The 112,598-nt window shown below is 72.3% G+C and carries 101 protein-coding genes, 2 tRNA genes and 1 pseudogene (2 of these 104 running past the window's edge); 48 read left to right on the plus strand and 56 right to left on the minus strand.

The features are described from left to right. Positions 1-635, minus strand: partial view of a nucleotide exchange factor GrpE gene (grpE, locus tag ACZ6X9_RS27725; protein ID WP_469780731.1) — the 5' portion only. It extends 1 nt beyond the left edge of the window; the window shows 635 of its 636 coding nt (coding positions 1-635); its start codon is at positions 633-635; its stop codon straddles the left edge of the window (only 2 of its three bases are visible, at positions 1-2). Next, on the minus strand, positions 632-2,497 hold the full coding sequence (gene dnaK / locus ACZ6X9_RS27730; protein WP_469780732.1) for a molecular chaperone DnaK: 1,866 nt from the start codon (positions 2,495-2,497) through the stop codon (positions 632-634). The genes grpE and dnaK overlap by 4 nt, the downstream gene beginning before the upstream one ends. A gap of 274 nt (positions 2,498-2,771) precedes the next feature. Here dnaK and ACZ6X9_RS27735 point away from each other — a divergent pair, with 274 nt between their 5' ends. The 6 genes from ACZ6X9_RS27735 (at position 2,772) to ACZ6X9_RS27760 (ending at position 10,141) form a co-directional block, all read left to right on the plus strand. Further along, positions 2,772-5,042 carry a (Fe-S)-binding protein gene (locus ACZ6X9_RS27735; RefSeq protein ID WP_469780733.1) on the plus strand — a complete coding sequence of 757 codons (2,271 nt, stop codon included), beginning with the start codon at positions 2,772-2,774 and terminating at the stop codon, positions 5,040-5,042. A 251-nt stretch (positions 5,043-5,293) separates the two neighbouring features. Beyond that, entirely contained in the window at positions 5,294-5,863 is a 570-nt protein-coding gene (locus ACZ6X9_RS27740) for a Uma2 family endonuclease (protein WP_469780734.1), read from the plus strand. 73 nt (positions 5,864-5,936) lie between these two features. After that, positions 5,937-6,440: a MarR family winged helix-turn-helix transcriptional regulator gene (locus tag ACZ6X9_RS27745; RefSeq protein ID WP_469780735.1), complete on the plus strand. Its 504-nt coding sequence runs from the start codon at positions 5,937-5,939 to the stop codon at positions 6,438-6,440. A 102-nt stretch (positions 6,441-6,542) separates the two neighbouring features. Beyond that, complete coding sequence (locus ACZ6X9_RS27750; RefSeq protein ID WP_469780736.1) at positions 6,543-7,136, plus strand: hypothetical protein; 594 nt, start codon at positions 6,543-6,545, stop codon at positions 7,134-7,136. Between the two features lie 237 nt (positions 7,137-7,373). After that, on the plus strand, positions 7,374-8,585 hold the full coding sequence (locus ACZ6X9_RS27755) for a Yip1 family protein (RefSeq protein WP_469780737.1): 1,212 nt from the start codon (positions 7,374-7,376) through the stop codon (positions 8,583-8,585). 149 nt (positions 8,586-8,734) lie between these two features. Further along, on the plus strand, positions 8,735-10,141 hold the full coding sequence (locus ACZ6X9_RS27760; protein WP_469780738.1) for a PA14 domain-containing protein: 1,407 nt from the start codon (positions 8,735-8,737) through the stop codon (positions 10,139-10,141). 62 nt (positions 10,142-10,203) lie between these two features. On the opposite strand, the gene ACZ6X9_RS27765 is transcribed toward ACZ6X9_RS27760, so the two are convergent. Together ACZ6X9_RS27765 and dcd are read right to left on the minus strand one after the other, a co-directional pair. Then, positions 10,204-10,701, minus strand: a complete 498-nt coding sequence (locus ACZ6X9_RS27765; protein ID WP_185944345.1) for a phosphoribosyltransferase — start codon at positions 10,699-10,701, stop codon at positions 10,204-10,206. A gap of 49 nt (positions 10,702-10,750) precedes the next feature. Continuing rightward, complete coding sequence (gene dcd / locus ACZ6X9_RS27770) at positions 10,751-11,326, minus strand: dCTP deaminase (RefSeq protein ID WP_004947512.1); 576 nt, start codon at positions 11,324-11,326, stop codon at positions 10,751-10,753. Positions 11,327-11,832: 506 nt separating this feature from the next. Here dcd and ACZ6X9_RS27775 point away from each other — a divergent pair. Next, positions 11,833-11,903, plus strand: a tRNA-Gly gene (locus tag ACZ6X9_RS27775). Positions 11,904-11,992: 89 nt separating this feature from the next. Here ACZ6X9_RS27775 and ACZ6X9_RS27780 read toward each other — a convergent pair. After that, complete coding sequence (locus ACZ6X9_RS27780) at positions 11,993-12,649, minus strand: response regulator (protein WP_469780739.1); 657 nt, start codon at positions 12,647-12,649, stop codon at positions 11,993-11,995. After that, positions 12,646-13,950 (minus strand): sensor histidine kinase, encoded by a 1,305-nt coding sequence (locus ACZ6X9_RS27785; RefSeq protein ID WP_469780740.1) that lies wholly within the window; start codon positions 13,948-13,950, stop codon positions 12,646-12,648. The genes ACZ6X9_RS27780 and ACZ6X9_RS27785 overlap by 4 nt, the downstream gene beginning before the upstream one ends. Positions 13,951-14,163: 213 nt before the next feature. On the opposite strand from ACZ6X9_RS27785, the gene ACZ6X9_RS27790 reads away from it, so the two are divergent. Together ACZ6X9_RS27790 and ACZ6X9_RS27795 are read left to right on the plus strand one after the other, a co-directional pair. After that, a complete protein-coding gene (locus tag ACZ6X9_RS27790) occupies positions 14,164-14,682 on the plus strand; it encodes a GlcG/HbpS family heme-binding protein (RefSeq protein WP_469780741.1) in 519 nt (172 codons plus the stop codon). A gap of 108 nt (positions 14,683-14,790) precedes the next feature. Beyond that, positions 14,791-15,477, plus strand: coding sequence for an NADPH-dependent FMN reductase (locus tag ACZ6X9_RS27795; RefSeq protein WP_469780742.1), 687 nt, complete (start codon positions 14,791-14,793; stop codon positions 15,475-15,477). Positions 15,478-15,848: 371 nt separating this feature from the next. On the opposite strand, the gene ACZ6X9_RS27800 is transcribed toward ACZ6X9_RS27795, so the two are convergent. From ACZ6X9_RS27800 to ACZ6X9_RS27810, 3 genes are all read right to left on the minus strand, one after another. After that, positions 15,849-16,052, minus strand: coding sequence for a cold-shock protein (locus ACZ6X9_RS27800; RefSeq protein ID WP_436783502.1), 204 nt, complete (start codon positions 16,050-16,052; stop codon positions 15,849-15,851). A 781-nt stretch (positions 16,053-16,833) separates the two neighbouring features. Next, on the minus strand, positions 16,834-17,715 hold the full coding sequence (gene aac(3) / locus ACZ6X9_RS27805) for an aminoglycoside 3-N-acetyltransferase (RefSeq protein ID WP_469780743.1): 882 nt from the start codon (positions 17,713-17,715) through the stop codon (positions 16,834-16,836). A gap of 122 nt (positions 17,716-17,837) precedes the next feature. Then, positions 17,838-18,365 (minus strand): DUF4232 domain-containing protein, encoded by a 528-nt coding sequence (locus tag ACZ6X9_RS27810; protein ID WP_469780744.1) that lies wholly within the window; start codon positions 18,363-18,365, stop codon positions 17,838-17,840. Between the two features lie 409 nt (positions 18,366-18,774). On the opposite strand from ACZ6X9_RS27810, the pseudogene ACZ6X9_RS27815 reads away from it, so the two are divergent. Both ACZ6X9_RS27815 and ACZ6X9_RS27820 read left to right on the plus strand, forming a co-directional pair. Continuing rightward, a pseudogene (locus ACZ6X9_RS27815) lies at positions 18,775-19,023 on the plus strand (helix-turn-helix domain-containing protein); the annotation flags it as partial. A gap of 1,542 nt (positions 19,024-20,565) precedes the next feature. Continuing rightward, a complete protein-coding gene (locus tag ACZ6X9_RS27820; protein WP_469780852.1) occupies positions 20,566-21,183 on the plus strand; it encodes a hypothetical protein in 618 nt (205 codons plus the stop codon). A 162-nt stretch (positions 21,184-21,345) separates the two neighbouring features. Here the strand turns inward: ACZ6X9_RS27820 and ACZ6X9_RS27825 are convergent, their stop codons facing one another. From ACZ6X9_RS27825 to ACZ6X9_RS27840, 4 genes are all read right to left on the minus strand, one after another. Continuing rightward, complete coding sequence (locus ACZ6X9_RS27825) at positions 21,346-22,140, minus strand: nucleotidyl transferase AbiEii/AbiGii toxin family protein (RefSeq protein ID WP_469780846.1); 795 nt, start codon at positions 22,138-22,140, stop codon at positions 21,346-21,348. Positions 22,141-22,437: 297 nt separating this feature from the next. Continuing rightward, positions 22,438-22,839, minus strand: a complete 402-nt coding sequence (locus tag ACZ6X9_RS27830) for a rodlin (RefSeq protein WP_469780745.1) — start codon at positions 22,837-22,839, stop codon at positions 22,438-22,440. Between the two features lie 301 nt (positions 22,840-23,140). After that, a complete protein-coding gene (locus tag ACZ6X9_RS27835; protein ID WP_469780746.1) occupies positions 23,141-23,536 on the minus strand; it encodes a rodlin in 396 nt (131 codons plus the stop codon). A 401-nt stretch (positions 23,537-23,937) separates the two neighbouring features. Next, the gene (locus tag ACZ6X9_RS27840; protein ID WP_469780747.1) at positions 23,938-24,174 is read right to left on the minus strand and encodes an acyl-CoA carboxylase subunit epsilon; all 237 of its coding nucleotides are present in this window, start codon (positions 24,172-24,174) and stop codon (positions 23,938-23,940) included. A gap of 610 nt (positions 24,175-24,784) precedes the next feature. Here ACZ6X9_RS27840 and ACZ6X9_RS27845 point away from each other — a divergent pair. Continuing rightward, positions 24,785-25,384 carry a TetR/AcrR family transcriptional regulator gene (locus ACZ6X9_RS27845; RefSeq protein WP_469780748.1) on the plus strand — a complete coding sequence of 200 codons (600 nt, stop codon included), beginning with the start codon at positions 24,785-24,787 and terminating at the stop codon, positions 25,382-25,384. Between the two features lie 177 nt (positions 25,385-25,561). On the opposite strand, the gene ACZ6X9_RS27850 is transcribed toward ACZ6X9_RS27845, so the two are convergent. Beyond that, a complete protein-coding gene (locus ACZ6X9_RS27850; RefSeq protein WP_469780749.1) occupies positions 25,562-26,263 on the minus strand; it encodes a ScbR family autoregulator-binding transcription factor in 702 nt (233 codons plus the stop codon). 1,134 nt (positions 26,264-27,397) lie between these two features. On the opposite strand from ACZ6X9_RS27850, the gene ACZ6X9_RS27855 reads away from it, so the two are divergent. Next, positions 27,398-28,471 (plus strand): alpha/beta hydrolase, encoded by a 1,074-nt coding sequence (locus ACZ6X9_RS27855; protein WP_469780750.1) that lies wholly within the window; start codon positions 27,398-27,400, stop codon positions 28,469-28,471. A 124-nt stretch (positions 28,472-28,595) separates the two neighbouring features. Here the strand turns inward: ACZ6X9_RS27855 and ACZ6X9_RS27860 are convergent, their stop codons facing one another. Both ACZ6X9_RS27860 and ACZ6X9_RS27865 read right to left on the minus strand, forming a co-directional pair. After that, on the minus strand, positions 28,596-29,270 hold the full coding sequence (locus tag ACZ6X9_RS27860; RefSeq protein WP_469780751.1) for a hypothetical protein: 675 nt from the start codon (positions 29,268-29,270) through the stop codon (positions 28,596-28,598). Beyond that, positions 29,270-30,598, minus strand: coding sequence for an alpha/beta hydrolase (locus ACZ6X9_RS27865; protein WP_469780752.1), 1,329 nt, complete (start codon positions 30,596-30,598; stop codon positions 29,270-29,272). The genes ACZ6X9_RS27860 and ACZ6X9_RS27865 overlap by 1 nt, the downstream gene beginning before the upstream one ends. Before the next feature lie 294 nt (positions 30,599-30,892). On the opposite strand from ACZ6X9_RS27865, the gene ACZ6X9_RS27870 reads away from it, so the two are divergent. The 6 genes from ACZ6X9_RS27870 to ACZ6X9_RS27895 all read left to right on the plus strand — a co-directional run bounded on the left by ACZ6X9_RS27870 (position 30,893) and on the right by ACZ6X9_RS27895 (position 37,122). Then, on the plus strand, positions 30,893-32,260 hold the full coding sequence (locus ACZ6X9_RS27870) for a carotenoid oxygenase family protein (RefSeq protein WP_469780753.1): 1,368 nt from the start codon (positions 30,893-30,895) through the stop codon (positions 32,258-32,260). Between the two features lie 172 nt (positions 32,261-32,432). Next, positions 32,433-33,821, plus strand: a complete 1,389-nt coding sequence (locus ACZ6X9_RS27875) for a VWA domain-containing protein (RefSeq protein ID WP_469780754.1) — start codon at positions 32,433-32,435, stop codon at positions 33,819-33,821. A 284-nt stretch (positions 33,822-34,105) separates the two neighbouring features. Then, entirely contained in the window at positions 34,106-34,375 is a 270-nt protein-coding gene (locus tag ACZ6X9_RS27880) for a hypothetical protein (protein ID WP_469780755.1), read from the plus strand. After that, positions 34,372-34,755, plus strand: a complete 384-nt coding sequence (locus tag ACZ6X9_RS27885) for a DUF7848 domain-containing protein (protein WP_469780756.1) — start codon at positions 34,372-34,374, stop codon at positions 34,753-34,755. Before ACZ6X9_RS27880 ends, ACZ6X9_RS27885 begins: the two co-directional genes overlap by 4 nt. 100 nt (positions 34,756-34,855) lie before the next feature. Beyond that, positions 34,856-36,574, plus strand: coding sequence for a methionine--tRNA ligase (metG, locus tag ACZ6X9_RS27890; protein ID WP_469780757.1), 1,719 nt, complete (start codon positions 34,856-34,858; stop codon positions 36,572-36,574). A gap of 164 nt (positions 36,575-36,738) precedes the next feature. Continuing rightward, a complete protein-coding gene (locus ACZ6X9_RS27895; protein ID WP_469780758.1) occupies positions 36,739-37,122 on the plus strand; it encodes a DNA-binding response regulator in 384 nt (127 codons plus the stop codon). Between the two features lie 132 nt (positions 37,123-37,254). Here ACZ6X9_RS27895 and aspS read toward each other — a convergent pair whose 3' ends face one another. After that, entirely contained in the window at positions 37,255-39,021 is a 1,767-nt protein-coding gene (aspS, locus tag ACZ6X9_RS27900) for an aspartate--tRNA ligase (RefSeq protein WP_469780759.1), read from the minus strand. Between the two features lie 151 nt (positions 39,022-39,172). On the opposite strand from aspS, the gene ACZ6X9_RS27905 reads away from it, so the two are divergent. Continuing rightward, entirely contained in the window at positions 39,173-41,317 is a 2,145-nt protein-coding gene (locus ACZ6X9_RS27905; protein WP_469780760.1) for an ATP-binding SpoIIE family protein phosphatase, read from the plus strand. 298 nt (positions 41,318-41,615) lie between these two features. Here ACZ6X9_RS27905 and ACZ6X9_RS27910 read toward each other — a convergent pair whose 3' ends face one another. After that, the gene (locus ACZ6X9_RS27910) at positions 41,616-42,563 is read right to left on the minus strand and encodes a pirin family protein (RefSeq protein WP_469780761.1); all 948 of its coding nucleotides are present in this window, start codon (positions 42,561-42,563) and stop codon (positions 41,616-41,618) included. A 109-nt stretch (positions 42,564-42,672) separates the two neighbouring features. Here ACZ6X9_RS27910 and ACZ6X9_RS27915 point away from each other — a divergent pair, with 109 nt between their 5' ends. Continuing rightward, positions 42,673-43,626, plus strand: coding sequence for a trypsin-like serine peptidase (locus ACZ6X9_RS27915; protein ID WP_469780762.1), 954 nt, complete (start codon positions 42,673-42,675; stop codon positions 43,624-43,626). A 143-nt stretch (positions 43,627-43,769) separates the two neighbouring features. Here ACZ6X9_RS27915 and ACZ6X9_RS27920 read toward each other — a convergent pair whose 3' ends face one another. Next, entirely contained in the window at positions 43,770-44,222 is a 453-nt protein-coding gene (locus ACZ6X9_RS27920) for an SseB family protein (RefSeq protein ID WP_004940035.1), read from the minus strand. Between the two features lie 142 nt (positions 44,223-44,364). On the opposite strand from ACZ6X9_RS27920, the gene ACZ6X9_RS27925 reads away from it, so the two are divergent. The 4 genes from ACZ6X9_RS27925 (at position 44,365) to ACZ6X9_RS27940 (ending at position 48,813) form a co-directional block, all read left to right on the plus strand. Continuing rightward, positions 44,365-46,191, plus strand: coding sequence for an acyl-CoA dehydrogenase (locus ACZ6X9_RS27925; RefSeq protein ID WP_469780847.1), 1,827 nt, complete (start codon positions 44,365-44,367; stop codon positions 46,189-46,191). A 212-nt stretch (positions 46,192-46,403) separates the two neighbouring features. Beyond that, positions 46,404-47,693 (plus strand): M18 family aminopeptidase, encoded by a 1,290-nt coding sequence (locus tag ACZ6X9_RS27930; protein WP_469780763.1) that lies wholly within the window; start codon positions 46,404-46,406, stop codon positions 47,691-47,693. 91 nt (positions 47,694-47,784) lie between these two features. Further along, a complete protein-coding gene (locus ACZ6X9_RS27935; protein WP_469780764.1) occupies positions 47,785-48,396 on the plus strand; it encodes a DUF4232 domain-containing protein in 612 nt (203 codons plus the stop codon). A 192-nt stretch (positions 48,397-48,588) separates the two neighbouring features. Next, on the plus strand, positions 48,589-48,813 hold the full coding sequence (locus ACZ6X9_RS27940; RefSeq protein WP_469780765.1) for a DUF6458 family protein: 225 nt from the start codon (positions 48,589-48,591) through the stop codon (positions 48,811-48,813). 31 nt (positions 48,814-48,844) lie between these two features. Here the strand turns inward: ACZ6X9_RS27940 and ACZ6X9_RS27945 are convergent, their stop codons facing one another. From ACZ6X9_RS27945 to ACZ6X9_RS27955, 3 genes are all read right to left on the minus strand, one after another. After that, positions 48,845-50,710, minus strand: coding sequence for an NHL domain-containing thioredoxin family protein (locus tag ACZ6X9_RS27945; protein ID WP_469780766.1), 1,866 nt, complete (start codon positions 50,708-50,710; stop codon positions 48,845-48,847). Between the two features lie 53 nt (positions 50,711-50,763). Beyond that, positions 50,764-51,015 carry a hypothetical protein gene (locus tag ACZ6X9_RS27950; RefSeq protein WP_469780767.1) on the minus strand — a complete coding sequence of 84 codons (252 nt, stop codon included), beginning with the start codon at positions 51,013-51,015 and terminating at the stop codon, positions 50,764-50,766. Between the two features lie 261 nt (positions 51,016-51,276). Beyond that, positions 51,277-51,492 carry a hypothetical protein gene (locus tag ACZ6X9_RS27955; protein ID WP_469780768.1) on the minus strand — a complete coding sequence of 72 codons (216 nt, stop codon included), beginning with the start codon at positions 51,490-51,492 and terminating at the stop codon, positions 51,277-51,279. 383 nt (positions 51,493-51,875) lie between these two features. Here ACZ6X9_RS27955 and ACZ6X9_RS27960 point away from each other — a divergent pair, with 383 nt between their 5' ends. Then, positions 51,876-52,982: a helix-turn-helix domain-containing protein gene (locus ACZ6X9_RS27960; protein ID WP_469780769.1), complete on the plus strand. Its 1,107-nt coding sequence runs from the start codon at positions 51,876-51,878 to the stop codon at positions 52,980-52,982. A 126-nt stretch (positions 52,983-53,108) separates the two neighbouring features. On the opposite strand, the gene ACZ6X9_RS27965 is transcribed toward ACZ6X9_RS27960, so the two are convergent. Beyond that, entirely contained in the window at positions 53,109-53,888 is a 780-nt protein-coding gene (locus ACZ6X9_RS27965) for a carbon-nitrogen family hydrolase (RefSeq protein WP_469780770.1), read from the minus strand. A gap of 139 nt (positions 53,889-54,027) precedes the next feature. Here ACZ6X9_RS27965 and ACZ6X9_RS27970 point away from each other — a divergent pair, with 139 nt between their 5' ends. Then, positions 54,028-54,858, plus strand: a complete 831-nt coding sequence (locus ACZ6X9_RS27970; protein WP_469780771.1) for a maleylpyruvate isomerase family mycothiol-dependent enzyme — start codon at positions 54,028-54,030, stop codon at positions 54,856-54,858. Positions 54,859-54,955: 97 nt separating this feature from the next. On the opposite strand, the gene ACZ6X9_RS27975 is transcribed toward ACZ6X9_RS27970, so the two are convergent. Beyond that, positions 54,956-55,591, minus strand: coding sequence for a TetR/AcrR family transcriptional regulator (locus ACZ6X9_RS27975; RefSeq protein ID WP_469780772.1), 636 nt, complete (start codon positions 55,589-55,591; stop codon positions 54,956-54,958). Between the two features lie 41 nt (positions 55,592-55,632). On the opposite strand from ACZ6X9_RS27975, the gene ACZ6X9_RS27980 reads away from it, so the two are divergent. After that, positions 55,633-56,562: an NADP-dependent oxidoreductase gene (locus tag ACZ6X9_RS27980; RefSeq protein WP_469780773.1), complete on the plus strand. Its 930-nt coding sequence runs from the start codon at positions 55,633-55,635 to the stop codon at positions 56,560-56,562. Positions 56,563-56,738: 176 nt separating this feature from the next. Here ACZ6X9_RS27980 and ACZ6X9_RS27985 read toward each other — a convergent pair whose 3' ends face one another. From ACZ6X9_RS27985 to pdhA, 6 genes are all read right to left on the minus strand, one after another. Next, a complete protein-coding gene (locus ACZ6X9_RS27985) occupies positions 56,739-58,040 on the minus strand; it encodes an MFS transporter (protein WP_469780774.1) in 1,302 nt (433 codons plus the stop codon). Continuing rightward, positions 58,037-58,735 carry a GntR family transcriptional regulator gene (locus ACZ6X9_RS27990; protein ID WP_469780775.1) on the minus strand — a complete coding sequence of 233 codons (699 nt, stop codon included), beginning with the start codon at positions 58,733-58,735 and terminating at the stop codon, positions 58,037-58,039. The genes ACZ6X9_RS27985 and ACZ6X9_RS27990 overlap by 4 nt, the downstream gene beginning before the upstream one ends. Positions 58,736-58,932: 197 nt before the next feature. Next, positions 58,933-59,763: a helix-turn-helix transcriptional regulator gene (locus ACZ6X9_RS27995; protein WP_469780776.1), complete on the minus strand. Its 831-nt coding sequence runs from the start codon at positions 59,761-59,763 to the stop codon at positions 58,933-58,935. Between the two features lie 280 nt (positions 59,764-60,043). After that, positions 60,044-61,558, minus strand: a complete 1,515-nt coding sequence (locus ACZ6X9_RS28000) for a dihydrolipoamide acetyltransferase family protein (RefSeq protein WP_469780777.1) — start codon at positions 61,556-61,558, stop codon at positions 60,044-60,046. Between the two features lie 21 nt (positions 61,559-61,579). Then, positions 61,580-62,560 carry an alpha-ketoacid dehydrogenase subunit beta gene (locus ACZ6X9_RS28005; RefSeq protein WP_469780778.1) on the minus strand — a complete coding sequence of 327 codons (981 nt, stop codon included), beginning with the start codon at positions 62,558-62,560 and terminating at the stop codon, positions 61,580-61,582. Further along, complete coding sequence (gene pdhA, locus ACZ6X9_RS28010) at positions 62,560-63,711, minus strand: pyruvate dehydrogenase (acetyl-transferring) E1 component subunit alpha (RefSeq protein WP_469780779.1); 1,152 nt, start codon at positions 63,709-63,711, stop codon at positions 62,560-62,562. The genes ACZ6X9_RS28005 and pdhA overlap by 1 nt, the downstream gene beginning before the upstream one ends. 371 nt (positions 63,712-64,082) lie before the next feature. On the opposite strand from pdhA, the gene ACZ6X9_RS28015 reads away from it, so the two are divergent. From ACZ6X9_RS28015 to ACZ6X9_RS28025, 3 genes are all read left to right on the plus strand, one after another. Next, positions 64,083-64,742 (plus strand): response regulator, encoded by a 660-nt coding sequence (locus tag ACZ6X9_RS28015; RefSeq protein WP_469780780.1) that lies wholly within the window; start codon positions 64,083-64,085, stop codon positions 64,740-64,742. A gap of 128 nt (positions 64,743-64,870) precedes the next feature. Then, positions 64,871-65,326 carry a pyridoxamine 5'-phosphate oxidase family protein gene (locus ACZ6X9_RS28020; RefSeq protein WP_469780781.1) on the plus strand — a complete coding sequence of 152 codons (456 nt, stop codon included), beginning with the start codon at positions 64,871-64,873 and terminating at the stop codon, positions 65,324-65,326. Positions 65,327-65,341: 15 nt separating this feature from the next. Further along, positions 65,342-66,808, plus strand: a complete 1,467-nt coding sequence (locus ACZ6X9_RS28025) for a phosphotransferase (protein ID WP_469780782.1) — start codon at positions 65,342-65,344, stop codon at positions 66,806-66,808. A 74-nt stretch (positions 66,809-66,882) separates the two neighbouring features. On the opposite strand, the gene ACZ6X9_RS28030 is transcribed toward ACZ6X9_RS28025, so the two are convergent. Then, on the minus strand, positions 66,883-68,592 hold the full coding sequence (locus tag ACZ6X9_RS28030) for a protein kinase domain-containing protein (protein ID WP_469780783.1): 1,710 nt from the start codon (positions 68,590-68,592) through the stop codon (positions 66,883-66,885). A gap of 369 nt (positions 68,593-68,961) precedes the next feature. On the opposite strand from ACZ6X9_RS28030, the gene ACZ6X9_RS28035 reads away from it, so the two are divergent. Next, positions 68,962-70,713: a Stk1 family PASTA domain-containing Ser/Thr kinase gene (locus ACZ6X9_RS28035; RefSeq protein WP_469780784.1), complete on the plus strand. Its 1,752-nt coding sequence runs from the start codon at positions 68,962-68,964 to the stop codon at positions 70,711-70,713. A gap of 252 nt (positions 70,714-70,965) precedes the next feature. On the opposite strand, the gene ACZ6X9_RS28040 is transcribed toward ACZ6X9_RS28035, so the two are convergent. The 3 genes from ACZ6X9_RS28040 to ACZ6X9_RS28050 all read right to left on the minus strand — a co-directional run bounded on the left by ACZ6X9_RS28040 (position 70,966) and on the right by ACZ6X9_RS28050 (position 73,712). Next, complete coding sequence (locus ACZ6X9_RS28040) at positions 70,966-71,529, minus strand: bacterial proteasome activator family protein (protein WP_469780785.1); 564 nt, start codon at positions 71,527-71,529, stop codon at positions 70,966-70,968. 176 nt (positions 71,530-71,705) lie between these two features. Next, a complete protein-coding gene (locus tag ACZ6X9_RS28045; RefSeq protein ID WP_469780786.1) occupies positions 71,706-72,179 on the minus strand; it encodes a hypothetical protein in 474 nt (157 codons plus the stop codon). A gap of 552 nt (positions 72,180-72,731) precedes the next feature. After that, positions 72,732-73,712, minus strand: a complete 981-nt coding sequence (locus ACZ6X9_RS28050; RefSeq protein WP_469780787.1) for an NAD(P)H-quinone oxidoreductase — start codon at positions 73,710-73,712, stop codon at positions 72,732-72,734. A gap of 89 nt (positions 73,713-73,801) precedes the next feature. On the opposite strand from ACZ6X9_RS28050, the gene ACZ6X9_RS28055 reads away from it, so the two are divergent. Next, a complete protein-coding gene (locus ACZ6X9_RS28055) occupies positions 73,802-74,968 on the plus strand; it encodes a potassium channel family protein (RefSeq protein ID WP_469780788.1) in 1,167 nt (388 codons plus the stop codon). A gap of 36 nt (positions 74,969-75,004) precedes the next feature. On the opposite strand, the gene ACZ6X9_RS28060 is transcribed toward ACZ6X9_RS28055, so the two are convergent. The 7 genes from ACZ6X9_RS28060 to ACZ6X9_RS28090 all read right to left on the minus strand — a co-directional run bounded on the left by ACZ6X9_RS28060 (position 75,005) and on the right by ACZ6X9_RS28090 (position 83,867). Next, positions 75,005-75,583, minus strand: coding sequence for a Uma2 family endonuclease (locus ACZ6X9_RS28060; RefSeq protein WP_469780848.1), 579 nt, complete (start codon positions 75,581-75,583; stop codon positions 75,005-75,007). Positions 75,584-75,728: 145 nt separating this feature from the next. Continuing rightward, entirely contained in the window at positions 75,729-76,349 is a 621-nt protein-coding gene (locus ACZ6X9_RS28065; RefSeq protein WP_469780789.1) for an HAD domain-containing protein, read from the minus strand. A gap of 47 nt (positions 76,350-76,396) precedes the next feature. After that, positions 76,397-77,713, minus strand: a complete 1,317-nt coding sequence (locus tag ACZ6X9_RS28070) for a molybdopterin molybdotransferase MoeA (protein ID WP_469780849.1) — start codon at positions 77,711-77,713, stop codon at positions 76,397-76,399. A 1,373-nt stretch (positions 77,714-79,086) separates the two neighbouring features. Then, positions 79,087-79,989: an NTP transferase domain-containing protein gene (locus tag ACZ6X9_RS28075; RefSeq protein ID WP_469780790.1), complete on the minus strand. Its 903-nt coding sequence runs from the start codon at positions 79,987-79,989 to the stop codon at positions 79,087-79,089. A gap of 235 nt (positions 79,990-80,224) precedes the next feature. Beyond that, positions 80,225-81,601, minus strand: coding sequence for a dihydrolipoamide acetyltransferase family protein (locus ACZ6X9_RS28080; RefSeq protein WP_469780791.1), 1,377 nt, complete (start codon positions 81,599-81,601; stop codon positions 80,225-80,227). Beyond that, entirely contained in the window at positions 81,601-82,701 is a 1,101-nt protein-coding gene (locus tag ACZ6X9_RS28085) for an alpha-ketoacid dehydrogenase subunit beta (RefSeq protein WP_469780792.1), read from the minus strand. The genes ACZ6X9_RS28080 and ACZ6X9_RS28085 overlap by 1 nt, the downstream gene beginning before the upstream one ends. Further along, entirely contained in the window at positions 82,698-83,867 is a 1,170-nt protein-coding gene (locus tag ACZ6X9_RS28090; RefSeq protein ID WP_469780793.1) for a thiamine pyrophosphate-dependent dehydrogenase E1 component subunit alpha, read from the minus strand. The genes ACZ6X9_RS28085 and ACZ6X9_RS28090 overlap by 4 nt, the downstream gene beginning before the upstream one ends. A 203-nt stretch (positions 83,868-84,070) precedes the next feature. Here ACZ6X9_RS28090 and ACZ6X9_RS28095 point away from each other — a divergent pair, with 203 nt between their 5' ends. Next, the gene (locus ACZ6X9_RS28095) at positions 84,071-84,574 is read left to right on the plus strand and encodes an Lrp/AsnC family transcriptional regulator (protein ID WP_469780794.1); all 504 of its coding nucleotides are present in this window, start codon (positions 84,071-84,073) and stop codon (positions 84,572-84,574) included. Between the two features lie 165 nt (positions 84,575-84,739). Here ACZ6X9_RS28095 and ACZ6X9_RS28100 read toward each other — a convergent pair whose 3' ends face one another. Both ACZ6X9_RS28100 and ACZ6X9_RS28105 read right to left on the minus strand, forming a co-directional pair. Further along, positions 84,740-85,330, minus strand: a complete 591-nt coding sequence (locus ACZ6X9_RS28100; protein ID WP_469780795.1) for a TetR/AcrR family transcriptional regulator — start codon at positions 85,328-85,330, stop codon at positions 84,740-84,742. Then, a complete protein-coding gene (locus tag ACZ6X9_RS28105; protein ID WP_469780796.1) occupies positions 85,327-86,847 on the minus strand; it encodes a 3-hydroxyacyl-CoA dehydrogenase in 1,521 nt (506 codons plus the stop codon). The genes ACZ6X9_RS28100 and ACZ6X9_RS28105 overlap by 4 nt, the downstream gene beginning before the upstream one ends. Before the next feature lie 222 nt (positions 86,848-87,069). Between ACZ6X9_RS28105 and paaN the strand changes: the two genes are divergently transcribed. Further along, positions 87,070-88,767 (plus strand): phenylacetic acid degradation protein PaaN, encoded by a 1,698-nt coding sequence (gene paaN, locus ACZ6X9_RS28110; protein ID WP_469780797.1) that lies wholly within the window; start codon positions 87,070-87,072, stop codon positions 88,765-88,767. Positions 88,768-88,797: 30 nt separating this feature from the next. On the opposite strand, the gene ACZ6X9_RS28115 is transcribed toward paaN, so the two are convergent. The 3 genes from ACZ6X9_RS28115 to ACZ6X9_RS28125 form a co-directional block, all read right to left on the minus strand. Continuing rightward, entirely contained in the window at positions 88,798-89,556 is a 759-nt protein-coding gene (locus tag ACZ6X9_RS28115) for a TrmH family RNA methyltransferase (protein ID WP_469780798.1), read from the minus strand. Between the two features lie 64 nt (positions 89,557-89,620). Next, the gene (locus ACZ6X9_RS28120; RefSeq protein ID WP_469780799.1) at positions 89,621-90,943 is read right to left on the minus strand and encodes an HTTM domain-containing protein; all 1,323 of its coding nucleotides are present in this window, start codon (positions 90,941-90,943) and stop codon (positions 89,621-89,623) included. Further along, positions 90,940-91,632, minus strand: a complete 693-nt coding sequence (locus ACZ6X9_RS28125) for a DUF5819 family protein (RefSeq protein WP_469780800.1) — start codon at positions 91,630-91,632, stop codon at positions 90,940-90,942. The genes ACZ6X9_RS28120 and ACZ6X9_RS28125 overlap by 4 nt, the downstream gene beginning before the upstream one ends. A 359-nt stretch (positions 91,633-91,991) precedes the next feature. Here ACZ6X9_RS28125 and paaA point away from each other — a divergent pair, with 359 nt between their 5' ends. The 5 genes from paaA to ACZ6X9_RS28150 are packed head-to-tail and all read left to right on the plus strand — an operon-like array spanning position 91,992 to position 95,692. Beyond that, positions 91,992-93,038, plus strand: coding sequence for a 1,2-phenylacetyl-CoA epoxidase subunit PaaA (paaA, locus tag ACZ6X9_RS28130; protein WP_469780801.1), 1,047 nt, complete (start codon positions 91,992-91,994; stop codon positions 93,036-93,038). After that, complete coding sequence (paaB, locus tag ACZ6X9_RS28135; protein ID WP_469780802.1) at positions 93,035-93,322, plus strand: 1,2-phenylacetyl-CoA epoxidase subunit PaaB; 288 nt, start codon at positions 93,035-93,037, stop codon at positions 93,320-93,322. Before paaA ends, paaB begins: the two co-directional genes overlap by 4 nt. Then, a complete protein-coding gene (gene paaC, locus ACZ6X9_RS28140; protein WP_469780803.1) occupies positions 93,319-94,095 on the plus strand; it encodes a 1,2-phenylacetyl-CoA epoxidase subunit PaaC in 777 nt (258 codons plus the stop codon). Before paaB ends, paaC begins: the two co-directional genes overlap by 4 nt. Next, a complete protein-coding gene (paaD, locus tag ACZ6X9_RS28145; RefSeq protein ID WP_469780804.1) occupies positions 94,089-94,610 on the plus strand; it encodes a 1,2-phenylacetyl-CoA epoxidase subunit PaaD in 522 nt (173 codons plus the stop codon). Before paaC ends, paaD begins: the two co-directional genes overlap by 7 nt. Next, complete coding sequence (locus ACZ6X9_RS28150) at positions 94,610-95,692, plus strand: 2Fe-2S iron-sulfur cluster-binding protein (protein ID WP_469780805.1); 1,083 nt, start codon at positions 94,610-94,612, stop codon at positions 95,690-95,692. Before paaD ends, ACZ6X9_RS28150 begins: the two co-directional genes overlap by 1 nt. A gap of 195 nt (positions 95,693-95,887) precedes the next feature. On the opposite strand, the gene ACZ6X9_RS28155 is transcribed toward ACZ6X9_RS28150, so the two are convergent. The 3 genes from ACZ6X9_RS28155 to ACZ6X9_RS28165 all read right to left on the minus strand — a co-directional run bounded on the left by ACZ6X9_RS28155 (position 95,888) and on the right by ACZ6X9_RS28165 (position 98,544). Next, entirely contained in the window at positions 95,888-96,235 is a 348-nt protein-coding gene (locus ACZ6X9_RS28155; protein ID WP_469780806.1) for a rhodanese-like domain-containing protein, read from the minus strand. Positions 96,236-96,655: 420 nt separating this feature from the next. Continuing rightward, entirely contained in the window at positions 96,656-97,456 is an 801-nt protein-coding gene (locus ACZ6X9_RS28160; RefSeq protein ID WP_469780850.1) for a hypothetical protein, read from the minus strand. Positions 97,457-97,494: 38 nt separating this feature from the next. Continuing rightward, complete coding sequence (locus ACZ6X9_RS28165) at positions 97,495-98,544, minus strand: ABC-2 transporter permease (protein ID WP_469780807.1); 1,050 nt, start codon at positions 98,542-98,544, stop codon at positions 97,495-97,497. Positions 98,545-98,637: 93 nt separating this feature from the next. Between ACZ6X9_RS28165 and ACZ6X9_RS28170 the strand changes: the two genes are divergently transcribed. Continuing rightward, positions 98,638-99,072: a MarR family winged helix-turn-helix transcriptional regulator gene (locus tag ACZ6X9_RS28170; protein WP_469780808.1), complete on the plus strand. Its 435-nt coding sequence runs from the start codon at positions 98,638-98,640 to the stop codon at positions 99,070-99,072. Between the two features lie 183 nt (positions 99,073-99,255). On the opposite strand, the gene ACZ6X9_RS28175 is transcribed toward ACZ6X9_RS28170, so the two are convergent. Continuing rightward, a tRNA-Leu gene (locus ACZ6X9_RS28175) sits at positions 99,256-99,339 on the minus strand. Positions 99,340-99,839: 500 nt separating this feature from the next. On the opposite strand from ACZ6X9_RS28175, the gene ACZ6X9_RS28180 reads away from it, so the two are divergent. The 6 genes from ACZ6X9_RS28180 to pknB all read left to right on the plus strand — a co-directional run bounded on the left by ACZ6X9_RS28180 (position 99,840) and on the right by pknB (position 108,000). Then, the gene (locus ACZ6X9_RS28180) at positions 99,840-100,694 is read left to right on the plus strand and encodes an FhaA domain-containing protein (protein WP_469780809.1); all 855 of its coding nucleotides are present in this window, start codon (positions 99,840-99,842) and stop codon (positions 100,692-100,694) included. Between the two features lie 10 nt (positions 100,695-100,704). Then, the gene (locus ACZ6X9_RS28185; RefSeq protein ID WP_436782042.1) at positions 100,705-101,247 is read left to right on the plus strand and encodes an FHA domain-containing protein FhaB/FipA; all 543 of its coding nucleotides are present in this window, start codon (positions 100,705-100,707) and stop codon (positions 101,245-101,247) included. Positions 101,248-101,322: 75 nt separating this feature from the next. Next, the gene (locus tag ACZ6X9_RS28190) at positions 101,323-102,873 is read left to right on the plus strand and encodes a Stp1/IreP family PP2C-type Ser/Thr phosphatase (protein ID WP_469780851.1); all 1,551 of its coding nucleotides are present in this window, start codon (positions 101,323-101,325) and stop codon (positions 102,871-102,873) included. A gap of 38 nt (positions 102,874-102,911) precedes the next feature. Beyond that, a complete protein-coding gene (locus ACZ6X9_RS28195; protein ID WP_469780810.1) occupies positions 102,912-104,327 on the plus strand; it encodes an FtsW/RodA/SpoVE family cell cycle protein in 1,416 nt (471 codons plus the stop codon). After that, positions 104,324-105,784, plus strand: coding sequence for a peptidoglycan D,D-transpeptidase FtsI family protein (locus tag ACZ6X9_RS28200; protein ID WP_469780811.1), 1,461 nt, complete (start codon positions 104,324-104,326; stop codon positions 105,782-105,784). Before ACZ6X9_RS28195 ends, ACZ6X9_RS28200 begins: the two co-directional genes overlap by 4 nt. 155 nt (positions 105,785-105,939) lie before the next feature. Then, positions 105,940-108,000 (plus strand): Stk1 family PASTA domain-containing Ser/Thr kinase, encoded by a 2,061-nt coding sequence (gene pknB, locus ACZ6X9_RS28205; protein WP_469780812.1) that lies wholly within the window; start codon positions 105,940-105,942, stop codon positions 107,998-108,000. Positions 108,001-108,095: 95 nt separating this feature from the next. Here the strand turns inward: pknB and ACZ6X9_RS28210 are convergent, their stop codons facing one another. The 5 genes from ACZ6X9_RS28210 to ACZ6X9_RS28230 all read right to left on the minus strand — a co-directional run bounded on the left by ACZ6X9_RS28210 (position 108,096) and on the right by ACZ6X9_RS28230 (position 111,823). Further along, positions 108,096-108,818, minus strand: coding sequence for a class E sortase (locus ACZ6X9_RS28210; RefSeq protein ID WP_469780813.1), 723 nt, complete (start codon positions 108,816-108,818; stop codon positions 108,096-108,098). A gap of 32 nt (positions 108,819-108,850) precedes the next feature. Then, on the minus strand, positions 108,851-110,092 hold the full coding sequence (locus tag ACZ6X9_RS28215) for a class E sortase (protein WP_469780814.1): 1,242 nt from the start codon (positions 110,090-110,092) through the stop codon (positions 108,851-108,853). After that, positions 110,089-110,727: an aminodeoxychorismate/anthranilate synthase component II gene (locus ACZ6X9_RS28220; protein ID WP_469780815.1), complete on the minus strand. Its 639-nt coding sequence runs from the start codon at positions 110,725-110,727 to the stop codon at positions 110,089-110,091. Before ACZ6X9_RS28220 ends, ACZ6X9_RS28215 begins: the two co-directional genes overlap by 4 nt. Positions 110,728-110,731: 4 nt before the next feature. Further along, the gene (locus tag ACZ6X9_RS28225) at positions 110,732-110,920 is read right to left on the minus strand and encodes a hypothetical protein (RefSeq protein WP_223768141.1); all 189 of its coding nucleotides are present in this window, start codon (positions 110,918-110,920) and stop codon (positions 110,732-110,734) included. Positions 110,921-111,040: 120 nt separating this feature from the next. Then, complete coding sequence (locus tag ACZ6X9_RS28230) at positions 111,041-111,823, minus strand: DUF881 domain-containing protein (protein WP_469780816.1); 783 nt, start codon at positions 111,821-111,823, stop codon at positions 111,041-111,043. A 136-nt stretch (positions 111,824-111,959) separates the two neighbouring features. On the opposite strand from ACZ6X9_RS28230, the gene crgA reads away from it, so the two are divergent. Then, positions 111,960-112,214: a cell division protein CrgA gene (gene crgA, locus ACZ6X9_RS28235; protein WP_469780817.1), complete on the plus strand. Its 255-nt coding sequence runs from the start codon at positions 111,960-111,962 to the stop codon at positions 112,212-112,214. Between the two features lie 353 nt (positions 112,215-112,567). Here the strand turns inward: crgA and ACZ6X9_RS28240 are convergent, their stop codons facing one another. Continuing rightward, positions 112,568-112,598: the 3' portion of a rhomboid family intramembrane serine protease gene (locus ACZ6X9_RS28240; protein WP_469780818.1), read on the minus strand. It continues 827 nt past the right edge of the window; 31 of the gene's 858 nt are visible here — the last part of the coding sequence; its start codon lies off the right edge, out of view; it ends in the stop codon at positions 112,568-112,570.

The following is a 112,598-nucleotide window of genomic DNA, read 5'->3' on the forward strand; positions in this document are numbered from 1 at the left end:
CAGCCCTCGTCCGGGCCACCGCTCTCCTCGTCCGACTCGCCCTCGGCCTTGCCCTGGGCGCCCGGCTGCGGCTCGGCGACGGCGACCCGCGCGGGGCGGATCGTGCGCTCGCCGATGCGATACCCCGGCTGCAGGATCTGCACGCACGTCGTCTCGGTGACGTCCGGCGCGTAGCTGTGCATCAGGGCTTCGTGGATCAGCGGGTCGAAGGGCTCGCCCTCCTTGCCGAACTGCTGGAGGCCCATCTTCGCCACGACCGTCTCCAGGGACTCGGCGACGGACTTGAAGCCGCCGACGAGCTCGCCGTGGTCACGGGCGCGGCCGATGTCGTCGAGCGTGGGGAGCAGTTCCGACAGGAGGTTCGCCACGGCGACCTCCTTGACCTGCACCCGGTCGCGCTCGACGCGCCGGCGGTAGTTCTGGTACTCCGCCTGGAGCCGCTGGAGGTCGGCGGTGCGCTCGTTGAGCGCGGCCTGCGCCTGGTCCAGTTGCGCCTGGAGGCCTACCTCGACCAGCTCCTCCCCGGCCGGGGCCGGGCCCGCCTTGTCGGCGGGACCGGCGCCCTTCTCGTCGGCCGAGTCGTCGGAGGGAGTGCCTTCAGGCTTTTCGTCGAAGCCCGGGGTCTCCTCCGTCACGCCGACGCACCGCCCTTCGGCTTGTCCTCGTCGACGATCTCGGCGTCGACGACGTCGTCGTCGGCCTTGGCCTGCTGGCCCGCACCGGCGCCGGCGGCACCCTCGGCGCCCGGGGCACCCTGGGCGGCCTGCGCGTCGGCGTAGAGGGCCTGGCCGAGCTTCTGGCTGACGGCGGCGACCTTCTCGGACGCGGTGCGGATCTCGGCGGAATCCTCGCCCTTGAGCTTCTCCTTCAGCTCGGCGACGGCGGTCTCGACCTCGGTCTTGACGTCACCGGGGACCTTGTCCGCGTTGTCCTTGAGGAACTTCTCCGTCTGGTAGACGAGCTGCTCGGCCTGGTTGCGGGTCTCGGCGGCCTCGCGGCGCTTGTGGTCCTCCTCCGCGTACTTCTCGGCCTCCTCGCGCATCCGGTCGACCTCGTCCTTCGGCAGCGAGGAGCCGCCGGTGACGGTCATCTTCTGCTCCTTGCCCGTGCCGAGGTCCTTCGCGGCCACGTGCATGATGCCGTTGGCGTCGATGTCGAAGGTGACCTCGATCTGCGGGACGCCGCGCGGGGCCGGGGGCAGACCGGTCAGCTCGAACATGCCGAGCTTCTTGTTGTACGCCGCGATCTCGCGCTCGCCCTGGTAGACCTGGATCTGCACGGACGGCTGGTTGTCCTCGGCCGTCGTGAAGATCTCGGAGCGCTTGGTCGGAATCGTGGTGTTGCGCTCGATCAGCTTGGTCATGATGCCGCCCTTGGTCTCGATGCCGAGGGACAGCGGGGTGACGTCGAGCAGCAGGACGTCCTTGACCTCGCCCTTGAGGACACCGGCCTGGAGCGAGGCGCCGATGGCGACGACCTCGTCCGGGTTGACGCCCTTGTTGGCCTCGCGGCCGCCGGTCAGCTCCTTGACGAGCTCGGCGACGGCGGGCATGCGGGTGGAGCCGCCGACGAGGACCACGTGGTCGATCTCGGAGAGGGCGATGCCCGCGTCCTTGATGACGTTGTGGAACGGGGTCTTGCAGCGCTCCAGGAGGTCCGCGGTGAGCTGCTGGAACTGGGCGCGGGTGAGCTTCTCGTCCAGGTGCAGCGGGCCCTCGGCGGAGGCCGTGATGTAGGGCAGGTTGATCGTGGTCTCGGTGGACGAGGACAGCTCGATCTTGGCCTTCTCGGCGGCCTCGCGGAGGCGCTGGAGGGCCATCTTGTCCTTGGACAGGTCGACGCCGTGACCGTTCTGGAACTGCTTGACCAGGTAGTCGACGACGCGCTGGTCCCAGTCGTCACCACCGAGGTGGTTGTCACCGTTGGTGGCCTTCACCTCGACGACGCCGTCACCGATCTCCAGCAGCGACACGTCGAAGGTGCCGCCACCGAGGTCGAAGACGAGAATGGTCTGGTCGTCCTTGTCGAGGCCGTAGGCCAGGGCGGCCGCGGTGGGCTCGTTGACGATGCGCAGGACGTTGAGGCCCGCGATCTCACCGGCCTCCTTGGTGGCCTGACGCTCGGAGTCGTTGAAGTACGCCGGGACGGTGATGACCGCGTCCGTGACCTTCTCGCCCAGGTACGCCTCGGCGTCCCGCTTCAGCTTCTGCAGGATGAAGGCGCTCATCTGCTGCGGGTTGAAGTCCTTGCCGTCCAGGTTGATCTTCCAGTCGGTGCCCATGTGGCGCTTGACCGACCGGACGGTCCTGTCGACGTTGGTGACGGCCTGGCGCTTGGCGACCTCGCCGACCAGGACCTCGCCGTTCTTCGCGAAGGCGACGACGGACGGCGTGGTCCTGGCGCCCTCGGCGTTGGTGATGACGGTGGGCTCACCGCCCTCGAGAACACTGACGACGGAGTTCGTCGTACCCAGGTCGATGCCGACCGCACGTGCCATGTCGATTCCTCCAACTGACTTGAGTGGAACAGACTCAAGAGTGCAACACGGATGGCGGACTGTCAACGGAGCTGAGTCAGGGCGACTCAAGTCTTATGCGGGCCTTATCCGCAAGGCGGCCCCCCGAGCGCGTCGCGTGCGGGCCGGACGACGCGCGCGCGACGCAGATCACCGGCGCTGCGGGTATATCGCGGGCGCGGGAGTGAGTAGTCTCGTACGGACTGGATAAGTTACCGAGTAGTAATCCCGCTCTCGCAGGCCCGAGGAGCCTTCCATGCAACTCGCCGCGATCATTGTGTCGCTGGTCCTCATCGCGGTCGGTGTCGCGCTGTTCGGCCGTGCCATCCTGCAGATCTACCGCTTCGTACGGATCGGCCAGCCCGTACCCGCCGGCACCCGCACCGACGACCCGGCCGGGCGCACGGTCACGGTGGTCAAGGAGTTCCTCGGCCACACCCGCATGAACAAGTGGGGCGTCGTCGGCGTCGCCCACTGGTTCGTGGCGGTGGGCTTCTTCTCCCTGCTGCTGACGATCGTCAACGCCATCGGCCAGCTCTTCAAGGCCGACTGGATCCTGCCCGTCATCGGCGACTGGGCCCCGTACAACGTCTTCGTCGAGTTCCTCGGCACCATGACCGCGCTGGGCATCCTGACGCTCATCGTCATCCGGCAGCTCAACCGGCCGGACAAGCCGGGCCGCAAGTCCCGCTTCGCCGGTTCCAACACCGGTCAGGCGTACTTCGTCGAGTCCGTCATCCTCATCGTCGGCGTCTGCATCTTCATGCTGCACGCGCTGGAGGGCGCCCAGCACCACGTGGACGGCTACGAGGCCTCGTTCTTCGTCTCGTACCCGGTCGTCTCGTGGCTGGAGGGCATGGACGTCTCCACGCTCCAGAACCTCACCTACTTCTTCGCGGGCCTGAAGATCGCGACGTCCTTCATCTGGATGATCACGGTCTCCCTGAAGACGGACATGGGTGTGGCCTGGCACCGCTTCCTGGCCTTCCCGAACATCTGGTTCAAGCGTGAGGCGAGCGGCGACGTCGCCCTGGGCGCGCTGCAGCCGATGACGAGCGGCGGCAAGCCGATCGACTTCGAGGACCCGGGCGAGGACGACGTCTTCGGCGTCTCCAAGGTCGAGGAGTTCTCCTGGAAGGGCATCCTCGACTTCTCCACCTGCACCGAGTGCGGCCGCTGCCAGTCGCAGTGCCCCGCCTGGAACACCGGCAAGCCGCTCTCCCCGAAGCTGCTGATCATGGCGCTGCGCGACCACGCGCACGCCAAGGCGCCGTACCTGCTCGCGGGCGGTGGCAAGGACATGGAGGGCAACGAGAAGGCCACCGAGGAGCAGCTCAAGGACGTTCCGGCCGCCGCCCTCGCCGAGGCCGAGCGCCCGCTCATCGGCACCCTCGAAGAGAACGGCGTCATCGACCCGGACGTCCTGTGGTCCTGCACCACCTGTGGCGCCTGCGTCGAGCAGTGCCCGGTGGACATCGAGCACGTCGACCACATCGTCGACATGCGCCGCTACCAGGTGATGATCGAGTCCGCGTTCCCGTCCGAGGCGGGCACGATGCTCAAGAACCTGGAGAAGAAGGGCAACCCCTGGGGCCTCGCCAAGAAGCAGCGCCTGGCGTGGACCAAGGAGGTCGACTTCGAGGTCCCGGTCGTCGGCAAGGACATCGAGGACCTCACCGAGGTCGACTACCTCTACTGGGTCGGCTGCGCCGGCGCCCTGGAGGACCGCGCCAAGAAGACCACCAAGGCGTTCGCGGAACTGCTGCACATGGCGGGCGTGAAGTTCGCGATCATGGGCGGCGACGAGGCGTGCACCGGTGACTCCGCGCGCCGCCTGGGCAACGAGTTCCTCTTCCAGCAGCTCGGCCAGCAGAACGTCGAGATGCTCAACATGGCCTTCGGCGAGGATGCGGAGGAGGGCGTCAAGGTCGAGAAGTCGAAGAAGAAGATCGTCGCGACCTGCCCGCACTGCTTCAACACCATCGCCAACGAGTACCCGCAGCTCGGCGGCGAGTACGAGGTCATCCACCACACGCAGTTGCTCCAGCACCTCGTCGACGAGGGGAAGCTGATCCCGGTCACCCCGGTCGAGGGCCTGATCACCTACCACGACCCGTGCTACCTGGGCCGGCACAACAAGGTGTACACGCCGCCGCGCGAGATCATCGCCAAGGTGCCGGGCCTGCGGAACGAGGAGATGCACCGCCACAAGGAGCGTGGCTTCTGCTGTGGCGCCGGCGGCGCGCGCATGTGGATGGAGGAGCGCATCGGCAAGCGCATCAACAACGAGCGCGTGGACGAGGCGCTGTCCCTCAACCCGGACATCGTCTCCACCGCCTGCCCCTTCTGCCTCGTCATGCTGACCGACTCGGTCAACGGCAAGAAGAACGACGGCAAGGCGAAGGAGTCCATCCAGGTCGTGGATGTCGCCCAGTTGCTGCTGGAGTCGGTGAAGACGCCGGTGGAGCCGGAGGGCGACGGCGCGACGGCCGCCGCGCCGGAACCCGACCCGGAGCCGGTGAAGTAGCGCCACCCGTGCGGTGACGACGGCCGGGCCCCGCGGACTCCGCGGGCCCGGCCGCTGTCGTTCCCGGGCCCGGCCGCTGTCGTTCCCGGGCCCGGCGGTCGTCGTTTTCAGGCCCGGCCGCTGTCGTTCCCGGGTCCGACCGCTGTCGTTCCGGGTCTGGCCGTCGTCGTTTTCAGGCCCGGCCGTTGTCGGTGGCGCGTGGGACGATGAACGCGACAGCGCCCGCAGCACGCTCGGCAGGGAGCCGGTTCATGGATTACGCACGCATGCGCGCCATCGCGGAGGAGCTGTTGGAGCACGCTCCCGACCCGATCGTGGGGGCCGAGATCACCGGTGACGGCATTTTCATGATGATGTCGCCGTCCCGCCCGCACGAGCTCATCGCGATGCGCCTGCGCCGTCAGTTGGACCGCCAGCTCGTGGAAGGGCTGGTGGCGCATCCGGGAGGCGAGGTGGAGGACGCCTCCATCGGCAGGCTCCGTCGCCCGGATCTGATCGTGGTCCCCGAGGAGATCTTCGCGGAGGACACCATGGACCCGTTCCACCCACGGGACCTGTCCCTGGTCGCCGAGATCGTGTCCCCCACGAACCACGGCAACGACTACGTCGACAAGATGCGCGACTACCCGCTCATGGGCATCCCGCTCTACCTGCTGATCGACCCGCGGAAGGGCACGCTCTCCGTGATGTCGGATCCGCACGGCACCGACGGCGAGGGCCATCGGAGCTACCGCCGGCGGGCGGACTACGTCTTCGGGGACACGGTCCCCGTGGGGCCCTGGACGGTCGACAGCTCGGAGTTCCGCCGGTATCCCGAGTGAAGCGGGCATGCGACGAAACGAACACCTGTTTCGACTTGATCTCAACCTCGATCGAGGTTCTAGCGTCGCGTTCATGACGACACATCAGCCCGTCAGCCCGCGCCCCGCCGACCCCGCCGTACCCGACGACTTCGCCGCCCTCGCCGCCCAGCCCATCGGCTACTGGAGCGGCGTGGCCCACGACGCCGTCATCCGGCACATCCGGGACGGGATGGCGGGCGTCGACCTCACCCAGCCGCAGTGGTGGATCCTCAACCAGGTGGCGGGCACCGGTCCCGCCGGGCGGAGCCGGTCCGAGCTGGTCGAGCGCCTCGGCGGCACGATCGGCGTCGCACCGGAGGAGATCGGCCGGGCGGCCGACAGCCTGCTCGCCCGCGGCTGGCTGGCGGCCGGCGACGGCCGGGGCACGCTCCGGCTGACGGACGCCGGGCGGGCCGCCAAGGCCCGGACCAAGGAGCTGGTCGACCGGATGCGGGCGGAGATCCACGACGGCATCACGGACGAGGAGTACGTGGGGGCGCTGCGGGTGCTCCGCCGGATGATCCGCAACGTCGAGGCGGCACGCGGCGCGGTGTAGCCGGGTAGGCGACGGGGGCCGGCCCGTTTCCGACCGTCTCCGCCGCCTTCGGAGTGCGCGTACTCAGGACACGGGCACCCTCGGGAAGGAACACTCGTTCCCATGGCCATTGATCCGTACCTCCGCCGCGTCGCACCGTCCCTGGCGGTCCTGCTGTGCGCGGCCGGCGCCCTCACGGCATGCGGCGGCGACCGCGCGGACGGCGCGGCGGACGTGCCCGAACCGGCGCCCCCGTCGGCGACCTCGGCACCGTCCACGCCGTCGGCGCCGCCCACCGGCGGTCCGGCGGTTCCCCCGTCTCCGGCGGACGACCCGGCCGCGCCGCGCGACGGCGTTCCCGGCGACACCCCTCCGCACTACGCCGAGAACCACGCCTACCGGGCCACCGCCCCGCTCTCCGCCGCACAACGGCGCGAGGGGGACGCCCAGGCGGGGCGGGTCCGGGACGCCCTGGAGAAGCTGCGGGCCGCGGGGACCACCGGGCCGGGGGCCGTCGAACCGGCGCTGCGGCGCCTCGGGTACCGGCCGGACGCCCTGACGCTCACCCCGGACGGCGAGGGGACCGCGTACACGGTGGCCCTCCCCGAGAGCTGTGTGGAGGGGGCGGTCGACCGGGCCCGGGTCCGGACGGAGGTCCACGGCCACTACGTGGAGGGCGACGGGAACGGCTGCGTGGAACCGCGCGGCGGACACTGAGCGGGCGCCCGGGGACGCTCGCCGTGCCCCGGAGATACTCGCCGTGCCCCCGGGGATGCCCGCCGTACCCCGGGCCGAACACTCCTGTGTCACCCACCCCGAAACCGTCCCCCAGCCCCGTAAACCCTTACTTTCCCCGGGCCTCCCCCCTAGGGGATGTCACAGCTCAGCAGCAAGGAAGCCCCTGCGCCCCCACCCCCGCACCACCGCTCCCCGGGAGCGGGTACGTTCGAAGGCGTGGCTGGATTCAGGATGGGACGCGGACGGGACTCGGAAGAGGACAACGCCGCACGACGAGCACGACAACCCGGGCAGCAGGCCCCTTACGGGGGCGCCCCGTACGGCGGTCCGGGCGGCGGCGCCCCGTACGGCGGGAGCCCGGCCGGGGCGCCCGGCGGCGACTGGGACGGACGGCAGTGGCAGGGCGGACCGGCCGCCGGCCGGGACGAGCCCGAGTACTTCGGCGGCGAGCCGTCGCACCACCGGCCCCCGCAGGGCCCGGGGCCGTCCTACGGCGGTCAGCAGGGCTACGGCGGTCAGCCGTACCCGGGCCAGAGCCACGGACAGGGGCAGGGCTACGGACAGGGCCACGGGCCCGGGCAGCCGTACCCCGGGCAGGGCGCCCACGGGCAGCACCCCGGCCCGTCGTACGCCCCCTACGACCCCTACGGCCCCGCGAGCCCGGCCCCCGGCCCCGGCAGCGCCGGCCAGGGCGGCCGTCCGGGCGACCGGCAGGGCAGCACCCAGCAGTTCGGCCTCGGGGACGCCCCGGACGCGTACCCCCACCAGGGCGCTCGCGCCCCTTACGGAGGCGGCCCCCACGACGACGGGTACGGGCACGACGGTGACGACGGGTACGGGGACGACGGCTACGACGACCCCCAGCCGTACAACGGCCCCCCGCCCGGCCCCAAGCTGCACTGGAAGGAGCTCCTGACCGGCCTGGTCCTGCGCCCGTCCGCCACCTTCTGGCGGATGCGCGACCACCCGATGTGGGTCCCCGCGCTGCTGGTCACCTTCGTCTACGGCCTGCTCGCGGTCTTCGGGTTCGACAAGGCCCGCGAGGACGTGCTGAACGCGACGTTCGCCGACAGCATCCCCCTGGTCCTGATCGCCGGCGTGATCGTCCTCGTCTCCGGGCTGATCCTCGGCGCGGTGACGCACACCCTGGCCAGGCAACTGGGCGGGGACGGCCTGTGGCAGCCGACCATAGGCCTCTCCCTGCTCATCATGTCGATCACGGACGCCCCGCGCCTGGTCCTCGCGGTCTTCCTGGGCGGCGACAACCCGGTCGTCCAGCTCCTCGGCTGGGCCACCTGGCTGCTGGCGGGCTACCTGTTCACCTCGATGGTGAGCAAGTCGCACGACATCCCCTGGCCGAAGGCGCTGGGCGCGTCGGCGATCCAGTTGGCCGCGCTGCTGTCGATCATCAAGCTGGGCACGCTGTAGAGCCGAGCACCCCGGAGAACGCCAGGGCCCCGGACGCACGGCGTCCGGGGCCCTGGCGTTCTCCCCGGGAAAGATCCGTGGCACGATCACCTCGGCGTCCCCCCACACTCCTTGCGCCACCGGTTTTCTCGGCAAGGACCTCAAACCGCATGCTCCGACGCACTGCCCGACGCACGTCACGACGCACGTCCGTCACGGCGCTCGCGCTCAGCTCCGTCGCCCTCGGGCTCACCGTCCCGGCCGGCACCGCCCACGCGGCGCCCGCCACCACCTGCGCCCCCGGCGTCTGGAAGGCCGAGTTCTTCCCGAACACCACCTTCCGCGGCGCCCCCAAGAAGACCGCCTGCGACGACGCCATCGCCGAGAACTACGGCACGGGCGCCCCCGCCGGCACCGGCCTGCCGCGCGACGGCTTCGGCGTCCGCTGGACGACCACCCGCGACTTCGGCTCCGGCGGCCCGTTCACCTTCACCGCGGAGGCCGCCGACGGCATCCGGGTCTACCTGGACGACAAGATCAAGGTGGACCTCTGGAAGGACGTCCCGAAGACCCAGAAGAAGGCCGTCCGGGTCGCGGTCCCCAAGGGGAAGCACACGCTCCGGGTCAACTACGCGGCCTTCACCGGCCCGGCGAACGTGAAGTTCACGTACACGCCCGTCACCGGCAAGGCCGACGACAAGGTCAAGCCCCTCGCCCCGGCCGGCCTGAAGGCGGCCTTCGACGCCCCGTCCGGCAAGGCGACCCTGCGCTGGGCGCGCAACAACGAGCTCGACCTGGCCGGCTACACGGTCCACCGCCGCGTCCTGCCCGCCCACGGCAAGCCCGGCGCCTGGACCGTCGTCAGCGGGAAGAAGCCGCTGACCGCCACCTCGTTCTCCGACCGCCCGAAGGCGAACGGGGACGGTTACGCCTACGCCGTCACCGCCGTCGACAAGACCGGCAACGACTCCGGCCGCTCGGCCGAGGCGCGGATCACCACGCCGGCCCCGGCGCCCACGACGCCGGCCGCCCCGGCCCGGCTCACGGTGTCGGCCGACGGCCTCCAGGCCAAGCTGACCTGGGCGAAGAACACGGAACCCGACCTGGACGGGTACAGGGTCTGGCGCCGGTACGGCGGAAGCGACTGGATCCTCGTCGCCACCACCCGCGAGAACGCGGCCGCCGACGCCCCCTGGTCCGACGGCATGACCTACGAGTACGCCGTCTCCGCCTTCACCACCCACGGGAAGGAGTCGCCGCGAAGCGCGCCCGTCTCCTTCCGCTCGGCACACCACCGCCCCCAGCCCCCGACCGGGCTCAGGGCCGCCGACGTCCGCGGCGCCGGGGTCCTCCTGAGCTGGCAGTCCCCGGACCGCACCGCCACGTCCTTCCACGTCTACGCCCGCGACCTGCGCGACGGTCCCGACGCGGGCTTCCGCCTGATCGGGACCGCGAAGGGGACGTCGTTCCTGGACCAGAAGATCAGGACCGTCACGACCCGCTTCTACTACGTCCGGGCCGTGAACGCCGAGAACAGGGAGTCGCTGCCCAGCGGTACGGTCCGGGCCACCCACTGACGCACGAAGGCCCCGGCTCCCGTCGTACGGGGAGCCGGGGCCTTCGCGGCGGAACGTCCGGATCAGGCGTCGAGGACCTGGCCCTCGCGCCGCACCACCGGCGGCTCGACGCTCCACGGGAAGTTGATCCACTCGTCGGTGCGCTTCCACACGTACTCGCACTTGACCAGCGAGTGCGACTTCTCGTAGATCACCGCGCTGCGCACCTCGGCGACGTGCTCCAGGCAGAAGTCGTGGACGAGCTTGAGCGTCTTGCCGGTGTCCGCGACGTCGTCCGCGATGAGGACCTTCTTGTTGGAGAAGTCGATCGCGTTCGGGACGGGCGACAGCATGACCGGCATCTCGAGCGTCGACCCCACGCCGGTGTAGAACTCGACGTTCACCAGGTGGATGTTCTTGCAGTCCAGCGCGTAGGCGAGACCGCCGGCGACGAAGACGCCGCCGCGTGCGATGGACAGGATGATGTCGGGCTCGTAGCCGTCGTCCGCGACGGTCTGGGCCAGCTCCCGGATGGCCTGCCCGAAGATCGGGTAGGTCAGGTTCTCGCGGATGTCACTCACTTGCTCTTCGCCCTGTTCCCTGGTCGTCGGACCTGCGCGCCCTGCGCGGTCAGACCTGCGTGCGATGGAAATTCTGGAAGGACCGCGACGGCGTCGGCCCGCGCTGGCCCTGGTACCGGGAACCGTGCTTCGCGGACCCGTACGGGTGCTCGACCGGTGACGTGAGCCGGAACATGCAGAGCTGCCCGATCTTCATGCCCGGCCAGAGCTTGATCGGGAGCGTCGCCATGTTCGACAGCTCCAGCGTCACGTGACCCGAGAACCCCGGGTCGATGAAACCCGCGGTCGAGTGCGTCAACAGGCCGAGCCGGCCCAGGCTGGACTTGCCCTCCAGCCGCGAGGCGATGTCCCCGGGCAGCGTGATGACCTCGTACGTCGAGGCCAGCACGAACTCGCCCGGATGCAGGATGAACGCCTCGTCGCCCTCCGGCACCACCTCACGCGTGAGGTCCGCCTGCTCCACGGCGGGGTCGATGTGCGGGTACCGGTGGTTCTCGAACACCCGGAAGTAGCGGTCGAGGCGCACATCGATGCTCGACGGCTGCACCATCGATGCGTCGTACGGGTCGATCCGCACCCGGCCGGCGTCGATCTCGGTCCGGATGTCCTTGTCTGAGAGAAGCACGGGTCGAGGATACGCGGAGAAGAAGGACAGCGCGGGCCCGGTCCTGACCGGACCGGGCCCGCGCTGCCGCTCACCGCGCAGTGATCACCGCCTCTGCGGCCCCACCGGCACCGAGTGCCGCAGCCGCGCACAGCGCGGACAGCGCAGCAGACGGCCGGGACCGATCCGGCCGGGACCGAGGTTCTGCATCGGGAACGAAGCGGTGCTGAACACGTGCCCCTCGGCACAACGGACGACGGTGCGCTCCATCGAGTCCCTTTCCCCATGACGTGAAAGACAAAAGCCACATTAGGGGATGTATGGGACACGCTTGCGCGCGGCACTCCCATCACCCCCCGGGCCGGCCACCCCGCCCCACGGTACGCCCCAACTCCCGCGCCCCACGCCCGCGTCCCCACCCCTTCCACACCACCCCCGCAAACGAGAAAGCCCCCTGCGTCACGTGCGCCGGGGGCCTCGAATGGGGTAGAGTGTGCGACGATGCGACGCCCTGATGGGGCGTCCTCGCGGGCGTAGTTTAATGGTAGAACATGAGCTTCCCAAGCTCAGAGCGCGAGTTCGATTCTCGTCGCCCGCTCTCTTGTGCAGAGGCCCCAGGTCGGATGACTTGGGGCCTCTTGCTGTTCGGGGGGCGGCGGTGCCTCCCCAGGATGACGGCCGGTCCGCTCAGGGCAGGAGCCGTTGTTCCTTGGCCACCGCCACCGCGCCGGCCCGGGTGTCGACGCCGAGCTTGTCGTAGATGCGTCCGAGGTGGGTCTTCACGGTCGCCTGGCTGATGAACAGGGCACGGGCGATCTCGCGGTTGCCCAGCCCCTCGGCGAGGCGGGCGAGGATGTCGAGCTCGCGGGGCGTCAGCGCCGGGCGGCCGGCGCCGCGCATCCGGTCCAGGACGCGGCCCGCCACGGGCGGGGAGAGCGCGGGCCGGCCCTGGGCGGCGGCGCGGATCGCCGTGAAGAGTTCCTCGGGGCGTTCGGCCTTGAGCAGGTAACCGGTGGCCCCCGCGGTGACGGCCCGGGTGATGTCGGCGTCGGTGTCGTAGGTGGTGAGGACGAGCACGTGGACGCCGGTCGAGGCGATCAGGCGGGTGGCTTCCACGCCGTCGAGTCCCGGGCCGAGTTGGAGGTCCATCAGGACGACGTCGGGGCGGAGCCGCGCGGCGGTGGCCACGGCTTCCTCGCCGCTGCCGGTCTCGCCCACGACCTCGATGTCGGGTTCGCTTCCGAGCAGGGCGAGCAGTCCGGCGCGGACGACCGCGTGGTCGTCGCAGAGCAGGATGCGCACGGGGGCGGCGGGGACTCCGCGGGGCCCCGGGGCTCGGGTCATGGCAGGGGTTCCAGGGGGACGGCGACGGACAGGACGGTGCCCTCGCCCGGCGCGGACTCGACGGTCAGGGTGCCGCCGACCCGCCCGGCGCGGGCCCGCATCGCGGGCAGGCCGTGACCCCGCGGCCCGGGGGCGGACGCCGCAGCGGACCGGGCGTCGAAACCCCGGCCGTCATCGGCGACGTCCAGCAGCACCTGGTCGTCGAGGCAGGTCAGGGTGAGGGTGGCGGTGGTCGCACCGGCGTGCTCACGGACGTTCGCCAGCGCGCCCTGCGCGATGCGCAGCAGCGCGGACCCGACGGCCTCGGGCAACGGCCGGGGCGGGGCGCCTTCGACGTGGCAGCGGACGGCGAGCCCGCCGGCTTCCTCCGTCACACGCGCCGCCAGCGCATGCAGGGCCTCCGGCAGGCTGCCGTCGGCGAGGTCCGCGGGCGCGAGGTCGTGGACGAAGCGACGGGCCTCGGCCAGGTTCCGTCCGGCGATCGACGCGGCGGTGCGCACATGGCGACGGGCGGCCGACGGGTCGGCGGCCCACACCCGGTCGGCGGCCTGGAGCAGCATCTGCTGGCTGGACAGGCCCTGCGCCAGCGTGTCGTGGATCTCCATCGACAGCCGCTGCCGCTCCGCCAGGGTGCCCTCCCGGCGTTCGGTCGCCGCGAGTTCCCGTCGGGTGCGGATGAGGTCGTCGATCAACTGCCGCTGGCGGTCGGCCTGGTGCCGCATCCGTACGAACACCGCGGCCGCGATCGCCGCCACCGCGGGCGGTGCGAGGACGAGGTTGGGGTCGAAGCCGCCCGTGGACAGCTTGAGCTGCGCCGCCACCACGAACGCGGTGAGCATCGTCACCAGGGCGAGCGCCGCCCTCGGCGGCAGTGTGCGCAGTCCCGTGAAGAACAGCGGCACCGCACACCACGCGAAACTCGGCGCCAGCACCACCAGCACCATCCAGACCGTCACCACCGCTCCGAGCCAGACGAACCGGCGCGGTACGGGACGGGCGAGCGGCCCCTGGCCCAGCAGGTGCAGCAGCGCCAGCGCGGCGCTCAGGGCGATGATCCACGGGGTGCGCGGGTCGCCGGGGTGGCGGATGAGGAAGCGGGACAGGGAGGCGCCGAGGAGCAGGAAGAACGCGGCGTGGAGGACGAGGGCGAGCCACCGCTCGCCGACGGGGGCCGGACCTCGTGGGCGGGCCGGGGCTGCCTCATCGGCCTCGCCAGCCCCGTCGGCCCTGTCGGCCCCGTCGGCCCTGTCGGCCCTGTCGGCCCTGTCGGCCACTGCCGCCGGTCCCGTACGCCGTCGCATCCCGATCCACCTCCTCGTTCTCTCCGCGGCTCCCGCACCGCCCGCGCGCCTCGTCCCGCGCGGCACTCTCGTCCCGCGCGTCCGCGCCCATCCTCGCCGCGCGCGGCGGTTCCCGCATCAACCGATCGGTCGACCCCGGCGTCGGCCGGACCGCTCGTACGGGCAGCCCTCCGGCCGACGCGCGCGACACGGCGCCGGCCGGAGGATCGGGGCATGACCAAGGCCAAGAAGCTCCTCACCACCGCCTCCACCGTCGTCGTCGCGGGGGTGGTCGGCGTCGTCGCCGCCAACGCCGCCACTCCCGCCGCCGAGGCGGAGGGCACCGCCCTGCGGTCCACCCGGCACCTGACGGTCGCCGGCGCCACGAAGGCGGCGCAGGCCGCCCTTGACGCCGCCGCCAAGGAGGGTCAGGCGGTCTCCGTGGCCGTCGTGGACCGCGACGGCACCACCCTCGTCACCCTTCGCGGCGACGGCGCGGGCCCGCAGTCGTACGGCAGTGCCGAGAAGAAGGCGTTCACCGCCGTCTCCTGGAACGCACCGACCTCCACCCTCATGGACCGCCTCACCAAGACCCCCACCCTCAAGGACATTCCCGGCACCCTCTTCCTGCCGGGTGGCGCGCCCGTCCGGGCGAAGGGCGCGCCGATCGCCGCCATCGGGGTGGCTGGGGCACCCAGTGGTGACCTCGACGAGAAGTTCGCCCGGGCCGGCGTCGCGGCGCTGGGTGACTGACCCGGGCGTGGAGGTCCCCCCGGCACCCGGCCCGGGCCGCGAGTTGCCCTGCCGGGCCGCCCGAACGCGGTCTGGTTCCGTCCGCGGTGCGCCCCGATCGTGGTGCCCATGGACGAGAACACACCTGTGGACACGGAGTCGGGCGGCGACGAGCGTGTGAAACGCGTGAACCGCGTGAACGAGGACACGCAGGAGGACGGTGGCAACGGCCGGCACAGGCTGGTGGTCGTCCTCGGCAGCGTCCGGGAGGGGCGGTTCGGCCCGGTCGTCGGCTCGTGGTTCGCCGAACAGGCCCGCCTGCACGGCGGGTTCGACGTGGAAGTCGTCGACCTGGCCGAGATCGACGTCCCCCTCTCCCTGCCCGCGGCGCCGCCGAAGTACGCCGGTGCCGCCTACCCCCGCCCGGCCGGCATGGCGGCCCTGACGTCGGCACTGGACCGCGCGGACGCGTTCGCCATCGTCACCCCGGAGTACAACCACAGCTATCCCGCGTCCCTGAAGGCCGCCATCGACTGGCACTTCACCCAGTGGACGGCCAAGCCCGTCGCCTTCGTCAGCTACGGCGGCGCGGCGGGCGGCCGGCACGCGGTGCTGCACCTGGAGAACGTGCTCACCGAACTGCACGCGGTGCCCATCCGCGACAGGCTGGCCTTCTCCGACTACTTCGCCCGCTGGCGGGACGGCCGTCCACTGGATCCGGAAGCTCCCCGGTACGCCGGGAAGTTGCTGGAGCAGTTGGCCTGGTGGGCGGCGGCCCTCCGCGCGGCACGCGCCGCCGCGCCCTATCCGGCGTGAGAGGGACAGACGGCGGCGAGGCCGTGGCCGTCCGGGTGCGAAACGGTGGGAAGCGGCAGGGAACGACGGGGAACGGCAGGGAGCGATGAAAGGCAGTGGACCGGGACGCACCGGGAATCCCGGGAAAAGCGCCCCCAATGCGGCGGATCTTCAAACCCGCGGCCGCTTGCCGGCGGCTCCGCGAACGTCGCGTGATCCGTGAACGTCGCGTGAAATTCCGGCGAACGCCGCCCGGCCGCCACCGAATACGCGGCCGATGAACGCGAGCGCGATCCCCGCACCGACCGGAGCAGTGACGAAAAGCTCAGGGGAAAACAAGAACGCCGGGCCCCGCATCGGATGATGCGGAGCCCGGCGTCACAAGTGCTTGATCAGGCGGGAACGATGTTCTCGGCCTGGGGGCCCTTCTGGCCCTGGGTCACGTCGAAGGAAACCTTCTGACCCTCCTGCAGCTCACGGAAGCCCTGGGTGGCGATGTTCGAGTAGTGGGCGAACACGTCAGCGCCGCCACCGTCCTGCTCGATGAAGCCGAAGCCCTTTTCCGCGTTGAACCACTTGACAACACCGGTGGCCATAATTTTCTCCCTCGGGGAATGCTTTGGACCCGCACCGCGCGAGCCTCGCGTCGCCGCGATGATTTCCCCATACGGAGAGACCCGTTCACACCGAGCGCCTCACCCGGCTCCAAAGCCGGAGAACGCACATGGGTTTTCGGGAACCACAACTGCAACTGACAACGACGGTAGCACGGCCCGACCCACCCTGTGGGAGGGAATTTTCATCCCGTTCTGAATGACTCGGATAAGCCCACCCAGGCGTTTCCAAAATTCTGCACCGGCGGGGGCAGGAATGTGAAGCGCCCGCTCTCGCCGCCCTGCCGCCCCACCCGGACAACCGGGCACCGGGCCGCCCGGGGCACCGCTCCACCCCGTGGCTTTCGCCCGGAAGTCCACCGAAAACTATCGTGGCCACGACAGAATACCTCCCGGCCGCGGTTCACAAGGCCCCCACGCGTCCCGAAGCGGCCCTGCAGGCGGGTTTGCCGAGAGGACATCGGCCGCACCGTACCCCTGGACCGGGCGGGCGGCGGCACCCCACCCGTGGGGCCGGCCCGCACATGCCTGACGCCCCTCCCTCGCCCATGAAGCTCCGCCCCTCCCCAGCCCTTCCCCGGCCGCACCGATCGACGGCCGGGGCGGGCGAACCCCGGGGGAGCCGGAGCCGGCAGGGGCCCCTACGGAGAGCGGCGGATCACCACGCGACCGGCCCCTCAGGGGGAGAGGTACGGCCCCTCAGGGGGAGGGGTACGCGACCTCGCGCGGCCGGAATCCCCAGGAGCCCGGCCCCCCGGGAGGCTCACCCCCGTCCGTCCCTCCCTCCCGGCCCCTCCTCGACCCCCAGCTTCTCCTCGATCCACCGGACCCCGAAGCGGACGACGTCCGGCGCCTCGAAGAGGTGGCACTCCGCCGCTCCGACCGTGCCCCGGACGCCGAGCCCGGCGGCGAGCATGTCGCGCGCGATGACGGCGAACGGCCACTCGCCCTCCGGCACCACGGACGCGTAGTCGAAGGCGCCGTCCTCGGAGTCGATGTCCCGGAAACGGCGCCAGGTCCGTACGCCGTCGACGAGGACCGGCTGCTCGTACTCGACGAACCGTTTGCCGGGCGCCTCCGCCAGGGCCTCGGCGTGGTGCAGGAGGGTGATGCTGTCGAGGGGTGCGCCCAGCAGCAGGACGCGACCGCCCACCGCCGTGAGCCGGGCCAGCGGGGTGCCGGGACCGTGGGGGTCGTCCCAGGGATGGTCGGCCACCAGGGCCTCCGCCCGCGCCCCGACGGCCGCGAAACTGACGTCCGGGTGCCGGCTGCGCACGGCGCCCGGACGGTGCCGGAGGGCTTCCGGGAGGCGGCCGTTGCTGTGATCCGCCTCGCTGAGGAGCGGGTCGTAGGCCGGACACTCGGCCCGCATCGCCGCCTGCCACTCCTCGGGCCACGAGGGGAGGTCGTAGGGCGGCGCGTCGTTCCACCCGCAGTACGCCATCAGGGTGCCGGACGCGCCCACGGCCTCGGTCAACGCGTCGATGACGGTCGTCGTGCCTCCCGGGACGTACCCGAGGGCGGACAGGCTCGTATGGAACATGACGGTGTCGCCTTCGGCGAGACCGAGCGACCGCAACTCCCGCACCAGGCGGCTGCGCGTCACCGGCCCGCCGGCCCGGGCCAGCAGTTCTCCCTCATCCACGAGGGGAAGCTAGCCGCAGGGGACAGCGACCCGCACGGCATTTCCGCCCCAACCCTCCTCCCCCGTGGGCGGATTGACGCGAGCATGCCCTACCAGCCGCTCCCGTTCCGCTCCCCGTTCCGTCACCAGACGAGGGCGTCGGCCGGGTTCGACTCCCAGTAGGTGACGGCGACCGAGTCGTCGATCCACGTGCCCCGGGGCAGCGTGACCCGCACGGGCTGCCCGGCGGAACCCGACTCGTCACGGAGGGAGACCTGGACGACGCGCGCCCAGCGACCGTGGCCGGCGCTGCCGTCGGCCGCGGAGAGCGCGATCCCGGCGTACGCGGACTCGCCCGGCGCGAGGGTGACCACCGCCTGCGGCTTGCTGTCCTCTATGACAGTGCTCGCCGACTGGTCGTCATCGAAGCCGAGGTAAGGGTGAAGCAGGGCGTTGCACTTGGTGCTGCCGGTGTTGGTGAGAGTGAGGAGCTGGTGGTTGATCGGGCGGCTCACGTTCTGCACGGTCAGCTTGGTGTGCGCCGCCGAACAGGCGGCCGTCTTCGGCGCCGCGGCCGGACCGGCCGCCGGCGCGGCCTGGCTCTGTCCGGCGGCGAGCGCGAGGGTACCGACCGCGAGGAGGGCGGAAGCGGCGAGACGCGGTATACGCATGGTGAGCTCCTGTGGTTGGTGAGTTGATCGTGCTCGGCGTTGACGAGTCATCACGCCAAGGACGGACAGTGTGAGGACGGGGAGTGCGAGGACGGTGCGGCACTACGGCAGTGCACTTACAGGTGGTGCAGGAGCGCCACGACCGCCAGGACGGACGCGACCAACACTCCCAGGGCCACGGCGTCGACGAGTTCGAGACGGAGGCGGAACCTGATCCGCACGGCAGCTCCTGTTCCGACCATGCCCGGCGGATCGTGCCCGGGCCGCGGTCTGTGCCGACAGCCTGTGCCGTGGCGCGTTCCGGCGGCAAGGCGTGTCGTGTCCTTGGGGAAGCGGGAATGGCTGCATATAGTCCGACCTGGGATGATGCCGCGCCCTGGAACGCGGATCCGGGACGGGAAGAGCCTGTATGTCCGAGGGGATAGCCGAGTTCGCAGCCCGGCTTCGGGAGCTGAAGGACCGTTCGGGGCACAGTTACGGAGTCCTGGCCAAGCGGCTGCACATGAGCACGTCCACGCTGCACCGGTACTGCCACGGCGCCGCCGTGCCCACGGAGTACGCCCCTGTGGAGCGCTTCGCCCGGCTGTGCGGCGCGGGGCGCGACGAACTCGTCGACCTGCACCGTCGCTGGATCATCGCGGACGACGCCCGCCGCCGGAAGACGCAGACGACCACCGACGCGGTCGCCCGGCCCGAGACAGGGGGACGGCCCGAGACGGGGGGACGGCCCAAGACGGGGGGACGGCCCAAGACGGGGGGACGGGCCAAGACGGGGGGACGGGCCGGCGCGGGCGGGGCACGGGGGATAGGCGCGCTTCCTTCTGCGGGCCCACACTCCGACACCGACGCGGCCACAGAGACCGACGCGGGGGCCGGCGCGGACGCACAGGCCGACGAGAACCCGGCCTCCGCTGCGGGCACGCGGACCGCCGGGAGCACGCGAGCCGCCGGGGGCACGCGGACCGCCGGAGAAGGGGTACCTGCCCAGCGTGGGATACCCGGCGCCCGTCGGGCCCCCGCCGCCACGCACGAACGGTCCGGCGCCGCCGGAGCATCCGGCCCGGCAGGAAGCACGACCGCTTCCGGACCAGCGACCACGCACGAGGCGCCCGAAGCGCCGCCCGAAAACGACGCGACCTCCGGCACGGGCGCGGACCCGGCCGCCGCCGGGCGCACCGACGGCGACGAAGCGACCGGTACGGGCCGGCAGCCTCGCGTCGCCGGAGGTCTCGGGGACGGCCGGATCCATTCCGCGACGTCGGAGTCCCACCCGGGCGAACCGTCCCCTGCGAGGGGAACCTCCGGCGCGAACCCTCCGCATCCCCTCGCTGCGGCAGAGGACCTTCCCGACACACGCCCCGGCCGGAGCGGTACCGGACCGGTCGCGTCCACCGACCCGGTGACGACCGCCCGAGACTCCGGTGCGCGCGCCGGCGCGCCCGCCCGGCCGGCTTCCGCCGAGGCCGCGAACGGGAACGGGAACGGGAACGGGAACGCGACCACGAACGCACCCTCGGAGGGACCGAAACCGGCCGTTTCCGGAACGGCGCCCGCCCCCGCGCGGAGCGGTGAGGCGAAAGACGGGCCGAAGGGCGACGCCGTCCCCGACTCCAGTGCGCCTCCTAAAGAAGAGGCTCGGGAAGAAGCGCGGGAAGAAGCGCGGAAAATCGCGTCGGACACGGCGGCAGTCCCCGCCTCGGCCGTGCCGGAACGTTCCGCCCAGGGCCGCGCACGAAAGGGAAGCGGACTCCGCCGGCCGGGAACGGCCTCCGCCCCGCCGAACCCCGCCCCGCATGGCACACGCAAGCGGGGTGTCCGGCGCGCGCTGCTCGCCGCCGCCGTGGCCGTCGCGATCCCGGCGGCCGTCGTCGCCAGCTACGCCGCCACCAAACCCGACTCCCGCGCGGACGCGAGCGCCGAGCGTCCGCCGACAAGCAGCGCCGGCCCAGGCCTGTCCACCGACCGGCAACCCGGAGCGTCCGGCTCCCTCCCCACCGCACCGGCCCCGACCCTCCCCGGGCTGCCCAGCCCAAACACCACAGCCGTCCCGTCCGCTCCTTCCTTCCCGAGCGGCCCGTCCGCACCGAACGGCCCGCGGAGCAACCCGTCGGAGGCCGCACGCGGACCGGGGTTCCCCGGCGCGACGTCCGCTCCGCCCGGCGCGCCCGCCCCTGACACGCGCTCCAGGACGCCCCTGACGGTGAACACCCGCCCGTACACCGTGATCGACCGTTGCGATCAGGTATTCGTGTCCGGCCGCACCCCGGCCGAAGTCCCCCCGCCCCCGGCCGGGATGAACGCACGCGGCTGGGTGAGAGCGGTGCGCGCGGTGCCCGGCGGGCGGTTGCAGCTCGAACTGGCCGTCCAGGGCACGTCACGCCAGTCGGTCGTGCTGCACGCGCTGCACGTACGGGTGGTGGGACGGACCGCGCCCCTGGACTGGTCCGCCTATGTGATGGCGGACGGCTGCGGCGGCGGTGTCACGCCGGCCACCCTGGACATCGACCTGGACCGCGACAGCCCGATCGCCCGGCCGGTGGCCGGTCAGCAGGGGGACATCCGGATCCCGGCGACGGACTTCCCCTACAAGACCTCCGCCACCGACCCTCAGGTCCTGGACGTGGTCGCCCACACCGACGGCCATGACGTGCAGTGGTACCTGGAGCTGGAGTGGAGCAGCGGCGGCCGGCACGGCATCCTGCGCATCGACGACGAGGGCCGGCCCTTCCGCACCTCCGCGATCACGAAACGCCCCCAGTACCTCTACCGGTCCGACCTCAACGTCTGGGAGCTCCTGCCCGACTACGCGCGGAGGTGACGGGCGGGGGGAAGCGACGGGCGCCCCCTACGGGTGTCCCCTGGCCGGGGCTCCCTCCACGGGTCTCCACAGGTCTCCCCTGACCGGGCCCCCACAGGTCTCCCCTGACCGGGGCTCCCCCCACGGATCTCCCCTGACCGGGATTCCTTCCAGGGGTCCCCCTTACCTGTCTCCCTCCGGGACCCCGCCCCCCGGCTCCTCCCCTTCCGCCTCCCGCCCTTCCGGCTCCTCCTCGTACGGCGCCTCCTCGGCGAGCCGCTCGCCGATGTCGTCGGCCCAGAACTGGGCCCAGCGCCGGAGCTCCTCCGTGTCCGCCTCGCCGAGCCCGCAGGCGGCGAAGTCGGCGTCCCCGAGCCAGTCCAGTCCCTCCAGCCGGGCCTTGAGATCGGCCAGGTCGAAGGAGTCGCGGGCGTGCCGGCGGCCGAGTTCCTCCAGTTCGAGGCGCGACCAGCGGTCCGACGCGGCGTGGACGTCGATGAGGTCACGCGGCAGGCCCCGGTCGGCCAGGGCCCTGACCTTGGTCCCGACGACGTCCTCGACCGCGAGCACGAGAACGGATCCGCTGCGGGCCGGCGCGCGCCACAGCGTCTCCTTGGCGATCTCGACCTCGCACTGCTCTTCGGTCAGGGAGTCGGTGACGACGAACCGCGCGGCGAGCGGTTCCGCCGCCGCCTCCCGTACTCGCCAGCCCCGCGCCTCCAGCCCGGCTCGCGCCGTCGCCAGCACCTCGGCCATGGGCGTCTGGGTATCGGTGGCGAAATCGAGGTCGAGACCGGTGACGGGTCCGGAGCGGAAAGGGGAGCCGGAGCCGGAGCCCACGACAGGGGCGGGGGCACGACCGGACTCCCGCGGCAGGCCGTGGAAGCGCACGGCGTGCCCGCCGGCGAGGACGAGCGGGAACGCGGCTCCCACGTCGGAGAGGTCGTCGAGCAGCCGCCGCTGCGTCCCGGACAGCATCGCGGCGAGGCGGGGGTCCTCCGCCCGGTCGGACGGCGTGGACGGCACCGGCGCGACGGACGGCACGGGCGGTGCGGACGGCACGGGCGGTGCGGACGGCACGGGTGGCCCGGGCGGCTTCGGGGGCGTGGGCGGCGAGTTGGTCATCACCCGGATTATCCGGCCGCTCGCTCCACGCGGCGAGCCGCGAGCGGGAACAGCGGAAAGGACGGCGGAAGGACGGCGGTGGGGTGCCGCGCTCGCACGAAACCGCCCCCGGGCAGAGCCGGGGGCGGCTTCGGTGGCGTCGTCCGACCGTCAGTGGTAGCGGTTGGCCGAACCGTTGCCCGACAGGATCGGGAGCTTGTCCAGGATGTGCGACAGCGGGTCGTCGCCGTCGTTGATCGTCGAGTTCTCGGTGCACTGCTGCATCTGCTGCGAGGACAGGATCGGAATGTCCTGCAGACCGATGTTCACCAGTCCGACGATGTTCTGGAGGTTCAGCCTTCCGACGGCGATACACGGCTTGTTGAACGAGCCGTTGATGAGACCCATCTGGGGGCTCATGTAACCGCCGGTGTAAGTGTTTCCGTACATCTGGACGGCCTGGTTGCCATTGGCGACGTCCTGGCTGTCGTGTCCGTTCGCCAGGGCGGGGCCGACGGATCCGCCGACCGCCGACGCCGTCAGGGCGGCCGTGGCCACTACCTTCTTGATCACGATGGTTCCTTCGCTCTGGGGGGTTTACGAGCGCTACTTGCCTAACTCGGCACGGTGGGGGAAGTTATCGGGCTTCATTCATTCGGGCTTCCTTCATTCGGCCCACGGCCCGCTCCGCGGTACGCGGTTTTTTCGCACCCGGCTCCGGTTTTCACCGGCGCCGCGAAACAGGAACCTCGAGTCGTCGGCCTCGGACCACGGCCCTCGGATCGCCGGTCGTACCGTCGTCCGGAAAACGGAAACCCCCTGCCGCGGGGCCCGCACACCCGCCGCAGGGGGATTCCCGTGCTCGTCGCCTGGATCAGCCGTTGGCCGAACCGTTGCCCGAGATGATCGGGATGTCGTCGAGCAGGTGCGACAGCGGGTCATCGCCGTCGTTGATGGAGGAGTTGTCGGTGCACTGCTGCTCCTGCTGCGAGGACAGGATCGGAATGTCCTGCAGGCCGATGTTGACCAGGGCCACGATGTTCTGGATGTTCACCCGGCCCAACGCGATGCACGGCTTGTTCAGCGTGCCCTGGATCAGGCTCATCTGCGGGCTTTCCTTGCCCCCGGTCTTGGTGTTGCCGTAACCGGTCTTCGCGCCGTTCGCGTTGGCGATGTCCTGCGAGTCGTGACCTACGGCCAGCGCGGGGCCGCTGACGGCTCCGACCGTGGAGACCGTCAGAGCGGTCGTGGCGAGTACCTTCTTGAGCACGTCCATAGCCTTTCGATCGTGTAGCGCCCCCACTGAGAAAGCGATCTGGATAACTTCGACCGGAAGGAGAGGTTCCGGGCTTTCACTCATTCGAGCCAGTGAGTGCCGGACGCCGGAAGGGTAAGAAGCGCGGCACTGCCGGTACGAAAAGAGGCCCGCCGTCGAGGGTTTTTCCGGATATCACGTCGGGGCCGGAATGATTTTCGGAGATTCGACGGAGTTATTCCCACACCCCGTCATGTGACGAAGCGGCGCGACGCGTCCACGGGCAATCGGTGGCGCCGCACCGGTCCGGCGCCGCACCGTTTCTCCGCCGCACCGCCCCGGCGCCACACCGCCCTCGCGCCGCACCGTCCCGTGTGTACGGGCCTGGCGCCGCCCGCCCGGCCGGCGGTGTGTCCTCAGGCCCAGCCCCGCCAGCTCGTGGGGGCGGTGAATCCCGTCGGCCGCCAGCGGGCCGGGGTGCACGACAGCCCGTACTCGGAGATCTCGGGCCCGGGGCCGGCCCCGAGGACGGCTTCGGGCTCGGGGCCCGCGTCGCAGCCCGTGGCGGCGCAGGCGAGGAGCACGGTGGTCACGGCGGCGAGCTCCTCCTCGCCCGCGACACCCTTCTCGACCCTCACGAACATGTCGGTCATAGCCGTTCCACTCCCTCGGCGCACCGGACGTCCGTGCGGCGGCGCCGCGAGTGTCCGGTTCCTCCACCGTGCTCCCCCCGTCGGCGCGGAGGAACCCCGATACCTCCGAACGGGTGACGGTCGGTGCTCCGGGCCGTTCGCGCATCCGGATGAACCGTTCCGCCACCACCCCGCCGGAGGGCGCGCCACCGGCCTGCCGCCCGGTCACCGAGGGTCCGGCGGCGGGCCGGGCAGCGGGGTCGGGCAGCCGGCCGGGCGCCGGTCGGGGAGAGGCGGCCCGGAGACCGGCCGATGAACGGGTCCTGAGGGCTCGGCGGCGGGCCGGGACGCGCGCCGGGGACAAATCCGGGCGAGGGCGTGCCCGGGTGGACCCGGGTGAAGGGGCCACGCGGACGCGCGCCCTCCCGCCGGGTACGGCTCGGGGGCACCCATGGGGGGCCGTCCGCAGGGTAGGAGGCCCGGGAGCCGATGGTTACCTGGGCCATGATCTCTCTCCCCACGGCAGCGGACGGCCCACCGGCCGGTGGCGGGCACGGCCGGCCGCGGCCGCGGGGGGACGCTGCGACGACGGCAGTACGGGCACAGCGGAACGAAGGAGAGCAGGGACCACATGGGCAGTACCCCCCACACGCGCAGGAGCGACACCCGCGAGCGCATCCAGCGGACCGCGCTCGATCTCTTCGTCACCCGGGGCTACGAGAAAACCTCCCTGCGGGAGATCGCCGAACGCCTCGGAGTCACCAAAGCGGCGCTGTACTACCACTTCAAGACGAAGGAGGACATCCTCGTCGCCATCTCGGACCAGGTGGGGGCGCCCGTCGACGAGCTGATCGCCTGGGGTGAGAGCCGGCCGCCCACACTGGAGACGAAGCGCGAACTCCTGTGCCGGTACAGCGACAAGCTGCGGGAGGCGGTCCCGGTGTTCCGCATCCTTCAGGAGAACCAGGCGTCGCTGCGGTCCCTGGACATCGGCGCCCGGCTCAGGGAACGGGTCGTCCGGCTCTCCCGGCTCGTCCACTCGGGCGCCGACGACCTGGCCACCCGGGTGCGCTGTGCGAGCGCGCTCCTCACCGTCCACTTCGGGGCTCTCGCCCTCGACGACCTGGCGGGAGATCCCGAGGAACGGCGGCTCGCCGCGCTGACCGTCGCCCTGGAGATCCTGGACACCACGGCTCCCGGCCCGGCGCCCGCGGGCGCGGCCGGCGCCTGACGTCATGGTCTGACGCCACCGCCCGGCACGGCCGTCCGAGGCCGCCGCCCGGCTTCCACCGCCCGGCGTCCGTCCGGCGCCGCCCCGCCCCGTACGGCCCGGGATGGCCGGGCCGTACGGGGCGGGTGGACCCGTGGGGGACGTGCGCCCCGTACGGGTCCGGGATCCGGGTCCCGGTCAGCCGACCCCGACGGGGGCAGGGGTCGGCGCCGGCCCGGTGGTCTCGTCCGCGCGCAGCCGTTCGGCCTCGGCCAGGGCCCGGGCGCCCCGGCCGGGGGCCATGTCGAGGCGGGCCAGCACGGAGGGCACGGCGACGCTCGGCATCACGTGCTCGTACAGCGAGATGGCGCGGCGTTCCAGGTCGGCGCGGCCGGTCACGACCTGGGACATGATGTTGATGCCGGCGTACGCGCCGACGATGAGCTCCGCCGTGTCGGCCGGGACCACGTGCGGCAGCACCTCGCCGCGTTCCTTGCCCTCGGTGAGGACGCGGGTGTGTACCTTGCTCCAGCCGTGGAACGGTCCGCTGCGGTTGAGGGCGGTCGAACCGTGTTCCAGGGTGAGCCGGACGCTGCCGCGCAGCAGCGGGTCCGTGCGCAGCCGGTAGGCGAAGATCAGCCCCATGTCGACGAGTTGCTGCATCCGCGAGGCCGCCGGCGGCTCCAGGTCGGCCGGCGCGTCCGTCAACTGGGCGTCTATGACCGCCAGGGCGAGATCTTCCTTGGAGGCGAAGTGGAAGTAGAGGGCGCCCTTGGTCACTTCGGCCCGCGCCAGGATTTCCGTGATGGTCGCCGCGTCGTAACCCCGTTCGTCGAACACCGCCGCGGCCGCTTCCAGGATGGCCCGGCGCGTTCTGATCGCGCGGTCCTGCTTTGCCACGGTCTGCCTCCGAATCGATAGCCCGCCACAGCCCGCCCACCGCACGGCCGGCGACGGGGCACCGCACGGCCGTGTCGTCCGACGCCTTGACGCGTACTCCCCCGAAGCAAACCGACGCGTACGTATCGTAGGACGCCCCGCAAGGGCAGGGTCTTCGGGGGACGCCGGGGCCGTCCCGCAAGGGCCCCGGCCCGGCAGCTCCCCCAGGGGAAACGGACCGGGACCTCGCGGGACGAGCCTACGCAGCGGCGGTGTTCCGGCGCAGACGGCGAACCGGCCATGTACGTCCGCCCGTCCTGTCCGCACCGCGGCGCCCCCTCCGCACCGGCCACCGCGGTGGGCACGGCGGCGGCGACGCGGTCGGGGCGTCGCTCGGAAGGTGCGGGACGGGCACTTCCGCGCGTCCGGAAGTGATCCGTGGCCGACGGGTGGAGGGGGCCGGGACGCGGACCGGTCGGTATGGGTGGGCGTCCCGGCCGGTCGGCATCGCCCGTATGCCCGTGCCGCGTTCCGCACGGTGTAGGCCCGGCACTGCCTCACCAGGGGTGACACCAAGTGCGGGCAGGCACCGCCGGGTTGCGTCAGGCCGTGCGGGATTCGGCTTCCACGTACGCAAGTTCGGGTGGTCGGTGACACGCGCGCGGCCGGAGCCGCGGAGTGGCGGCCCGCGCACGGTCGGTCCGACGATCGGACCGGGTGGCGGCCCGATCGGCTCACGCCCCCAGGCCGGGGCCGAAGCACGGCAACCGGCTGTCGGGGCCACGGACTCAGGGCTGAATGTTGCCGATCATGTAGCAGACGATCGCGATCACTATGAGGGCCAGAACGACAACGGTCTTTCTTTCCTTGCGCGTCATGGATTCCATCACGCCTCCCAGACAACAGCCGGTGATTCGGACCGCCCTGACCAGGAAACTACTCGTGATGGGAGGGCGACACTACGGATGCATCGAAAGTCTGAGCAGGACTTGAGGTTGTTCCTCCGGTTGCTCCCACGCCGGACATATGACCGTTTGGGCCGCCGGACCCATCCGGGTTCTCGTCCTCCGTTCCGCCCGATACCCGCGTGTTTCGTCGTTATGGTCTGCCGTGCCGTCGCCTGCGGGCGGCCCGACCGAGGGAGATCACAGCGGGATGACTCTCAGCCTCACCGGAACCGCCTTCTTCGCCCTGCTCGTCGCCTTCACGGCGCTGGCCGTCCTGGCCACGCTGCTGTGCTGGGCGAGGATCCCGGGCCCCGGGCCGGTGCGCTGGGCGGCTCGCGTGCTGCTGATCGCCCTGTGCCAGCTCACCGCGATCTGCACCGTGGCCACATGGATCAACACCAGTTACGGCCTCTACGCCTCCTGGGACGACCTGCTGGGCCGCACCGACGGTGCCGGGCCCGTGGCCATGCAGGGGCCGCCGGCCGAGCGCGCCCAGTTCGCCGAGGACGACCACGGCATGCGGGAGACGTACTTCCACGGCACCCGGTCCGCCCTGTCGGGGCAGGTCCTGGTGTGGACCCCGCCGCAGTACGACGATCCGCGCTACCGGCACACCACGTTCCCCGTCGTGATGCTGCTGCACGGCGTGCCGGGGACGCCGCAGTCGTGGATCGACCAGGGCCGGATGCCCCGGTCCTACCGGAAGCTGCTGGCCGAAGGGCGCACCCGCCCGTTCATCCTCGCCGTGCCGGTCATCAACCCCGGGGGGCGGGACACCGACTGCTCCGACGTGGGCGGGCGCAAGGTCGCGACCTGGCTCGCCCGGGACGTCCCGGAGCTGGTCCGGCGGCACTTCCGGGCCGCGCCGCAGCCCAGGTCGTGGGGGCTGCTGGGGATCTCCACCGGAGGCTTCTGCGCGGCGAAGCTGCCCCTGCAGTTCCCGCGGGTCTTCTCCGCCGGCGCGGCCCTCGACCCCGACCCGCTCAACGGTGACGGCGGCGCCCTCGCCGACCCCGCCCTCCGGCAGCGCAACAGCCCCACCTGGCTCGTCGGCCACACGAAAGCCGACGTCGCCCTCTTCCTCGCGACCTCCCGCCAGGACCGTGACAGCCCGCCCTCCTACATCGAGGAGTTCCAGCGCGAGGCGGCGAGCAGCCGGGTGCGGCTGAAGACCATGCTGCTCGACAAGGGCGGCCACAACTACCGCACCTGGTCGGCCCTCTACCCGGAGGCCTTCACCTGGCTCGCCCACCAACTGCCGGGGGGCCCGCCGTCGGGCTGAGGCTCATGGCGCACGGCCGGACACGGCCCGGTGGCGCCGTGCGTCCCGGAGCGAAGGACGCCGCGTCCCACCATCGCTCACGCTCGGGTAGGGCGCGCTTCCCGCGCACGTCCCCGGGGGCCCCTCAATGCCGCTCCGCCACGTGCGCGCGCGCCACATGGATGATCTCCTCGAACACGGCGGCGGAAGCCCACGGGATTCCCGGCCGGAGCCGCTCGGACAGGGAGTCCGCGCCGGGGAAGAGCAGGAGCGCCTGCTGCAGTTCGGCGACCAGTCCGGGGAGTTCCTCCAGGCATCCGCCGGGATGCTCTCTTTCCACCCCTTCCCGGATGCCTTCCGAGGTGCTCGCGTGATCACCTCCGACGACCCAGTAGCCGAAGTCGTAGGTCCTCGGGAACATCACGCGCACTTCCCAGTCCGCGGGTGGCAGCTCGTCGAAGCCGGGAAGCACCTCGCGGTCCAGGGCCCGGATCATTCCGGCCGCCGTTCGCAGGAACTCGGGACCGCTCCGGCCGTCGGCGGCACGGGTCAGGCGTTCGGTGAATCCGTACGGGGTGGCGCTGTCACCGTTCTCCAGGAGTTCCGCGGCGACGTCCAGTGTCGCGGCGGCCGCCGCCGGTGGCATGACCCAGCTCGCTCCGCGCGAGGCGCGCAGCAGACGGCAGAAGCCGGTGAGGTCGTCTTCGAGGGACCGGCGGCCGGGTTCCCGGGAGCGCAGGACGAGTTCGAGAACGCGGGCCAGGGGGCCGCTGTTGTGGAAAGCCCCTGTGTAGGGGCCCGGGAAGGATTTGGGCGGCATCAGTCCTTCTCCGCCTGCTCCTCTTCGTCGGGGTCGGCCGGGGCCTCGTCCGCCTGCCGGTGCTTGTGCTCGGCGTCCTCCTGTTTCTTCTCCTCCTCCCGCTTGTTCTCCTCGTCCGGTTTCTTGTCCTCGTCCGGCCGCTTTCCGTTCTGGGTGTCCTGGGGGAAGGTGAGTTCCCTGCTCATCCACTCCATCACCGGGCCGATCTCGCGGCGCCAGGTGGCGAACTGGTGGCTTCCCTCGGGGAGGACGATCGTCGCCGTGCGGAGCTTCTTCTCGGCGGCCAGGCGCAGGAACTCCTCGGTGTCGTGGAAGTTCTTCTCGCCCTTGCGGCTGGTCGCGAGGAGCAGGGAGACGGGTGGAGTGGGGAGGTTGTGGAGGCGCCAGATGAGGTCGTGTTCGCGCTTGCGCTGCTTCCCCTTCTCGCCGCCGCCGAAGAGGTCGCCCGTGGCCATGTCGTTCTTGACCGAGAGGTCCCCGGAGAGGGAGGCCGCGACCGGGTAGACGTCGGGGGCGCGCATGGCGAGCTGGAGGGCGCAGGTACCGCCGGTGGAGTAGCCCATGATCCCCCAGGCGGTGGCGTCCTGGCCGACCCGGTAGGTGCTGCGCAGCGCGTCGGGGAGGTCCTTGGTCAGGAAGGTCTCGGCCTGCGGGCCGTCCGGGACGTCCACGCACTCGGTGTCGCGCGGCTGGGCGATCGTGGGGCTGATCATCACGATGACCGTGGGGGCCATCTTCTTCTCCTCCAGGAGCCGGGCCGCGTTCAGCGGGACCTGGAGGTTGCGGGCGAGGCTGACCCGGCCGCCCGGGTAGCCGCTGACGACGACCATGACGGGGAAGCGGGCGCGCTCGTACTGCTTCTGGAAGTACTCGGGGGGCAGGTAGACGTAGGCGGAGTTGACGGCCAGGGTCCGTTTGCCGATGACGCGGACCGAGCGGACGGCGCCCACCTTGTCCTCGGGTCCCTTGGGGTAGCCGGCGAACTTCTCGACGTGTTCGCCGCCGGTGGGCTGGATCAGGCCGCCCCTGGTCTCGTCGACCGAGGCGCGGGGGCCGGTCCCGCTGTTCATCTGCGTCACGTTGACCGGGGCCTTGTCGACGCGTCCCAGCAGTTGGTTCCAGGTGCCGAAGAAGCCGACGCTGGAATTGACCACCAACAGCACCGCGGCCATGATCGACAGTTGCGTCAGCAGGATGGCGCCGAGCCGGCCGAACACGGGCAGCGGTCCCCGCCCCGAGAGCCGCGGCCAGATCCACACCATGAGAGCCACACACAACACGGCGCCGAACGCCACCGTGTACATCAGCGACCTGCTGGTCAGGCCCATGCGGTTCTCACTCCCTGCCTCCGGCTGCCGTGGGTACTCACGTTCGGTTCCGTCGTGCTCGACGGATAAGAGGCGATAAAGGGCCGACAGGGTTGCCCTGCCACCGTCTCTTCCTCGGTCCTTGCCCTGCCCGTCCCCTGTCCGACTCCACGACTTTTCCGGGGGTTCCCCTGGGGACGGGGGCGGCCCACCGCCTTCGAACAGTTGGCGCGGTCTGGCCGAACGTCCCCTTCCGCCGGATGGTGGTGAGAGGCTCCGCGGGGGCGGGCCAGGACACCGGGGGAGGTGGAGGGCATGCCGGACGATGCCGCCAGGGCGGTCACCTCGGGGGCGAACCCCTGGCTCAGCGGCTTGTTCGAGCCGGTGCGCGAGGAGCTCACGGCCGTCGACCTCCCGGTGACCGGGCGCGTACCGGACGCGCTGCGCGGCCGCTACCTCCGGAACGGGCCGAATCCGCTCCGGGTGGACGATCCGGCCGGCCACCACTGGCTCGCCGGCGAGGGCATGGTGCACGGCGTCCGGCTGCGGGACGGGCGGGCCGCCTGGTACCGCAACCGCTGGGTGCGCTCCGACGCGGTGGCCCGGCGGCTGGGCGAGAAGGTGCTGCACGGCCCCCGGCATCTGGTGGACTTCGCCCCCAACACCCACGTCCGGCGCTTCGCCGGGCATCTGCTCACCCTGGTCGAGGGCGGGGCGCTCCCCTACGAGCTGGACTCCGAGCTCGACACGGTGGGGCCGTTCGACTTCCACGGGACGCTGCCCGGCGGGCTGGCCGCCCACACCGTCCTCGATCCGGCCACCGGCGAGCTGCACGCCGTCGCCTACTGCCCGGCCTGGCCGTATGTGCAGTACCTGGTCGCCGGGGTGGACGGCCGGATCCGCCGGCACGTCGAGGTCCCGGTCACGGGACGGCCGATGATGCACGACTTCTCGCTCACCGAACACCATGTGCTGCTGTACGACCTGCCGGTCTCCTTCACGCTCGGCCGCGATCTGTCGGTGGCCGCGTTCGGCTGGGATCCCGACCGGCCGGCCCGGCTCGGGGTGCTCCCCCGGGAGGGGGCCGCCCGGGACGTGCGCTGGCTGGAGGTCGAACCGTGTTTCGTCTACCACGCCATGAACGCCTACGAGCGGGACGGGCTGATCACCGTCCACCTCGCCCGCTACGAGCGGCTCTTCGACGGAACCCGCAAGGGGCTGGACAAGCAGCCCGCCCACCTGGAGCGCTGGACCGTCGACCCGGCCGCGCGGACGGTCCGGCGGCTCCGGCTGGACGACCGCGCCGTGGAGTTCCCGCGGATCGACCCGCGCCGGGCGACCCGGGCCCACCGCTACGGGTACGCGGTGCGGGAGCCGCTGGGCGAGGACCGGGCCGGGTTCGGCGTCGGCCTGCTCAAGTACGACCTGTGGCACGGCACGTGCGACACGTACCCCGTGCCGCCGGGCGGCGACGTCGGGGAGGGCGTGTTCGTGCCGGCGGCGCCCGGGGCGGCGGAGGACGACGGCTGGGTCCTGGCCTACGCGTTCGACCCGGACCGCGGCGCCACCGACCTGCTGGTGCTGGCCGCCCAGGACTTCGCGGCGGGACCGGTCGCCCGTGTCCACCTGCCGGTGCGGGTGCCGGTCGGGGCGCACGGCGATTGGATCCCGGATCCGGGGTAGGCGGAGGAGCAGCGCTCCGGTGGGCGGATCCGGACCGGGCCCGGCCCGGGCAGGGGCGAGAACCCGGGGCAGACGGGACCAGCGAGGAGCACGTTACTGACGAGACGTTAGAGCTAGCCTTACCGGAGTCGCACAGTACGTACATTCCAGACAAAGGTAAGGATTTCTCCTCATGGGAATTCGCAGCCTGCTGCGGAACGCGTTCGGTCGGTCGAGGACGGGCGGCGACGGACGGCCCGGCCTCCCCCAGCAGAGCACCGCACCCGCAACGACGACGGTCCAGGACCGGGGACAGGACCAAGCCCCGGCCTCGTCCCTCACTCCGTCCCCGGCCCCGGGCGCCGCCACGTCGGCCGCGACCGCGACGGCGCCCAAGGCCGCCGAGACCGCCAAGGCCCCGGTGGCCGTCCCGGCCCAGGCCGTCACCGACCGGGTGCCCGACCCCGGCCCCCTGCACCCCGTCCCCGGGCCGCCCACCCCGGGGCCCCGCCCCGGGCCCGACCCGCGCCCCGAGCCCGTCCCCGACCCGGAGCCGGCCCCGACGCCGATGCCCGCGCCCAAACCCGTGCCGCAGCCGGAGCCCGTCCCCACGCCGGACCCCAACCCGGTGCCCGAGCCGGCGCCGGGCCCCGAGCCGGAGCCGTCGCCGGCGATGACGGCGGCGGCCGTGGCCCCGGCGGCGGTGGCGGCGCCGGTCGCCCCTCCGGAGCCGGCAGCTCCTGCCCCTGCCGACGCCCCTGCCGACGCTCCCGTCAGCACCCCCGTCGGCAGCCCCGACGCCCCGGCCGCCGCCGGCGCGCAGCCGGAAGGGGCGGAGGAGGGCGGCCGCGGCTCCGCCATCAGCCTGGAGAAGGTGCGGAGCTCCGCCCCCGGCCTCGTCAGCCTCTACAAGTCGGCGGGCGTCTCCCTGCGCAAGCGGGGCCTCGCCGGGCAGCGGGCCGCCGTCTACCTGGTGCTCGACCGCTCGGGATCGATGCGCGAGTACTACAAGGACGGCAGCGTCCAGCACCTCGCCGAGCAGGTGCTCGGCCTCTCGGCGCACCTCGACGACGACGGGACCGTCCCCGTCGTCTTCTTCTCCACCGAGGTCGACGGCGTCGCCGAGCTCGACCTCACCGACTACGCGGGCCGCGTCCAGGAACTGCACGCCTCCTACGGACACATGGGGCGCACCAACTACCACCTGGCCATGCGCGAAGTGATCAAGCACTACAAGAAGTCCGGCGCCACGGACCCGGCGTTCGTCGTCTTCCAGACGGACGGTGGCCCTTACAGCAAGCCGGCCGCCGAGAAGGCCCTCTGCGAGGCCGCCAAGCTGCCGATCTACTGGCAGTTCGTCGCCTTCGGAGACCCGGAGGGGAAGGGCTTCGACTTCCTGCGCAAGCTGGACGCCCTGCCGGTGCCGGAGCGCCGCGCGGTGGACAACGCCGGTTTCTTCCACGCCGGCCGCGACCCCAAGGGCCTCTCCGACGACCTCCTCTACGAGGAGCTGACGGCCGGGTTCCCCGCCTGGCTGGAGGAGGCCCGCGCCGCCCGGGTCATCCGGCAGCGCGCCCGCTGACCACCACGGGCCGGCCGCCCGCCCGCCGGGAAGCACCCACCGGGAAGCCGGCCCGCGACGCCCCCGGGACGGCCCGGAGGAAGGTCGGGAGGCCGGCCCGGAGGAAGGCCCGAGGAGCGGCCGGCGTCCCCGCCCCGCCTCCGGAAGCCGGGAATCCGGCAATTGGGGCGACAGAGAGTGACCGCCTCACCGATCGCACCGCGTAAGCACGACGCCCTCACAGATCACCCTCCGTATCCTGCCTCTCGCCGATCAGAAGCCGCTGAAGTGGGCATCGTAGGGATGTGAACGATGAATTCCCCCTCGGCAGCTACGTCGTCGACACCCGCACCGGCCGGCTCGGGCAGGTCATGGACACCCATGCCGGTTACATTCAGCTACGGCCGCCGCGCGGCGGGATCGAGTGGTCCTGCCCGCCGTCGGCCATCCGCTTCCCCTCCGAGACCGAAGCGGAGGCCGAGGCCGGTACGGCGAGCGGCGGCCGGCCAGGAGGCCGGTCCGGCAGCGGGGCGGACGCGGGTGGCAACGGCGGGGAGCGGGGGTGGAGTCGGTGAGCCCGCGCAGCGTCTTCCGGTTCGGCACCTGGACGTTGCAGCCCGACCACGAGCCCGACGCGGAGCCGGTGACGTACGCGATGCGGTGCGTGGTGTGCGGGGCGGCGTCGGAGGTGGTCGAGGACTTCCTGGACGCCCAGCACTGGACGTTCCGGCACGCGGGCCGCAACCCGTCGCACCACACGTACCGCGAGACGGTCAACAGGCCGTGGCGCGCGTGGATGGGCCACCCCCGGGGCGTCCTCCCGGGGCCCTCCACCCCGTCCCCGCCCGCCCCCGCGCCCCCTCCGCTCACGCCCTCCGCCGGCACCTCCGCCGGCACTTCCGCCGCCCCGGCCGACGGTGCGCGGCCCGCACCGGCCGACACCGGGCCGTCATGAACGCCGCGCTGCCGCCGCCCGGTACTCGGATACGCTAAAGGGGCCTGTGGACACAGGGTCACAGGCTCCGTACCCGAGCACCGACCAGGGAGCAGCCGGCATGGCTCGACACCTCATCACCAGCGCCCTTCCGTACATCAACGGGATCAAGCACCTGGGCAACATGGTGGGGTCCATGCTCCCGGCGGACGTCTACGCGCGCTACCTGCGCCAGACCGGGCGCGAGACGCTCTACATCTGCGCCACCGACGAGCACGGCACCCCGGCCGAACTGGCCGCCAAGGAGGCCGGTCTGCCGGTGGACGCGTACTGCGCCCAGCAGCACGACGCGCAGAAGGCGGTCTACGAGGGCTTCGGCCTCTCCTTCGACTACTTCGGCCGCAGCTCGTCCGCGCAGAACCGCGAGATCACCCAGCACTTCGCGCGGCAGCTCAAGGCGAACGGGTTCATCGAGGAGCGCGCGATCCGCCAGGTGTACTCCCTGGCGGACGAGCGCTTCCTGCCCGACCGCTACATCGTCGGCACCTGCCCGCACTGCGGCTACGACAAGGCGCGCGGCGACCAGTGCGAGAACTGCACGCGCGTGCTGGACCCCACGGACCTGATCGACGCGCGTTCGGCGATCAGCGGCAGCAGCGACCTGGAGGTGCGGGAGACCAAGCACCTGTTCCTGCTCCAGTCCAAGCTCCAGGGCGAGGTCGAGGCCTGGATCGACGAGCACGGCAAGGACTGGCCGGTCCTCGCGTCGTCGATCGCCCGCAAGTGGCTGACCGAGGGCCTGCACGACCGCGCGATCACCCGTGACCTGGAGTGGGGCGTTCCGGTCCCGGCCGACACCTGGCCGGAGCTGGCGGCCGAGGGCAAGGTCTTCTACGTCTGGTTCGACGCCCCGGTCGAGTACATCGGTGCCACCAAGGAGTGGGCCGACGAGCGGCCGGAGGAGCGCGACTGGAAGTCGTGGTGGTACGAGGCGGCGGACGTCCGCTACACGCAGTTCATGGGCAAGGACAACGTCCCGTTCCACACGGTGATGTTCCCCGCGACGCAGCTCGGCACCCGTGAGCCGTGGAAGCGGGTCGACTACGTCAAGGCCTTCAACTGGCTGAACTACTACGGCGGCAAGTTCTCCACCTCGCAGCGGCGCGGCGTCTTCACGCACGACGCGCTGGAGATCCTGCCCGCCGACTACTGGCGCTACTTCATGATGGCCAACGCCCCCGAGTCGGACGACACCTCGTTCAGTTGGGAGCTGTTCTCCGCGACGGTCAACAAGGACCTCGCCGACGTGCTGGGCAACTTCGTCAACCGGGTCCTGTCGTTCTCCCGCAAGCGGTTCGGCGACGAGGTGCCGGCCGGCAGCGAGGCGGGCGCGGCCGAGACGGAGCTGGGCCGGGAGGTCGCGCGGCTGCTCGCCGAGTACGAGGGCCACATGGAGGAGATGCAGTTCCGCAAGGCGGCGCAGGCGCTGCGCGCCCTGTGGAGCGCGGGCAACTCCTACCTGGAGACCAAGGCCCCCTGGCTGGAGATCAAGACCGACCCGGACGCGGCGGCGCTGACGCTGCGCACGGCGATGAACCTGATCCACCTCTACTCGGTGGTCTCCGAGCCGTTCATCCCGGCGACGGCCGCCGCGATGCGGTCGGCGTTCGCACTCGACGGGGACGACCGCACCTGGGTGACGCGGGACGAGGCGTGCTCGCTGTCGTCCGTCCCGGCCGGTACGCCGTTCACCGTGCCGCCGGTGCTCTTCGCGAAGATCACGGAGGAGGACCTGGAGTCCTACCGTGAGCGCTTCGGCGGGGGCGACGAGGCCGCCTGACGCGCCGCTCGAACCCGTCTGCGCACAGGGCCCGGAACCTCAGGTTCCGGGCCCTGTGCCGTATCCGCTCATCCCCCGTTGATCGTTCGGCAATCGTTCGTTGAGCGGGTCGCGGCAGGCTGTCCGGTGTTGGCCGTGGGGGACACCGAAGGAAGACCGGACCAGTGTTGGATGACCGAATCACCCGTATCACCGTGAGCGTGCACGCCACCGACGAGGTGGGCCGGGCCCGGCTCGTCCGCGGGCTGCGCACCCTGCCCGGCATCCGGGTGGTGAGGAACGGCGCGGCGGTACGGGTCCTGTTGCTGGGACAGCACGACCACGACGCCGCCGGCGAGCTGCGGCGGCGGAGCCGGGGGAGCCGGGCGCCGCTGCTGGTGGTGGCCGACGGACTCGGCGACGCGGAGCTGATGGCGGTGTGGGAGTACGGCGCGCGGACCGTCCTCCCGGCGCACCGGGTCACCCCGCGCCGGCTGGGGCGGGCGGTGCACGCCGCGGCCGGCTGCTGTCCGCCGGAACCGCTGCCGGAGATCGGTGTGCCGGTGTGAACCGGCCGACGGCTCCCCACGGGGGTGGGGGCCGCCCCGGACACCGGGCCGCGGGTACCGAAGCACACGGAAGGGCCCGGCACATCGGCGCCGGGCCCCTCGTCGTCGTCCTGCGGTTACCTCACCGCCCGGTCACTTCACCGTCGGCGGCTTGCGCAGCGACAGGTGCAGCTCCTTCAGCCGGGACTCGTCGACCTCGCTCGGGGCGCCCATCAGCAGGTCCTGGGCGTTGCCGTTGAGCGGGAAGGCGATGGTCTCGCGGATGTTCGGCTCGTCGGCCAGCAGCATCACGATGCGGTCGACGCCCGGGGCGATGCCGCCGTGCGGCGGGGCGCCGAACTTGAACGCGCGGAGCATGCCGCCGAACTCGCGCTCGACCTCCTCCTCCGAGTAACCGGCGATCCCGAACGCCTTGTACATGACCTCGGGCTCGTGGTTCCGGATGGCGCCGGAGGACAGCTCGACGCCGTTGCAGACGATGTCGTACTGCCAGGCGAGGATGTCCAGCGGGTCCATCGTCTCCAGGGCCTCAAGGCCGCCCTGCGGCATGGAGAACGGGTTGTGGGAGAACTCGATCTTCCCGGTGTCCTCGTTCTTCTCGAACATCGGGAAGTCGACGATCCAGCAGAACCGGAAGACGTTCTCCTCGAACTGGCCGGCGCGCTTGGCGGCCTCGACGCGGACCGCGCCCATGATCTTGCCGACCTCGTCGAACTCGCCGGCGCCGAAGAAGACGGCGTGGCCGGCGGCCAGGCCGAGGCGCTCGGTGAGGACCTTGACGTTGTCCTCGGCGAGGAACTTGGCGATCGGGCCGGACAGCGTCCCGTCCTCGCCGACGCGGACCCAGGCCAGGCCCTTGGCGCCCTGCTCGACGGCGAACTCGCCGAGGCCGTCGAAGAACTTGCGCGGCTGGTCCTGCACGGACGGCACCGCGAGGGCGCGCACGTGCTTGCCGGCGAAGGCCTTGAACTCGGAGCCCTCGAAGACGTCGGAGATGTCGACGAGCTCCAGCTTGGCGCGCAGGTCCGGCTTGTCGGAGCCGTACTTGAGCATCGCCTCGCGGAACGGGATGCGCGGGAACGGCGAGGTGACGTGGCGGCCGTTGCCGAACTCCTCGAAGAGGTCGGTCATGACCTTCTCGATCACCTGGAAGACGTCCTCCTGCTCGACGAAGGACATCTCCATGTCGAGCTGGTAGAACTCGCCGGGCGAGCGGTCGGCGCGGGCGTCCTCGTCGCGGAAGCAGGGCGCGATCTGGAAGTAGCGGTCGAAGCCCGCGATCATCAGCAACTGCTTGAACTGCTGCGGCGCCTGCGGCAGCGCGTAGAACTTGCCGGCGTGCAGACGGGACGGCACCAGGAAGTCGCGCGCGCCCTCGGGGGAGGTGGCGGACAGGATCGGGGTGGCCAGCTCGTTGAAGCCGAGCGCGGTCATCTTCTCGCGGATGGAGCGGATGACGGCACCGCGCAGCATGATGTTGCGGTGCATGCGCTCGCGGCGCAGGTCGAGGAAGCGGTACTCCAGGCGGCGCTCCTCGTTGACGCCGTCCTCGGTGTTGATCGTGAAGGGCAGCGGGTCGGCGGCGCCGAGCACCTCGACCTCGGTGACCTCGACCTCGATCTCGCCGGTGGGGAGCTCCGGGTTGACGTTCTCGGCGCCACGGCTCATGACCCGGCCGTCCACGCGGACGACGGTCTCCTTGGTGAGCCGGCCCAGCGCCTCGTTGGCGGGGGTGCCGGGACGGGCGACGAGCTGGACGAGACCGTGGTGGTCGCGGAGATCGATGAAGAGGATGCCGCCCAGGTCGCGCCGATTGTGCAGCCAGCCACTCAGGCGCACGTCGGTGTCGACGTCAGCCGCACGGAGCTCGCCGCAGGTGTGGGACCGGTAACGATGCATCGTTCATCCAAGTCGTGGTCGAAGGCGTGGTTCGAGAGGCGCGCTGCACTGGCCCGCCGCACTGGGTTAGCGTGCATACAGCACTGAGCAAGGGTACTGCCCCACCCGCCATCGGTGGTCTGCACCGAGCGAACCCACATAAAGTGGGGCAATGCGCACCGAGGACGTGCTGGCCGCCGTCGCGACCGGCCTGTGGCACTGGGACCGGGCCACGGGACGCGTCACCTTCGACGCCGAGGCCGCCCGGCTGCTGGGACTGCCCGCCGAACGGACGGAGCTGTCCGAGTCGGCCGCACGGGCCCGCTTCCACGCGGTGGACTGGGTGGAGTTCCAGGGCCTGCTCAGCGTGGCGATCTCGGAGGACGCGCTCGCCGAGGCCCGCATCCGGGTGGTGGACGAGGCCGGCCGGGTACGCCGGACGGTCCGCGCCCGCACCCGGCAGCCGGCCCACGGCGGCGCCCAGGCGCTCGTCGGCACCCTGGAGGAGGTCCCGGCGCCGCACCCGGGCACCTCGCCCGCCCGCTCCACCGTCACCGGCGACTGGCGCCGCAACCGGGAGGCGTTCCTGCTGGACGCGGGCCGGGCGCTGGCCGAGGCCCGGTCCACCGCCGAGGTGCTGCGCGTCGCGGCGGGCCTGTCGATGCCGGGCTTCGAGCCGTCGGCGCTGGCGGTCTTCGGCACGGACGGCGGCCGGGTCACGCTGATCGGCCACCACGGGTACGCGCTGGAGGACGTGGACGCGTTCCTGGAGATACCGCTGGACGGCAACCACCCCGCGCCCGAGGTCGTCCGCACCGGCCGCGCCATCTACATCCCGTCCCCCGAGGACTACGCGCGCCGGTTCCCCGCCGTCTGGCCGCTGGTGGCCGGGTTCGGCCGCCGGTCCTGGGCCTTCCTGCCGCTGATCAACGCCGGGCGGACGATCGGCGCCTGGATGGCCGGCTTCAGCGTCCCGGTGGCGTTCACCCCCGACGAGCGGTCGGTGCTCACCACGGTCGCCCGGATGCTGGCGCAGGCGCTGAGCCGGGCGAGCGTCCACGAGTCGGAGAAGGAACTCTCGGTCGGCCTCCAGCGCACCATGATGCCGACCGTCCAGCCGGACATCCCCGGCATGTCGGTGGCGGCCCGCTACGTGCCCACCGGCGGCGGCCTGGAGGTGGGCGGCGACTGGTACGACATGATCCCGCTGCCCTCCGGCCGGCTCGCGCTGGTCATCGGGGACGTCCAGGGGCACGACGTACGGGCCGCCGGGCTGATGGGCCAGTTGCGGATCGCCCTGCGCGCCTACGCCTCGGAGGGGCACCACCCGGACGCCGTGCTCTCCCGGGCCTCCCGCTTCCTGTCCGGCATCAACGAGAGCGGCCTGTCCGGCGTCGACGACGGCGTCCCCCCGGACCCCCGCTTCGCCACCTGCCTCTACATCGAGGTGGACCCGGCGACCGGGCTGCTGGTGATCGCCCGGGCGGGCCACCCGGACCCGGCGATCCGGCTGAGCGACGGGACGATGCTGGTCCGCGCCACGGCCGGCGGACTGCCGCTCGGCATCGACCCGGACACCGACTACCCCACCACCCGGCTGGTCCTGGAACCCGGCGAGACGATGCTGGTCTGCACCGACGGCCTGATCGAGACCGGCGGACACGACCTGGAGACCGGCTGGTCGCGGCTGCGGGAGGTCATCGAGGGCGAGCCGGCGGCGGACGACCCGGCGTTCCTGGAGACTCTGGCCGACGACCTCGTCCAGGCCGTCCACGGACCGTCCTCGCACTACACGACCGGCCCGCTGGTGGACCGGCGGGAGGACGACATCGCGCTGCTCCTGCTCCGCCGCGAGCCGCCCGCCGCCACGGCGGCGCGGACCACCGGTCCGCCGCCGCGCCGGACGGTGATGAACATCGCCCAGGCCGAGCCGGAACGCATCGCCGAGGCCCGGCAGCAGGTACGGGACCTGATGCACGACTGGCCGGACGCCGACCAGACCGACTCGGCCGTGCTCATGGTCTCCGAGATGCTCACCAACGTCCTGGTGCACACGGACGGGGACGCGCTGCTGCGGGCGTCGGTGTCCGGGGAACCGGGGCACCGGCGGGTGCGCGTGGACGTCGCGGACACCAGCGACGAGCTGCCGCACCGCCGCCACCCCGGCGAGATGGCCTCGTCGGGGCGGGGTCTGGTGCTGATGGAGCTGCTGGCGGGGGCCTGGGGGGTCGATCCGCAGGGCGAGGGCAAGAACATCTGGTTCGAGCTGTACGAGGCGGACCGGCCGTCGCCGGACGATCTGGCGGCGATCACCTGAGCCCGGCACCGGGCCTCAGGGCAGGGCGGTGGACCACAGGACACGGCGGTGAGCCTCAGGGCAGGGCGCCGGGCCTCAGGGCAGGGCGGTGGGGGCTCACCCCCTGAACCGGGCGAGCCCCCACCGCGTCCGGGCGCCTCCCCTGACGGGCCCGGAGCGGCCGGGTCCGGCGTGGGAGGGGCGGGCCCGATTCCTTCCCCCGCGCCGGGTGAGGGGAACACCGACCACCTTCACTCGTTGGAGTGATTCACCGGATGAATGGACCAGCCCCGGGCCCGGCGGAACCGGTCCTGCCGGCTCAGGACGCCGGGACCGTCCCCAGCCGGCCGGCCTTGAAGTCGTCGAAGGCCTGGGCGAGTTCGGCGTGGGTGTTCATGACGAACGGGCCATAGTGCATCATCGGCTCACGCAGCGGCCGGCCGCCGAGCAGCACCACCTCGAACCGCTCGCTGCGGGAGTCCTGGACGTCCCCGGCCTGGACCACCAGCGCGTCCCCGGTGCCGAAGACCACCGACTGCCCGCTGCGGAACGGCCGCCGCTCCGTACCGGCCGTGCCGTGCCCGGCCAGCCCGTACGCCAGCGCGTTGAAGTCGGTCCGCCAGGGCAGCACCAGTCGGGCGCCGGGACTGAGCGAGGCGTGGATCATCGTGATCGGGGTGTGCGTGGCGCCGGGGCCGACGTGGCCCGCGACGTCCCCGGCGATCAGCCGGACGAGCGCGCCGCCGTCCTCCGAGGCGAGCAGCTTCACGTTGCCGCCGCGGATGTCCTGGTACTTGGGCGCGATCATCTTGGCCTCGCGCGGCAGGTTGACCCACAACTGGAGACCGTGGAACAGGCCGCCGCTGACGACCAGTTCCTCGGGCGGCGCCTCGATGTGCAGCAGCCCGGAGCCGGCGGTCATCCACTGGGTGTCGCCGTCGGTGATCACACCGCCGCCGCCGTGCGAGTCCTGGTGCACGAAGGTGCCGTCGATGAGGTACGTGACGGTCTCGAAGCCGCGGTGCGGGTGCCAGGGGGTGCCCTTCGGCTCCCCGGCCGCGTAGTCCACCTCACCCATCTGGTCCATCATGATGAACGGGTCGAGGTGCCGGTAGTCGATGCCGGCGAAGGCCCGGCGGACCGGGAACCCCTCGCCCTCGAGACCCGCGGGTGCCGTCGACACCGCCAGCACCGGACGGGCCGCCGGGCCCACCGGTGCCGTCACACGCGGCAGGGTCAGCGGGTTCTCCACAGTTACAGCAGGCATGTCGCCCTCCTCGGACGTTCCGTCCCCCGGGTCGCCTCCAATTTAGTTGAAGAATGAACAACCTGCAAGGAGCGGCTGTTCCCCGCCGGTCTCCTGGGACAATCGATCAATGCGTGCCAGATCCGCCGGCCCCGGCAAGGCCGGGTACACCGTCCTCTTCGCCACCGTGCTGGCCCTGGCCCTGCTCGGCGTGCTGGTGGCGACCCGGGGCGTGGCCATCGACGGTCCCCTGGCCGAAGGCGAGTCCTCCGGCCACTACGCGGAGCCGGAGGGAGTGGGGGACGAGGCCGCGGACGCGATGGCCTCCGCCGTGCGGACCGAGCCCGGAGTACCGCGGCGGGCGGACCGCCGGCCGGACCGGGCGGCGGACCGCGGGGCGCGCACCGACCCGCTGCCGCCCTCCCGGCCCCTGGAGGCGGCCCCCGCGCACCCCTCCCCGGCGGTCGGCCCGCTCTTCTACACCGACCAGGACGAACCCGCCCACGGCTGCACCGCCGGCGTCGTCCACAGCCCCAAGGGCGATCTGCTGGTCACCGCCGCGCACTGCGTGTACACCGACGGCTTCCGCACCGACATCGCCTTCGCCCCCGGCTACCACGACGGCGAGGCGCCGTACGGCGTCTGGGTCCCCACGTCGATCGACGTCGACCCCGAGTGGATGAAGAACCGGGACGAGGACCACGACGTCGCGTTCCTGCGGGTACGGCAGGTGGGCACCGACGTACGCGTGGAGGACGTGACGGGCGCCGAGCGAATCGCCTTCCACCCGGCGGTGGACCGGCCCGCCCGGGTCCTCGGCTACCCCGGAGAGGGGGAGCGGCCGCTGGCGTGCCAGAGCGTGGTGCGGCGGGAGAGCGCTTCGCAGGTGCGGTTCGCCTGCGCGGGGCTGCCCGGGGGGACGAGCGGGAGTCCGTTGCTCACGGACGTGGACGCGGCGTCGGGGCTGGGGACGGTGGTGGGCGTCCTGGGCGGCAAGGACGAGGGCGGCGACGACGAGGTGTCGTACAGCTCGTACTTCGGGGACGCGGTGGAGCGGCTGTACCGGCGGGCGACCGCCGGGTGACCGCGCTCCGCGCGCTCGTCCTCAGGCGCCGGGCGGGCTGCGGAATCAGCCCGCCCGGCGTTTGAGGACGAGCGGCGGGGCCGCGACAGGGGGCTGGGGCGCAGCCCCGGGAAACGGCGAAGGGGAGAGACCGGGGCGAACCCCTACCCGTACATCCGCCGCATCGCGAAGTCCACCATCTGCTCGACCGCCTTCGCGTCGAACACCATCCGGTGATCCCCCTCCATGTCGAGCACGAACCCGTACCCCGTCGGCAGCAGGTCGATCACCTCCGCCCCGGTGATCACGAAGTACTTCGACTCCTTGCCCGCGTAGCGCCGCAGCTCCTTCAGCGAGGTGAACATCGGGATCACCGGGTGCTGGGTGTTGTGCAGGGCGAGGAAGCCGGGGTTGTCGCCGCGGGGGCAGTAGACCTTGGAGTTGGCGAAGATCACCTGGAAGTCCTCGGCGGACATCGAGCCGGTGGTGAAGGCCCGTACCGCGTCGGCGAGCGACGGCGGCGACGGCTCGGGGTAGAGCGGCTGCTCGCCGTAGCCGCCGGGCTGCTGCGGCGGCGCGTAGCCCTGTTGTCCCACGTTCTGGTCGTAGCCGTACATGGGCCAAAGCGTAACCAGTCACAGTTGGCCCAACAGGGGTTGCTTCTTATTACCGGTGGGTAGCATCATGCAGATTACCGATCGGTACGCACTCGGTAAGCACGAGGAACGCCCTCCCGTCACCCCTTACGGAGCCGTTGTCATGGGCCACTACAAGTCGAATCTCCGCGACATCGAGTTCAACCTCTTCGAGGTGCTCGGCCGCGACAAGCTGTACGGCACCGGCCCGTTCGCGGAGATGGACGTCGAGACCGCCAAGGACATCCTGTCGGAGATCGCGCGCCTCTCGGAGAACGAGCTGGCCGCCTCCTACGCCGACACCGACCGGAACCCGCCGGTCTTCGACCCCGAGACGAACACCGCCCCGATCCCGGACACCTTCAAGAAGAGCTACCAGGCGTACATGGACGCCGAGTGGTGGCGTCTCGGCATCCCGGAGGAGATCGGCGGCACCGTCGCGCCGCGCAGCCTCCTGTGGGGCTTCGCGGAGACGATCCTCGGCTCCAACCCCGCCGTCTGGATGTACTCGTCCGGCCCGGCCTTCGCCGGCGTCCTGTACGCCGAGGGCACCGAGCAGCAGAAGCACATCGCGAAGATCGCGGTCGAGAAGCAGTGGGGCTCGACCATGGTCCTCACCGAGCCGGACGCCGGTTCGGACGTGGGCGCCGGCCGCACCAAGGCCGTGCGGCAGGAGGACGGCTCCTGGCACATCGAGGGCGTGAAGCGGTTCATCACCTCGGGTGAGCACGACATGGCGGAGAACATCCTCCACTACGTCCTCGCGCGCCCCGAGGGCGCCGGCCCGGGCACCAAGGGCCTGTCGCTCTTCCTCGTCCCGAAGTACGAGTTCGACTTCGAGACCGGTGAGCTCGGCGCCCGCAACGGTGTCTACGCCACCAACGTCGAGCACAAGATGGGCCTCAAGGCCTCCAACACCTGCGAGATGACCTTCGGCGACAAGCACCCCGCCAAGGGCTGGCTCGTCGGCGAGAAGCACGACGGCATCCGCCAGATGTTCATGATCATCGAGTTCGCGCGGATGATGGTCGGCACGAAGGCCATCGCCACCCTCTCCACGGGCTACCTCAACGCCCTGGAGTACGCCAAGGAGCGCGTGCAGGGCCCCGACCTGGCCAACTTCATGGACAAGACGGCCCCCAAGGTCACCATCACGCACCACCCGGACGTGCGCCGCGCGCTGATGACGCAGAAGGCGTACGCGGAGGGCATGCGTGCCCTCGTCCTCCACACGGCCGCCGTCCAGGACGAGATCATGGTCAAGGAGGCCGCGGGCGAGGACACCAAGGCGCTGAACGGCCTCAACGACCTGCTGCTGCCGATCGTCAAGGGCTACGGCTCCGAGAAGTCGTACGAGCAGCTCGCGCAGTCGCTCCAGACGTTCGGCGGCTCCGGGTACCTCCAGGAGTACCCGATCGAGCAGTACATCCGCGACGCCAAGATCGACACCCTGTACGAGGGCACCACCGCCATCCAGGGCCAGGACTTCTTCTTCCGGAAGATCGTCCGCGACCAGGGCCAGGCGCTGACCACCCTCTCCGAGGAGATCAAGAAGTTCCTCGCCGAGGCCGCCGGCGGCGAGGAGCTGGCCGCCGCCCGCGAGCAGCTCGCCAAGGCCGCCGGGGAGCTGGAGGCCATCGTCGGCACCATGCTGACCGACCTCGCCGCCACCGAGAAGGACGTCAAGTCCATCTACAAGGTCGGCCTCAACACCACCCGCCTGCTGATGGCCTCCGGTGACGTCGTCGTCGGCTACCTCCTCCTCCGCGGCGCGGCCGTGGCGGCGGAGAAGCTGCCGACCGCCTCCGCCAAGGACAAGGCGTTCTACACCGGCAAGATCGCCGCCGCGAAGTTCTTCGCCGCGAACGTGCTGCCCGGCGTGTCCGTCGAGCGCAAGCTCGCCGAGAACGTCGACCAGTCGCTGATGGAGCTGGACGAGGCCGCGTTCTGACGACCCCGGTCCGCCGGTGTGCGAGGCCCGCTCCCGTAAGGGAGTGGGCCTCGTGCCCGTAGGGGGGCGACTGCGGCGGGCCTGTTATCCGTAAGGGGCGCCCCCAGCGCGCTTCTTCCCCCTTTGAGGCGCCCCGAGCAGGCTTCACACCCCCGAGACGCGCCCCCGCCGGCGCCCCGCACGCCCCTTGCCCCGCTCCTTATCCTGAGGCCATGAGCACTGCGCACCGCTTCGACCGCGGCCACACCGACGACCTCATGTCCTTCCTGGCGGCGAGCCCCTCGCCGTACCACGCGGTGGCCAACGCCGCGGCCAAGCTGGAGAAGGCGGGTTTCCGGCAGCTCGCGGAGACGGACGCGTGGGACGCGTCGGCGGGCGGCAAGTTCGTCCTCCGCGGCGGTGCGATCATCGCCTGGTACGTGCCCGAGGGCGCGACGGCCGCCACCCCCTTCCGCATCGTCGGCGCGCACACCGACTCCCCCAACCTGCGCGTCAAGCCGCTGCCCGACACCGGTGCGCACGGCTGGCGCCAGATCGCCGTGGAGATCTACGGCGGCACGCTCCTCAACACCTGGCTCGACCGCGACCTGGGCCTCTCCGGACGGATCACCCTGCGCGGCGGCGAACACCGGCTCGTCCACGTGGACCGCGCGCTGATGCGCGTCCCCCAGCTCGCCATCCACCTGGACCGCTCCGTCAACGACGGTCTGACGCTGGACAGACAGCGCCACATGACGCCGCTGTGGGGCCTGGGCGACGTCCGCGAAGGCGACCTGATCCGCTTCGTCGCCGGGGAGGCGGGCGTCGACGCCGACGAGATCACCGGCTGGGACCTGATGACGCACAGCGTCGAGCCGCCCGCCTACCTCGGCCGCGACCGCGAACTCCTCGCCGGGCCCCGGATGGACAACCTGGTCTCCGTGCACGCCGGCACCGCCGCCCTGGCCGCCGCCGTGACCTCCGAGTCCCTGCCGTACATCCCCGTCCTCGCCGCCTTCGACCACGAGGAGAACGGCAGCCAGTCCGACACCGGCGCCGAGGGCCCGCTGCTCGGAAACGTCCTGGAACGCTCGGTGTTCGCACGCGGCGGGTCGTACGAGGACCGGGCGCGCGCCTTCGCCGGCACCGTCTGCTTCTCCTCCGACACCGGCCACGCGGTGCACCCCAACTACGCGGAGCGGCACGAGCCCGGCCACCACCCGGTGGCCAACGGCGGCCCGATCCTGAAGACCAACGTCAACCAGCGCTACGCCACGGACGGCGGCGGCCGGGCCGTGTTCACGGAGGCGTGCGAACGGGCCGGTGTGCCCTGGCAGCACTTCGTCTCCAACAACTCGGTGCCCTGCGGCGCCACCATCGGCCCGATCACGGCCGCGCGGCACGGCATCACCACCGTCGACATCGGCATCGCTATCCTCTCCATGCACTCCGCACGTGAACTCTGCGGCGCGGAGGACCCGTATCTGCTCGCCTCGGTGCTCGCCGCCTTCCTGGCCGGCTGACACTCCGTCGGACGTCGCCGACCGGCGCTTCCCACGGGCGGGATGAGCGCGCCGCACCTTCGATCCACCGACATCCCACCCGGGGGAACCCATGACCCACCGCCTCCTGCGCACCACCGCCGTCGCGTTCACCGCCGCGGCCGCCCTGACGCTCACCGCCTGCGGCGGGGGCGGCGGCGACGGCAAGAGCGACGGGAACGGGGAGGGCAAGGGCGACCGTTCCGCGCCGACGGCGTCCGATGCGCCCGGTGCGGCGGGGGAGGACAGCGCGGCCAAGGGTGCCAAGAAGGGCGACGCCTGCGCCCCGTCCGACGTGACCATCGAGGCCCGGCCCGCGAAGAAGCCGGCCGGCGCGCTGCTGCTGGTCGCCACGGCGAAGAAGGAGTGCACCGCGTACGGTTTCCCGTTCCTGCGCTTCGACAAGGACCAGGCGACCGCCGACGTGGACGCGGCCGGCAAGCCGAAGGAGCCGGTACGGCTGGGGGCCGGGAAGGCGGCGTACGCGGGGATCCGGCCCACGTCGTCCGACGGGGGGTCGGCGCGGGAGGCCAAGGAGCTGTCCGTCTCGCTCCAGGCCGCGAACGGGGATCCGGTGGAGGGCGGCGAGGTCCGGACCGCCCTGCCCGGCGGGAAGCTGCGGATCGACGATTCCGTGCGGACGACGTACTGGGTGGCGGACGAGGGCGCGGCACTCGGCAAGTGAGGCGTCGGGCCCCGGTTCCTCCCCCGGGGCCCGACAGGCGGTTGTCGCGGGGCCCGGGGACCCGCCCTCGCACAAACCCGGGGACCCGCCTTCGCACGAAACGGTGAAAGGGCGGGGGCGGGGCACATCCCCCTCCGGACCGGGGGTAGGCGCGTCGATGAACGACCGACCCCACCCGGAAGGAGTCATGCCATGGGCATGGGATGGTGCATCGGTCTCATCGCCACCGGCGCGATCCTCACCTTCGCAGTCGACTGGCACATGCAAGGCGTCAACCTCACCCTCGCCGGCCTGATCCTCATGGCCGCCGGCCTCATCGGGCTCAACGCGTACGTCGCCATCTTCAAGCGCCGCCGCACCCAGCCGCCGCCGCCCGCGGCCCCGGTGGTCGAGGAGGACCACCGGTTCGTCCGCTGAACCCCGTGGCCGCTGCGCCCTGGAACCGGGATCAGGCGTCCGCGTCGAACCCGGCCAGGACCAGCGGCAGCCGGTCCGCGCCGCCGGGGACGACCCGGACCGGAACGCCCCAGTCCTGCTGGTGTACATGGCAGGCGGGGTACTCGTTGGCAGGGTCGTCGTCACACGACGCGGCCATCGCCGAGACATGCAGCACGCCCTCCCCGATCCCGTCCGCGAGAACGACGCGGCGGGCGAGGTCGGTGCCCGCGCCGGCGCCCTCGGCGAGCAGTTCCGGCGGCGTGGCGCTGACCAGCAGCCGGGTCGACGGCCCGTAGCGGGTGTCCAGCTTCTGGCCCGCGGGCGCCTGGAAGACGACGTCGAGCAGCAGTTCGCCGGGGGCGACCTCGGTCGCCTCCCGCCGGGTGCGGTGCGCCACGGACTCGACCCGTACCGCCTCCTCCGGCAGCCGCAGCCGCGTCAGCCGGTGCCGGGCCGACTCCACGACGACGATGTCGTCACCGTCGAGGACCGCGTCGGACGGCTCGCGCAGATCGGTCGCCAGGGTCGTGACCTGTCCGGTCGCGGGATCGTAGCGGCGGAGCGCGTGGTTGTAGGTGTCCGCGACGGCCACCGAGCCGTCGGGCAGCGCGGTGACGCCCAGCGGGTGCTGGAAGAGGGCCTGCGCGGCGTCGCCGTCCCGGTGCCCGAAGTCGAACAGGCCGGTGCCGACGGCGGTACGGACGACGAAACCGCCCCCGCCCTCGCTCCCGCCCTCGTCCCCGTCTCCGTCCTCGGCGCGTTCGACGTAACGCAGCGCGGACGTCTCCGAGTCGGCGACCCAGAGCCGGTCGCCGGCGGCGGCCAGACCGGACGGCTGGGCGAACCACGCCTCCGCCGCGGGCCCGTCCACCAGGCCCTCGTTGGTGGTGCCGGCCGCGACCCCCACGGTGCCGGCGACCGGGTCGTAACTCCACAGTTGGTGGACGCCGGCCATGGCGATCCAGAGCCGGTCCGCGAACCAGGCCAGGTCCCACGGCGACGACAGGTCGACCTCGCGCGCCGGACCGTCGGTGGCCGACCCCTGCCACCACTGACGGCCGGTACCGGCCAGCGTGCCGACCTCGTGGGTCTCCGGGTCGTACACACGCAGCGCGTGGTTGACGGTGTCCGCGACGGCCACCCGGCCGTCCGGCAGCAGCGCGAGCCCCTGCGGCTCGCTGAACCGCGCCGGGCTGTCACCGAACCCCCGCTCGCCCGTCCCGATCCGGCGGACGACGGTCTCGCCGTCCGCGGCGAGCTCGACGAGCTGGTGCCGGGTGGTGTCCGACACCAGGTACGTGCCCCCGGGCAGCGCCAGGGCCTTCCCCGGGAACCGCAGCCCGCCCGCGACCGGCTCCGGCGCCACATAGGGGGTGTCCCCACGCCGCAGCGTCCCCTTCGCCTCGTGCTCCGCCTCCAGCTCGCCGACCAGCGCCTCCAGGGCATGCGCGTGCCCCTCACCCGCGTGCTGCGCCACCACGTACCCCTCGGGGTCGATGACGACCAGCGTGGGCCAGGCGCGGACGGCGTACTGCTTCCAGGTGGCGAGCTCCGGGTCGTCCACTACGGGGTGGTGGACCCCGTACCGCTCGACGGCGTCGACCACGGCCTGGTGCTCGGCCTCGTGCACGAACTTCGGGGAGTGCACCCCGATGATCACCGTGGTGTCCCGGTGCTTCTCCTCCAGCTCCCGGAGCTCGTCCAGGACGTGCAGGCAGTTCACACAGCAGAACGTCCAGAAATCGAGAATCACGATCCGGCCGCGCAGCGCGGCCAGGGACAGCTCCTCCCCTCCGGTGTTCAGCCAGCCGCCCCCACCGACGAGCTCGGGGGCGCGGACACGGGGGCGGCGGGGGGCGGGGGCGGCATCGTTCATGGTTCAAGGGTGCCATTCGTGTGTGAACGCACGATCACGAACACCTGACCGGGTCAGACGGACGGCCCTGCCCGCGCGGCCCGGGCGGGAGTACGCGCGGGCCTCGCCGCCCGCACTCGGACGAGACCGATCCCGGGCTGGACCTTGATGGTGTCCACGGCGTCACTGCTGAGCCACCGGAGCGGCACGACGGTCCGGCGATCGCCCTTCCGCCTGATCACGGCGTTGCCGTCCTTGGCGCGCCCGATGCGCACGAAACCGTGGTCGCGCCGCAGGTCTTCCGCCTGGTGCTCGCCGTGGATCACCCCCTACTTCCTTCCCTTCGCCGTCCTCTGCGGACGCGAGGTCGCGGGAATGCCGCCGCACGGTGCCTCGTGAGGGGAATGTCGGCCGGTGTCATCGCTGCATCCCGTGGGTGTCCCGCAGGTGGGTGTCCCGCCCGGCGGCGTACTGTGCCAGGCACGCGCGCAGTTTCGCGTCCTCCTCTCGGGTGCGAGACCGACCGAGCAGAGCTCGCGTGCGCTGAATCAGGTCGTCCCACCACTCGCACGCTTCGCAGAATGCCCTCATCGTGGCTCCCGGTTCAGCTCGATCACGCGAGCGCGAAGCTTGTCGGTTGGGGTGGCGCGGCGGTATCGCACCGGCTGCCAGGTCCGTCCGTCTTCCACGGGCCGCAGGGTGATCCGGCCCGTGCCGCCGTCCCAGCCGACCACTTTGCCGATGCGGTCGCGATCGGTGTCCACGATCAGCTCAAGCGGCTGGGGGAGCCATCCGTCAACCACGGTGCGCCACCTCCGCGTGCGCCCATCCGGAACGGCGAAGCCGCTCGGCGCGCGCCCAGTCACCGGCCCGCTGAGCGGCGTACCGGGCGTTTGCCAGTCGGGTGCACTCGCGGCACGGTGTGTATGGGTTCGGGACGAAGGCGCTTCCGATGGACATGTGCGTCACGTGACGCCCCCTCGGGTGATCGAATGCAGCTTGGTCATGGCGGCCCGCCTCTTCGGGTGGTTCACGCCCCCACCCCTCGCCGGGATGCGGTCCTGCTTCCGGTCCCTCAAGATCCCGCCCCGAGCGCCGGTCGTATAGGGGCATGGGTGGGGGCAAGTCGCGGTCGAACCGGGGCTTTTGGCTCGGCCGTGGGCATTCGTAGGGGCAAGATGGGCCTATGACCATCGGGGCTTTGATCAGGGATCTGCGCGAGGCGCGCGGATGGTCCCAGGGGCGACTGGCGGACGAGGTCAACGACATCTTCGGGACGACCTTGAGCCGGGAGTACGTCAGCCGTTGGGAGCGTTCCAAGGTGACCCCCGGAGCGTTCTACCTCCGCTGTCTGTCGGCCGTCCTGGACGTTCCCCTGGCGGTTCTTGAAGGCGAAATGAATCGTCGTACGTTCCTGTCCGATGCGGCGGCCACCGCCGTAGCCCCGGTCGTGGCCGCTGACTTGTTGAGTACCGGATTCGCAGCCAGGCTGCGGGGCGGGCCCACCGTCGAGGAGTGGGAAAGCAGGCTGGGCACCTACGGTGCGGACTACATGAGCCTGGGCGCGGCGGACGTGCAACGGCGGGTGGCCGGCGCACTGGTCGCGTTGCAGCAGCAGTTGGACCGTCCGAGGATGTGGGCCGTGGCCGCGCGGCTCATGACGCTCTACGCCAAGACCTTCCCCGGCTCCGACGGGACCAGGACGGTTCAGTGGTACCGCATGGCAGCGGAGGCAGCGGACCGGTCGGGTGACGACGACTCCCGGGTCTGGGTCCGGGGGCGTGCCGCCATCGCCTTGGGGTACGAGGGCGCGTCCCTCGGAGTCGCCGACATACTGGCCGACCAGGCCATGGCGGTATCGGACCGGCCTTCGCTCGGTCTCCTCAACGCTGTCATGGGCAAGGCGCACGCGGCGGCGATCCGAGGGGACCGGGCAACGGCACTCAGCTTGGCGGACCGGGGCCGGCGCATCTTCGACACGGCGGGATCACATGAGCAGACCAGCGATTACGCCGTGCCCTGGTGGCGTATGAACGTATTCCTGTCTCTTCTTCTGGCCCGTCTGGGAGACGAACGGGGAGCCGTGGAGGCTCAGGAAGCGGCACGCCGGGAACTCCCCGCGGAACTCCCCCGGTTCGCCACCCACCTCGAGATGCACCGAGGACTCATGCTCGCGCGGTCCGGGGATCCCTCAGGCGGGGCTTCCTACGCCCGGGCGGCCCTGGAGGCCCTGCCGCCGGAGAAGCACTCCTTGACGCTGCGGCTGCTCATGGCGGAGATCGAACAGGCGTGACGTCCGTCGCTGGGCGAGCTCCTCGTTCGGGGACATGGTCCGTCGCGCGGGGACCGGTGAGCGGCTCCCCGCGACCTGTGGTCGACGGTCCGCATCCCGTCGGCCCGCCCCCGCAGCGCGGGCCCGCTACCGCCCCAGCACCCGGTTCCGCAGGGCCGGGAACTCCTCGCGGGTGCGGGTGACCCGGGTCATGTCCAGGTCGGCGGTGAGGATCTGCTCGTCCGGGCCCGCCTCGGCGAGGGTCTCGCCCCAGGGGTCGACGACGAGGCTGTGGCCCGCCTGCGGCACGCCCGCGTGGGTGCCGGCCGTGCCGCAGGCGAGGACGTACGCCTGGTTTTCGACGGCGCGGGCGCGGGTGAGGAGGGACCAGTGGGGGCGGCGGCGTTCGGGCCAGCCGGCGGGGATGACGAGGGTCTGGGCGCCGGCGTCGATCTGGGCGCGGAAGAGTTCGGGGAAGCGGAGGTCGTAGCAGGTGGCGAGGCCGAGGACGGTGTCCGGGAGGGGGGCGGTGACGATGTCGTGGCCCGCGCTCAGCAGGACGGCCTCGCCCTGGTCGAAGCCGAAGAGGTGGATCTTGCGGTAGGTGCGGGTGAGGGTGCCGTCGGGGGCGAAGAGGAGGGAGGTGTTGAACAGGGCGCCGTCCTCGGCCCGTTCGACGATCGAGCCCGCGTGCAGCCAGACGCCGGCGTCCCGCGCGGCGGCCGACATCGCCGCCGCGGTGGGGCCGTGCACGGGCTCGGCGCCGGCGGCGAAGGAGTCGAACGCGAAGGCGCCGACGGTCCAGAGCTCGGGAAGGACGACCAGGTCACGGCCGTGCTGGGCGCGGATGAGACCGGCCGCGCGCTCGCGGCGGGCCTCCGTGGTCTCCGCCGGGTCCACGGCGAGCTGGATCAGCGAGACGCGCACACTACCACCGCTACCACCACTCTCGGCCCGGGAAACCTCTGCCGTGCTGCTCGTGCGCAGCGTAACTTAACTGGTGAGACCCAGACAGCACTTGCCCCGTACCCATGCCGCCGAACGCACGCACCGCACGAGGGATCACGTGACCGTCCACCCCAGCCTGCAGCCCGCCATCGACGCCTGGACCCATTCCATCGAAGCGATCAACGAGTTGGTGAAACCACTGGCAGAGGGTGACTGGAACCGGCCCACGGACTGCCCGGGCTGGTCGGTGCGGGACGTCGTCTCGCATGTCATCGGGGTGGAGAGCGAGATGCTGGGCGAGCCACGGCCGATCCACACCCTGCCGCGCGACCTCTTCCACGTCACCGACGAGTTCTCGCGCTACGTGGAGGTCCAGGTCGACGTGCGGCGCTGTCACACGGCCCTGGAGATGACCTCCGAACTGGAGTTGACGATCATCCGGCGGTCGCGGCAGTTGCGCAACGAGACGCGGCCTCCGCACGCCCCGGTCCGCTGGCCGCTCGGCAGCGGCCCCGATCGGCCGCTCGAACAGCAGTTGCGGCTGCGGGCCTTCGACGTGTGGGTGCACGAGCAGGACCTGCGGCGCGCCCTGGGCGCACCGGGCAACCTGGACGCGCCGGCCGCGCCGCTGGCCCGGGACATCCTGCTCGCCGGGCTGCCCAGGGTGGTGGCCAAGGAGGCGGGGGCGCCGCCGGGCAGCGCGGTGGTGGTGGACGTCCACGGTCCGGTGGAGTTCCTGCGGACCGTCCGGGTCGACGCGGCGGGGCAGGGCACGCTCGACTCCAGCGTGTCGCTCGGGCCCGCGGTGACGCTCGCCATGGACTGGGAGACGTACCTCCGGCTCGCCTGCGGGCGGGTACGGCCGGAAGGGGTGGCGGACCGGGTCACGATGGAGGGCGACCGGCGGCTGGCGGAGGCGATCCTGCGGGCTTTCGCCGTGACTCCGTAGGTGACTCCGTAGGTGCCTCGCGGGTGACTTCGGTGTGAGTCCGGATGGGCTTCCCCGGGTGAATGCCCGGCGGGGGTGCCCGCCGCCTGATGCGGCGCTATGCCGCTCCCGCCGGCGGCGGCCGGACCGGCGGTGGCAGCGGCGGGCCGGCCGGGTCGGCCCGCATGCCCTGGATCAGCAGCGCGGCGAAGCGCCGTGAGGCGGTCACCGCGGCGGCCGGCGAGGCGGTCCGGATGCCGCCGTTGGCCATGAGCACCATGATCAGGTCGTCCGGGACGAAGTCCGGTCGCAGTTCGCCACTCGCCTTGGCCCGGCGGGCGAGTTCGGCGACCTTGCCCAGGGCCCGCTCCCGGTCGGCGGCGAAGTCGATCGCGTGGGGGAACGCCGAGACGAACGCCGCGGTGAACCCCCGGTCCCGCGCCTGCATTTCACATACCGTCTCGATCACCAGGCGGAAGCCGCGCCATGGGTCGGGATCGGCCAGTCCTTCGTCGACGATGGCCGTGCACGCCGTCATCTGCTCGCGGAAGGCCTCGGTGACCAGCGCCTCCTTGGTCGGAAAGTGCCGGTAGAGGGTGGCGGGTCCGACCTCGGCGCGCCGTGCGATCTCGCGCATCGCCACGTCCGGTCCCCGCTCGGCGAAGGTCGTACGGGCCACGGCGAGGATGCGCTCGCGGTTGTCCCGGGCGTCGGAGCGCGGGGAGTGAGACAAAGGGGCGGCCACCGCTCTCACTTTAGTTATACGGACGGGGTGTTCCGTTAGCGTCCGTCGCCATGCGAGCACTGATGTTCTCCGAATACGGCCCCCCAAGCGTCCTGGAAGTCGCCGACGTACCGGAACCACACGCGGGACCGGGCCGGATCCGGGTGAGCGTACGGGCCTCGGGCCTCACTCCCGCCGACTGCCGCCTCCGTTCGGGCCGGTTCCGCGACGTGGTGCCGCTGCGCCTGCCCCACGTGCTCGGCATGGACGCCGCGGGTGTGGTCGACGAGGTCGGGCCGGGGGTGACCGGAGTCCGGCCGGGCGACGAGGTCTTCGGCATCGTCGACGTCGCGGAACTGGGCGGTGCGAACGCCGAGTACGCCGTCCTGGCGGCCTGGGCGCCGAAGCCGGGCGCGCTGGGCTGGGAGCGGGCGGGCGGCGCGGCCGGGAACGTCGAGACCGCCACGCGGGCCCTCGACCGGCTGAAGGCCGGCGCCGGTACCACCTTGCTGATCGAGGGCGCGGCCGGTGGGGTCGGCACGGTCGCCGTGCAGCTCGCGGCGGCCCGCGGCGCGACCGTCATCGGGACGGCCGGCGCGCACAACCACCGGTTCGTCGCGGGGCTGGGGGCGACGCCGACCACCTACGGGCCCGGGCTGGTCGAGCGGGTCGCCGCCCTGGCACCGGACGGCGTCGACGCCGTCCTGGACTGCGCCGGTTCCGGCTCGCTGCCCGATCTGGTGGACCTCGCCGGAAGCCCGGACCGGGTGGTGACCATCGCCGACATGAACGCCGCGGAGTACGGAGTCCACCACACACGCTCGGCCGGCCCGGGGGCGGACCCGCCGGCGGTCGGGGGGCTCGCCGTGGCCGCCGCCCTCGCCGGTCAGGGCCGCTTCACCGTGCCGGTCGCGGCCGTCTTCGGCCTCGACGACGCGGCCGCGGCCCACCGGTTGAGCGAGACCGGCCACGCCAGGGGAAAGATCGTGCTCATCCCCTGACGCCCTGGTGCGGCGGCGGGGCAGCGTTCGCCCTGTCGCGGTGACGCGCCACCCGGGCAGGGGCCCGGGGCGGCGGGCCACCAGGCGTTCACCGGGCACACGTGGCCGGCGCGGCACAGGGCGGCACTGGGCGGCTCCCTGGGGGGCCGACGCCGGGCGCCGCCGCCCCACCCGCGTCACACCGGTACGTGCACCGTCTCCACCCGCGACGCGACCACCCGTTCGCGCTCCCGCCGCCGGGCCCGTTCGCGCAGCCGCAGGATCTGCGTCAGGCCCACCGCCTGGACGGCGAAGAGGGTGGCGAAGGCGGTCCGGTAGTCGTCCCCGGTGGCGTCGAGGATGACGCCGATGGCCAGCAGGGTGGTGATGGACGCGGTGAAGCCGCCCATGTTGACGATGCCGGACGCCGTGCCCTGCCGCTCCGGCGGGTTGGCGGGCCGGGCGAAATCGAAGCCGATCATGGAGGCCGGGCCGCAGGCGCCGAGCGTCGCGCAGAGGGCGATCAGCAGCCCCATCGGGGCGTGCGGTCCCGGCCAGGTCAGGGTGGCCGCCCAGAGCAGCGCGGTGGCGCTGATGGTGCCGAGGACGAGCGGCAGCCGGGCCGCGTGGTGCCGGGCGACGATCTGGCCGTAGACCAGGCCGACGGCCATGTTCACCAGGACGACGAGGGTGAGCAGCCGGCCCGCGGTCCCCCGGTCCAGCCCCTCCGCCTCGACGAGGAAGGGCATGCCCCAGAGCAGCAGGAAGACGATGGCCGGGAACTGGGTGGTGAAGTGCACCCACATGCCCAGCCGGGTGCCGGGCTCCCGCCAGGCGCGGGTGATCTGCTGCCGGACGTAGCCGGCGGCCGGGTGTCCGGCGGGCTCCGGTTCGTACCCCTCCGGGTGGTCCCGGAGGAAGACCAGGAGCACGACGAGGACGACGACACCGGCCGCCGCGCTGCCGCCGAACGTCGTGGTCCAGCCGCGGGAGTGCAGCAGCGGGGCGAGGACGAGGGTCGAGACGAGGTTGCCCGCCATCCCGAACAGGGCGGCCACCTGGGCGACCATCGGCCCGTGCCGGGCGGGGAACCAGCGGGCGCCGAGTCGCAGGACGCTGATGAACGTCATCGCGTCGCCGCAGCCGAGGAGGGCGCGGGCGGTCAGGGCCGTCCCGTAGGAGTGGGAGAGCGCGAAGCAGAGCTGTCCCGCGGTGAACAGGACGGTGCCGAGGGCGAGCACCTTCTTGGTGCCCATGCGGTCGACCAGCAGGCCGACGGGTATCTGCATGCCCGCGTAGACGAGCAGTTGGAGTATGGAGAACGTCGACAGGGCCGAGGCGTTGATGTGGAACCGCTCGGCCGCGTCGATGCCGGCCACGCCGAGGCTGGTGCGGAAGACGATGGCGACGAAGTAGACGCCGACCCCGACGCCCCAGACCGCCGCCGCCCGCCGGCCGCCCGGCGGGTCCCCGGGCAGGCCGGGACAGGGGGCGGTCATCGGTCGTTCCCCTGGGCGAGCGTGCGGACCCAACTGACGTGCCGGTCGACGACGGCGATGGCCGCCGGCGCGTCCCCGGCCCGCAGGGCCTCCAGGATCTCGGCGTGCTCGGCGATGTTCTTGGCGATGCGGTCCGGGTGGGCGTGCATCGCGGCGACGCCCATCCGGAGCTGGCGGTCGCGCAACTGGTCGTAGAGGCGGGACAGGATCTGGTTGCCGGCGTTGCGGACGATCTCCGCGTGGAAGGCGCGGTCGCTGACCGAGACGGCGGCCAGGTCGCCCTCGGCGGCCTGCCGGCGCATGTCCGCGAGCAGTTCCTCCAACCGGGTGACGAGGGCCGGCGGCGCGGGGACGGCCTTGGCCGCCGCGTGCTTCTCCACCAGCAGCCGGGTCTCCACCACGTCCGCGATCTCCTGGGCGGACACGGCCAGCACGAGCGCCCCCTTCTTCGGGTACAGCTTGAGCAGCCCCTCACCCTCCAGCCGCAGCAGTGCCTCGCGGACGGGCGTCCGGGACACCCCTACGGCCTCCGCCAGCCCGCCCTCCGTGAGGAGCGTCCCCCCGGCGTACCGCCGGTGCAGGACGCCGTCCTTGACGTGGGCGTAGACGCGGTCGGCCGCGGCCGGCCGCCCCGGGGTCGTCGCGGGCGTCGCGGGGGAGGAGGACGTCAGGGACACGGCGGGGGTGGGAGGCATGCACACAGCATAGATACAAGACAGATGCCTGGTGAGGGCATGTCCGCGATCCGGACGGGACGTGGTACGTACCGCGGCGGAGCCGGTCCGGCCGGTTACGGCGGGACCGCGCCCGGGGCCGTTCGGGACCGTTCGGGACCGTTCGGGACCGTTCGGGGGCCTGTCCGGGACCGCGCCCGGTCCGCTGCCGGAATGGTTCAGTCCGGCACCGGGGTGATGAAGACGAAGCGCAGGTCCGGACGCTGTATCGGCAGCAGCACATGGCTGGCCACCCGGATTTCGGCGTAGTCGTGGTACGGCAGCCGGAGCCGGAAGAAGTGGCCGTCGCGGTGCTCGACGACGTCGTGTTCCTCGGCCCAGATGCGGCGGCAGTCCGCGTCGGATTCCAGGACCTCGCGGACGAGGGCCCGCAGTTCGGCGTCGCCCGGGTTGCTGTTGGCGGCGACGCGGAGCATGGCGAGGTAGGCGCGGGCGCAGTTGTCCTCCCAGTCGAGCATCTGCTCGCGGGCCTCGGGGTGCAGCAGGGCCCACCGCATGAGGTTGGCCCCCGGCCGGAGCACCCAGGGGAACCACTCGCCCATCAGACGGTTGGAGGCGACGACGTTCCAGGCGGTGTCGGAGAGGTAGGCGGGGTACGTCGTCTGCTGGACGAGCAGGTCCCGGACGCCCTGCGGGAGTTCGCCGGGCGGGCACGGTGAACCAGGCGGGCGGCGGCCGCAGACGGCGAGGAAGAGTGTCAGCGTCTCGGCGTCGCTCAGCCGCAGCGCGGCGGCGACCCGGAGCAGAAAGCTTTCGGAGAAGTCCTGGCGGCGGCCGGCCTCCAGGGCGCGGTACCAGCCCTCGCTCACCCCGGTGAGCCGGGCGACGTGCCGCTGCGACAGCAGGCGGCCCGGCCGGGGCTGGACGCGGCGCAGCTCGGGAACGGTCCGCGCGTCGACCCGGGCCCGCCAGGCCCGGAGCAGACGGCTGATGGACTCCCCGTCCCCCGCGGGGTCCGGAACACCCCCGTCCCCATGCGCGCCCGCCAAAGGGAGCCTCCTGTCCCGACGCCCGTTCCGACACTGCAAGTGTCGGTCAATCTTAAGTAAATTGCCCTACACGGGCCATTCCACCCTGCCGTCGGAATGGCTCCAGGCCGCTCTGCCATGAACGGAGGGCCCGGACGCCGCCCGCTCCTCACTGGAGGGGGGTGAGGAGTAGGCGCGTCCGGGCCCTCCGTCATGCCGGGCGGCGGAAACCGCACGAAGGCCGGTCCCCGGTACGGACAGCGGCGTGGCAGCCGCCGCCCGCCCCGGGGACCGCTCCCCGTCAGCCCCAGGTCAGCAGCCGCTTCGGGTGCTCCAGGACGGCCGCGATGTCGGCGAGCACCCGCGAGCCCAGCTCCCCGTCCACCAGGCGGTGGTCGAAGGAGAGCGCCAGCGTCGTCACGTGCCGGGGCTTGACCTTGCCCTTGTGCACCCAGGGCTGGAGCTTGATCGCGCCGAAGGCCAGGATCGCGGCCTCGCCCGGGTTGAGGATGGGCGTCCCGGTGTCCACGCCGAACACGCCGACGTTGGTGATGGTGACCGTGCCGCCGGACATGTCCGCCGGGCTGGTCTTCCCCTCGCGCGCCGTGCTCACCAGGTCGGAGAGCGCCCGCGACAGCTCGGGGAGCGTCTTCGCCTGCGCCTCCTTGATGTTGGGCACGATCAGCCCGCGCGGCGTCGCCGCGGCGATGCCCAGGTTGACGTAGTCCTTGCGGACGATCTCCTGGTTCTCCTCGTCCCAGGACGCGTTGATGTCCGGGTTCCGCCGGATGGCCACCAGGAACGCCTTGGCCACCAGCAGCAGCGGGTTGACCCGCAGCCCGGCCATGTCCGGGTCGTCCTTCAGCCGCTGCACGAGCTTCATCGTGCGGGTGACGTCGACGGTGACGAACTCCGTGACGTGCGGCGCGGTGAAGGCACTGGCCACCATCGCCTGCGCGGTCGCCTTGCGGACGCCCTTGACCGGGATCCGGGTCTCCCGCGCGGCCCACACCCCGGCGGAGGACTCGGCCGGGGCGGCGACGCCCGGAACGGCGGCGGCCGGCTCGGGAACCGGCGGGGCGACGCTCGCCTGGTGGGCGGCGTGGACGTCCTCGCGGGTCACGATCCCGTCCGGGCCGCTCGGGCTGACGGACGCGAGGTCGATGCCCAGGTCCTTGGCCAGCTTGCGGACGGGCGGCTTGGCCAGCGGACGGGCGCTGCCCGCGACGGCGGGGGCACCGGTGACCGCAGGGGTGGCGGTGACGGCAGGGGCCGCGGAGGGCTCGGGGACGGCAGCGGGTGCCGCGTGCCCGTTCAGCTCCGCCTGGACGGCCGCGCCGACCGCCGGCGCCTCCGGACGGGCCGCCTTGCGGGGCCGCCGCTTGGTGGACGACGGCGCGGCGCCGTACCCCACCAGGACGGCCTGCCGGCCCTGCCCCTGGCCCTCGCCCTCCGGCGCGGCGGCCGTCTCGGCGTGCGCGGCGGGCTCGGCCGGGGCGCCGGCGACGGTCGGGTCGATCACGCCGGCGGGGGCGGCGGGACCGTCCCCCGGCCGGGTGTCGACCGAGATGATCGCCGTGCCGACGTCGACCGTCACGCCCTCCTCGAAGCGCAGCTCGTGCACCACGCCGTCGAAGGGGATGGGCAGTTCGACGGCGGCCTTGGCCGTCTCGACCTCACAGACCACCTGGCCGTCGGAGACGGTGTCCCCCACCGCCACGTACCACTTGAGGATCTCGGCCTCGGTGAGGCCCTCGCCCACGTCGGGCATCTTGAACTCGCGGAAGCGCTGGTCGCTCGCTGTGCTCGCAGTCATCGTCACGACTCTCCTCAGCCCTCAGTACGCAAGCGCGCGGTCTACGGCGTCGAGCACCCGGTCCAGTCCCGGAAGGTACTCGTCCTCCAGCCGCGACGGGGGGTAGGGGGCGTGGTAGCCGCCGACCCGCAGGACAGGGGCCTCCAGGTGGTAGAAGCAGCGCTCGGTGATCCGGGCCGCGATCTCGGCACCCGAGCCGAAGAAGACCGGGGCCTCGTGCACGACGACGAGCCGGCGGGTGCGCTCCACGGACGCCTGGATGGCGTCGAAGTCGATCGGGGAGACCGAGCGCAGGTCGAGCACCTCCAGGTTCCTGCCCTCCTCGGCGGCGGCCGCGGCCGCCTCCAGACAGGTCTTGACCATGGGCCCGTAGGCGACCAGCGTCAGGTCCGTGCCCTGGCGCACCGTACGGGCGGTGTGCAGCGGGCCCGGGATCGCCTCCTTGTCGACCTCGGACCGGTCGTGGTAGCGGCGCTTGGGCTCGAAGTAGATGACCGGGTCGTCGCTCTGGATGGCCTGCTGGAGCATCCAGTACGCGTCGGACGCGTTCGACGGCGAGACGATCTTCAGACCGGCGACGTGCGCGAACAGTGACTCCGGGGACTCGCTGTGGTGCTCCACGGCCCCGATGGCGCCCCCGTAGGGGATCCGTACGACGACCGGCAGCTTGATCTTGCCGAGCGCGCGGGCGTGCATCTTGGCGAGCTGGGTGACGATCTGGTCGTACGCCGGGAATACGAACCCGTCGAACTGGATCTCCACGACCGGCCGGTAACCGCGCAGGGCCAGGCCGATGGCCGTGCCGACGATGCCGGACTCGGCGAGCGGGGTGTCGATGACCCGGTCCTCGCCGAAGTCCTTCTGCAGCCCGTCGGTGACACGGAAGACGCCGCCGAGCTTGCCCACGTCCTCGCCCATGACGAGGACCTTGGGGTCGTTCTCCAGGGCGGTGCGCAGGGAGGCGTTGATCGCCTTGACGATGGAGAGCTTCTCGGTGGCCATTACTTGCTCTCCTCGTCGGCGAACGAAGCCTGGTAGGCGATGAATTGTTCGCGTTCCTCGTCGACCAGCGCGTGGCCGTCCGCGTAGATGTTCTCGAAGATGGCCGTGCTCTCCGGGTCGGGCATGGTGCGCACGGTGTCGCGGACGCGCTTGGCCAGCGCGTCGCTCTCGGTCTCCAGGGCGGCGAAGAACTCGTCGTCGGCGAGGCCCTCGCGCTCCAGGTGGCGACGGAGGCGGAGGATCGGGTCCTTGGCCTCCCACAGCTCCCGCTCCTCGTCCCGCCGGTAGCGGGTGGGGTCGTCGGAGGTGGTGTGGGCGCCCATCCGGTAGGTGAACGCCTCGACGAAGGTGGGGCCCTGGCCGGTGCGGGCGCGCTCCAGCGCCGCCCGGGTGACGGCGAGGCAGGCCAGCACGTCGTTGCCGTCGACGCGGACGCCCGGGAAGCCGTAGCCCTGGGCGCGGCGGTAGAGGGGCACGCGGGTCTGCTTCTCGGTGGGCTCGGAGATGGCCCACTGGTTGTTCTGGCAGAAGAAGACCACGGGGGCGTTGTAGACGGCGGCGAAGGTGAACGCCTCGGCGACGTCGCCCTGGCTGGTCGCACCGTCGCCGAAGTAGGCGACGACGGCGGAGTCGGCGCCGTCCTTGGTGATGCCCATGGCGTAACCGGTGGCGTGCAGCGCCTGCGAGCCGATGACGATCGTGTAGAGGTGGAAGTTGTTCTCGTTGGGGTCCCAGCCGCCGTTGTTGACGCCGCGGAACATCCCCAGGAGGTTGGTCGGGTCCACGCCCCGGCACCAGGCGACACCGTGCTCGCGGTAGGTCGGGAAGACGTAGTCGTCGTCGCGGGTGGCCCGGCCGGAACCGATCTGGGCGGCCTCCTGGCCCAGCAGGGAGGCCCACAGACCCAGTTCGCCCTGGCGCTGGAGGGTGGTCGCCTCGGCGTCGAAGCGGCGGGTCAGCACCATGTCGCGGTACAGGCCGCGCAGTTCCTCGGGCGACACGTCGATGGCGTAGTCCGGGTGCTCGACCCGCTCGCCCTCGGGCGTCAGCAACTGTACGAGCTCCGGCTCGCCCGCCCCGGCGGCCGGCTTCTTCGCTCCGGCGCGTTTGCCGCCCCGCGGCTTGCGCGCGGCGGTGCTGTCCACGGTCACGTGTGCTCCTCCGTCTGTCCGGCCCCCGGGGTCGCCGGTGGCCGTAGGGGGTCCCCCCCGCCGTGGGGCTGGGGGATGCTCGCCCGCTTCCCGACGGCACACGGGGTGGGTGTGCCGAGGCCGAACCGGGCGTGACAGGTGTCCCGCCGAATGGCCTGCAATATGCACGTTACCCAGTACCCCGCATTCCTGCGAAACCCTCTCTGACCTGCGATTTTGCTTGGATTTCCAAGTAAATCGAGAAAGGGCCGACAAAGCACTGGTCACAGCGTTGCGGGCCGCCCCCGCCGAAGCAGGGTTACCGCCGGAACGACGGCACGTTATCCCGGAGGACAAGAGCAGGGGAAGACTCGATGTGTGAGACTGACACTGTGCGCGAACAAGGAAAAATCACGGTATTTCTGCTCGACGACCACGAAGTCGTGCGGCGTGGCGTTCACGAGATGCTCGCGACGGACGAGGACATCGAGGTCGTCGGAGAGGCCGGTACCGCCGCGGACGCGCTGGTGCGCATTCCCGCCACCCGGCCCGACGTCGCCGTTCTGGACGTTCGCCTTCCGGATGGCAGCGGGGTCGAGGTCTGCCGTGAGATCCGTTCGCACGACCCGGGAATCAAGTGCCTGATGCTCACGTCGTTCGCCGACGACGAGGCGCTATTCGACGCGATCATGGCCGGGGCCTCGGGATATGTACTGAAGGCGATTCGCGGCAATGAGCTGCTGTCCGCCGTCCGGGACGTGGCGGCCGGCAAATCCCTGCTCGACCCCGTGGCGACCGCCCGGGTACTGGAGCGGCTGCGCGACGGCAAGAGCCCGCGCGGCGACGACCGGCTGGCCTCGCTGACGGAACAGGAACGGCGGATCCTCGACCTGATCGGGGAGGGGCTGACGAACCGCGTGATCGGCGAGCGGCTGCACCTCGCGGAGAAGACCATCAAGAATTACGTTTCCAGCCTGCTCTCCAAGCTGGGGATGGAACGGCGTTCGCAGGCCGCGGCCTACGTCGCGCGTCTGCAGGCGGAGAGGCGCTGAGGGGAGCGGGGCCGGCGACACGGTCCACCCGGGGTCCCGTACGGGTGCCCGTTTAGGGACCAACGTCCCGGCCGCGACGGGGCGGGTGGCTCTACGTACACCGGACGTGACGGTGCAGAGTAAGGCGCATGCCCGCACCGGTACCGCCGGCCGCCCCGCCGGCCACAGACGAACACCGAGCACTCGAGCTGCTCGGACGCGCCCCCTATGGGCACCTCTCGGTGACCCTGCGCGCGCTCCCGTTCGTCATCACCACCCGGCACATCGTGTCCGACGGACGGGTGCTGGTGCGACTGCACGGCGGTTACGGCTACAGCCGGGCCTGCGACGGCAGCGTCATCGCGTACAACGCCGACAACTTCGGCGGGCGGGAAGAGGGTGACGAGAACGTCTGGCACGTCCAATTCGTCGGCACCGCGCGGCGTTTCACCCCCGGGCCCGCGGAACTGCTGCGCTTCGGACCGGCGCCGCGGGCGGCGGACAACGCCCCCTTCCTCCCCGAATACCTGTGCATAGAACCGCAGTTCATCACCCTGCACCACCTCGAAGGCGTACCCGCGCGACAGGTCGCACACTCGTCGTGAACTAACATTTGGGACGTGCCGCGCTCACTTGTCCCCCCTGTCGCACCTCCCGACGGCGGCACGCTGCGCACCCTGCTGGGCCGCTACCGGCACGCCGGTGAGCCCCTCGCCTGCGAACCGCTCACCGAGGGCCTCCTCAACCACGGCTACCGGCTCTCCACCAGCCGCGGTCACTTCTTCCTCAAGCACCACCTCGACGGCGACCGGGCCGCCATCGCCCGGCAGCACGCCGCGACCCAGCGGCTCGGCGCCCTCGGCCTGCCGGTCGCCCCGCCGGTGGCGGCGGAGGACGGTTCGACCGTCGCCGTACTCGGCGGCCGCTGCTACGCCCTGCACCCCTGGGTCGAGGGCCGGCACCGCGACGGTGGCGAGCTCACCGCCGCCCAGTCGCGCGGCCTCGGCGCGCTGCTCGGCACGGTCCACGTCAGCCTGGAGACGGTGATGAGGGAGGTCGCCGGGCCGGAGGGAGCGGGGGCCGGGACGGGGGCGTGGGACGCCGTCGCGCCGTCCGGCCGTACGACGGGTGGGGGCGGCGGCGCCCGGGCGGCGGGAGCCGGGACGGCGGGGGGCGCGGGCGCGGGTCCGTGGCCGGGCGCCGGGGCGGGCGCACGGCAGGGGACGCTGACGGCGGTACGGCGGGCGGGGGCCGGGCCGGGGCTCGGGGACGGCTACGGGCCAGGCCCCGGAACGCGTTCCGGGGCGAGGGCGGTGCTCGCGCCCGGCGTCGTCGGGGAAGCGGTGGACGCCGTGCTCCTCGGCGCCCCCGGACGGCGCTCCACGGGCCTCAGGAGCGCGGGACCCGGGGCAGGGGCGTGCCGGGCCCCCGAGAGCGCCCCTGAGGGGTCTCAGGGCGCCCCTGAGAGCGCGGCGCACGCCCCTGACGCACTGGGCAGGACGCCGGACACCCTGGACGTGGCGGCCGACCCCGAGGACACCTACGCGCTCATCGAGGAACTGCTGGTCCTGGTCCGCCGCCGCCCCCGCGACTCCTTCGACGAACTGGCCGAGCACCGCCTCGTCGAACGCCGGGCCCTGCTCGAACGGCACGCGCACCGCCGTCCGCCCCCCGCCGCGACCCCGGCGCGCGGCTGGGTGCACGGCGACTTCCACCCGCTCAACCTGCTGTACCGGGACGCCGAGCCCGCCGCCATCGTCGACTGGGACCGCCTCGGCGTCCGCCCCCGCGCGGAGGAGGCCGTCCGCGCCGCCGTGATCTTCTTCCTGCGCCCCGACGGCACCCTCGACTTCGCGAAGATACGGCCGTACGCCCGCGCCTACCGGCGCACCACCGGCGCCGGCCCCGAGGAGCTCGCGGCGGCGGTGCACCGCGTGTGGTGGGAGCGCCTCAACGACTTCTGGATGCTCCGCTGGCGCTACCAGCTCGGCGACCACCGCGCCGACCCCGGCTTCCCGGCGTCGGCGGCGCTGGCGGTGTGGTGGACGGGCGCGTACGAGGACGTACGGGACGCGTTCACGGACTGAGAGGCCGCCCTGATACGCCACGAGCGGGGACCCGGACAGGCGAAGAGGCGGGGCCGGAGCCCCGCCTCGTGGCGTCAGGGGGTCGTGCCGCCCTCTGTGGTGTTGCTTCCCTGGGACGCGCCCTGGCTGGTCCCCTGCGAGGTGCCCTGGGTCGTTCCCTCGGTGGTGTTCCCCTGGCTGGTCCCCTGGGACGTGCCCTGCGAGGTGCCCTGGCTGGTCCCCTGGCTCGTGCCCTGCGACGTGCCCTGGCTGGTCCCCTGGCTCGTGCCCTGGGACGTGCCCGGCTTGTTGTCCCCGGTCGGCTTGTTGCCGGTCGGTTCGCCCGACGGCTCCTTGGTCGGATCCGTGGTCGGCGGGTTCGTGTAGCGATGCCGCGAACCACCGGTGCTGCTGGAGCTGTCGTTCTCGTCGGAGGTGTCACCCGTCGTGCCGGTCCCCGTGTCGGGTTCGGACGACTTCTCGCGCTTGGGGGTCGAGGAGGAGCCGGTGGGCTCGGGGGTCTTCGACGCGGAGTGGCTCGGCTTCTTGGTCGGGGTCGTCTTCTCGCCCTGCCCGCCCTTGTCGAGCCCCGACAGCGCGTACGCCGCCGCGCCGATCACCACCGCCGCCACCAGCGCCACGATGGCGATGAGCTTGCCGCGGTTGCTCCCGCCGCCGCCCCGCCCGTGCCCGCCCGGCTCGTAGTCGTCGTCGCCGTTGCCGCCCATGCCCTGGGGCAGGATGCGCTGCGGCGAGGTGTCGCCGTGCTGCGGCTGCGCCATGGCCGTGGTCTGGCCCAGGCCGACGCCGCCCAGGACCTGGGTGGCCGCGGCGGCCGGGATCTGGCCGGTGTCCCAGGCGCCGGTGTGACCGCCGGCCTCGTGCAGCATCTGGAGGCTGTACTGGACGAGCGAGCGCATCTCCTCGGCGCTCTGGAACCGGTCGTCCGGGTCCTTGGCCAGGGAGCGCATGACGAGCCCGTCGAGCTCCGGCGGGACGGAGTCCAGCACCTGGGACGGCGGGACCGGATTGTCCTGAACGTGCTGGTAGACGACGGAAAGCGGGGTTTCGCCGGTGAACGGCGGGCGCAGCGCCAGCAGTTCGTACAGCATGCAGCCGGTCGCGTAGAGGTCGGAGCGGGCGTCGACGGTCTTGCCGAGGGCCTGCTCGGGCGACAGGTACTGCGGGGTGCCCATGACCATGCCGGTCTGGGTCATGGTGGACGCGGCACCGTGCAGGGCACGGGCGATGCCGAAGTCCATCACCTTGACGGCGCCGTTGTTGGTGATGATGACGTTGGCGGGCTTGATGTCGCGGTGCACGATGCCGTGCTGGTGGCTGTAGGCCAGCGCGTCGAGCACGCCGGAGACGATGATGAGCGCCTGCTCGGGCGGCGGCGCCTCCGCGTTGAGCAACAGGTCGCGGATCGTGCGGCCTTCAACCAGTTCCATGACGATGTACGGCACGGTCTGGCGACCGACGATGTCCTCGCCGGAGTCGTACACGGCCACGACGGCGTGGTGGTTCAGTCCGGCGACGGACTGTGCCTCGCGGGTGAAGCGGGCCTTGGAGACCGGGTCCTCGGCCAGGTCGGCGCGGAGCAGCTTGACCGCCACGGTGCGGCCGAGGCGCACGTCCTCGGCTGCGAAGACCTCGGCCATGCCGCCGCGGCCCAGCCGGTGGGTGAGACGGTAGCGGCCGTCGCCGACCACGCCGCCGTTACCCCACATTTCCGGCACATCGGGCATTCCGCCCCCGTTGGCGTCAGGGTCGGACGGACCCTGGGCGCTCTGCGTCTGTGCCATCAGTCCTCGCCGTCGTGTCTGGCCGCTCGCGGGGGCCAAGCCTTGGGGCAGTGCTCACGCTGCTGAGCCGTACGCGGAGCAATGCAGTCTTCCGATAAGGCACGCTACAGGTTCCGCGACGCGCGCCGGTCGGGGATGGACGGGCAATCAAACCCGCAGCGGCCCGGGCAAGGCAAATTCCGTGACGGCTTGTCGCGCATCCGGTCACGGAACGGGCACGCGGCTTGACGTGCCCCTGGCCTGCGGCACACTTGGCCGGGATACGTGTCCGGCCGGTTGGATCCGGCCGGATCCAACCTATGAGCCGGGCCCGGCCCGGGTGTCGCGTCACCGACCGACGCCGGTCGGCGCCGAGGGGGAAGCAAGAGCATGAGCCAGGACGGCGCACAGGGCCGCTACGCGGGACGGGCCGTCGGCGGCGGCCGCTACCAGTTGCGCGACCTGCTCGGCGAGGGCGGCATGGCCTCCGTACACCTCGCGTACGACTCGGTGCTCGACCGCCAGGTCGCCGTCAAGACCCTCCACACGGAACTCGGCCGGGAGTCGTCCTTCCGCGAGCGCTTCCGCCGCGAGGCCCAGGCCGTGGCCAAGCTCACGCACACCAACATCGTCTCCGTCTTCGACACCGGCGAGGACGCGCTCGACGGCTCGACGGTGCCGTACATCGTCATGGAGTACATCGAGGGCAAGCCGCTGCGCTCCGTCCTCGACGCGGACGTGGCGCGGTACGGCGCCATGCCCACGGAGAAGGCACTGAAGATCACGGCCGACGTGCTGGCCGCGCTCGAGGTCAGCCACGAGATGGGCCTGGTCCACCGGGACATCAAGCCCGGCAACGTGATGATGACCAAGCGTGATGTGGTCAAGGTCATGGACTTCGGCATCGCCCGTGCCATGCAGTCGGGGGTCACCTCGATGACGCAGACGGGCATGGTCGTCGGCACCCCGCAGTACCTCTCCCCCGAGCAGGCCCTGGGCCGCGGCGTGGACGCGCGCTCCGACCTGTATTCGGTCGGCATCATGCTCTTCGAGCTGCTGACCGGCCGGCTGCCCTTCGACGCGGACTCGCCGCTGGCCATCGCGTACGCGCACGTCCAGGAGGAGCCGGTCGCGCCCTCCACGATCAACCGCTCGATCCCGCCGGCGGTGGACGCCCTGGTGGCCCGGGCGCTGAAGAAGAACCCGAACGAGCGCTTCCCCAGCGCCGCCGCCATGCGGGACGAGTGCGCGCGGGTGGCCGGCACGGCCCGGACGGCCGGCTCGCCGGTGATCTCCGGCGACGCGCCCGCCCCGGGCAGCGGCGCGGGGGTCTCCTCGGCGGTCTTCCCGCCGGTGGACCAGCAGGCGGTGCCGGGTCCGGGCATCCAGTCCGTGCAGACGCCGTACCAGGCACCGCACCAGCAGAACCCCTACGGGGGATACGCCTCCGGATACCCGACGCCGGCTCCGGGGCCGGGCGCCGGGCCCGTACCCGCTCCGGGGTACCAGACGCCGCCGCCGTACCAGACCGTCCCGTCGTCCCCGCCCGCCGGCGCGCCCTCGTCCGGCTCGGGGGGCGGCGGCAAGGGCAACAAGCCGGTCATCATCGGGTCGGCGATCGTCGCCGTGCTGGCGGTCGTCGCCGTGGTCGCCGTCGTCACCCTCAAGAACAAGGACGACGAGCCGGCCAAGGCGGACGGCCCGGTCGTCCGGGTCTCCAACTCCGCCAACCCGGCGGGCGGCTCCGCCGGAGGTTCGTCCGGCGGATCTTCCGGCGGCTCGGCCGGCGGCGGCACCGGCGGGACGACGACGGAGTCCACCGGCGGCGGGGGGACGAACACCGCGAAGCAGCACAAGGAAGGCGACAAGTCGCGGGGCATCGAGCCCGAGAAGTGCACCCAGGCGCGCGACAGCTTCCTGGACAAGACGAAGAAGAGCATGCCGGACGTCAGCTTCCTCAACGTCGAGTCGGTGAAGAAGTGCTTCAACGACGCCGGTTGGAAGTACCGCGAGGACAAGCAGAACGAGAACGTCTTCGGCAAGGGCACCGTCGTGATGCAGAGCCCGCAGAAGTACGACGCGTTCGACCCGAAGACGACGACGATCGTCATCACGGTCTCGACGGGCGACCCGGCGTCCTGACGGGGGCGGTCCGGGCGGACCGCCGCGGGTCCGCCCGGACCGCGAACCGCCGGACTGCGGTGGGACGCCGGAGGCCGGCTGCCGCGCGTGGCGGTGACCGGCCTCGACTGTCTTCCGCGCCCCCTACGGGTGACGCGCCCCTTACGGGGGTTACGGGCCCCTTACGGGGTGAGGGGCACCCACAGGATGGAGGCGCCTCCAGGGCGGAGGGCCCTCAGCCAGGCCGGGCCCCTTACGGGTCACAGGTAAGGGTTACAGATACGGACCCGAGCGCGCCCCCTGCTGGGAACGGCCGCCGCCGTCGCCCTCGTCGTCGCCCAGACCGGCCGGGAGGGCGCGGCGCATCTGCTCCAACTGCGCCCGGGCCGCCATCTGCTGGGCGAACAGCGCCGTCTGGATACCGTGGAAGAGCCCTTCCAGCCAGCCGACCAACTGGGCCTGGGCGATGCGGAGTTCGGCCTCGGTGGGGATGTTGTCGTCGGTGAAGGGGAGCGACAGGCGCTCCAGCTCCTCCACGAGCTCGGGGGCGAGCCCGTCTTCCAGCTCCTTGACGGAGCTGTGGTGGATCTCCTTGAGCCGGACCCGGCTCGCCTCGTCCAGAGGCGCGGCGCGTACTTCCTCCAGCAACTGCTTGATCATGCTTCCGATACGCATGACCTTCGCGGGCTGTTCGACCTGCTCCGTCACGGGGACCTCGCGCGACTCGTCGTCACCCGCCCCGCCGCCGGGGCTGGTGCTGCCGAGAGCCATGCCGTCCGGGCCTACGACCAGGATGTGCGGGCTCTCCTGCGACCGTTCGTTCCTCGGCATATCCATGCCGCCATTCTCTCGCACAGATGATTTCCCCCTGGTGATGCCCCCGTACGCGTCTGATCCACCGGAGCTCGTCGGCGCGCCGTCGCGGTCGCGCACCCCCGCGCGCCCGCACGGACGCACGGACGGGCAGGCGGACGGGCGGACGGGCAAGCGGGCAGGCGGACGAGGGCATTCGGTCAGCGCCGGCGGAGGCGCAGGGCGAGGAAGCCCAGGCCCAGGCCGGTGAGGGTCATGCCGGTGCCCAGGGGCAGCACGCGCATCACGGGCTCCTCGTCCGGGGTGGTCCGCCCGCCGCCGCCTTCGGCCCGGGCGGGCACGGGCCCCGGCGGGCGTTCCGGGACAAGCTGCGCCGGGGTCCAGGCGGGCTCGGGTTCGAGGCCGGCGTCAGGGTCGGCGGCGCCGGTCCCGTAGGGGTCGGGCTCCGCCCCGGAAGGGTTCTCGGTGGTCTCAGGGGCGCGTCCGGGATGCGCGCGCCCCTGACCCGCGACCGTCCCGGCGAGGCGTCCCGCATCGGTGGCCGAGGCGCCCGCCGAAGGCGGTGAGGGGGCGGGCTGCGCGAGGGCCGGGGGCGAGGCGAGGGGCGCGGACGGGCCGAGCGGCCGGGGTGCCCCCGCCGGGGGCGGCAGCGGGGCCTGGGGGGCGAGAGGCACGGACGGAGCCAGGGGCGTCGACGCTTCGGGAGACAGCGGCGCCAGAGGCGTCAGGGGTGGCACCGGCGACGCGAGTGGTCCAGGAGGCGCCAAGGACACGGACGGCACGGGTGGGCCGACCTCGGCCCGTGCCGCGGCCGCCGGGCCGGCGAGAACGCCCGTCAGCGCCACGCCGGCCAAGGCCGCCACGACGGCCCGGCGCCCGGCCGCCCGAAACGACGCCAGGAGCGCCCGGAGTGCCCGGGGCGCCCCGGGCACTCCGGGCGCGCAAGGCGGCGGGAGCGACGGAAGCCGCAGAAGCCGCGGAAGCGCCGAAAGCCCCCAGGGCAGCCGCGCCCGGACGACGGGAGGCGTGTCGGCGATCGAATCGATCACCCGTCCACCGTCACACGCCCGCACCACCCGGGCACGCCGGGCGGCCGGACGGGTGACGGCGGCACCGACGACGACACCGGCGGCGCCGCGACCGTGCCGGCGCTCACCGGCCGCACAGAGGCCGCTTAGAGGCCACGCACAGGCCCCTGATCGCCCTGGCCCGCCGGCCGCTGCGCCTCAGCCGGTGGTGAGCAGCACCTTCCCCACGTGGGAGCTGTCCTCGACGACCCGGTGCGCCTCGGCCGCGTCCCGCAGCGGCATCGTCCGGTCGACGACGGGACGGACCCGGCCGCCCGAGACAAGGGGCCAGACGTGCTCCCGCACGGCCGCGATGATCGCCGCCTTCTCGGCGAGCGGCCGGGAGCGGAGGGTGGTCCCCATGACGGCGGCCCGCTTGGTCAGCAGCTTGCCCAGGTCGAGTTCGGCCTTCCGGCCGCCCTGCAGACCGATGATGGCGAGACGGCCGTTGACGGCCAGGACGTCGATGTTCCGGTCCAGGTACTTGGCGCCCATGATGTCGAGGACGACGTCGGCGCCGGCGCCGCCCGTCACCTTGTGGATCTCCTCGACGAAGTCCTGCTCCCGGTAGTCGACGAGGATGTCGGCGCCGAGCTCGCGGCAGCGCTCCAGCTTCTCCCGGCTCCCGGCGGTGACCGCGACCCGCGCCCCGACCGCCTTGGCGAGCTGGACGGCCATGGTGCCGATGCCGCTGCCGCCGCCGTGCACGAGCAGCGTCTCGCCGGGCCGCAGGTGGGCGAGCATGAACACGTTCGACCAGACCGTGGCGGTGACCTCGGGCAGGGCTGCGGCGGTCACGACGTCCAACCCGTCGGGCACGGGCAGCAACTGGCCGACGGGAACGGCGACCTTCTCCGCGTAACCGCCGCCGGAGAGCAGCGCGCAGACCTCGTCGCCGACCGCCCAGCCGCTCACCCCGGGGCCGAGGGCCGTGATCCGGCCGGAGCACTCCAGGCCCGGGTACGGGGAGGCGCCGGGCGGCGGGTCGTAGTACCCCTGACGCTGCACCACGTCGGCGCGGTTCACGGCCGTCGCGACGACCTCGACCAGCACTTCCCCCTCACCGGGCACGGGATCGGGGACCTCGGACCAGACGAGCGCGTCGGGTCCGCCGGGCTCGGGAATGGTGATCGCATACATGACGCGAGGCTACTCCCCACAGGCCGGGCCCCCCAGGGGACGGCCGCGCGTATGCCACACGCCGGGCCCCCATCAGGGATCATGGGCGGGTGCCGAACCCACCGTCCTCCGCGCCCCGGAACCGGATGACCGGCGGCAGCCGCCTCCAGGAGCCCCCGGACATCCCGGACCACCACAGGGGCGGCAGGCTGCTCCTCAAATCGCTCTGGCGCCGCACCCGGGCCGAGGCCGAGGACGCGGAGGCGGGCCGCTCCATCGTGCTGCCCGTCCAACGCGTCACCGCGCCGCTGCAACAGGTGCTGCGGCGACTGGTGATGGCCCTGGTGGTGCTGGTGCTGACCACCCTCGTGGTGTGGCTGGACAGCGACGGCTACCACGACAACGCGGGCGGCCCGGTCGGCTTCGTCGACGCCGCGTACTACGCCACCGTCACCCTGTCGACCACCGGATACGGCGACATCACGCCGGTGAGCGACGCGGCCCGGCTGACCAACATCTTCGTCGTCACCCCCCTGCGGGTGCTGTTCCTGATCATCCTGGTCGGCACCACGCTGGAAGTGCTGACCGAGCGGACGCGCCACCAGGTCCGCATACACCGTTGGAGGTCCCGGATGCGCGACCACACCGTCGTCATCGGCTACGGCACCAAAGGCCGGCACACGATCGAGACGCTGATCGGCCAGGGCCGGCCGAAGGACCGGATCGTCGTCGTCGACCCGCAGAAGAAGGCCGTGGACGCCGCCGCCTGCGACGGGATCGTGGGCGTCGTCGGCGACGGCACCCGCTCCGACACCCTCCTCCGCGCCGAACTCCAGAACGCCTCCCACGTGGTGATCACCACCGAACGGGACGACACCGCCGCCCTCGTCACCCTGACGGCCCGTCAGCTCAACAAGCGCGCCACGATCGTCGTCGCCGTCCGCGAGGACGAGAACGTCCCGCTGCTGCGGCAGAGCGGCGCGAACACGGTGGTGACCAGCTCCAGTTCCGCCGGGCGCATGCTCGGCATGTCGATGGTCAGCCCGTACGTCGGCACCGTCATGGAGGACCTGCTGACCTACGGCACCGGCCTGGACGTGGTCGACCGCCCGGTCACCAAGGCGGAGGCGGGCCGCTCCCCCCGCGACTGCGCCGACCTCGTCGTCGCCGTCGTCCGCGGCCACCGCCTCCTGAACTTCACCGACCCGGAGGCGAACCCCCTCCGCCTCACCGACCGCGTCATCACCATCCGCCAGGCGGCGGGGGCCGCCGAGTAGCGGAGCGGGGGTACGGGAGCGCGACTCGCCCGGGGGTCAGTCGGCGAAGTCTTTCAACTCCTCGGTCTCCAGCGTGAAAGCCACCGGCTCGGGGAGCCCGACGGGCGCACCGTACGGCCGGGAGACCGAGCTGAGGTACGTGCCGTCCTCGGGATCCGAGTACACGGTGACCATGCGGCGCTCACGATCGACGAGGAGGTAGACGGGAATGCCCGCGGACGCGTAACCGACGGGCTTTTCCATCCGGTCGCGCCGGTTGGTGTCCGCGTCGTCGGAGGTCACCTCGACCACCATCAGCACACCCTTCGGATCGGACCAGTCCCCGTGGCCGGCGAAGTGCTTCCGGGGAGCGAGGGCGGCGTCGGCGATGGCACGGCCTTTCCGGTAGTTCTCCACCTTCAGGCTCGCCTCGGCGTAGAGGCGCATGTCCGGTCGCCGGTCCCGGCATACGTCCTGCAGCCACATCACGATCTCGCGGTGGTCCCCGTCCGGCACCGGCTTGACCTCGATCCTTCCGTTGATGAACTCCAGGCGCACGGTCTCGGGCGCCGATCGGGCCAGTTCCTCGAACTCGTCGACACCGAGCAGGGGTCGTGCGGCGGGGACCGGGGTCATGTGATCGCCTCCTCGCCTCCATGGTGCCCCGGCGAGCGACAGCATGTCGTGTATGGCGGTCATGGCTGCCTTCCTCTTGGCCGGCGATCGTGCGCGCCGCAGGCTACGCACCGGCTACGGACCGCGGCAAACCCGATACCAAGCGTCAGGGCTCTGTGGTATGCACGCGCCCACCGGGGCGCCCGGGCAGCCCCGGCTCCGCCCCGCGAACACTCCGCAGCCACGCGTCCAGAGCGGCGAGATCCCCGTCGGTCAGGCCCCTCACGGGATCGACCCGGTGAAGGAGAGCCTCTGCGGGGTGGCGGGCCCGTACCCAACGGCGGTCGGCGTCGGCGATCTCGTCGTCGACCCAGGCGAACGGGCGTCCGGCCGCCCAGGCGACGAGGGCTCGGGTCTTCCAGTGGACACCGCTCCGCTGTTCGGCTCCGTCCGGCGCGTCGTGCTCGCCCACCGGGCCGGGCCAGTCCACTACGGGGAGGGCGGGCAGGCCGAGCCAAGGCGAGACACAGTCATTGGCGTCGGACATCCACGTGGTCGCCCACACGAGTTCACACGGCAGGGCCGAGAGCCGGGGGCCGAGAGCGGGGTCGATCCGGGTGATCAAAGGGTTGCCGCCGTCGTCTCCGCGGGCTCCCGGGCCGAGCCAGGGGCTGCGGTAGGTCGGGTAACCGTCCGGAAGCTGTCCGCTCGTAGCGCCGAAGGGGATGAGGGGGCCGTCCACGTCGAGGAAGAGGAGGGGCGGCGCCGAACCTGTCGTGCCTGTCATGTCCGGACCGTATCGGGCGGGCGGGCGCGACCGTCCACACCCGCCCCTCAGCCCACGCCGCCCCCGGTCGCCGTCCAGGGCAGGTCGAGGAGGGCCACCCGGCCCCGGGCGGTGTTGCCGCCCGGCGGGATCACCGCCATGGCGTCGGCGGCGGCCAGCCCGCGCAGCATCGCCGGGCCGTGGAAGCGCAGGGGGCGCGCGCCGTCGCCGCCGCGCAGTACGACCGGCACCAGGCGGGTGTCGGACGGGTGGCTCGGCACGGGCCCGGTGAGCAGGGCGCGGCGGAGCGAGGGCGCGGCGCGGCCGGAGAGGCCGCGGAGCAGGGGTTCGGCGAGGGTGATCAGTCCCGCGACGGCCGCCAGCGGGTTGCCGGGCAGGCCGACGAGGTGCCGCTCGGGGGTGAGCCGGGCCAGCAGCATCGGGTGTCCGGGGCGGACGGCGACTCCGTCGACCAGCAGTTCGGCGTCCAGGCGGCGCAGGGTGGGGTGCAATTGGTCCCGCGGTCCTGAGGCCGTGCCGCCGGTGGTGATCACCAGGTCGGCGTCGGCGGCGGCCAGCGCGTCGTGCAGCGCGTCGGCATCGTCCCCCAGCCGCAGCGTGCCGGCCGTCTCGGCCCCCAGGGAGCGCAGCCAGGGTTCGAGCATCGGTCCGAGGGCGTCCCTGATGCGACCGTCCTGGGGGAGCCCCTCGTGGACGAGTTCGTCGCCGAGGACGACGACGAGCACGCGCGGGCGCGCGGTCACGGGCAGCCCGTCGTGGCCGGCGGCGGCGGCGAGGCCGAGGACGGCCGGGGTGACCAGCGTGCCCGCGGGCAGCAGTTCGTCGTCCCGGCGGCACTCCTGGCCGCGCGGGCGGATGTCCTGGCCCTGGGCGGTCCTGCGGGTCGGGTGCAGCTCGTTTCCGCTGGTACGGCCGTGTTCGGAGCGCAGGACGGCCGTGGCGCCGGCCGGTATCCGGGCGCCCGTCGCGATCGGCACGGCGTGCCCGTCACGCAGCGGTTCCGCACCCGAGTGACCGGCGAGGATGCCGAGGCCGGCGTCCTCCGGCAGGCGCCAGGGGCCCGGGCCCGCCACCGCCCAGCCGTCCATCGCCGAGGTGTCGAACGACGGCAGGTCGGTCAGCGCGGCGAGCGGCGCGGCGAGCGTCCGTCCGACCGCCTCGGCCAGGGGCAGGGTGCGGGCGGGCAGGGGCTCGGCGGCCCCGGCCGCGATGCCGCCGGCCATGGCCCAGGGCATGGGGCGTCGGGGCGCCCCCGACGACGGGGGCCGGACGTGGCCGGAGTGCCGGGGGGCGTCCGGCGCGGGGGCGTCTTCGTCCGCGCGCCCGTTCCCGCTCCCGTCCTCATTTCCGCCCCCGTCCTCTATTCCGTTCCCGTCGACGTTTCCGTGCCCGTTCCCGCCCTGGGTTCCGTTCGCGGCCCGGTCTTCGGCGGCGGCGTTCTTCCTGCCGGTCTCGGTGTCGTCCCCGCTTGCGCTTCCGTCCCCCTCGCCGTCGCCGTCGCCGCTCGTGGGCGTCACGGTGACGGGCTCGGGACGGCCGGGCGCACCCGTCGTCGCTTCCTCTCCGGTGGCGGAAGCGGCGGCCTTTCGGGTAGTCCGTTTCCCCTTGGGGGACTTGGCACCCTTGGGGGGCTTGGAGTGCTTGGGCGGCTTGGGGGCCGGCCCAGGAGGCACAGCGGTGGCGTCAGCGGCATCAGCGGCGTCAGCGGCCTCGGCCCGGGGGCCGGGCTCCTCCCTGGCGACGTCGTTGTCGGCGGTGCCGTCGTCCGAGTACCGACCGCCGTCGTCCGTGCCGACGGTGACGTCGCAGACCGACCGCCAGATGTCGGTCAACTCCCCGTCGTCGTCCAGACGATGTCGCTCTCCGCTCCGCCGCGTCCCGCCGTCCCGTCCCCCGGGCCCGGGGTCCGCCGCGTGCGCCGGAGCCTCCGGGCGGCGCTCGCGCCCGTCACCACCGCGCGCGCGGGCGTGCGCGTCGGGGGCGGCCACGTCCCGTACGGACCGCCAGACGTCCGTCAGCCCCTCGCCGGCGGCGGTATCCGCACCCGGTGCGGGGGCGGATGCGGGCGCGGGCGCGTGCGCGGGCGCCGTCCCGGAACGCGAGCCCCCGTCGTCCACGCCACCGGTCATGTCGCGGATCGACCGCCACACGTCCGCCAGTGCCCCACCGCCCCGCGGCCCCCTGCCGGGCGCGCCGCCGGCCGGCACGCCCGGCGCCTCTCCGGCCGGACGCGGGCCTCCCCTTACGGCATCCCGTACGCGGGAGGGCTCGTCCGCGCCGGCCACCTCGCGGATCGACCGCCAGACATCCGTCAGCACCTCGTCGGCGCCCGGCGGTTCCCCTCGCCCCGCCTGATCGGACCGGCCTCCGGGGACGCGGGCGTCCCGGGCTCCCGGCACGGCCGGTGTCCGGGCTCCGGCAGCGGTGGCGGTTCGTTCGGCACTTCCTCGGCCCCGGCTCGGCGGACGCTTCCCCGCCGGGCGCCCCCCGGAAGCGGAGCGCCCCCCGGAAGGGGCACCGGGAAGGCCCCCGGGAGAATCCCCGGGCGAGGCGGCTCCTCCCGTCGTCCGCTCCTCGATCGAGTCCCCTGGGGCGTCGTCCTCGTGGTCCTCGAACGACAGGAACCCGCCCTCCACCGGCGCCACCTGCCGTTCGGGCCCGCCGTGGTCGCCGGAGAGCAGGGCCAGGGCCTCGTCCGTGGCGCGCTCCAGCGCCGCCGCGTCCGCGTCGCGGTCCCTCATGAGGAAGGTCCCGCGGGGGTGCCGGCCGGCGAGTCGCCCTGCTCCGCCGCCCACCGTTCGGCGAGGGCGGCGGCCTCCCGGGCGGCCTGGGCGACCGCTTCGGGCCCGCCGCCGCGCAGAGCGGCCGCGTAGCCGACGAGGAAGGTGGTCAAGGGGGCGGCCGGGCGGGCCACGCCGTGCGCGGCGTCACGGGCCAGGTCGAGCAGGAGGGTTCTGTCGACCTCGAGTTCCATGCCGAGTTCGGCTTTGACCGCGGCGATCCATTCATCCAGCACGGTCCCATCGTCCCTGATCCTGGCGCGGGCCGCCGCGATGTCCTCCCAGGTGTCGCAGTCGAACGACGCTTCGTGGCGGGGCAGCCGGGTCAGGGACAGGGCCTGGGTGAGCATCCGTACGGGAAGGCCCGTAAGGGTCCCGTGTTCGGTCGCGAGCAGGGCCAGTTCACGGCGGGCGGGTTCCGCGCGGTACGCGGCGACGAGGGGTTGGTCGCGTCCGTCGGCGTCGGTGAGGACGGCGCCCTCGGTGCCGTCGAGCGCGGCCTTCCGCAGAGCCCGCAGCGTCCCGGCGTCGAGGAAGGGCAGGTCGGCGGAGAGGACGAGGACGACCTCCGCCGAGGTGTGCCGCAGTCCGGCGGACAGGGCCGCCAGCGGCCCGCCCCCGGGCGGCTGTTCACGAGTCCAGGTGACCGGGCGGACCGTGGCCCGCCGCGGCCCGACGACCACGGTGGTCCGCGCGCCGGCGCACGCGCCGAGCACACGGTCGAGCAGGGACCGCCCACCGACCCTCAGGCCGGGCTTGTCCGCCCCGCCCAGCCGCCGGGCCGCTCCTCCGGCGAGTACGACCGCGTCGAAAACCGTGTCCGTCACCCCCGCAGTATGCGCCCGCCGGGAGGGAAGCATTCCGCCCGCCTCCCACCGGACCGCCCCACCTGCGGGCGGCCACGCCCCCACGTCGGCGCACGCCCCCACGCCCTCACATCGGCACACCCCCGCGCCCGCACACCCTCACATCGGCACACCCCCACGCCCGCACACCACCGGACCACCACACCGCCGGACCCCACCCCACCCCACCCCGTCACATCACCGCATGACCAGGCCGCCTTTGTCCCTCCCGAGAAAGCATCCCCCTGCCTCAGAGGGACCTGAGGAGCACCACCGGCCGCTCGACGCAGTCGGCGACGTACCGGAGGAACCCGCCGGCCGTCCCCCCGTCGCACACGCGGTGGTCGAAGGTGAAGGACAGTTGCACCACGTGGCGCACGGCCAGTTCTCCCTCGTGGACCCAGGGTTTGGGGACGATCCGGCCGACACCCAGCATGGCCGCCTCGGGATGGTTGAGGATGGGCGTGGAGCCGTCGACGCCGAAGACCCCGTAGTTGTTGAGGGTGAACGTGCCGCCGGTGAGCTCGGCCGGGCTCAGCCGGCCCTCGCGGGCGGCCTCGGTGAGGCGGGTGATCTCCGCCTGGAGGGCGACCGTGTCGCGCGTGTGCGCGTCCTTGACGACCGGGACGACCAGGCCGCGTCCGGTCTGGGCGGCGAACCCCAGGTGCACGGCGGGGAGCCGGACGATCTCCCGGGCCTCGGTGTCCACCGTCGCGTTGAGCTCCGGGAACTCGGCGAGCGCGGCCGTGCAGATCCGGGCCAGGAGGGCGAGCAGGGAGATCTTGGTGCGGCCCGGCCCGTCGTTCATGGCCCGGCGTGCGGCGAGCAGTTCGGTCGCGTCGGCGTCCACCCAGCAGGTGGCGTCCGGGATCTCGCGCCGGCTGCGGCTCAGCTTCTCGGCGACGGTGCCGCGCAGCCCGCGCAGGGGGACGCGCTCCCCGCTCAGGGGGGCCGGTCCGGGCGCCGCCGGTGCGGTGGCGCGTTCCACGTCGGCACGGAGGATGAGCCCGTCGGGACCGGTGCCCCGCAGGCCGGCGAGGTCGATGCCGCGCTCCCGGGCCAGCCGCCGTACGAGCGGTGAGATGACGGCCAGGGCCCGGACGGGCGGCTCCTCAGGCGCCACACCGCCGTCCGCGGCCATGCCGTCCACGGCCATGCCCTTCACGGCGACCCGGTCCACAGCCACGCCGTCCACGGCCGTCTCCCCGGCCGCCGACGGGGCGAAGCGGCCCTGCGGCCGGACCCGCGCCCGGCGGGCGGCGGGCGCCTGCGTCCCGTACCCGACGAGGACATTGCCCGAACCCTCGCCGTCCCCCTGACGCCCCCGGTCCGTGCCAGGGGCATCGTCAACGGCACCGGCCTCGGCACCGGCACCGTCCGACTCCCCCACCGCCACCGTCAACAGCGGCGCTCCGACCGGCAGTTCCGCGCCCTCCTCGCCGAAGCGTGCCGTGACGACGCCCCCGTAGGGGCAGGGCACCTCGACCATCGCCTTGGCCGTCTCGACCTCCACCACCGGCTGGTCCACGGCGACGACGTCACCGACGTCGACGAGCCAGCGGACCACCTGCGCCTCGGTGAGCCCTTCACCGAGATCCGGCAGCGCGAACTCCCGTACGGCGGCCATCAGCGCACACCCCCCTGCGCCCCCGACGCGCCCCGCGCCCCCAGGGCGCTCCCCTGAGAGACTCCGGGGCCGCTCCCCGGATCGGTCCAGTCCGCCTCCCACTGCAGGCGGGCGACCGCGTCCAGCACCCGGTCCACGCCCGGCAGATGGTGCTTCTCCAGCATCGGCGGCGGGTACGGGATGTCGAAACCGGTCACCCGCAGCACCGGCGCCTCCAGGTGGTGGAAGCAGCGTTCGGTGATCCGGGCGGCCAGCTCTCCGCCGGGACCGCCGAACCCGGTCGCCTCGTGCACCACGACCGCCCGGCCGGTGCGCCGGACGGAGGCGCAGACGGTCTCCTCGTCGAGCGGGACCAGCGAGCGCAGATCGACGACCTCCAGGTCCCAGCCCTCCGCCGTGGCGGCCTCGGCGGCCTCCAGGCAGACCGGCAGGGACGGCCCGTAGGTGACCAGCGTCGCCGAGGTGCCGCGCCGGCGGACGACGGCGGTGCCTATGCCGGGGACCGCCTCGGGCCGGTCCGGCTCCCAGTCGGCCTTGGACCAGTACAGCCGCTTGGGCTCCAGGAAGATCACCGGGTCGTCGGAGGCGATGGCCTCACGCAGCAGCCCGTACGCGTCGGCGACGGTGGCGGGGGTGACGACGTGCAGGCCGGGGGTGGCCATGTACAGCGCCTCGGACGAGTCGCTGTGGTGCTCGACGCCCCCGATGCCACCCCCGTAGGGGATGCGGACGGTGATCGGCATGGGGACGGCGCCGCGCGTGCGGTTGCGCATCCGGGAGACATGGCTGATGAGCTGTTCGAGCGCCGGGTAGGCGAACGCGTCGAACTGCATCTCGACCACCGGGCGCAGCCCGTACATCGCCATGCCGACGGCCGTGCCCAGGATGCCGGCCTCGGCCAGCGGCGTGTCGGTACAGCGGTCCTCGCCGAACTCCTTCGCCAGCCCGTCGGTGATCCGGAAGACGCCGCCCAGGGTGCCGACGTCCTCGCCGAGGACGTGCACCGCCGGGTCGGCGGCCATGGCGTCGCGCAGGGCCCGGTTGAGGGCCTGGCTCATCGTCGCGGGCTTGCGGCCCGTCGTGGCGACCGCGGTGGTCATCGGTCCGTTCCTTCCCGCTCGCCGCCGTGCGCGGATCCGTCGGCCGCACCGGCCGCCGCGAGCTCGGCGCGCAACTGCTCGGCCTGTTCCCGCAGGCGCGCGGTCCGCCGGACGTAGACGTGGTCGAAGAGCTCCATCGGATCCAGGACGGGATCCTCGTTCATGCGTTCCCGCAGGTCGGCGGCCATGCGCTCGGCAGACTCCCGGACGGCGGCGAGACCGTCCGCGTCCACCAGATCACGCCGGACGAGTTCTCGCTCGACCAGCTCGACGGGGTCGTGCGAGCGCCAGGCGGCCACTTCGGCGTCGCTGCGGTACCGCGTGGCGTCGTCGGCGTTGGTATGGGCGTCGAGACGGTAGGTGACGGCCTCGACGAGGGTGGGGCCGCCACCCGCGCGGGCCCGCCGGACGGCCTCGGTGAGCACCTCCAGCACGGCGGGCGCGTCGTTGCCGTCGACCAGGCGACCGGGTATGCCGTAGCCGACGGCCTTGTGGGCGAGGGAGGGCGCGGCGGTCTGCTTGGCGAGCGGCACGGAGATCGCGAACCCGTTGTTCTGTACCAGGAAGACGACCGGTGCCCGCCAGACCGCGGCGAAGTTCAGTGCCTCGTGGAAGTCGCCCTCGCTGGTGCCGCCGTCGCCGACCATCGCGAGGGCGACGACGTCATCGCCCTTGAGCCGGGCGGCGTGCGCCAGCCCGACGGCGTGCGGGAGCTGGGTGGCGAGTGGGGTGGCCAGCGGGGCGACGCGGTGCTCGTGGGGGTCGTAGCCGGTGTGCCAGTCGCCGCGCAGCAGGGTGAGGGCCTGCACGGGGTCGAGGCCGCGGGCGACTGCGGCGAGGGTGTCGCGGTAGCTGGGAAAGAGCCAGTCGCGGTCCTCCAGGGCGAGGGCCGCGGCGACCTCGCACGCCTCCTGCCCCGTCGAGGACGGGTAGACGGCCAGCCGGCCCTGCCGGGTAAGGGCGGTGGCCTGGGTGTTGTAGCGACGCCCGCGCACCAGGTGGCCATGGAGCAGCCGGAGCAGCTCGGGGTCCACGGTGTCCGCGGCGGGGGTGCCCAGCAGCCGGTACGGCTCCCCGTCGGGCAGCAGCGGGGCGGGGTCCGTGCGGGGCTCCCAGGCGGGGGGCGGGGTCGGCCGGTAGGCACCGGGCTGCTCAAGGACCGTCATGACGAGCACCTCCTCTGGGGGCAGGTGTGAAGCGGGCGTGAGGCAGGGGTGAGGCAGGCGTGACCGGAAAGCGCCCTGCGCTCTCCCTACCGATTGTTCGGTTGCCGGTGCATTTTGGCTACAGGCGACCCGGGCCTGTGGACAAACGGTTCTCCACAGCCTGAGATATGCACAGCGCGTCCACTCAGGGGAGGCATGGCGGTATGCCGGACGAACAGATGGCCAAAACGAGCCCCAGAACGCCCGCCCGACCGCTCGACGAGATCGACCGCTCGATCCTGCACATGCTCCAGACCGACGGACGGGCCTCGATACGGTCCGTGGCCGAGCGGGTGCACGTCTCCCGCGCCAACGCCTACGCGCGGATCAACCGGCTCATCGACGACGGGGTGATCCGGGGCTTCGGCGCCCGCATCGACCAGGAGCGGGCCGGGCAGGGCGCGTCCGCGTACATCACGCTGAAGATCGTGCAGAACTCCTGGCGCACCGTGCGCGAGAAGCTCAGCGTGCTGCCGGGGGCCTCGCACATCGCCCTGGTCAGCGGGGACTTCGACGTCCTGCTGCTGGTGCACACCAAGGACAACCGGGCCCTCCGCGAGCTCGTGCTCACCCGGATCCAGGCCATGGAGGAGGTGCTGAGCACCCGCACCCTGCTGGTCTTCGAGGAGCAGGACCTGAAGGAGGGCCTGAACGGACAGGAGGTGTGAGGCGGCGCGGGGCGCGCGGGACGGGCGCGGGGCGCGCGGGACAGGACGAGGCGCGTCCGGCGCCCGCCCGCCCGTCGGCCGGTGCGCGGAGCTCGATCCACCCGCTCGTCGGCGCGCCGCCCGCTCAGTGTCCCGCAAGCCCGCCCAGCGTGCCCGCCACCCCGCTCAGTGCGACCGCAACCCCGCGAACGCCGTGTTGATCACCGCGTCGGCGACCTCCTCGCTGGTGGCGGCGTTGTCCCGCTGCGGCCGGTACCACTCCACCACGGAGTTGATCATTCCGAAGAGGAGGCGGGTCGCCAGCCGGACGTCCACGTCGGCCCGCAGGTCACCATCGGCGGCGGCCTCCTTGAGAAGGGCCGCGACCCGGTGGTCGAACTCCCGCCGGCGCTCCATCGCCCAGCGCTCGGTGTCCGTGTTGCCGCGCACGCGCAGCAGCAGCGTGACGTACGGGAGTTCGGCGATCAGCACCTCGACGGTGCGGCGGGTGACGTACTCCAGCCGGTCCACGGCGGCCCCCGTGGTGGCGCCCGGCTCGTCCAGGACGGCGAACAGCCCGTCCAGCGCACGGCTTATGGCCCGCCGCAGCAGTTCCTCCTTGCTCCTGACGTGGTGGTAGATCGAGGACTTCGAGATCCCCGCGGCGCGCGACAAGTGCTCCATGGAGGTGCCGTCGTAGCCGCGCTCGTTGAACACCTCGACGGCGACCGCGAGCAGCGATTCCGGCGTGTAGGTGTCACGCTTGGCCATGGTCATGATGGAAACAGGCTCTCCTTGACGGCCGCTCGGCGGCGCAGCGACTGGGACGGGGCGTAGCGCCCGCCCGGGTACTCGGACTCCATGTTCGCCAGGAAGCGGCGGACCCACGCGGCCCCGAGCTCCCGGCCCCACTCCAGCGGTCCGCGCGGGTAGTTCACGCCGAGCCGCATGGCGGTGTCGATGCCCTCCCGGCCGGCGACGCCCCGGCCGGCGGCGTCCTCGGCGAGGTCGACGAGGAGGGCGACGGTCCGCGCGACGACCAGGCCGGGCGCGTCCGCCACGACGCTGACCTTCTTGCCGAGCGCCTGGAACAGGCCGACGGCGGCCCGCAGGTCGGCCGGGGAGGTGCCGGGGGAAGCGGCGAGGGCCACACGGGCGCAGGAGCGGTAGTCCAGGGCCAGGTCGAAGCGGACGGCCGGTTCCCCGGTCTCCCCCGTGGCGGACCGGCCGTCGGTCAGGGCCAGCCGGGCGCCGCCGGGCAGCGCGAAGTACCCCTCGCCGTCGGAGTCCGCCCGCCTCAGCGTTATGCCCGCCGCCTCGACCAGTTCCGGCAGGACGGCCGCGGCGGGGGGCAGAGTGCCGTGCAGGACGAGTGCCTCGGGCGCCTTCTCGGGAGCCGCGGTGTGCGGTTCCGACCGCGCGGCGCCCTCGGCGTGGTCGTACCAGCCCCGCCCACTCTTGCGTCCCAGCAGCCCCGCCTCCACCAGGCGCCGCTGGGCGAGCGACGGGGTGAACTTCGGGTGGTGGAAGAACGCCTCGTACACCGAGCGCGTGACGGCCTCGTTCACGTCCTGGCCGATGAGGTCGGTGAGTTCGAACGGACCCATGGCGAAGCCGCCGCTCTCGCGCAGCACCGCGTCGATGGTGGCGGGGTCCGCGGCCCGCTCCTCCAGGAGCCGGAAGGCCTCGGCGTAGAACGGCCGGGCGAGCCGGTTGACGAGGAAGCCGGGGGTGTCGGCGCAGCGTACGGGCGTCTTCCCCCAGGCCGCGGCGGTGGCGTACGCGCGGTCGGCGGCGGCCTGCTCGGTGGCGTGCCCCCGGACGACCTCGACCAGCGGCAGCAGCGGCGCGGGGTTGAAGAAGTGCAGGCCGACGAGGCGTCCGGGGCGGCGCAGCGGTCCGGCGACCGCCGTCACGGGCAGGGACGAGGTGTTGGTGGCGAGCAGGCAGTCGTCGGCCACGACCTCCTCCAGCTCACGGAACAGCCCCTGCTTGACGTCCAGTCGCTCGACGACGGCCTCGGCGACGAGCGCGCAGTCCGCGAGCCCGGCGAGCTCCGCGACGGGACGCAGCCGTGCGACGGCCGCGTCCCGGGCGTCCGCCGGCATCCGGCCCTTGGCCACGAGGCGGTCCAGCCGGGCGGCGACGGCCCGCGCGGCGTCCTCCGCGCGGCCCGGGAGCGCGTCGTACAGCCGCACGGGGTGGCCCGCGACCAGGGCGACCTGGGCGATGCCCTGGCCCATGGTGCCCGCGCCCACGACGGCCACGGTGTGCTCCGGCTCGATTGCGGTCATGGCAGTGATCCTCCCCGATGAGGTGGTGCCGGATTCGCCGGGCCCCCTTGTCCCGACCGATCGTTCGGTTAATGTATCTGGCGGGTACGACAACGGCACGCGGCCGGGTGAATCCGGCACCACCGTTTCACCTGGTTCCACTGCTTTCACTGCACTTTCGCTGCGTTACTTGAGGTTCACCACCACCGCATCCACGCCCGTCCGACGAGGAGTTGGTCAACCGTGACCGCCGGACTCACCATCGACCAGTTGGCCGAGAAGCACTCCGCCACGCTCGACACGGCCCTCGACGTCATCCGCACCCGCGCCTACTGGTCCCCGCATCCCGAGCACCCCAAGGCGTACGGGCCCGACCAGGACGGCGGCCTGGACGCCGCCGCGGGCCAGGCGGCCTTCGAGGCCCTCCGGGACCGGCGCTTCGAGCTCGACCAGCCCGGCACAGACGACTGGACGGGCTCCGAGGTCTCCCCCTACGGCCCGCGGCTCGGCATCGAGTACCCCCACCCCGACCTCGCCGTGCTGCTGCCGGCCATGCGGTCCGCGATGCGCCCGTGGCGCGAGGCGGGCCCGCGCGCCCGGGCCCTGGTGTGTCTGGAGATCCTCAAGCGGATCAGCGCCAGGACGCACGAGATGGCACACGCGGTCATGCACACCAGCGGCCAGGCGTTCATGATGGCGTTCCAGGCCGGCGGCCCGCACGCGCAGGACCGCGGCCTGGAGGCCGTCGCCTATGCGTACGCCGCGCAGGCCGAGGCCGAGCGGACGGCCGAGTGGGTCAAGCCGCAGGGCAAACGCGACCCGCTGAAACTGGCCAAGGAGTTCACCGCGGTGCCGCGCGGCATCGCCCTCGTCATCGGCTGCAACACCTTCCCCACCTGGAACGGTTACCCCGGCCTCTTCGCCTCGCTGGCGACCGGCAACCCCGTCCTGGTCAAGCCCCACCCGCGCGCGGTCCTGCCGCTCGCGCTGACCGTGCGCATCGCGCGCGAGGTGCTGCGCGAGGCCGGCTTCTCCCCCGACCTCGTCGCCCTGGCCGCCGAGCGGGACGGCGAGGGCATCGCCAAGTCGCTGGCCGTCCACCCGGACGTCCGGATCATCGACTACACCGGTTCCACCGCGTTCGGCGACTGGCTGGAGACGAACGCCCGGCAGGCCCAGGTCTTCACCGAGAAGGCCGGCGTCAACACCGTGATCATCGACTCCACCGGCGACTACCGGGGGATGCTGTCCAACCTGGCCTTCTCGCTCTCCCTCTACAGCGGCCAGATGTGCACCACTCCGCAGAACCTGCTGATCCCGCGCGGCGGCATCGGCACGGACGCCGGCCACAAGACGTACGACGAGGTGGTGGCCGATCTGGCGGAGGCCGTCCGGAGCCTGCTGGGCGACGACGCCCGGGCCAACGCCCTGCTGGGCGCCATCGTCAACGGCCAGGTCAAGGAGCGGATCGAGGCGGCCGGCCGGCTCGGCGAGGTGGCGCTCGCCTCCCGTACGGTGGCCAACCCCGACTTCCCCGACGCGACCGTCCGCACCCCGGTGATCGTCAAACTCGACGGCGCCAAGCCGGACGCCGAGGCCGCGTACTTCTCCGAGTGCTTCGGCCCGGTGTCGTTCGCCGTGGCCGTGGACTCCACGGCGGAGGCGGTGGAACTGCTGCGGCGCACGGTGCGGGAGAAGGGCGCGATGACCGTCGGGGCGTACACCACCTCGGCGGAGGCCGAGGAAGCGATCGAGCAGGCGTGTCTGGAGGAGTGCGCACAGCTCTCGCTGAACCTGACCGGGGGCGTCTACGTCAACCAGACCGCCGCGTTCTCCGACTACCACGGCTCGGGCGGCAACCCCGCGGCCAACGCGGCGCTCTGCGACGCGGCGTTCGTGGCGAGCCGGTTCCGCACGGTGGAGGTGCGGCGGCAGGCGTAAGGGCCGGCCGCCGAGGCCCCGGCGGCGGTGTCAGGCCGCCGCGGGCCCACCCCAGTGGAACAGCGCCATCGCCACGCTCGTGGCGAGGTTGTAGCTGGACACCTGCGGGCGCATCGGCAGCGAGACCAGCCGGTCCGCCCGGCCCCGCACCTCGTCCGAGATGCCGTGCCGCTCGGATCCGAAGGCGAGCACGGCGTCGTCCGGGAGGCTGACGGACCGGATGTCGTCCCCCTCCGGGTCCAGCGCGAACAGCGGCCCGTGCGGCAGGCCGTCGGCCGTCACCCGTTCGACGGCCGTCGCGTAGTGCAGCCCCGCGCCCGCCCGCACGGCGTTCTGGTGCCACGGGTCGAGGTCCCCGGTGGTGACGACACCGGTCGCCCCGAAGCCGGCGGCCAGCCGGACGACCGCCCCGACGTTGCCGAGGTTGCGCGGGTTGTCGAGGAGGACGACGGGCGCGGGCCGGGGGCGGCGGGCCAGCGCGGCGAGGTTGTCCTCGCGGGTGGGCCGGGCGGCCAGGGCGGCGACCTCGGTGGTGTGTCCCCGGGGCACCAGCTCACGCAGAACGGCCCGGTCCACCTCCGTGAGCAGTCCGCGCAGGGACTCGGTCACGTCGTCGGCGAGCCGGTCGGCCAGCGCCAGGACGGCGGCACCGTCGGTGGTGAGCACGGGCCCGATCCGGGCCCCGAAGCGCAGGGCGTGCTTGATGGCGTGGAATCCGTCGAGCAGCACGGCGCCGGGGGCGGTCTCGCCCCACTGCCGCACGGCGATACCGGTCGCGTCCTCGGTCATGGGCCCAGCCTACGGCGCTGACCTGGGGCGACGCGGGGCGCCGGGCTCCGGTGGCGTTGCGCGCTCACCCCGACGCGGAACGGGCCGGGTCCGTCTCGGCCCCGGCCGACCGCCCGGCGCCCTGCCCCTCGTCGTCCGCCGCCGCGGTCCCGGAGGGCCGGTCCGGCGCCCGCCGGGCCGGGACCTCCCGTCGGTCGAAGCGGACCAGTGCGTCCCAGGCGCGCGCCGCCGTCCGTCCCACCGCGCCGCCGGCGCGCACCAGGAACGCCGTCGGCAGGAACACGGCGTCCGCGCAGATCATCACCAGGGAGAAGAAGGGCAGCCCGAGCAGGACGGCGATCCCGATGTGCTCCGCGATCATCACCACCACCAGGGCGTTCTTCACCCTGCGGTTGATCAGCGTGAAGGGGAAGGCCGCCTGGACCGCGACCGTTCCGTAGCTGAGCAGCAGCACGACGACACCGCTGGCGGCGAGGGCGTGCGACAGGCCCGGCCAGGGGGAGAAGTAGTCGAGGTGCAAGGGGTAGTAGAGCGCGCTGCCGTCCTGCCAGAGCGTGCCCTGCACCTTGTACCAGCCGGCCGCGCCGTAGATCAGGCAGATCTCGGCGAGTATCACCAGCAGGGCGGCGTTGTGCATCAGGTGCCCGAACGCGGCCGCCACCGCCCGCGGTTCCGTGCCGCCGTGGCGCCGCACGGCCCACCAGAGCCCGTGCCCGCTCCACAGGGCCCACAGCAGCATGGCCCAGCCGATGCCCGGGACCGGACCGTGCGCGGTCCAGGCGAGCCGGGTGTCGGTGTCGGTCGTCGCCAGGAACAGCGCGAGGCCGCAGAGCGCCCACAGCACCATGCCGGTGAGGTCCCGGTCCCTGCCGGGGTCCGCGGCGGCGTCCGGGGAGGCCGCCGCTCGGCGCCGCGCGCGCCGGGCGTCGAGCGACCACACCTGCCCGCAGCGGGTGAACACCGTGTAGATCGCCATCAGGTGCAGGACGTTGTCCCCGCCGTCGCCGACGAAGACGCTGCGGTTCTGCAGCGACAGCATGCCGATCATGTAGAGGACGGACATGGTCCTGGTCCGCCAGCCCAGCATCAGCAACAGGGCCGAGACCATCGCCAGGAGGTAGACCAGCTCGAACCACCAGCCGCTGTCGGACCACATGAGCACCGTGAAGGCGCCGTTGTCGTCCGTCAGCCGGTGGGCGAGGTCCCAGCTCCAGGGGGCGTTCGGGCCGTACAGCTCATGACGGTTGGCCCACTCGCGGACCAGGAAGAACAGCCAGGTGAAGGAGAACCCGATCCGGATCAGGGCGGTCTGGTACGGGCCGAGGGAACTGCCGGTGACCCGGGCGTAGGCATGTGACCAGGCGGTGCGTACGGAGGAGACGTTCACAGGGAACGCACCGCCTTCAGGTCGTCGGGGGTGACCTGCCACCAGGCCAGCTCACGTTGGACCGGCTCGCCGGTCTGCCCCTTGTTCCAGGGCGGCGGCGCGACGTTCGAGGTCACCGAACGGAGCTGGACGCGTTCGAGGCTGTTCCCCTCGCGATCGAGGTCCAGCCGGGAGACGGCGATCCGACGCAGGTACTCCTCGGCGAGCGGGCTCCGCTTGCCCAGCGGCCGGCCCTGGTCGTCGTGCCAGGCGAGGTAGAAGTCCCAGGCGCGACGGAGCTGGTTCTGTCGCGCGTGGCTGGGGAGGGGGTTGTGGTGGATGGCGGCACCGTCCTGGGCGGAGAGGTCGGTCCACGGGGTGACCGTGACCTTGCCGTCCGGGGCGCGCACCCGGGCACGGACCTGGACGTGGATGTTCTGCTGGAGCGGGTTGGGCGCGAAGAACTTCCAGTTCTGCTCGAACTCGGGCAGGACGTAGTTCGCGATGGTCGAGGAGTGCTGCTTGCTGACCGTGTTCGGCGGTGCCACGTGGAAGAACATCATGCCCAGATGCACCGCCGTCACCAGGGTGACGGTCAGGGCGCCGAGTGCGATGACACAGCGGGCGGTCCGGGACAGCTTGGCGGGCGCGGCCGGAGCCGCCCGCTCACCGGCGCCGTCCTTCCGCTCGCGTCCGTCGTCCGTGTCCATGTACGCCCCGATTTCGCTCGTCGATCGCGTTCGCCCGCCGATCGCGCGCGGACGCCTTCCGCGCACCCGAACGGTACCGACCCGGCGGCGGGGGACGCAGCGGCCATAAGACCTCGATCCCGCCGCCCGGCCCCCGGGCCGGGTTCGCCGGCCCCTTCCCGTACCGGCCATCGTGCCGTCCCCGAGACGCTCCGGCACCGTTGTCCACAGCCGACCCCGGGCGGTTATCCACAGCCTTGACACCGCTCCTGGGCCACCTCACCATTGAACCGAACGATCGGTCGGTAGGGTGCCGGGCTTCCCTCCCCGCACCGCCCGGCCGGCGTTCACGCGTTCACATCGGACGAGGGGGCATCGGCATGACGACGACGGCACCGGAAACGCCGGAAACGGTGGACACAGCGGCTCTGGAAGCGGTGTTCGACGCCACGGTGGCGGCGGACGAGCGCATCGAGCCGCGGGACTGGATGCCCGACGCCTACCGCGCCACCCTGATCCGGCAGATAGCCCAGCACGCCCACTCCGAGATCATCGGCATGCAGCCCGAGGCCAACTGGATCACCCGGGCGCCCTCGCTGCGGCGCAAGGCCATCCTCATGGCCAAGGTCCAGGACGAGGCGGGCCACGGCCTCTACCTCTACAGCGCCGCCGAGACCCTGGGCGTCGGCCGCGACGAGCTGCTGGACAAGCTGCACGCCGGCCGCCAGCGGTACTCGTCGATCTTCAACTACCCCACCCTGACCTGGGCCGACGTCGGTGCCATCGGCTGGCTCGTGGACGGCGCGGCCATCACCAACCAGGTCCCCCTGTGCCGCTGCTCCTACGGCCCGTACGCACGGGCCATGATCCGCGTCTGCAAAGAGGAGTCGTTCCACCAGCGGCAGGGGTACGAGCTGCTGCTCGCCCTCAGCCGCGGCACCGAGGCCCAGCACGCCATGGCCCAGGACGCGGTGAACCGCTGGTGGTGGCCGTCGCTGATGATGTTCGGCCCGCCGGACGGGGAATCCCCGCACTCCGCCCAGTCCACGGCCTGGAAGATCAAGCGGCACTCCAACGACGAACTGCGCCGGCGCTTCGTCGACATCTGCGTCCCGCAGGCCGAGTCCCTCGGCCTCACCCTCCCCGACCCCGACCTGCGGTGGAACGAGGAGACCGGGCACTACGACTTCGGCCCGATCGACTGGGACGAGTTCACCGAGGTCCTGCGCGGCAACGGCCCCTGCAACGAGCAGCGGCTGGCCCGCCGCCGTGAGGCCCACGAGGACGGCGCCTGGGTACGGGAGGCCGCCGCCGCGTACGCGGCCAAGCACGTCCCCGGCCCCCGCCGCGGCGGCACCCGGCCCGAGACCCCCGAGCGCGGGACCGCCGCGTCCGGTCCCACCGAGCACCCGGAGGCGATGGCATGACCGGCACCGACTGGCCGCTGTGGGAGGTGTTCGTGCGCAGCAGGCGTGGCCTCGCGCACACCCACGCCGGCAGCCTGCACGCCCCGGACGCGCGGATGGCCCTGCGCAACGCCCGGGACCTGTACACCCGCCGGTCCGAGGGCGTGTCCATCTGGGTGGTGCCCTCCGACGCCGTCACCGCCTCCTCGCCGGACGAGAAGGACCCCTTCTTCGAGCCGGCCGGCGACAAGGCGTACCGCCACCCGACGTTCTACGAGATCCCCGAAGGGGTGCGGCACCTGTGACCCCTGCCTCCACCGACTCCGCCACCGGCGCCCCCGCCACCCCGGCCGGCCCGCCGGCAGCCGTACCCGTCGCGGCCGCCCTCGCGCTCGGCGACGACGCCCTGGTCCTCTCGCACCGGCTGGGGGAGTGGGCGGGCCGCGCCCCCGTCCTGGAAGAGGAGGTCGCGCTCGCCAACATCGCCCTCGACCTGCTCGGCCAGGCCCGCACCCTGTACTCGCTCGTCGGCGACGAGGACGAACTGGCGTACCTCCGCGAGGAGCGCGCCTTCCGCAACGTCCAGCTCGTCGAGCGGCCCAACGGGGACTTCGCCCACACGATCGCCCGGCAGCTCTTCTTCTCCGCCTACCAGTACCTGCTCTACGCCCGGCTCGCCGAGGGCGACGGCCCGTTCGCCCCGCTGGCGGCGAAGGCCGTCAAGGAGGTCGCCTACCACCTCGACCACGCCGAGCACTGGACCCTGCGGCTCGGCGACGGGACGGCCGAGAGCCACGAGCGCATGCGCCGGGCCCTGGACGCCCTGTGGCGGTACACGGGCGAGCTGTTCCGGCCCGTGGAGGGCCTGGACGGCGTCGACCCGGACGCCCTGCGCGAGGCGTGGACGGAGCGCGTCGGGCGGACCGTGCGCCGGGCCACGCTGGAGCTCCCCACCGGCCCCACGGCGGTCGCCTGGGCCGCGGGTGGCGGACGCCAGGGCATCCACACCGAGCCCTTCGGCCGCATGCTCGCCGAGATGCAGCACCTCCACCGCAGCCACCCGGGGGCGTCATGGTGACCGGATCCGTGCCCCCGCCCCGGGCGGCCGAGGACCTGACGCCCGTGGAGGAGCGGCTGCGCGCGCTGGCCGGTGCCGTCCCCGACCCGGAGCTGCCCGTCGTCTCCCTGGAGGAGCTCGGTGTCCTGCGCGGTCTGCGCGTCACCGCGCCCGGCCGGGTGGAGGTGGACCTCACCCCCACCTACACCGGCTGCCCCGCCGTGGAGGCCATGTCCGCCGACATAGAGCGCGTCCTGCACGCCGAGGGGATCGCCGACGTCGAGGTCCGCACCGTGCTCTCGCCGCCCTGGACCACCGACGCGATCAGCGCCGAAGGCCGCCGCAAGCTCGCCGAGTACGGAGTCGCCCCGCCCCGGCCCTCCGGCCCCGTACCCCTCCGGCTCGCCATCCGCTGCCCGCACTGCGGTTCCACGGACACCACACTGCTCAGCCGCTTCTCCTCCACCGCCTGCAAGGCCCTGCGCCGCTGCGACACGTGCCGTGAGCCGTTCGACCACTTCAAGGAGTTGCACTGATGGCAGCGGCCCGCCACGGCACCTTCCACCGCCTGCGAGTGGCCTGCGTCGAACCGCTCACCGACGACGCGGTCGCCGTGACCTTCGCCGTCCCCGCCGAGCTCCGCGACGCCTTCCGCCATGCCCCCGGCCAGCACCTGACCGTGCGCCACACCGTCGAGGGCGCCGAGATACGCCGCACCTACTCTGTCTGCGGACCGGCCCCCGGTCCCGAGGGGCCGCGCACCCTGCGGGTCGGCGTCCGGCTCGTCGACGGGGGCGCGTTCTCGACGTACGCGTTCAAGGAGCTGCGGGCGGGGGACGAGCTGGAGGTGATGACGCCGGCGGGCCGGTTCGTCCTGGAACCACGGCCCGGACACTTCGCCGCGGTCGTCGGCGGGAGCGGGATCACCCCCGTCCTGTCCATCGCGACGACCCTGCTCGCCCGCGAGCCGGCGGCCCGTTTCACCCTCGTGCGCAGCGACCGCACCACGGCCTCCACGATGTTCCTGGAGGAGGTCGCCGACCTCAAGGACCGCCATCCCGGCCGGTTCCAGGTCGTCCAGACCCTCTCCCGGGAGGAGCGACAGGCCGGCCCGGCCTCGGGCCGGCTCGACGAGCGGCGGCTCGCCGGCCTGCTGCCGGCACTGCTCCAGGTCGGTTCGGTGGACGGCTGGTTCCTGTGCGGTCCGCACGGGCTGGTGCTGGCCGCCGAGCGGGCCCTGCACGGCCTCGGGGTCCCCCGGGACCGTGTCCACCAGGAGATCTTCCACGTCGAGGACAGCCCGGCCGCCCCGGTCCCGCCCCGGTCCGCCGACGCGGCCGCCGGCGGGACGGTCACGGCCACACTCGACGGCCACGGTGGCCGCTGGCCCGTCCGCGAGGGCGAGTCCCTGCTGGAGGCCGTGCTGCGCAACCGCCCCGACGCGCCGTACGCCTGCAAGGGCGGCGTCTGTGGAACGTGCCGGGCGTTCCTGGTCTCCGGCGAGGTACGCATGGACCGCAACTTCGCCCTGGAGGACGACGAGCTGTCGGCGGGATACGTCCTGGCCTGCCAGTCACGGCCGGTGACGGAGGAGGTGGAACTGGACTTCGACCGCTGACGGGGCGCCGACGTCCGCCGCACCGGCCGACCCCGCGGCTCACAGCAACGCGCGCCCACGGCAACGCGACCGCCGCGACACCGGGTACACGCACGGCCCGTGGCGGGCGGGGCCCCGCCGTCGGGCAGCCGCCGGCTCGCCCGTCCCCAGCAGTCGTGACCCCGCCCACGGCCGGGCAGCGCGCCTGGTCGGGTCTCAGATCACCGAACCCGGAGCCCCGCCCGCCGCCACCACGGGACGGCCCGCGGCGGCCCAGGCCTGCATGCCGCCGTCGACGTTCACCGCGTCCAGGCCCTGCTGGACCAGGTAGGCGGTCACCTGGGCCGAGCGGCCGCCCGAGCGGCAGATCACGTTGATCCGCCCGCCGTCGGGGGCCCGTTCCGTGAGCTCGCCGAAGCGCGCGGCGAACTCGCTCATCGGGATGTGCAGGGCGGTCTCGGCGTGCCCGGCCTCCCACTCGTCGGCCTCGCGCACGTCCAGCAGGAAGTCGTCCGCCGCGAGCGCGCCGACCTCGACCGTGGGAACTCCGGAACCAAACATCATGCGCCCGACGCTACCCGACCCCGCGAGCCCGCCGAACCTCGCCGGCCCGCCGGACCTCGTGAAGCATGGCCCGGCCGCCGGGCACTGCCGAATCGCGCGCCGCTGCCCGCCCGGGCGCCATCCGGCCCGGCGGGGCCGCCGCACCCTCCGAGCGCTTCCCGACCGCCGCGGCGCCACCGAATCCCGCGACGTCGCGTGATCGCCCGAGCGCTACCGACGCCGTCACGCCGCCCGACCACCCGGTGTCGTCCCACCCACAGGACTGCGGAGTCAGGACCACAGAGCCGCCCGAGCGCCACCGGACCGCGCGATGCGACCGACCGACCCGCCGCCGACCCGCCGCCACTCGGCCCCCGCTCGCACCCGTCCCCCGGCACCCCCGGCCCCGCTCCTGCCCGCCTCCCGCGTCCCGCAGCCCCTCTACCCGCCCAGCGAAGCCAGCCGGGTCTCACGCTCCGCGATCTGTGCCAGCAGCCCGCCCGCGATCTCGTCGAGCAGTCCGTCGGGGTCCTCCGGCGCCATCTTGATCATGGAGCCGATCGCCGAGGACTCCAGTTCCGCGGCCAGCTCGGCCAGCAGTTCCTTGCGCCGGGCGAGCCACTCAAGCCGGGCGTAGAGCTCCTCGGCGCGGTCCGGGCGCCGCTGTCCGGGGACGGGCCCGGCGGCCCATTCCTCGGCCAGTTCGCGCAGCCGCTGCTCGTCGCCCGCCGCGTAGGCCTCGTTGACGCGGACGACGAACTCCTCTCGCCGCCTCCGCTCCGCCTCGTCCGTGGCCAGGTCGGGGTGGGCCCGGCGGACGAGTTCGCGGTAGGCCTTGCGGCAGGCGTCGCTGGGGCGGACCCGCTCGGGGGGCCGGACCCGCTGCCCGGTGAGCATGGCGCCCGCCTCGGGCGACAGCCCGTCGGAGTCCATCCACCCGCCGAGCAGCTCCTCGACGCCGGGCATCGGCTGCACCAGCGCCCGCGCCTCGCGTGCCCGCTTCAGGTCGTCCGGGTCGCCGGAACGGGCGGCGACGGCCTCGGCGATGCGTGCCTCCAGCTCGTCCAGCCGCCCGTAGAGCGGGCCGAGCCGCTGGTGGTGCAGCCGGGAGAAGTTCTCCACCTCCACCCGGAACGTCTCCACCGCGATCTCGAACTCGATCAGCGCCTGCTCGGCCGCCCGCACGGCGCGTTCCAGCCGCTCGGTGCCCGGTCCGGCCGGTACGTCGGTCTCCGGATTCATCACCCGCCCAGCCTACGAGCTCGGGGCCCCCTCCCGCCTCAGACGCCGACGGCTTCCTCCATCTCCTCCTCGGTCTCCGGGCCGGTCCCGGCCCGGTCCCCGGAGGTCACGGCGGTCCGCGCCCCGCGTCGGTGCTCCACCGCCCAGGCGGCGCCCAGCACGGCGAGTCCCACGGCCAGCCAGGCCAGCAGCGTGGTCACGTGGCCGCCCAGCCCGGAGTGGCCGAAGTAGACGAGGCTGCGGGTGCCCTCGACGAAGCCGGCGCCGTTCCAGAAGCCGTGCAGGCCGGCGAAGAAGCCGTTCTGCAGTTCGGGCCGGAAGACACCGCCGGCGCTGGTGAAGTTGAGCATGACGAACAGCACCATCACGCCGAGCGTGGTCCACCGCTTGAGGAAGGTGTGCAGGCCGGTACCGACGAAGAGGACGCCCGCCGAGTACAGCCACGACAGGCCCCACAGCCCCCACAGCCCGTGATCCACCAGGTTGAAGACGGGTCCCGCCAGCACCACGCCGATGACGCTCACCACGAGCGACGTCGCGGCGGCCAGCAGCGCCCGGATCCGCAGTGCCAGCGCGCCGCCGGCCCCGCCGATCACCGCCACCGAGGCGTAGGAACCGATGCTCAGCGCGACGAGCAGGAAGAAGATGCCCTGCCCGGTCGGGTCGCCCTCGGAAGGCGGCACCACGTCGGTCACCTTCAGCGGGGCGCCCTGCCGGGCGGCGATCGGGGTGAACACCTTCTGCACCGCCGAGGCGGTGGTGTCCGAGCCGGCCGAGGCGATCAGCAGCTCCGGCGCCCGCCGGTCGGGCACGTAGGCGCCGAAGACGTCCTGGTCCTTCAGCTCGCGCACGGCGTCCGCGCGGTCGGCGACGGTGTGGACGGACAGTTTGTCGCCGGTCCGCTGCTCGATCGCGTGGACGAGCCGCTCGGCACCGGGGCCGGAACCGACCACCGCCACCGGCAGTTCGTGCGGCGACGGGTCGGCGAAGGCGCCGAGGTAGGCGAGCCCCATGCCGACGCACATCAGCAGCGGCGTGAGCAGGTGGGTCAGTACATGCCGGAGCGCGGCGCGCGTCGCGGGCCTCATGGGCACCCCTCTCCAGGTGATCCAAAACTAGTTGGCTTATACAACTCCAACTTCAGTTGTACTATACAACCAAATGGAAAGGAAGAGGCCCCCGTGTCACATCGAGCCGATCACCTCGACACCATCCAGCGCGAGCTGACCGCCTTCGCCCGCCGCGCCCGCGCCACGGCGGCCCGGCTCCACCCCGAGCTGTCCCTGGTCTCGTACACCCTGCTCGCCCACCTCCAGGACCGCCGGGGCTGCCGGGCCACCGACCTCGCCACGCACTACCTGCTCGACAAGTCCACGGTCAGCCGGCAGGTGGCGGGCCTGGAGCGGCTGGGGCTCGTCGAACGCCGCGCCGACCCCGAGGACCAGCGGGTCCAGGTCCTGCACCTCACCGACCGGGGCACCGAGGTCCTGGACCAGGTCGCGGCCAGCCGCCGCGTCGCCTTCGAACACCGCCTCGCCGACTGGGACGAGACGGACCTCGCCCGCTTCGCCGACTACCTGCTGCGCTACAACGCCTCCGGAGAGGAAGCGGATTGATCACCCCGCCCGCCCGGGCGGCCACCACCGAGAGAGCCCGGGCGGCCCCGGCCGAGAGACGATCCCACCGGCAGACGGCCCCGCTGAGAGATACGGCACAGGGCCGCCCCACCCCGGCCGGACATCGCCGGGCAAACAGAAGAACGGGCCCCGTCGTTTTCACGACGAGGCCCGTTCTCACGGTGCGCGAGGGGGGAGTTGAACCCCCACGCCCTTTCGGGCACTGGAACCTGAATCCAGCGCGTCTGCCTATTCCGCCACCCGCGCATTGGGTGTGTCTTCCGACTTCCGCTCTCTTACCGGACTTCCGTCCGGTTCGCGGTGCGTCCGCCTTCCGACATGCAGAACATTAGCACGCTCCGGGGGGCGTCTTCACACCCGTTGTCCGCCGGCCGCCCCCCGGCCGCTCCCCGGTGACCCCCGCCGGTGCCCGGGGGTACCGGCGGGGACCCCGCCGGTTGCGGGACACTGGCCTCCGGGCGCCTCTACGATCCCCCGTGGAGGATCCCGCGGGGCCCGGAAGGTCCCGCGGGAACGCACGGAACGCACGCACAGCGCGCACGGCACGCACAGCACAGACGAAACGCACCGGACGCACGGAACATGAGGGAACGCGAAGGGAACGCGGCACGGACGCGGGGGCGACACTCGTCACTCCTGGCGCCGAAGGGGAACCAGCCGTTTTCCCGGCGCGTGGATACGATCAGTAAGCAGTATCAGGAACGACACCGGGCATCACAGGCGTCACCGAGGGAAGGAGGTGCCCCGTGGGAGTACTGAAGCGCTTCGAGCAGCGACTCGAAGGTCTCGTGAACGGCACCTTTGCCAAGGTGTTCAAGTCCGAGGTCCAGCCCGTGGAGATCGCGGGTGCGCTCCAGCGGGAGTGCGACAACAACGCCACCATCTGGAACCGTGACCGCACGGTCGTTCCCAACGACTTCATCGTGGAGCTGAGCGGTCCGGACTACGAGCGGCTCAGCCCCTACTCCGGCCAGTTGGGCGACGAGCTGGCCGGCATGGTCCGCGACTACGCGAAGCAGCAGCGGTACACCTTCATGGGGACCATCCAGGTCCACCTGGAGAAGGCGGACGATCTCGACACCGGGCTCTACCGGGTGCGCAGCCGCACCCTGGCGTCCAGCGAGTCGCAGGAGCCCCCCGCGGCCCACGGCCGGCCGCCCCACCAGGCGCCGTCCTACGGCGGCGCCCCCTCTCCCGCCACCCAGGGCGGCGGCTACCCGGCGCAGCCCGCCGGCGCCCCGCCGATGCCGTCGTCCCCGCCGCCCGGCGCGGCCCGTCCCCAGCCCCGCGCGGGCGGGCCGGGAGCCGGCGCGGCGGAGCGGACACGGCGCTGGATCGAGATCAACGGCGCCCGGCACCAGATCTCCCGTCCGACCCTGGTGCTGGGCCGCAGCACCGAGGCGGACGTACGCATCGACGACCCCGGCGTCTCCCGCAGGCACTGCGAGATCCGGGTCGGCACCCCCGCGACCATCCAGGACCTGGGGTCGACCAACGGCATCGTCGTGGACGGGCAGCACACCACGCGCGCTACGCTCCGCGACGGCTCACGGATCGTCGTGGGCAGCACCACCATCGTTTATCGGCAAGCCGAAGGGTGAAGCGGGGGCAATGTCAGAGCTGACCCTCACGGTCATGCGGTTGGGTTTCCTCGCCGTACTGTGGCTGTTCGTCATCGTGGCCGTGCAGGTCATTCGCAGTGATCTGTTCGGCACGCGGGTGACCGCGCGCGGCTCGCGCCGCGGCGGCGACGGACGTCCGGCGCAGCGGGCGGCCCAGCAGGCCACCCCGCCGCCGCAGCGCCAGCAGTCCGGCGGACGCCGGGGGGCGGGCCGTGCGGAGAGCCGCGGGCGCCGCGGCGCGCCCACCAAGCTGGTGATCTCGGAGGGTTCGCTCACCGGCACCACGGTGGCCCTGCAGGGCCAGACCATCACCCTCGGCCGTGCCCACGACTCGACGATCGTGCTGGATGACGACTACGCCTCCAGCCGGCATGCCAGGATCTATCCCGACCGCGACGGCCGCTGGATCGTCGAGGACCTCGGGTCGACCAACGGCACCTATCTCGACCGGACCCGGTTGACCACCCCGACCCCGATCCCGCTCGGCGCGCCGATCCGCATCGGCAAGACCGTCATCGAGCTGCGGAAGTAGTAGGACCATGACGACCGGAGGGTGGGCAGCGAGGTGGGCAAGGGGCTGTACCCGGAGCCGACGGGCGAGGTGCGCATGAGTCTGACACTGCGTTTCGCCGCCGGATCGCACAAGGGCATGATCCGGGAAGGCAACGAGGACTCCGGTTACGCCGGCCCCCGCCTGCTCGCCATCGCCGACGGCATGGGCGGCCAGGCCGCGGGCGAGGTGGCCAGCTCCGAGGTGATCTCCACCCTGGTGACGCTGGACGACGACGTCCCGGGTTCGGACCTCCTCACCTCGCTCGGCACCGCCGTCCACCGCGCCAACGAGCAGTTGCGCGTGATGGTCGAGGAGGACCCGCAGTTGGAGGGCATGGGCACCACGCTCACCGCCCTGCTGTGGACGGGCCAGCGGCTCGGCCTCGTCCACGTCGGCGACTCCCGCGCGTACCTGCTGCGCGACGGTGTCCTCACGCAGATCACCCAGGACCACACCTGGGTGCAGCGGCTGGTGGACGAGGGCCGGATCACCGAGGAGGAGGCCACCACCCACCCGCAGCGCTCCCTGCTGATGCGCGCGCTGGGCAGTGGCGACCACGTCGAGCCGGACCTGTCCATCCGCGAGGTACGGGCCGGCGACCGCTACCTGATCTGCTCCGACGGCCTCTCCGGTGTCGTCAGCCACGAGACGATCGAGGAGCGGCTGGCCAGCTACCAGGGCCCGCAGGAGACGGTCCAGGAGCTGATCGAGCTGGCCCTGCGCGGCGGCGGTCCGGACAACGTGACGGTGATCGTCGCGGACGTCCTGGACGTCGACGGCGGGGACACCCTCGTCGGCCGGCAGCACAGCGACACCCCGGTGGTCGTCGGCGCGGTCGCCGAGAACCAGTTCCCCACGGGGGACCACGGCGCCATGCAGACCCCGGCCGGCCGCGCGTCCGAGCTGGGCCGCACCCCGCCGCCGGACCCGGCGGGCGGCGGCTTCGGCCCGCCCGGCAGCGGTCCGGGCGGCGACGCAGCGCCGGCCGGCGAGTTCGGCGCCTTCCACGACGAGTACGACGAAAGCGGCGTGGAGCTCGGCAAGCCTCGCCGGCGCGGGGGCTGGGTCAAGCGGTCCCTGATCATCGCGGTGGTGCTCGGCGTCGTCGGCGGCGGTCTGTACGGCGGCTACCAGTGGACGCAGACGCAGTACTACCTGGCGGCCAAGGACAGCGACCACGTCGCCCTCTACCAGGGCATCGACCAGGACCTCGCCTGGATCAGCCTCAGCAGGCTGTACCAGGACCACCCCGAGATCGAACTCAAGTACCTGCCCGTCGACCAGCGCGGCCGGGTGGAGGACACGATCGCGGTGAGCAGCCGCGCGCAGGCGGAGCAGAAGGTCAAGGACCTCGGCACGCTGGCGAGCGCCTGCAAGAAGAAGGACGAGCAGCAGAAGGCCGAGCGCCGGCAGCGCGAGAGCCAGAAGCCCGAGACGGCCAAGCCCGACGCGGGGAAGCCGACCCCGGGCAAGCAGCCCACGCCCACGCCGACCGGCGCGGCGTCGGGCCTCACCCTCCAGGCCGCACCCACTCCGGCGCCCGGCCCCACCCTCAGCGAGGAAGAGCAGAAAGTGGCAGCGCAGTGCAACGGCTCCCAGCAGTAAGGCTGTAGGGGGTCAGCGACGTGTCAGCCATCTCACCCATGCCGAACACCAACACCACCACCGTCAGCACGGCGGGCCAGCCGAGCCGGCGCAACACCGAGTTGCTGCTGCTCGCCTTCGCCGTGATCCTCCCCTGTTTCGCGTACGCCAACGTGGGCCTGGCGCTGGACGGCGAGATGCCCTCCGGCATGCTCGGCTACGGCATGGGCCTCGGCCTGCTGGCCGGCGTCGGCCACCTGGTGGTGCGGAAGTTCGCCCCGTACGCCGACCCGCTGCTGCTGCCGCTGGCCACGGTCCTGAACGGGCTGGGGCTGGTCGTCATCTGGCGGCTGGACCAGTCGCCGCGTTTCCAGCAGGTGCGGACGTTCGCGCCGGCGGCGACCAACCAGTTGCTGTTCTCGGCGCTGGGCATCGCGCTGTTCGTCGGGCTGATCGTTTTTCTCAAGGACCACCGGGTCCTCCAGCGCTACACCTACATCTCCATGGCGCTGTCGCTGGTGCTGCTGATCGCCCCGATGTTCTTCCCGTCGGTCAACGGCGCCCGGATCTGGATCAAGATTCCCGGTCTGGGCACCATCCAGCCCGGTGAGTTCGCCAAGATCGTGCTGGCGGTGTTCTTCGCCGGTTATCTGATGGTCAAGCGGGACGCGCTCGCCCTGGCCAGCCGCCGCTTCATGGGCATGTACCTGCCGCGCGGCCGGGACCTGGGACCGATCCTGGCCGTCTGGGCCGTCAGCATCCTGATCCTCGTCTTCGAGACCGACCTCGGTACCTCGCTGCTGTTCTTCGGCATGTTCGTCGTGATGCTCTACGTCGCGACCGAGCGCACGAGCTGGATCGTCTTCGGTCTGCTGATGTCGGCGGCCGGCGCGGTGGGCGTGGCCTCGTTCGAGTCCCATGTGCAGCAGCGCGTCCAGGCGTGGCTCGATCCCATGCGCGAGTACACCCTGAGCTTCCAGAAGGGCGTGGGCATCCACTCCGGGCAGTCGATGCAGGCCCTGTGGGCCTTCGGCTCCGGAGGGGTGTCCGGTACCGGCTGGGGCCAGGGCCACTCCGACCTGATCGGCTTCGCCGCCAACTCCGACTTCATCCTCGCCACCGTCGGCGAGGAGCTGGGCCTGGCGGGCCTGATGGCCGTCCTGCTGATCTACGGTCTGATCGTGGAGCGCGGCGTGCGCACCTCGCTGGCCGCCCGCGACCCGTTCGGCAAGCTGCTGGCCATCGGGCTCGCCGGGGCGTTCGCCATCCAGGTGTTCGTGGTGGCCGGCGGTGTCACCGGCCTCATCCCGCTGACCGGTATGACGATGCCCTTCATGGCACAGGGCGGCTCCTCGGTGATCGCCAACTGGGCCCTCATCGCCATCCTGATGAAGATCAGTGACGCGGCACGCCGGCCCGCGCCCGCTCCCGTGACCAACCCAGACGCCGAAATGACCCAGGTGGTCCGACCGTGAACAAGCCCGTGCGCCGGATCGCGATCTTCTGCGGACTCCTCGTCCTCGCACTGATGATCCGCGGCAACTGGCTCCAGTTCGTCAAGGCCGACGAGCTCAAGAACGACAAGCACAACATGCGGGTGAACATCGCCCGTTACAGCCAGCCGCGCGGCAACATCATCGTGGACGGCCAGGAGATCACCGGCTCCAAAGAAGTCAACGGCATCAACTACAAGTACCGGCGCACCTACAAGAACGGTGAGATGTGGGCGCCGGTCACCGGCCTGAGCTCGCAGGTCTACAAGCCCACCATGCTGGAGGGCGTCGAGGACAAGATCCTCACCGGTGACGACGACCGGCTGTTCTTCAACCGGACGATCGACATGATCACCGGCAAGGGCAAGAAGGGCGGTGACGTCATCACCACCCTCAACGCCAAGGCGCAGGAAGCCGCGTTCAAGGGGCTGGGCAACAAGAAGGGCGCCGTGGCCGCCCTCGACCCGCGCACCGGCAAGGTCCTGGCGCTGGCCTCCACCCCCTCGTACGACCCGTCGACGGTCGCCGGGGCCAACGACGGCGCCGCCTGGGAGAAGCTCAGCAAGGACGAGAAGAACAAGCCGATGCTCAACCGGGCGCTGCGGGAGACCTACCCGCCCGGTTCGACGTTCAAGGTCGTCACGGCCGCCGCCGCGCTGGAGAACAACCTCTACAAGGACGTCGACGAGAAGACGAACTCGCCCAAGGGCTGGACGCTGCCCGACACGCGGAACTTGCCGCTGCCCAACGAGACGCGGATGCCCTGCGACAACGTCTCGATGCGCGCGGCCCTCCAGTGGTCCTGCAACAGCGTCTTCGGCAAGATCAGCGCCGATCTGGGCAACCAGAAGATGATCGACCAGGCGAACAAGTTCGGCTTCAACAGCGACGACCTGGAAATCCCGATCGGCGTCTCCAAGAGCGTCTACCCCAAGGACAACCGCCCGCAGAACGCCATGGCCGGCATCGGCCAGGCCTCCAACCGCGCCACGCCGCTCCAGATGGCCATGGTGGCCGCCGCCATCGCCAACAACGGCAAGCTCATGGAGCCGTACATGGTGGACAAGCTGCGCGCGCCGAACCTGAACGTCATCGAGACGCACCAGCCGAAGGAACTGAGCCGGCCGCTCAGCCCGGAGCACGCCCAGACGCTGCAGAGCGCGATGGAGACGGTCGTCGAGGAGGGCACCGGCACCTCGGCGAAGATCGACGGCGTCAAGGTCGGCGGCAAGACGGGCACCGCCCAGCACGGCGTGGACAACAGCGGCAACCCCTACGCGTGGTTCATCTCCTACGCGAAGAAGGGGGACGGCTCCCCGGTGGCCGTCGCCGTCGTCATCGAGGGGTCGAACACCATGCGGGACGACATCGCCGGCGGCAAGCTGGCCGCGCCCATCGCCAAGGGCGTCATGGAGGCGGTGCTCAAGACCTCGAAGTGAGTCCCGGCACGCACCGGCGTCGCGCGCCGGTACCAGGTACGTATCGGGTGCCGGTCACGCCCGGGTGACGTGCGGGACGCCGGGTACGGTAAGCGCGGACAGCACACCGCCGGACCCACGTCGGTGCGGTCGGGAAGAACGGAAGGGCTGGAGCTATGGAAGAGCCGCGTCGCCTCGGCGGCCGGTACGAGCTGGGCTCGGTGCTCGGCCGTGGTGGCATGGCCGAGGTCTACCTCGCCCACGACACCCGGCTCGGCCGCACCGTCGCCGTGAAGACGCTCCGGGTGGACCTCGCCCGGGACCCGTCCTTCCAGGCCCGGTTCCGCCGTGAGGCCCAGTCGGCCGCCTCGCTGAACCACCCGTCCATCGTCGCCGTCTACGACACCGGCGAGGACTACGTGGACGGGGTCTCGATCCCGTACATCGTCATGGAGTACGTGGACGGGTCCACCCTCCGCGAGCTGCTCCACTCCGGCCGCAAGCTGCTCCCCGAGCGCTCGCTCGAAATGACGATCGGGGTGCTCCAGGCACTGGAGTACTCCCACCGGGCGGGCATCGTCCACCGGGACATCAAGCCCGCCAACGTCATGCTGACCCGCACCGGCCAGGTCAAGGTCATGGACTTCGGCATCGCCCGCGCGATGGGCGACGCCGGCATGACGATGACGCAGACGGCCGCCGTGATCGGCACCGCCCAGTACCTCTCCCCCGAGCAGGCCAAGGGCGAGCAGGTGGACGCCCGTTCCGACCTGTACTCGACGGGCTGTCTGCTGTACGAACTCCTGACCGTGCGGCCGCCGTTCATCGGCGACTCCCCGGTGGCGGTGGCGTACCAGCACGTCCGCGAGGAGCCCAACCCGCCGAGCGTCTTCGACCCCGAGATCACCCCCGAGATGGACGCCATCGTCCTGAAGGCGCTGGTCAAGGACCCGGACTACCGCTACCAGTCCGCCGACGAGATGCGCGCCGACATCGAGGCCGCCCTGGAGGGCCGCCCGGTGGCCGCCGCGGCGGGCTACAGCGCCATGGGCTCGGTCGGCTACGGCGGCGAGGACCAGCCGACCGCCATGATCGGCCGGCACGACCCCAACGCCGCCGGGCAGACGTCCATGCTGCCGCCGGTGCGGGACGGCGGCGGCTACGGGGGCGGGTACGGCGGCTACGACGACGGCGGAGCGGACGGGCCCGGCCACGGCGGCGGCCGGAAGAAGGGCAACCTGTCGACGATCCTGCTGGTGATCGCGGGCATCCTGGTGCTCGTCGGCGCGATCTTCATCGGCAAGTCGCTGTTCTCCGGTGACGGCAAGAGCGGTGAGGTCACCGTGCCCAACCTGATCGGCGAGAAGCTGGACTCCGCCCAGCGGCAGGGCGAGAACGTCGAGCTCAAGGTCGTCGACAGCGGCAAGGCGGTCAACTGCGACGCGGACAAGGGCAAGGTCTGCGAACAGGACCCCAAGGCCGGCACCAAGGTCGAGCGGAACAGCGAGGTGAAGGTCTCGCTGTCCAAGGGCCCCGCCAAGGTCGAGGTCCCCAACGTCCTGCACACCCCGTTCGACGAGGCGCAGAAGACGCTGGAGGACAAGGGCTTCACCGTCCGCCGCAAGGACGAGCAGACCGACGGGGTCGACCCCAACACCGTCATCAAGCAGAACCCGAAGGCGAACTCCGAGGCCGAGAAGGGCGCGGAGATCACCCTCACCGTCGCCACGGCCGTCCCCAACAAGACCGTTCCGCCGGTGGTCGGCCAGCAGTTCGACGCGGCCGAGAAGCAACTGACGGACAACGGCTTCAAGGTCACGCGGAAGGACGTCGACTCCGACGCCCCGGCCAACCAGGTGACCGCCCAGGACCCGCAGGGCAGCACGTCGGCCGCGCCCGGCTCGACGGTCGAACTGTCGGTATCCAAGGGCCCGCAGGAGGTCGAGGTCCCGACCTTGACCAACCTGACCGTCAAGGACGCCAGGAAGGCCTTGGAGGACGTGGGTCTCAAGCTCGGCAACATCGCGGGCCCGACCGACGACAAGGCCGTCGTGTCATCGTCCGTGCCCTTCCCCACTCAGAAGGTGAAGAAGGGAACCGCGGTCAACGTCGTGACCCATGCACCGCTCCCCGACGGTGCCATCGGCGGCGCCAACCAGGGCGGTGACGACCGGGGCAACCCCGGCGGCAACGACCAGGGCGGCCCCTTCGGCGGCTTCCTCGGCGGACGGCACTGACGTACGGACGGAGCCCCGGCACCGGCCTCCTTGGGAGGGCGGTGCCGGGGCTCTCGTGCGCGTATCGCCGGCGTGTGCGTGCCGCCGGCCCGAGATCAGCCCCGGAGTTCCTTCGGCGGTGTGCGCTTCTCGTCGACCTTCTCCGTCCGCGCCAGCTCCGCCCAGACGACGTAGCGGTAGTCGGAGGTGTAGATCGGCGTACAGGTCGTCAGCGTCAGGTAGCGGCCCGGCACGGTCTTCCCGGACTCCCGGGGCACCTGCTCCAGGACCTTCACGTTGAACCGTGAGGTCTGCTTGAGCTCCTTGTAGACCGTGTAGACGTACCAGGTGTCCCGCGTCTCGAAGACGATCGGGTCGCCGTCCTTGATCTTGTGGATGTTGTGGAACTTGGCGCCGTGTCCGTCCCGGTGGGCCGCCAGCGTGAGGTTGCCCTGCCCCTCCCAGGGCAGCGTGGCCTTCACCGGCTTGCGGTAGTAGCCGGCGACGCCCTCGTTGAGCACCGAGCTGCCCGTGCCGGGCTTCACCAGCACCTCGCCCTTGCCCATCGCGGGCACGTGCAGGAAGCCGACCCCGTCCTTGGTGTCCAGCGCGCCCGGCCCCTTCCGCGCCCAGTTCTCGCGCACCTGCGCGCCCTGCCGCTTGGCCTCGCGGTCGGCTATCACGTTCGTCCACCACAGCGAGTAGACGACGAACAGCGCCAGCAGCACGCCCGCCGTGATCAGCAGTTCGCCCACCACGCCGACGGTGGCGGCTATCCGGCCCCGGGTACGGCTCCGCCGCCGTGGGGCGCCGTCGGTCTGCTCCTCGGTTGCTGCCACAGCCCGCCCGTACCCCGCTCCCCTGCCGTCCGTCAGTCGACGAGCGCGTCCGGCTTGCCCTTCTCGCGCGGGCGCTCGTCCACCATCTTGCCCCACACGATCATCCGGTACGTACTGGTGAATTCGGGGGTGCAGGTGGTCAGGGTGATGTAGCGGCCCGGTCCCGTGAAGCCCGAACCCTGGGGTATCGGGCGGATGACCCCGACATTCGCCGGTGACGTCTGGTCCAGACGGCTTGTCATCTCATAGGTGTAGAAGGCGCTCTTGGTTTCCACCACGATCTTGTCACCCGGCCGCAGCCGGTTGACGTAGCGGAACGGTTCGCCATGGGTGTTGCGGTGGCCCGCCAGCGCGAAGTTGCCCTGCCGGTCCCAGGGCATCGCGGTCTTCAGCGGTCCCTTGCCGTAGTGCCCGACCATGCCGCGGTCCAGGACCTTGTGCTTCCCCGTCCCCTCGGCGATCGGGGCCTTCACGTCGAGCTTGGGGATGTAGATGATGGCGAAGCCCTCGCCGGGCGAGAACGCACCCGCGTCCCGGTCCTTGCCGCCGTCCCGGGCCCAGCTCCTGCGGAGGTCCTTCGCCGCGCCGCCGGCCTGCTGCTGGGCTATCACGTTCGTCCACCACAGTTGGTAGGCGACGAACAGCAGCATCACCACCCCTATGGTGATGAACACTTCACCGAGCAGCCGGCTGATGACCACCCCGAGGCCGTCCCCGCGCGCCCGTTCCGCCCGCCGGGCCGCCTTGCGGCGCTCGGCGCGCCCGCCGGTGGACGCGGGCGGCACGCGGGGGGCCGCCACCCGGCGCAGCGGCATCGTCGCGGCGTCCTCGGGGGGCAGGGGCAGAGCGCCGCCGGGTGACTGCGGCGGGACGCCCACCGGGGCCCCTGCGGGGGCCTCCGGAGGCAGCGGCCGGGAGACGGTCTCGGGCGGCAACGGCTGCGCGACGAGCCGCCCGGGGCTCTCGGGCGGCAGCGGCCGGGAGACGCCCGGGGACCAGGCGGCGGGCCCGGGCGCGGGAGCCGGCGGCAACGGCCCGGCGGCCCGCTCGCCCCGCACGTACTCGTACGGGTCGTCGACCGGTCCGGCGTGCCCGTACCCGTACGGATCGTCGGCCGCCCCGGTCCGGCCGCGTCCGTACGGGTCGGCGGCCGCCTCACCCGGCCGTCCGTGCCCGTACGGGTCCGCGGGGGGCCGGTCTTCCGGTGGCGGGGGCGCGTACCGCTCCGGTGCCGGCGCCCCCCAGGGGTCCCGCTCGGGGCGGAGCCCGTTCACTCTCCGGCCTTGCCCACCACCGGGGCGAGCCCGGCCGACCGTTCCACCGCCCCCGTGTCGCCGCAGGAGACGAGCCAGTTGGCCAGCATCCGGTGTCCCCACTCGGTGAGTACCGACTCCGGGTGGAACTGCACGCCCTCGACGGGAAGGTCACGGTGGCGCAGGCCCATGGCGACGCCGCTCTCCGTCCAGGCGGTCATCTCCAGCTCGTCGGGCCAGCTCTCCCGCGCGACGGCGAGCGAGTGGTAGCGGGTGGCCGTGAACGGCGAGGGCAGGCCCTGGAAGACGCCCGCGCCCTGGTGGACCACCGACGAGGTCTTTCCGTGCAGCAGTTCGGGCGCCCGGCCGACCACCCCGCCGTACGCGACGGCCATCGACTGCATGCCCAGGCAGACGCCGAACACCGGCACCCCGGTGGCCGCGCAGTGCCGCACCATGTCGACGCACACCCCGGCCTGTTCGGGCGCCCCGGGACCGGGGGAGAGCAGCACCCCGTCGAAACCGTCCTGCGCGTGCGCGGTCTCGACCTCGTCGTTCCGGCGCACCTCGCACTCGGCGCCGAGCTGGTAGAGGTACTGGACGAGGTTGAAGACGAAGCTGTCGTAGTTGTCCACGACGAGGATGCGCGCGCTCATCGCGTCACCGCCATTCCGTTGCCGGTGTCGGCAGGCTGTCGTCGACCGTCACGTCGTTGAACGGCAGCAGCGGCTCGGCCCAGGGAAAGACGTACTGGAAGAGGACGTAGACGACGGCCAGCACGAGGACCACGGAGACCAGGGCCTTCACCCACGCGTTGCCCGGCAGATGACGCCAGATCCAGACGTACATGCTGTCCCTACTTGCCGACGGGGATGGTCTTTGCCGCACCAGAGTAAGGGGCCGCACCCGCGCGCGGGGCGCAGCCGGGCAAACCCCGGCGCGGAGTCCGCGCGGGGCGCGCCGGGTCCGTCAGCCGGCCGGCCGGGCGTAGTGCAGGTCCACCGCGCCGGTGTAGCCGGGGAGGGTCACCGCGTCGTGCTGGTCGACCTTCCAGCCGAGGCCGTAGGCGGCGACGTACTGGAGGTAGTTGCGGATGGTCGGCGAGGCGTCCAGGGCCTTGCGCAGCCTGCCGCGGTCACCGACGGCGGTGATCTTGTAGGGCGGGGAGTAGACGCGGCCCTGGAGGATGAGGGTGTTGCCGACGCAGCGGACGGCGCTGGTGGAGATCAGCCGCTGGTCCATCACCTCGATGCCCCGGGCGCCGCCCTGCCAGAGGGCGTTCACGACGGCCTGGAGGTCCTGCTGATGGATCACCAGGTCGTTGGGCTGGGGCTGGGGCACGCCGGGGATCTTGGCGGTGGCGTTGGGCGGGGCGTCGGTCAGGGTGACCGTGAGGCCGGTGCCGGCGAGCTCCCGGGTGCCCGCGGCGTCGCCCAGGGCGGCCAGCCTGCGGGCCTCCGCGGTGCCGGCGCCGGAGTCGCGGCCGGCGAGGGAGTCGACCTCGGTGCGCAGGGCCGCGGCGCTCCGCTCCAGGTCGCCGTTGCCCTTGCTGCGTTCCTGGATGAGGTCGGACAGCCGGAGCATGGAGGCGTCGGTGCGGATGTCGGTGCCCTTGGCGGTGTTGAAGCTCATCCAGAAGATGAGGCCGGCGAGGGCGAAGACCGCGGCCGTCAGCAGCCGTACCGGCCGGAACCGGCGGGGAGGACGGTGGCCGGGCGTTGCGTCGCTGGTGGAGACGGCAGAATTGCTCAACGTACCCTTGTCCTCTCCGACGCCGCTGAAGCACTACGCTAACGGACGCCCGGGGGGAGGAAGCGCTCCCCGACGCGGCCGACCAGCCCTTGTACCCCCAGCGCGGTTACGCAGCGCATCGACAGGAGAGTTCCTCGTGCCGAAGTCACGGATCCGCAAGAAGGAAGACTTCACGCCTCCGCCGGCGAAGCAGCAGAGCATCAAGCTCACCAGCGGGCGGCGCTGGGTGGCTCCGCTCATGCTGGCACTGTTCCTGATCGGGCTGGCGTGGATCGTGGTCTTCTACGTGACGGGCAGCGACATGCCCATCGAGTCCCTGCACAACTGGAACATCGTGGTCGGCTTCGGCTTCATCGCGGCGGGGTTCGTGGTCTCCACCCAGTGGAAGTAGCGGCCGGCCGCGCTTGCCCCGGCCGAGGTTATCCACACCCTCATCCACAGTGGGGAAAAACTCAGAAGATCTGTGGATAACTTCCCCGATGTTGACGCCGGTGTGACTGTTCGCGATCCCCGTGGATCGCCGTCCACACCGGCGTTCGTCGTCGTATCCGCAGGTCGGAGCGGGTTCCGCCGGTGCGGGAAGCGGCTTTCCCCCGGTCCTGCACACCGGCCGGGGGATGCTGTGGACAACTTCGGGCGCACTGATGTGGGTGACGGGCCGGGGCCGGGGCTCGGAGCCGTGTCCGGCCGGGCCGGCCGACCCGGGGCCCCGGCCGGCTGAACCGGTCGGACCGGCTCGCCCGGCTAGACCAGCTCGGCCGTGCGGACGGCCACG

Source organism: Streptomyces sp. NPDC052910, assembly GCF_055585605.1.

Excerpts from the sequence above, each read along its gene's own strand:
- ACZ6X9_RS27745 (WP_469780735.1), top strand. The coding sequence starts at position 5,937 with ATGACGACACATCAGCCCGTCAGCCCGCGCCCCGCCGACCCCGCCGTA.
- ACZ6X9_RS28085 (WP_469780792.1), bottom strand. The coding sequence starts at position 82,701 with ATGACCACCGCGGTCGCCACGACGGGCCGCAAGCCCGCGACGATGAGC.
- ACZ6X9_RS27930 (WP_469780763.1), top strand. The coding sequence starts at position 46,404 with ATGAGCACTGCGCACCGCTTCGACCGCGGCCACACCGACGACCTCATG.
- ACZ6X9_RS27750 (WP_469780736.1), top strand. The coding sequence starts at position 6,543 with ATGGCCATTGATCCGTACCTCCGCCGCGTCGCACCGTCCCTGGCGGTC.
- ACZ6X9_RS27795 (WP_469780742.1), top strand. The coding sequence starts at position 14,791 with ATGGACGAGAACACACCTGTGGACACGGAGTCGGGCGGCGACGAGCGT.
- ACZ6X9_RS27865 (WP_469780752.1), bottom strand. The coding sequence starts at position 30,598 with ATGGGCCTGACCAGCAGGTCGCTGATGTACACGGTGGCGTTCGGCGCC.
- ACZ6X9_RS27760 (WP_469780738.1), top strand. The coding sequence starts at position 8,735 with ATGCTCCGACGCACTGCCCGACGCACGTCACGACGCACGTCCGTCACG.
- ACZ6X9_RS28225 (WP_223768141.1), bottom strand. The coding sequence starts at position 110,920 with ATGTACGTCTGGATCTGGCGTCATCTGCCGGGCAACGCGTGGGTGAAG.
- ACZ6X9_RS27935 (WP_469780764.1), top strand. The coding sequence starts at position 47,785 with ATGACCCACCGCCTCCTGCGCACCACCGCCGTCGCGTTCACCGCCGCG.
- ACZ6X9_RS27980 (WP_469780773.1), top strand. The coding sequence starts at position 55,633 with ATGCGAGCACTGATGTTCTCCGAATACGGCCCCCCAAGCGTCCTGGAA.
- ACZ6X9_RS28090 (WP_469780793.1), bottom strand. The coding sequence starts at position 83,867 with ATGACGGTCCTTGAGCAGCCCGGTGCCTACCGGCCGACCCCGCCCCCC.
- ACZ6X9_RS28040 (WP_469780785.1), bottom strand. The coding sequence starts at position 71,529 with ATGGATATGCCGAGGAACGAACGGTCGCAGGAGAGCCCGCACATCCTG.
- aspS (WP_469780759.1), bottom strand. The coding sequence starts at position 39,021 with ATGCATCGTTACCGGTCCCACACCTGCGGCGAGCTCCGTGCGGCTGAC.
- ACZ6X9_RS28000 (WP_469780777.1), bottom strand. The coding sequence starts at position 61,558 with ATGACTGCGAGCACAGCGAGCGACCAGCGCTTCCGCGAGTTCAAGATG.
- ACZ6X9_RS27735 (WP_469780733.1), top strand. The coding sequence starts at position 2,772 with ATGCAACTCGCCGCGATCATTGTGTCGCTGGTCCTCATCGCGGTCGGT.
- ACZ6X9_RS28030 (WP_469780783.1), bottom strand. The coding sequence starts at position 68,592 with ATGGCACAGACGCAGAGCGCCCAGGGTCCGTCCGACCCTGACGCCAAC.
- ACZ6X9_RS27875 (WP_469780754.1), top strand. The coding sequence starts at position 32,433 with ATGGGAATTCGCAGCCTGCTGCGGAACGCGTTCGGTCGGTCGAGGACG.
- ACZ6X9_RS27845 (WP_469780748.1), top strand. The coding sequence starts at position 24,785 with ATGGGCAGTACCCCCCACACGCGCAGGAGCGACACCCGCGAGCGCATC.
- ACZ6X9_RS28075 (WP_469780790.1), bottom strand. The coding sequence starts at position 79,989 with ATGCTTCCCTCCCGGCGGGCGCATACTGCGGGGGTGACGGACACGGTT.
- ACZ6X9_RS28195 (WP_469780810.1), top strand. The coding sequence starts at position 102,912 with ATGCCGAACACCAACACCACCACCGTCAGCACGGCGGGCCAGCCGAGC.
- ACZ6X9_RS28105 (WP_469780796.1), bottom strand. The coding sequence starts at position 86,847 with ATGACCGCAATCGAGCCGGAGCACACCGTGGCCGTCGTGGGCGCGGGC.
- ACZ6X9_RS28005 (WP_469780778.1), bottom strand. The coding sequence starts at position 62,560 with ATGGCCACCGAGAAGCTCTCCATCGTCAAGGCGATCAACGCCTCCCTG.
- ACZ6X9_RS27920 (WP_004940035.1), bottom strand. The coding sequence starts at position 44,222 with ATGTACGGCTACGACCAGAACGTGGGACAACAGGGCTACGCGCCGCCG.
- ACZ6X9_RS27985 (WP_469780774.1), bottom strand. The coding sequence starts at position 58,040 with ATGACCGCCCCCTGTCCCGGCCTGCCCGGGGACCCGCCGGGCGGCCGG.
- ACZ6X9_RS27940 (WP_469780765.1), top strand. The coding sequence starts at position 48,589 with ATGGGCATGGGATGGTGCATCGGTCTCATCGCCACCGGCGCGATCCTC.
- ACZ6X9_RS27860 (WP_469780751.1), bottom strand. The coding sequence starts at position 29,270 with ATGCCGCCCAAATCCTTCCCGGGCCCCTACACAGGGGCTTTCCACAAC.
- ACZ6X9_RS27855 (WP_469780750.1), top strand. The coding sequence starts at position 27,398 with ATGACTCTCAGCCTCACCGGAACCGCCTTCTTCGCCCTGCTCGTCGCC.
- ACZ6X9_RS28080 (WP_469780791.1), bottom strand. The coding sequence starts at position 81,601 with ATGGCCGCCGTACGGGAGTTCGCGCTGCCGGATCTCGGTGAAGGGCTC.
- paaA (WP_469780801.1), top strand. The coding sequence starts at position 91,992 with ATGACGACGACGGCACCGGAAACGCCGGAAACGGTGGACACAGCGGCT.
- paaD (WP_469780804.1), top strand. The coding sequence starts at position 94,089 with ATGGTGACCGGATCCGTGCCCCCGCCCCGGGCGGCCGAGGACCTGACG.
- ACZ6X9_RS28190 (WP_469780851.1), top strand. The coding sequence starts at position 101,323 with ATGAGTCTGACACTGCGTTTCGCCGCCGGATCGCACAAGGGCATGATC.
- ACZ6X9_RS28160 (WP_469780850.1), bottom strand. The coding sequence starts at position 97,456 with ATGAATCCGGAGACCGACGTACCGGCCGGACCGGGCACCGAGCGGCTG.
- ACZ6X9_RS27870 (WP_469780753.1), top strand. The coding sequence starts at position 30,893 with ATGCCGGACGATGCCGCCAGGGCGGTCACCTCGGGGGCGAACCCCTGG.
- metG (WP_469780757.1), top strand. The coding sequence starts at position 34,856 with ATGGCTCGACACCTCATCACCAGCGCCCTTCCGTACATCAACGGGATC.
- ACZ6X9_RS27810 (WP_469780744.1), bottom strand. The coding sequence starts at position 18,365 with ATGCGTATACCGCGTCTCGCCGCTTCCGCCCTCCTCGCGGTCGGTACC.
- ACZ6X9_RS27960 (WP_469780769.1), top strand. The coding sequence starts at position 51,876 with ATGACCATCGGGGCTTTGATCAGGGATCTGCGCGAGGCGCGCGGATGG.
- dnaK (WP_469780732.1), bottom strand. The coding sequence starts at position 2,497 with ATGGCACGTGCGGTCGGCATCGACCTGGGTACGACGAACTCCGTCGTC.
- ACZ6X9_RS27945 (WP_469780766.1), bottom strand. The coding sequence starts at position 50,710 with ATGAACGATGCCGCCCCCGCCCCCCGCCGCCCCCGTGTCCGCGCCCCC.
- ACZ6X9_RS28165 (WP_469780807.1), bottom strand. The coding sequence starts at position 98,544 with ATGAGGCCCGCGACGCGCGCCGCGCTCCGGCATGTACTGACCCACCTG.
- ACZ6X9_RS27800 (WP_436783502.1), bottom strand. The coding sequence starts at position 16,052 with ATGGCCACCGGTGTTGTCAAGTGGTTCAACGCGGAAAAGGGCTTCGGC.
- ACZ6X9_RS27740 (WP_469780734.1), top strand. The coding sequence starts at position 5,294 with ATGGATTACGCACGCATGCGCGCCATCGCGGAGGAGCTGTTGGAGCAC.
- ACZ6X9_RS28060 (WP_469780848.1), bottom strand. The coding sequence starts at position 75,583 with ATGACCCCGGTCCCCGCCGCACGACCCCTGCTCGGTGTCGACGAGTTC.
- ACZ6X9_RS28050 (WP_469780787.1), bottom strand. The coding sequence starts at position 73,712 with ATGTATGCGATCACCATTCCCGAGCCCGGCGGACCCGACGCGCTCGTC.
- ACZ6X9_RS27790 (WP_469780741.1), top strand. The coding sequence starts at position 14,164 with ATGACCAAGGCCAAGAAGCTCCTCACCACCGCCTCCACCGTCGTCGTC.
- ACZ6X9_RS28020 (WP_469780781.1), top strand. The coding sequence starts at position 64,871 with ATGCCCGCACCGGTACCGCCGGCCGCCCCGCCGGCCACAGACGAACAC.
- paaB (WP_469780802.1), top strand. The coding sequence starts at position 93,035 with ATGACCGGCACCGACTGGCCGCTGTGGGAGGTGTTCGTGCGCAGCAGG.
- ACZ6X9_RS27915 (WP_469780762.1), top strand. The coding sequence starts at position 42,673 with ATGCGTGCCAGATCCGCCGGCCCCGGCAAGGCCGGGTACACCGTCCTC.
- ACZ6X9_RS28185 (WP_436782042.1), top strand. The coding sequence starts at position 100,705 with ATGTCAGAGCTGACCCTCACGGTCATGCGGTTGGGTTTCCTCGCCGTA.
- ACZ6X9_RS27825 (WP_469780846.1), bottom strand. The coding sequence starts at position 22,140 with ATGCTGTCCGGGACGCAGCGGCGGCTGCTCGACGACCTCTCCGACGTG.
- ACZ6X9_RS28095 (WP_469780794.1), top strand. The coding sequence starts at position 84,071 with ATGCCGGACGAACAGATGGCCAAAACGAGCCCCAGAACGCCCGCCCGA.
- ACZ6X9_RS28115 (WP_469780798.1), bottom strand. The coding sequence starts at position 89,556 with ATGACCGAGGACGCGACCGGTATCGCCGTGCGGCAGTGGGGCGAGACC.
- pknB (WP_469780812.1), top strand. The coding sequence starts at position 105,940 with ATGGAAGAGCCGCGTCGCCTCGGCGGCCGGTACGAGCTGGGCTCGGTG.
- ACZ6X9_RS27925 (WP_469780847.1), top strand. The coding sequence starts at position 44,365 with ATGGGCCACTACAAGTCGAATCTCCGCGACATCGAGTTCAACCTCTTC.
- ACZ6X9_RS28035 (WP_469780784.1), top strand. The coding sequence starts at position 68,962 with ATGAGCCAGGACGGCGCACAGGGCCGCTACGCGGGACGGGCCGTCGGC.
- ACZ6X9_RS28065 (WP_469780789.1), bottom strand. The coding sequence starts at position 76,349 with ATGACAGGCACGACAGGTTCGGCGCCGCCCCTCCTCTTCCTCGACGTG.
- ACZ6X9_RS28155 (WP_469780806.1), bottom strand. The coding sequence starts at position 96,235 with ATGATGTTTGGTTCCGGAGTTCCCACGGTCGAGGTCGGCGCGCTCGCG.
- ACZ6X9_RS27785 (WP_469780740.1), bottom strand. The coding sequence starts at position 13,950 with ATGCGACGGCGTACGGGACCGGCGGCAGTGGCCGACAGGGCCGACAGG.
- ACZ6X9_RS27910 (WP_469780761.1), bottom strand. The coding sequence starts at position 42,563 with ATGCCTGCTGTAACTGTGGAGAACCCGCTGACCCTGCCGCGTGTGACG.
- ACZ6X9_RS27840 (WP_469780747.1), bottom strand. The coding sequence starts at position 24,174 with ATGACCGACATGTTCGTGAGGGTCGAGAAGGGTGTCGCGGGCGAGGAG.
- ACZ6X9_RS27990 (WP_469780775.1), bottom strand. The coding sequence starts at position 58,735 with ATGCCTCCCACCCCCGCCGTGTCCCTGACGTCCTCCTCCCCCGCGACG.
- ACZ6X9_RS28100 (WP_469780795.1), bottom strand. The coding sequence starts at position 85,330 with ATGACCATGGCCAAGCGTGACACCTACACGCCGGAATCGCTGCTCGCG.
- ACZ6X9_RS28125 (WP_469780800.1), bottom strand. The coding sequence starts at position 91,632 with ATGGACACGGACGACGGACGCGAGCGGAAGGACGGCGCCGGTGAGCGG.
- ACZ6X9_RS27780 (WP_469780739.1), bottom strand. The coding sequence starts at position 12,649 with ATGACCCGAGCCCCGGGGCCCCGCGGAGTCCCCGCCGCCCCCGTGCGC.
- ACZ6X9_RS28220 (WP_469780815.1), bottom strand. The coding sequence starts at position 110,727 with ATGAGCGCGCGCATCCTCGTCGTGGACAACTACGACAGCTTCGTCTTC.
- ACZ6X9_RS27905 (WP_469780760.1), top strand. The coding sequence starts at position 39,173 with ATGCGCACCGAGGACGTGCTGGCCGCCGTCGCGACCGGCCTGTGGCAC.
- ACZ6X9_RS28150 (WP_469780805.1), top strand. The coding sequence starts at position 94,610 with ATGGCAGCGGCCCGCCACGGCACCTTCCACCGCCTGCGAGTGGCCTGC.